General features: G+C 69.2%; 105 protein-coding genes and 2 riboswitches (2 of these 107 only partly in view). Of the genes, 46 read left to right on the top strand and 59 right to left on the bottom strand.

The genetic code is table 11. The features are described from left to right. From pssA to ACQP06_RS33520, 3 genes are all read left to right on the top strand, one after another. Positions 1-667, top strand: partial view of a CDP-diacylglycerol--serine O-phosphatidyltransferase gene (pssA, locus tag ACQP06_RS33510; RefSeq protein WP_357284631.1) — the 3' portion only. The gene continues 224 nt to the left of window position 1, outside the view; only the last 667 of its 891 coding nucleotides appear in the window; its start codon lies off the left edge, out of view; its stop codon occupies positions 665-667. A gap of 53 nt (positions 668-720) precedes the next feature. Then, positions 721-2,991, top strand: coding sequence for an AAA family ATPase (locus ACQP06_RS33515; RefSeq protein WP_433668977.1), 2,271 nt, complete (start codon positions 721-723; stop codon positions 2,989-2,991). A 120-nt stretch (positions 2,992-3,111) separates the two neighbouring features. Beyond that, a complete protein-coding gene (locus ACQP06_RS33520; RefSeq protein ID WP_433668979.1) occupies positions 3,112-4,449 on the top strand; it encodes a hypothetical protein in 1,338 nt (445 codons plus the stop codon). A gap of 12 nt (positions 4,450-4,461) precedes the next feature. On the opposite strand, the gene ACQP06_RS33525 is transcribed toward ACQP06_RS33520, so the two are convergent. The 5 genes from ACQP06_RS33525 to ACQP06_RS33545 form a co-directional block, all read right to left on the bottom strand. After that, positions 4,462-5,826 (bottom strand): DUF5933 domain-containing protein, encoded by a 1,365-nt coding sequence (locus tag ACQP06_RS33525; protein WP_433668981.1) that lies wholly within the window; start codon positions 5,824-5,826, stop codon positions 4,462-4,464. Between the two features lie 184 nt (positions 5,827-6,010). Continuing rightward, positions 6,011-7,159, bottom strand: coding sequence for a glutamate--cysteine ligase (locus tag ACQP06_RS33530; RefSeq protein WP_433668982.1), 1,149 nt, complete (start codon positions 7,157-7,159; stop codon positions 6,011-6,013). A 16-nt stretch (positions 7,160-7,175) separates the two neighbouring features. Beyond that, positions 7,176-7,853: a superoxide dismutase[Cu-Zn] gene (sodC, locus tag ACQP06_RS33535; RefSeq protein WP_433668984.1), complete on the bottom strand. Its 678-nt coding sequence runs from the start codon at positions 7,851-7,853 to the stop codon at positions 7,176-7,178. Positions 7,854-8,004: 151 nt separating this feature from the next. After that, positions 8,005-8,577, bottom strand: coding sequence for a LytR C-terminal domain-containing protein (locus ACQP06_RS33540; protein ID WP_433668986.1), 573 nt, complete (start codon positions 8,575-8,577; stop codon positions 8,005-8,007). A 91-nt stretch (positions 8,578-8,668) separates the two neighbouring features. Next, on the bottom strand, positions 8,669-8,986 hold the full coding sequence (locus ACQP06_RS33545; RefSeq protein ID WP_379102288.1) for a DUF3263 domain-containing protein: 318 nt from the start codon (positions 8,984-8,986) through the stop codon (positions 8,669-8,671). Between the two features lie 205 nt (positions 8,987-9,191). On the opposite strand from ACQP06_RS33545, the gene ACQP06_RS33550 reads away from it, so the two are divergent. Genes ACQP06_RS33550 through ACQP06_RS33560 form a run of 3 tightly spaced genes read left to right on the top strand, consistent with a single transcriptional unit; the run spans position 9,192 to position 11,663 of the window. Beyond that, on the top strand, positions 9,192-9,815 hold the full coding sequence (locus ACQP06_RS33550; RefSeq protein WP_433668988.1) for a peptide deformylase: 624 nt from the start codon (positions 9,192-9,194) through the stop codon (positions 9,813-9,815). A gap of 6 nt (positions 9,816-9,821) precedes the next feature. Further along, on the top strand, positions 9,822-10,796 hold the full coding sequence (locus tag ACQP06_RS33555; protein ID WP_433668990.1) for an N-acetylglutamate synthase, CG3035 family: 975 nt from the start codon (positions 9,822-9,824) through the stop codon (positions 10,794-10,796). A gap of 51 nt (positions 10,797-10,847) precedes the next feature. Beyond that, positions 10,848-11,663 (top strand): exodeoxyribonuclease III, encoded by an 816-nt coding sequence (locus ACQP06_RS33560; protein WP_357094563.1) that lies wholly within the window; start codon positions 10,848-10,850, stop codon positions 11,661-11,663. Between the two features lie 15 nt (positions 11,664-11,678). Here ACQP06_RS33560 and ACQP06_RS33565 read toward each other — a convergent pair whose 3' ends face one another. From ACQP06_RS33565 to ACQP06_RS33575, 3 genes are all read right to left on the bottom strand, one after another. After that, complete coding sequence (locus tag ACQP06_RS33565; protein ID WP_357094560.1) at positions 11,679-12,317, bottom strand: hypothetical protein; 639 nt, start codon at positions 12,315-12,317, stop codon at positions 11,679-11,681. Between the two features lie 138 nt (positions 12,318-12,455). Further along, positions 12,456-14,282, bottom strand: coding sequence for an acyl-CoA dehydrogenase (locus ACQP06_RS33570; protein WP_433668993.1), 1,827 nt, complete (start codon positions 14,280-14,282; stop codon positions 12,456-12,458). Positions 14,283-14,595: 313 nt separating this feature from the next. Continuing rightward, a complete protein-coding gene (locus ACQP06_RS33575) occupies positions 14,596-16,515 on the bottom strand; it encodes an acyl-CoA dehydrogenase family protein (RefSeq protein WP_433668995.1) in 1,920 nt (639 codons plus the stop codon). A gap of 124 nt (positions 16,516-16,639) precedes the next feature. On the opposite strand from ACQP06_RS33575, the gene ACQP06_RS33580 reads away from it, so the two are divergent. From ACQP06_RS33580 to ACQP06_RS33595, 4 genes are all read left to right on the top strand, one after another. Further along, positions 16,640-17,266, top strand: a complete 627-nt coding sequence (locus ACQP06_RS33580; protein WP_433668996.1) for a TetR/AcrR family transcriptional regulator — start codon at positions 16,640-16,642, stop codon at positions 17,264-17,266. Positions 17,267-17,305: 39 nt separating this feature from the next. After that, positions 17,306-18,511 carry a homogentisate 1,2-dioxygenase gene (locus tag ACQP06_RS33585; RefSeq protein ID WP_433668998.1) on the top strand — a complete coding sequence of 402 codons (1,206 nt, stop codon included), beginning with the start codon at positions 17,306-17,308 and terminating at the stop codon, positions 18,509-18,511. 1 nt (position 18,512) lies between these two features. Next, positions 18,513-19,691: a fumarylacetoacetase gene (gene fahA, locus ACQP06_RS33590; protein WP_433669000.1), complete on the top strand. Its 1,179-nt coding sequence runs from the start codon at positions 18,513-18,515 to the stop codon at positions 19,689-19,691. Positions 19,692-19,793: 102 nt separating this feature from the next. Further along, positions 19,794-22,052 carry an MMPL family transporter gene (locus ACQP06_RS33595; protein ID WP_433669002.1) on the top strand — a complete coding sequence of 753 codons (2,259 nt, stop codon included), beginning with the start codon at positions 19,794-19,796 and terminating at the stop codon, positions 22,050-22,052. Here ACQP06_RS33595 and ACQP06_RS33600 read toward each other — a convergent pair. Continuing rightward, positions 22,049-22,723 carry a TetR/AcrR family transcriptional regulator gene (locus ACQP06_RS33600; protein WP_433669004.1) on the bottom strand — a complete coding sequence of 225 codons (675 nt, stop codon included), beginning with the start codon at positions 22,721-22,723 and terminating at the stop codon, positions 22,049-22,051. The genes ACQP06_RS33595 and ACQP06_RS33600 overlap by 4 nt on opposite strands. Before the next feature lie 395 nt (positions 22,724-23,118). Then, positions 23,119-23,229: riboswitch (TPP riboswitch) on the top strand. On the opposite strand from ACQP06_RS33600, the gene thiC reads away from it, so the two are divergent. Next, positions 23,222-24,880, top strand: a complete 1,659-nt coding sequence (gene thiC / locus ACQP06_RS33605; RefSeq protein WP_433669006.1) for a phosphomethylpyrimidine synthase ThiC — start codon at positions 23,222-23,224, stop codon at positions 24,878-24,880. It overlaps the preceding riboswitch by 8 nt. Positions 24,881-24,937: 57 nt before the next feature. On the opposite strand, the gene ACQP06_RS33610 is transcribed toward thiC, so the two are convergent. The 4 genes from ACQP06_RS33610 to ACQP06_RS33625 form a co-directional block, all read right to left on the bottom strand. Continuing rightward, on the bottom strand, positions 24,938-25,342 hold the full coding sequence (locus tag ACQP06_RS33610) for a VOC family protein (protein WP_433669008.1): 405 nt from the start codon (positions 25,340-25,342) through the stop codon (positions 24,938-24,940). An 86-nt stretch (positions 25,343-25,428) separates the two neighbouring features. Beyond that, complete coding sequence (locus ACQP06_RS33615; protein ID WP_433669010.1) at positions 25,429-25,794, bottom strand: DUF4189 domain-containing protein; 366 nt, start codon at positions 25,792-25,794, stop codon at positions 25,429-25,431. Positions 25,795-25,986: 192 nt separating this feature from the next. Beyond that, positions 25,987-26,442 (bottom strand): hypothetical protein, encoded by a 456-nt coding sequence (locus ACQP06_RS33620; protein WP_433669011.1) that lies wholly within the window; start codon positions 26,440-26,442, stop codon positions 25,987-25,989. A 90-nt stretch (positions 26,443-26,532) separates the two neighbouring features. Next, entirely contained in the window at positions 26,533-27,180 is a 648-nt protein-coding gene (locus ACQP06_RS33625) for a TetR/AcrR family transcriptional regulator (protein WP_433669013.1), read from the bottom strand. An 86-nt stretch (positions 27,181-27,266) separates the two neighbouring features. Here ACQP06_RS33625 and ACQP06_RS33630 point away from each other — a divergent pair, with 86 nt between their 5' ends. Together ACQP06_RS33630 and ACQP06_RS33635 are read left to right on the top strand one after the other, a co-directional pair. Next, positions 27,267-28,427: an epoxide hydrolase family protein gene (locus ACQP06_RS33630; protein ID WP_433669014.1), complete on the top strand. Its 1,161-nt coding sequence runs from the start codon at positions 27,267-27,269 to the stop codon at positions 28,425-28,427. 155 nt (positions 28,428-28,582) lie between these two features. After that, entirely contained in the window at positions 28,583-29,206 is a 624-nt protein-coding gene (locus ACQP06_RS33635) for an NAD(P)-dependent oxidoreductase (RefSeq protein ID WP_433669016.1), read from the top strand. 5 nt (positions 29,207-29,211) lie between these two features. Here the strand turns inward: ACQP06_RS33635 and ACQP06_RS33640 are convergent, their stop codons facing one another. Beyond that, positions 29,212-30,360, bottom strand: a complete 1,149-nt coding sequence (locus ACQP06_RS33640) for a GTP-binding protein (RefSeq protein WP_433669018.1) — start codon at positions 30,358-30,360, stop codon at positions 29,212-29,214. 121 nt (positions 30,361-30,481) lie between these two features. Continuing rightward, positions 30,482-31,957 (bottom strand): Ig-like domain repeat protein, encoded by a 1,476-nt coding sequence (locus ACQP06_RS33645; RefSeq protein ID WP_433669019.1) that lies wholly within the window; start codon positions 31,955-31,957, stop codon positions 30,482-30,484. Between the two features lie 190 nt (positions 31,958-32,147). Between ACQP06_RS33645 and thiD the strand changes: the two genes are divergently transcribed. From thiD to ACQP06_RS33670, 5 genes are all read left to right on the top strand, one after another. Continuing rightward, positions 32,148-32,990, top strand: a complete 843-nt coding sequence (gene thiD, locus ACQP06_RS33650) for a bifunctional hydroxymethylpyrimidine kinase/phosphomethylpyrimidine kinase (protein WP_433669021.1) — start codon at positions 32,148-32,150, stop codon at positions 32,988-32,990. Positions 32,991-33,076: 86 nt separating this feature from the next. Continuing rightward, the gene (locus tag ACQP06_RS33655) at positions 33,077-34,321 is read left to right on the top strand and encodes a glycosyltransferase (RefSeq protein ID WP_357094506.1); all 1,245 of its coding nucleotides are present in this window, start codon (positions 33,077-33,079) and stop codon (positions 34,319-34,321) included. A gap of 154 nt (positions 34,322-34,475) precedes the next feature. Beyond that, a complete protein-coding gene (locus ACQP06_RS33660) occupies positions 34,476-36,566 on the top strand; it encodes a glycosyltransferase family 39 protein (RefSeq protein WP_433669024.1) in 2,091 nt (696 codons plus the stop codon). Between the two features lie 115 nt (positions 36,567-36,681). Next, positions 36,682-36,834: a hypothetical protein gene (locus ACQP06_RS33665; protein ID WP_433669025.1), complete on the top strand. Its 153-nt coding sequence runs from the start codon at positions 36,682-36,684 to the stop codon at positions 36,832-36,834. Positions 36,835-36,908: 74 nt separating this feature from the next. Further along, positions 36,909-37,601, top strand: a complete 693-nt coding sequence (locus tag ACQP06_RS33670; RefSeq protein WP_433669027.1) for a hypothetical protein — start codon at positions 36,909-36,911, stop codon at positions 37,599-37,601. A 24-nt stretch (positions 37,602-37,625) separates the two neighbouring features. On the opposite strand, the gene ACQP06_RS33675 is transcribed toward ACQP06_RS33670, so the two are convergent. Next, positions 37,626-38,489: an alpha/beta fold hydrolase gene (locus ACQP06_RS33675; RefSeq protein ID WP_433669029.1), complete on the bottom strand. Its 864-nt coding sequence runs from the start codon at positions 38,487-38,489 to the stop codon at positions 37,626-37,628. Between the two features lie 130 nt (positions 38,490-38,619). On the opposite strand from ACQP06_RS33675, the gene ACQP06_RS33680 reads away from it, so the two are divergent. Next, on the top strand, positions 38,620-38,907 hold the full coding sequence (locus ACQP06_RS33680) for a hypothetical protein (protein WP_433669031.1): 288 nt from the start codon (positions 38,620-38,622) through the stop codon (positions 38,905-38,907). A 37-nt stretch (positions 38,908-38,944) separates the two neighbouring features. On the opposite strand, the gene ACQP06_RS33685 is transcribed toward ACQP06_RS33680, so the two are convergent. The 7 genes from ACQP06_RS33685 to ACQP06_RS33715 form a co-directional block, all read right to left on the bottom strand. Next, positions 38,945-39,556, bottom strand: coding sequence for a TetR/AcrR family transcriptional regulator (locus tag ACQP06_RS33685; protein ID WP_404205072.1), 612 nt, complete (start codon positions 39,554-39,556; stop codon positions 38,945-38,947). Positions 39,557-39,562: 6 nt separating this feature from the next. Continuing rightward, complete coding sequence (locus ACQP06_RS33690; RefSeq protein WP_433669032.1) at positions 39,563-40,351, bottom strand: enoyl-CoA hydratase family protein; 789 nt, start codon at positions 40,349-40,351, stop codon at positions 39,563-39,565. 84 nt (positions 40,352-40,435) lie between these two features. Next, on the bottom strand, positions 40,436-41,599 hold the full coding sequence (locus tag ACQP06_RS33695; RefSeq protein ID WP_433669034.1) for an acyl-CoA dehydrogenase family protein: 1,164 nt from the start codon (positions 41,597-41,599) through the stop codon (positions 40,436-40,438). 3 nt (positions 41,600-41,602) lie between these two features. Beyond that, the gene (locus ACQP06_RS33700) at positions 41,603-43,591 is read right to left on the bottom strand and encodes an acetyl/propionyl/methylcrotonyl-CoA carboxylase subunit alpha (protein ID WP_433669036.1); all 1,989 of its coding nucleotides are present in this window, start codon (positions 43,589-43,591) and stop codon (positions 41,603-41,605) included. Positions 43,592-43,599: 8 nt separating this feature from the next. Next, positions 43,600-45,204 carry an acyl-CoA carboxylase subunit beta gene (locus ACQP06_RS33705; protein ID WP_433669037.1) on the bottom strand — a complete coding sequence of 535 codons (1,605 nt, stop codon included), beginning with the start codon at positions 45,202-45,204 and terminating at the stop codon, positions 43,600-43,602. Further along, on the bottom strand, positions 45,201-46,349 hold the full coding sequence (locus tag ACQP06_RS33710; RefSeq protein WP_433673507.1) for an acyl-CoA dehydrogenase family protein: 1,149 nt from the start codon (positions 46,347-46,349) through the stop codon (positions 45,201-45,203). Before ACQP06_RS33710 ends, ACQP06_RS33705 begins: the two co-directional genes overlap by 4 nt. Before the next feature lie 5 nt (positions 46,350-46,354). Beyond that, entirely contained in the window at positions 46,355-48,070 is a 1,716-nt protein-coding gene (locus ACQP06_RS33715) for an acyclic terpene utilization AtuA family protein (RefSeq protein ID WP_433669039.1), read from the bottom strand. 168 nt (positions 48,071-48,238) lie between these two features. On the opposite strand from ACQP06_RS33715, the gene ACQP06_RS33720 reads away from it, so the two are divergent. Continuing rightward, positions 48,239-48,397, top strand: a complete 159-nt coding sequence (locus tag ACQP06_RS33720) for a hypothetical protein (protein WP_357094463.1) — start codon at positions 48,239-48,241, stop codon at positions 48,395-48,397. Here ACQP06_RS33720 and ACQP06_RS33725 read toward each other — a convergent pair whose 3' ends face one another. The 6 genes from ACQP06_RS33725 to thiO form a co-directional block, all read right to left on the bottom strand. After that, on the bottom strand, positions 48,398-49,135 hold the full coding sequence (locus tag ACQP06_RS33725) for an adenylate/guanylate cyclase domain-containing protein (RefSeq protein ID WP_433673508.1): 738 nt from the start codon (positions 49,133-49,135) through the stop codon (positions 48,398-48,400). Positions 49,136-49,738: 603 nt separating this feature from the next. After that, a complete protein-coding gene (locus tag ACQP06_RS33730; protein ID WP_357094460.1) occupies positions 49,739-50,557 on the bottom strand; it encodes an ABC transporter permease in 819 nt (272 codons plus the stop codon). Beyond that, complete coding sequence (locus tag ACQP06_RS33735) at positions 50,557-51,501, bottom strand: ABC transporter ATP-binding protein (protein ID WP_379274670.1); 945 nt, start codon at positions 51,499-51,501, stop codon at positions 50,557-50,559. The genes ACQP06_RS33730 and ACQP06_RS33735 overlap by 1 nt, the downstream gene beginning before the upstream one ends. 119 nt (positions 51,502-51,620) lie before the next feature. Continuing rightward, positions 51,621-52,385: a thiazole synthase gene (locus ACQP06_RS33740; RefSeq protein WP_433669042.1), complete on the bottom strand. Its 765-nt coding sequence runs from the start codon at positions 52,383-52,385 to the stop codon at positions 51,621-51,623. After that, a complete protein-coding gene (gene thiS, locus ACQP06_RS33745; RefSeq protein WP_357284752.1) occupies positions 52,378-52,590 on the bottom strand; it encodes a sulfur carrier protein ThiS in 213 nt (70 codons plus the stop codon). The genes ACQP06_RS33740 and thiS overlap by 8 nt, the downstream gene beginning before the upstream one ends. Then, on the bottom strand, positions 52,587-53,654 hold the full coding sequence (gene thiO / locus ACQP06_RS33750; protein ID WP_433669044.1) for a glycine oxidase ThiO: 1,068 nt from the start codon (positions 53,652-53,654) through the stop codon (positions 52,587-52,589). The genes thiS and thiO overlap by 4 nt, the downstream gene beginning before the upstream one ends. Before the next feature lie 153 nt (positions 53,655-53,807). Between thiO and thiE the strand changes: the two genes are divergently transcribed. Together thiE and ACQP06_RS33760 are read left to right on the top strand one after the other, a co-directional pair. Next, a complete protein-coding gene (gene thiE, locus ACQP06_RS33755) occupies positions 53,808-54,509 on the top strand; it encodes a thiamine phosphate synthase (protein ID WP_433669046.1) in 702 nt (233 codons plus the stop codon). Positions 54,510-54,648: 139 nt separating this feature from the next. Next, positions 54,649-55,032, top strand: coding sequence for a hypothetical protein (locus ACQP06_RS33760; RefSeq protein ID WP_433669048.1), 384 nt, complete (start codon positions 54,649-54,651; stop codon positions 55,030-55,032). Here ACQP06_RS33760 and ACQP06_RS33765 read toward each other — a convergent pair. Next, a complete protein-coding gene (locus tag ACQP06_RS33765) occupies positions 54,944-55,636 on the bottom strand; it encodes a hypothetical protein (protein WP_433669050.1) in 693 nt (230 codons plus the stop codon). The genes ACQP06_RS33760 and ACQP06_RS33765 overlap by 89 nt on opposite strands. Here ACQP06_RS33765 and ACQP06_RS33770 point away from each other — a divergent pair. Beyond that, complete coding sequence (locus ACQP06_RS33770; protein WP_433669051.1) at positions 55,635-55,862, top strand: hypothetical protein; 228 nt, start codon at positions 55,635-55,637, stop codon at positions 55,860-55,862. The two genes, ACQP06_RS33765 and ACQP06_RS33770, sit on opposite strands and share 2 nt — an antisense overlap. Before the next feature lie 2 nt (positions 55,863-55,864). On the opposite strand, the gene ACQP06_RS33775 is transcribed toward ACQP06_RS33770, so the two are convergent. Together ACQP06_RS33775 and ACQP06_RS33780 are read right to left on the bottom strand one after the other, a co-directional pair. Further along, complete coding sequence (locus ACQP06_RS33775; RefSeq protein ID WP_433669053.1) at positions 55,865-58,048, bottom strand: molybdopterin-containing oxidoreductase family protein; 2,184 nt, start codon at positions 58,046-58,048, stop codon at positions 55,865-55,867. Between the two features lie 3 nt (positions 58,049-58,051). Further along, the gene (locus ACQP06_RS33780; RefSeq protein WP_433669054.1) at positions 58,052-58,726 is read right to left on the bottom strand and encodes an NUDIX domain-containing protein; all 675 of its coding nucleotides are present in this window, start codon (positions 58,724-58,726) and stop codon (positions 58,052-58,054) included. A gap of 133 nt (positions 58,727-58,859) precedes the next feature. Between ACQP06_RS33780 and ACQP06_RS33785 the strand changes: the two genes are divergently transcribed. The 3 genes from ACQP06_RS33785 to ACQP06_RS33795 are packed head-to-tail and all read left to right on the top strand — an operon-like array spanning position 58,860 to position 63,579. Then, on the top strand, positions 58,860-60,191 hold the full coding sequence (locus tag ACQP06_RS33785; RefSeq protein WP_433669056.1) for a hypothetical protein: 1,332 nt from the start codon (positions 58,860-58,862) through the stop codon (positions 60,189-60,191). After that, positions 60,188-61,174, top strand: a complete 987-nt coding sequence (locus tag ACQP06_RS33790; protein ID WP_433669058.1) for a transporter substrate-binding domain-containing protein — start codon at positions 60,188-60,190, stop codon at positions 61,172-61,174. The genes ACQP06_RS33785 and ACQP06_RS33790 overlap by 4 nt, the downstream gene beginning before the upstream one ends. 2 nt (positions 61,175-61,176) lie before the next feature. Further along, positions 61,177-63,579, top strand: coding sequence for a tetratricopeptide repeat protein (locus ACQP06_RS33795; protein ID WP_433669060.1), 2,403 nt, complete (start codon positions 61,177-61,179; stop codon positions 63,577-63,579). 198 nt (positions 63,580-63,777) lie between these two features. Here ACQP06_RS33795 and ACQP06_RS33800 read toward each other — a convergent pair whose 3' ends face one another. The 3 genes from ACQP06_RS33800 to fgd form a co-directional block, all read right to left on the bottom strand. After that, on the bottom strand, positions 63,778-64,974 hold the full coding sequence (locus ACQP06_RS33800; RefSeq protein ID WP_433669062.1) for an acetate kinase: 1,197 nt from the start codon (positions 64,972-64,974) through the stop codon (positions 63,778-63,780). Continuing rightward, the gene (gene pta, locus ACQP06_RS33805; protein ID WP_433669064.1) at positions 64,975-67,053 is read right to left on the bottom strand and encodes a phosphate acetyltransferase; all 2,079 of its coding nucleotides are present in this window, start codon (positions 67,051-67,053) and stop codon (positions 64,975-64,977) included. A gap of 233 nt (positions 67,054-67,286) precedes the next feature. Further along, positions 67,287-68,300 carry a glucose-6-phosphate dehydrogenase (coenzyme-F420) gene (gene fgd / locus ACQP06_RS33810; protein WP_433669066.1) on the bottom strand — a complete coding sequence of 338 codons (1,014 nt, stop codon included), beginning with the start codon at positions 68,298-68,300 and terminating at the stop codon, positions 67,287-67,289. Between the two features lie 193 nt (positions 68,301-68,493). Here fgd and ACQP06_RS33815 point away from each other — a divergent pair, with 193 nt between their 5' ends. Further along, complete coding sequence (locus tag ACQP06_RS33815; RefSeq protein ID WP_433673509.1) at positions 68,494-69,252, top strand: HAD-IIA family hydrolase; 759 nt, start codon at positions 68,494-68,496, stop codon at positions 69,250-69,252. On the opposite strand, the gene ACQP06_RS33820 is transcribed toward ACQP06_RS33815, so the two are convergent. The 5 genes from ACQP06_RS33820 to ACQP06_RS33840 form a co-directional block, all read right to left on the bottom strand. Then, complete coding sequence (locus ACQP06_RS33820; protein ID WP_433669067.1) at positions 69,253-69,714, bottom strand: MarR family winged helix-turn-helix transcriptional regulator; 462 nt, start codon at positions 69,712-69,714, stop codon at positions 69,253-69,255. Beyond that, on the bottom strand, positions 69,711-70,349 hold the full coding sequence (locus ACQP06_RS33825) for a type 1 glutamine amidotransferase family protein (protein WP_433669069.1): 639 nt from the start codon (positions 70,347-70,349) through the stop codon (positions 69,711-69,713). The genes ACQP06_RS33820 and ACQP06_RS33825 overlap by 4 nt, the downstream gene beginning before the upstream one ends. A gap of 107 nt (positions 70,350-70,456) precedes the next feature. Further along, positions 70,457-71,671, bottom strand: a complete 1,215-nt coding sequence (locus tag ACQP06_RS33830; RefSeq protein WP_433669071.1) for an O-succinylhomoserine sulfhydrylase — start codon at positions 71,669-71,671, stop codon at positions 70,457-70,459. Beyond that, on the bottom strand, positions 71,668-72,090 hold the full coding sequence (locus ACQP06_RS33835) for a rhodanese-like domain-containing protein (protein WP_433669073.1): 423 nt from the start codon (positions 72,088-72,090) through the stop codon (positions 71,668-71,670). Before ACQP06_RS33835 ends, ACQP06_RS33830 begins: the two co-directional genes overlap by 4 nt. Positions 72,091-72,104: 14 nt before the next feature. Then, a riboswitch (SAM riboswitch) is annotated at positions 72,105-72,220 on the bottom strand. A 63-nt stretch (positions 72,221-72,283) separates the two neighbouring features. After that, entirely contained in the window at positions 72,284-72,718 is a 435-nt protein-coding gene (locus ACQP06_RS33840) for an Rv0361 family membrane protein (protein ID WP_433669074.1), read from the bottom strand. 222 nt (positions 72,719-72,940) lie between these two features. On the opposite strand from ACQP06_RS33840, the gene ACQP06_RS33845 reads away from it, so the two are divergent. The 3 genes from ACQP06_RS33845 (at position 72,941) to ACQP06_RS33855 (ending at position 76,488) form a co-directional block, all read left to right on the top strand. After that, on the top strand, positions 72,941-74,332 hold the full coding sequence (locus ACQP06_RS33845) for an FAD-dependent oxidoreductase (RefSeq protein WP_433669076.1): 1,392 nt from the start codon (positions 72,941-72,943) through the stop codon (positions 74,330-74,332). Between the two features lie 91 nt (positions 74,333-74,423). Beyond that, a complete protein-coding gene (locus tag ACQP06_RS33850; RefSeq protein WP_433669077.1) occupies positions 74,424-75,290 on the top strand; it encodes an amidohydrolase family protein in 867 nt (288 codons plus the stop codon). 100 nt (positions 75,291-75,390) lie between these two features. Next, positions 75,391-76,488 carry a CaiB/BaiF CoA transferase family protein gene (locus ACQP06_RS33855; protein ID WP_433669079.1) on the top strand — a complete coding sequence of 366 codons (1,098 nt, stop codon included), beginning with the start codon at positions 75,391-75,393 and terminating at the stop codon, positions 76,486-76,488. 84 nt (positions 76,489-76,572) lie between these two features. Here ACQP06_RS33855 and ACQP06_RS33860 read toward each other — a convergent pair whose 3' ends face one another. Further along, positions 76,573-77,109, bottom strand: a complete 537-nt coding sequence (locus ACQP06_RS33860) for a YceI family protein (protein ID WP_433669081.1) — start codon at positions 77,107-77,109, stop codon at positions 76,573-76,575. 102 nt (positions 77,110-77,211) lie between these two features. Between ACQP06_RS33860 and ACQP06_RS33865 the strand changes: the two genes are divergently transcribed. From ACQP06_RS33865 to ACQP06_RS33875, 3 genes are all read left to right on the top strand, one after another. Further along, the gene (locus tag ACQP06_RS33865; RefSeq protein ID WP_433669083.1) at positions 77,212-78,033 is read left to right on the top strand and encodes a helix-turn-helix domain-containing protein; all 822 of its coding nucleotides are present in this window, start codon (positions 77,212-77,214) and stop codon (positions 78,031-78,033) included. Between the two features lie 64 nt (positions 78,034-78,097). Then, on the top strand, positions 78,098-80,710 hold the full coding sequence (locus tag ACQP06_RS33870) for a LuxR C-terminal-related transcriptional regulator (RefSeq protein WP_433669085.1): 2,613 nt from the start codon (positions 78,098-78,100) through the stop codon (positions 80,708-80,710). Between the two features lie 241 nt (positions 80,711-80,951). Then, positions 80,952-81,953 carry a hypothetical protein gene (locus ACQP06_RS33875; protein ID WP_433669087.1) on the top strand — a complete coding sequence of 334 codons (1,002 nt, stop codon included), beginning with the start codon at positions 80,952-80,954 and terminating at the stop codon, positions 81,951-81,953. 69 nt (positions 81,954-82,022) lie between these two features. Here ACQP06_RS33875 and ACQP06_RS33880 read toward each other — a convergent pair whose 3' ends face one another. Next, complete coding sequence (locus ACQP06_RS33880; protein ID WP_433669089.1) at positions 82,023-82,583, bottom strand: methylated-DNA--[protein]-cysteine S-methyltransferase; 561 nt, start codon at positions 82,581-82,583, stop codon at positions 82,023-82,025. Positions 82,584-82,635: 52 nt separating this feature from the next. After that, positions 82,636-82,938 (bottom strand): hypothetical protein, encoded by a 303-nt coding sequence (locus tag ACQP06_RS33885; RefSeq protein WP_433669091.1) that lies wholly within the window; start codon positions 82,936-82,938, stop codon positions 82,636-82,638. A gap of 62 nt (positions 82,939-83,000) precedes the next feature. Here ACQP06_RS33885 and ACQP06_RS33890 point away from each other — a divergent pair, with 62 nt between their 5' ends. Further along, on the top strand, positions 83,001-84,494 hold the full coding sequence (locus tag ACQP06_RS33890; protein WP_433669092.1) for a PLP-dependent aminotransferase family protein: 1,494 nt from the start codon (positions 83,001-83,003) through the stop codon (positions 84,492-84,494). 92 nt (positions 84,495-84,586) lie between these two features. Here the strand turns inward: ACQP06_RS33890 and ACQP06_RS33895 are convergent, their stop codons facing one another. Further along, a complete protein-coding gene (locus tag ACQP06_RS33895) occupies positions 84,587-85,876 on the bottom strand; it encodes an adenylosuccinate synthase (RefSeq protein ID WP_433669094.1) in 1,290 nt (429 codons plus the stop codon). Positions 85,877-86,152: 276 nt separating this feature from the next. Here ACQP06_RS33895 and ACQP06_RS33900 point away from each other — a divergent pair, with 276 nt between their 5' ends. Both ACQP06_RS33900 and ACQP06_RS33905 read left to right on the top strand, forming a co-directional pair. Beyond that, positions 86,153-86,812 carry a hypothetical protein gene (locus ACQP06_RS33900; RefSeq protein WP_433669096.1) on the top strand — a complete coding sequence of 220 codons (660 nt, stop codon included), beginning with the start codon at positions 86,153-86,155 and terminating at the stop codon, positions 86,810-86,812. 61 nt (positions 86,813-86,873) lie between these two features. Further along, on the top strand, positions 86,874-87,656 hold the full coding sequence (locus ACQP06_RS33905; protein ID WP_433669097.1) for a site-2 protease family protein: 783 nt from the start codon (positions 86,874-86,876) through the stop codon (positions 87,654-87,656). Position 87,657: 1 nt separating this feature from the next. Here ACQP06_RS33905 and ACQP06_RS33910 read toward each other — a convergent pair whose 3' ends face one another. Further along, positions 87,658-88,809 carry an FUSC family protein gene (locus ACQP06_RS33910; protein ID WP_433669099.1) on the bottom strand — a complete coding sequence of 384 codons (1,152 nt, stop codon included), beginning with the start codon at positions 88,807-88,809 and terminating at the stop codon, positions 87,658-87,660. A 1-nt stretch (position 88,810) separates the two neighbouring features. After that, positions 88,811-89,254, bottom strand: a complete 444-nt coding sequence (locus tag ACQP06_RS33915) for a DUF3151 domain-containing protein (RefSeq protein ID WP_379102430.1) — start codon at positions 89,252-89,254, stop codon at positions 88,811-88,813. Between the two features lie 83 nt (positions 89,255-89,337). Here ACQP06_RS33915 and ACQP06_RS33920 point away from each other — a divergent pair, with 83 nt between their 5' ends. Both ACQP06_RS33920 and ACQP06_RS33925 read left to right on the top strand, forming a co-directional pair. Then, positions 89,338-91,872 (top strand): Rv0361 family membrane protein, encoded by a 2,535-nt coding sequence (locus tag ACQP06_RS33920; RefSeq protein ID WP_433669100.1) that lies wholly within the window; start codon positions 89,338-89,340, stop codon positions 91,870-91,872. A gap of 207 nt (positions 91,873-92,079) precedes the next feature. Beyond that, positions 92,080-93,216 carry a fused (3R)-hydroxyacyl-ACP dehydratase subunits HadA/HadB gene (locus tag ACQP06_RS33925; RefSeq protein ID WP_433669102.1) on the top strand — a complete coding sequence of 379 codons (1,137 nt, stop codon included), beginning with the start codon at positions 92,080-92,082 and terminating at the stop codon, positions 93,214-93,216. Positions 93,217-93,344: 128 nt separating this feature from the next. Here the strand turns inward: ACQP06_RS33925 and ACQP06_RS33930 are convergent, their stop codons facing one another. The 3 genes from ACQP06_RS33930 to fbaA all read right to left on the bottom strand — a co-directional run bounded on the left by ACQP06_RS33930 (position 93,345) and on the right by fbaA (position 97,123). After that, a complete protein-coding gene (locus ACQP06_RS33930) occupies positions 93,345-94,811 on the bottom strand; it encodes a DUF4185 domain-containing protein (protein ID WP_433669104.1) in 1,467 nt (488 codons plus the stop codon). 65 nt (positions 94,812-94,876) lie between these two features. Continuing rightward, a complete protein-coding gene (locus ACQP06_RS33935) occupies positions 94,877-95,995 on the bottom strand; it encodes a BTAD domain-containing putative transcriptional regulator (RefSeq protein WP_433669106.1) in 1,119 nt (372 codons plus the stop codon). Between the two features lie 90 nt (positions 95,996-96,085). Further along, positions 96,086-97,123 carry a class II fructose-bisphosphate aldolase gene (gene fbaA / locus ACQP06_RS33940; protein WP_433669107.1) on the bottom strand — a complete coding sequence of 346 codons (1,038 nt, stop codon included), beginning with the start codon at positions 97,121-97,123 and terminating at the stop codon, positions 96,086-96,088. A 228-nt stretch (positions 97,124-97,351) separates the two neighbouring features. Between fbaA and ACQP06_RS33945 the strand changes: the two genes are divergently transcribed. Continuing rightward, positions 97,352-98,005 carry a DedA family protein gene (locus ACQP06_RS33945; RefSeq protein WP_433673510.1) on the top strand — a complete coding sequence of 218 codons (654 nt, stop codon included), beginning with the start codon at positions 97,352-97,354 and terminating at the stop codon, positions 98,003-98,005. 8 nt (positions 98,006-98,013) lie between these two features. Beyond that, positions 98,014-98,730 carry a DedA family protein gene (locus ACQP06_RS33950; RefSeq protein WP_433669109.1) on the top strand — a complete coding sequence of 239 codons (717 nt, stop codon included), beginning with the start codon at positions 98,014-98,016 and terminating at the stop codon, positions 98,728-98,730. Between the two features lie 40 nt (positions 98,731-98,770). On the opposite strand, the gene ACQP06_RS33955 is transcribed toward ACQP06_RS33950, so the two are convergent. The 3 genes from ACQP06_RS33955 to ACQP06_RS33965 all read right to left on the bottom strand — a co-directional run bounded on the left by ACQP06_RS33955 (position 98,771) and on the right by ACQP06_RS33965 (position 101,091). Continuing rightward, complete coding sequence (locus ACQP06_RS33955; protein ID WP_433669111.1) at positions 98,771-99,913, bottom strand: glycoside hydrolase family 76 protein; 1,143 nt, start codon at positions 99,911-99,913, stop codon at positions 98,771-98,773. 64 nt (positions 99,914-99,977) lie between these two features. Then, entirely contained in the window at positions 99,978-100,661 is a 684-nt protein-coding gene (locus tag ACQP06_RS33960) for a TrmH family RNA methyltransferase (RefSeq protein ID WP_433669113.1), read from the bottom strand. Positions 100,662-100,689: 28 nt separating this feature from the next. Beyond that, a complete protein-coding gene (locus ACQP06_RS33965; protein WP_433669115.1) occupies positions 100,690-101,091 on the bottom strand; it encodes a DUF4190 domain-containing protein in 402 nt (133 codons plus the stop codon). A gap of 105 nt (positions 101,092-101,196) precedes the next feature. On the opposite strand from ACQP06_RS33965, the gene ACQP06_RS33970 reads away from it, so the two are divergent. From ACQP06_RS33970 to ACQP06_RS33995, 6 genes are all read left to right on the top strand, one after another. Beyond that, on the top strand, positions 101,197-101,808 hold the full coding sequence (locus ACQP06_RS33970; protein WP_433669117.1) for a Uma2 family endonuclease: 612 nt from the start codon (positions 101,197-101,199) through the stop codon (positions 101,806-101,808). A gap of 112 nt (positions 101,809-101,920) precedes the next feature. Next, positions 101,921-102,367 carry a hypothetical protein gene (locus ACQP06_RS33975; protein WP_379276880.1) on the top strand — a complete coding sequence of 149 codons (447 nt, stop codon included), beginning with the start codon at positions 101,921-101,923 and terminating at the stop codon, positions 102,365-102,367. A 154-nt stretch (positions 102,368-102,521) separates the two neighbouring features. Next, positions 102,522-103,841 carry a purine-cytosine permease family protein gene (locus ACQP06_RS33980; protein ID WP_433669119.1) on the top strand — a complete coding sequence of 440 codons (1,320 nt, stop codon included), beginning with the start codon at positions 102,522-102,524 and terminating at the stop codon, positions 103,839-103,841. After that, positions 103,838-104,917, top strand: coding sequence for a phosphotransferase enzyme family protein (locus tag ACQP06_RS33985; RefSeq protein ID WP_433669120.1), 1,080 nt, complete (start codon positions 103,838-103,840; stop codon positions 104,915-104,917). The genes ACQP06_RS33980 and ACQP06_RS33985 overlap by 4 nt, the downstream gene beginning before the upstream one ends. Positions 104,918-105,088: 171 nt before the next feature. Next, on the top strand, positions 105,089-106,537 hold the full coding sequence (locus ACQP06_RS33990; RefSeq protein WP_433669122.1) for a DUF1254 domain-containing protein: 1,449 nt from the start codon (positions 105,089-105,091) through the stop codon (positions 106,535-106,537). 192 nt (positions 106,538-106,729) lie between these two features. Next, entirely contained in the window at positions 106,730-107,218 is a 489-nt protein-coding gene (locus tag ACQP06_RS33995; protein WP_433669124.1) for a hypothetical protein, read from the top strand. A 110-nt stretch (positions 107,219-107,328) separates the two neighbouring features. Here ACQP06_RS33995 and ACQP06_RS34000 read toward each other — a convergent pair whose 3' ends face one another. The 7 genes from ACQP06_RS34000 to clpB form a co-directional block, all read right to left on the bottom strand. Then, entirely contained in the window at positions 107,329-108,015 is a 687-nt protein-coding gene (locus ACQP06_RS34000; protein WP_433669126.1) for a lysoplasmalogenase, read from the bottom strand. After that, entirely contained in the window at positions 108,015-109,073 is a 1,059-nt protein-coding gene (locus ACQP06_RS34005; RefSeq protein WP_433669127.1) for a beta-ketoacyl-ACP synthase 3, read from the bottom strand. The genes ACQP06_RS34000 and ACQP06_RS34005 overlap by 1 nt, the downstream gene beginning before the upstream one ends. Before the next feature lie 154 nt (positions 109,074-109,227). Beyond that, positions 109,228-109,773, bottom strand: coding sequence for an orotate phosphoribosyltransferase (gene pyrE, locus ACQP06_RS34010; protein WP_433669129.1), 546 nt, complete (start codon positions 109,771-109,773; stop codon positions 109,228-109,230). Between the two features lie 8 nt (positions 109,774-109,781). After that, a complete protein-coding gene (locus ACQP06_RS34015; protein ID WP_433669131.1) occupies positions 109,782-110,597 on the bottom strand; it encodes an SDR family NAD(P)-dependent oxidoreductase in 816 nt (271 codons plus the stop codon). 146 nt (positions 110,598-110,743) lie between these two features. Further along, positions 110,744-111,853: a hypothetical protein gene (locus tag ACQP06_RS34020; protein WP_433669132.1), complete on the bottom strand. Its 1,110-nt coding sequence runs from the start codon at positions 111,851-111,853 to the stop codon at positions 110,744-110,746. 59 nt (positions 111,854-111,912) lie between these two features. After that, entirely contained in the window at positions 111,913-112,791 is an 879-nt protein-coding gene (locus ACQP06_RS34025) for a DUF5666 domain-containing protein (protein ID WP_433669134.1), read from the bottom strand. A 115-nt stretch (positions 112,792-112,906) separates the two neighbouring features. Then, positions 112,907-113,616: the 3' portion of an ATP-dependent chaperone ClpB gene (gene clpB / locus ACQP06_RS34030; protein ID WP_433669135.1), read on the bottom strand. Its footprint extends 1,846 nt past the window's final position; 710 of the gene's 2,556 nt are visible here — the last part of the coding sequence; its start codon lies beyond the right edge, outside the window; it ends in the stop codon at positions 112,907-112,909.

Genomic DNA, 113,616 nt, shown 5'->3' on the forward strand with positions numbered 1-113,616 from the left:
GGGCGCGGAACTGGATTCGCTGTCGGACGCCATCGCGTTCGGCGTCACGCCCGCCCTGGTGCTGTACGTGACCTTCCTGCACGCCGACAGCATCGGCTGGGTGCTGGCCTTGATGTTCGCGGTCTGCATGGTGTTGCGGCTGGCCCGGTTCAACACCCTGATGGACGACGACAACCGGCCGGACTGGCAGCGGGAGTACTTCGTCGGGGTGCCCGCGCCCGCGGGCGCGTTGATCGTGCTGACACCCATCGCGCTGTCGGAGCAGTTCGGCGACGGCTGGTGGGTGAGCTTCCCGATGGTGGCGGTGTGGACCGTGCTGACCGGCCTGCTGTGCGTGAGCACGCTGCCGACGCTGGCCGTCAAGTCGGTGTCGGTGGCCCCGCGGACCGCGCCGATCCTGCTGGTGCTGGTCGCCCTGGCGGCCGCGCTGCTGGTCACCTACCCGCTGATCCTGATGATGGCGCTGGTGGTGCTGTACCTGGGCCACATCCCGTTCGCGGTGCACTCCGCGCGCTGGGTGGCCGCCCGACCGGAGACCTGGAACCACAAGCCCGCCGAACGCCGCGCCCAGCGCAAGGCGCAGCGCCGCGAACGTCCGCTGGCCGGACGGGTGCCGCGGGTGTCGACGGCGCGGCTGCGGCTACGCCGTCCCGGCCAGCGCGGATGACCGGCCCGCGCGGATAGTCACCGGCGGCCGGTTCCCGCGGGCAGAATTGACGGGTGCCGGAATTCACGCTGACCGCGCAACGCAACTCCTCGGGCGGCGACGCCCGCTGGGGGCTGGTGCGCCTGCATCCCGAAGTCCTGATGGCGCTGGCCCTGCATCCGGGGCAGGGAGTCACCCTGACCGGTGGGCGGCGCACCACGGCCGTGGTGGGGACGTTCAAACCGTCGCAGGGCTTCGGCACCGGCGTCGCGCTACTCGACGAGGTGACGCTGTCGAACGCGAAGGTCCGCGACGGCGGTGACGTCACCATCGCCCCGGCCATCGAGACCGACGCCCGCCGCGTCTCGGTGACGGGCTCGTCGCTGGCCATGGCCGCGATTCCGGAGTCGACGCTGCGGCAGGCGCTGCTGGGGAAGATCGTCACCGTGGGCGACACCGTCACCCTGCTCCCGCGCGACCTGCTGCCCCGCGACAATCCGGCCGCGGCCCGGAAGGCGTTGAAGGGCTTGGGGATCGCCTGGACCTCCGAGGTGCTGACGGTGGTGGCCACCGAGCCGTACCCGGGCCCGGTCACCATCCTGCCGAGTACGGCGGTGACGCTGGGCACGACCTTCAGCTCGACCGACGCCCCGCTCGGCCTGCTCGACGACGTCCCTCTCGACAGTTCGCCGATCGTCGCCCCCGAGCGCCCGGTGACGACCGCCCCGACCTCGGCGGTGGCCGTCGCCGATCTGGCCGGGGTGCAGGCCCAGGCCGCGAAGCTGCGGGAGTGGCTGAATCTGGCGTTGGACGAGCCCGAGCTGCTGAAGGCGCTGGGCGCGAGTTCGCAACTGGGCGTGCTGATCACGGGCCCGGCGGGCGTCGGCAAGGCGACGCTGGCGCGGGCGGTGGTGGGCTCGCGGCGGCTGGTGGAACTGGACGGCCCGGCGATCGGCGCGACCGAGAGCGGCCAGCGGTTCCGCGATGTCGGCGACACGATGCAGGAGATCGGTTCCGGCGCGGGCGGAGTCCTGCTGATCACCGATATCGACGCGCTGCTGCCGGCCGAGGCCGAGCCGGTGGCCACCATGATCCTGGACCAGCTGCGCCGGGCGATCGCGCTGCCCGCGGTGGCGGTGCTGGCGACCACCTCGAATCCATTGGGCCTGGACGCGCGCCTGCGCGGGCCCGAACTGTTCGACCGGCAGGTGTCGCTGCCGCTGCCGACCGCCGCGGTACGGGCCGCGCTGCTCGAGCAGTTGTTGCGCAAGGCCCCGACCGAGGATCTGAAGGTCGACGAGATCGCGCTGCGGACACCGGGATTCGTGGTGTCGGATCTGGCGGCGCTGGTCCGCGAGGCGGCGCTGCGGGCGGCGGCCCGGGCCAGCCGCGAACACCACGACAGCGGTCAGGACGTGGATCCGGTACTGCGGCAGGAGGATCTGGCCGGGGCGTTGGAGGTGATCCGCCCGCTGTCGCGGTCCGGGTCGGAGGAATTGTCCATCGGCAACCTGAGTCTCGACGATGTCGGCGACATGGTGGAGACCAAGCAGGCGTTGACCGAGGCGGTGTTGTGGCCGCTGAAGCATCCGGATTCGTTCGCGCGCCTGGGGATCGAGCCGCCGCGCGGGGTGCTGCTGTACGGGCCGCCGGGCTGCGGCAAGACCTTCCTGGTGCGGGCGCTGGCCGGGTCCGGGCAGTTGAGCGTGCACGCCGTGAAGGGCGCGGAGCTGATGGACAAGTGGGTCGGCTCCTCGGAGCGGGCGGTGCGCGAGTTGTTCCAGCGCGCACGCGATTCCGCGCCGTCGCTGATCTTCCTCGACGAGGTGGACGCGCTGGCGCCGCAACGCGGGCAGTCCTCGGATTCGGGGGTGTCGGACCGGGTGGTGGCGGCCCTGCTCACCGAGCTGGACGGGGTGGAGCCGCTGCGGGACGTGGTGGTGGTCGGCGCGACCAACCGCCCGGATCTGATCGATTCGGCGCTGACCCGGCCGGGCCGGTTGGAGCGGCTGGTGTTCGTGCCACCGCCGGACGCCGACGCCCGGGCCGAGATCCTGCGCACCGCGGCGAAATCGGTGCCGCTGGCCAAGGATGTGAATCTGCGGCGGCTGGCCCGTGAACTGGACGGCTATTCGGCGGCGGACTGTTCGGCCCTGTTGCGGGAGGCGGCGCTGGCCGCCATGCGCCGCGATGTGGACGCCGGGGAGGTGACGGCGGCGGATGTGGCGTCCGCGCGTAAGGCGGTACGGCCGTCGCTGGATCCGGTGCAGGTGGAGTCATTGCGCTTGTTCGCCGCGAAGCGGGAGATGTCGGGTCCGCCCGGCGACCCGTCGGGCTATGTCTGATTTGATGCGCCCGGTCTGATTCATCCGCCTACGCCCGAATGTGGCCGGAAGTTCGCCAAAAATCTACAAAGTAAGCGAGTCGGACCGATCGACACCCCTGGGGCCGGTAATTTTGCGCAGGTGAGGTCGTACAAGGTCGCTACCGAAACGATCACTGCACTGGTCGCAGCACTGGTTGCTGGCCTCGCGCTGACCTTGCCCATCGACTTCGGCTGGACCTCACAAAGTTCCGCCCTGCAACTGGATCTGCTCGCCTACAGCCTGCCCCGCGCCATTGCGGCGGGCGTGCTCATCGCCATGATCACGGCGGTGCTGATCACCACCTTGGGCAGCCCGTCGGTGGCCTGGTCGACCACGGTGGGCGGGCTGCTGGTGCTGGTCGCCAATCACGTCCTGGGCCACGCGGGCGACCCGAATTCCTCGCTGTCGACCATGAACTTCATCGACTCCCTGTCGGGCGGCGTAATCCTGGGCGCGCTCGGGGCGGCGGTGCTGCATCACAAGCTGCCCGCCTTCGCCTGGACGCTGGGCATTCTGATCAGTCTGTTGCTGGGTTCGGTGAATCCGGTGCCGCGGGTGGGCGGCGGCAGCATCACCGACAATCTGCGGAACCACTGGCACGCCTCCGGCATGCCGCCCATGTGGATGGTGCTGCTGGCCTTCGCGCTGGCCGTGGCCTCCCTGTTGATCAACAGGAAGGGACCGGCCGCGCAACGGCTGTCGATCGAGCTGCCGCTGGCTCCGATCCTGGCGGGCACGCTGCTGGTGCTGATCACCCTGTTCAGCGCGGAGTGGCTGGCCCGGCACGGCGGCAGCGTGGCGGGCATCGTCCTCGCCGTGGTGACCTCGGTCGGCACCGCCATGATCGCGTCGATGTTGCTGCCGGGGCGGGACGGGGAGATCGTGCTGATCGCGGTGGGCGTCGGCGCGGTGGGCGCGGCGACCATCGCGGCGGAGATGCCGGCCTGGTCGATTCCGCTGCTGGTGGCGGCGAGCGCGTGCGGCATGTGGGCGGGCAGTCAGGTGTCCGGGCCGATGCCGGCCCTGTGGCTGTCCATGCTGGTCGGGGTGTCGACGGCGCTCACCAGTGACGCCTCCGAGGCGTGGCTGATCGTGGGCAGCGCGGCGCTGGTGTCCTGGCTGCTCGGTTTCGGCCTGCTGGCGGCCCGGCCGCGGTACGTGCCGAGCCGGGTGCTGGGGACCAGCCTGTTGTTCGTGCCGTCGGCGGTGCTGGGCATGCGGGATTACGTGGCGCGCGGTGATTACGCGATGCTGTCGGGCAATTCGGGGATGTGCTCGGTCAGCTCGGGGTCCACCGCGACGCCGGGCTGGACCTCGGTGCTGGTGGCGGGCGGCTGCCTGGCGGGCATGTTCCTGCTGCGACGGTTGCGGCCGCTGCCGGTGCCGTCCGCGGCCACCCCGCCCGAGGGGTCGTCGAACGGGAGCACCGCGGGCTAGACCGGGGAACGGTCAGGCGCGGGCGGCGATGTCCAGTTGCGCGGCCGGAGCGGTGCCGGGTTCGGCGAACCAGGTCCGGTAGAAGGCCGTCACGTAGGCGGCGAACAGGCCGATCACGAGGGCGCCCGCCGGGAGCGGGTGCTCGGCGAATTCGACCGACAGGTACCGGTAGGACAGCAGCAGTCCGGCGAACAGCGCGGCCCCCGTGCCGACCAGCTGGACGCGGGCGCGGTCCCAGCCACGTTCGGGTGCGCGCAGCGCGGATTCGATGGCCAGGCACAGCACCGCGCCCGCCACCAGGTCCGCGCCGTAGTGGTACCCGAAGCCCAGGGTGGCCCCGATGGTGGCGAGCAGCCAGAAGGTTCCGCCCCAGCGCAGCCAGGTCGGGGCGGGCGCGCCGGTCAGCGGGTCGCGGCGGGAGTGGACGAAGATCGACAGCGCCCACGCGGTGTGCAGCGACGGCATGCAGTTGCGCGGGGCGAATCGGTCGAAGGCGATCGAGCCGGGCGAGAGGTCCACCGGCGGCACCACATTCGGCCAGTAGGTGCCGAGCGAAAAGGCGTGCCCTTCCGTGCCGTAGGCGAAGATCGGTCCGACGACCGGGAAGATGACGTAGAAGAGCGGCCCGATCAGCCCGATCACCAGGAAGGTCCGCACCAGGTAGTGCCCCGGCCACTGGCCCGTCTTCACGACGTTGCGCAGCTGCCAGATGGTCACGATCATCGCGCCGACGGGCAGTTCGATGTAAACCCAGTGCAGGACAGCGGAAGCCACCGGCCCCAGCCATTCGAGCAGTTGCCCGACCATCCAGGACGGGTCGCCGAGGGCGTGGTCCACCAGCACGATGTGCTCGTCGAGGACGCGGGGTCCGGCGAGCACGGTGATGCCGAGCCAGACGTCGGCGACCTTGCTGGACAGCACGAGCAGGATGCCGAGCGCGGCGGCGTGCAGCGCGTTGGAGCGGTCCTTGCCCTGCCACCGCCAGAGGGCGAGCCCGAGGATGCCGAGCAGCACGAGCACCGGCCCGTTGCCCATGGCGAGCGGACCGCCGGAGAGGCCGCGGATCGTCTGGTAGGCGACGTCGATGCCGAGCGCCGTGCCGACGGCCACGAAGCGCCGCCGCCAGTTCAGTCCGATGAGCGCGAGGCCGAGTCCGGCCCACGGCACCGTGAAGGATTTGGCATTGCCCGCGAAGTCGGCCCAGATGCTCTCCAGCGGACCGGTGAAGTGATGCCGGGAGGCGACGATCTGCAGGACCAGGAGCGCCAGTGCGCCGAGGGTCAGCACGGCCGTCAACCGGACGCGCGGCGACGGCATCCGCATCCCTGATCGGCGTGCTGCACCGCCGGCCTGGGAGCGCGGATCGTCGAGCAACATCCAGCCATAGTAAACGCCGTGTGAACGCCGACCCCATGGACAGTTGAACGCCGCATCCCACCCCGGATGAACAGCCCCCGGTCAGCGTGGTATCGCCGCTGGCCACGGCGTACAGCGGCCGCAGAATCGCGTAACTGAAATCACAGCAACGTAACTCGCGACGGTGAGGCGTCCCGCCCCGCCGTCACTGCTCGAGTTCGTGGACCAGCGAGTCGACCACCGCGACCAGATCGCCCTGCGCGGCCGCGGCCACCCGGCGCTGGCGCTGATAGGACGCGCCGCGCTTGGGGATGTCGGCGACCATGGCGAGCTCGTTCTCGCAGCCGAGGCTCTTGGCGGTCGGTTCGAGCCGGTTGAGCAGGTCCATGAGGTCGTCGGTGACGAGCCGCTCGTTGCTGTCGGCGTCGGTGATGATGATGGCGTCGAGCCCGTATCGCGCTGCGCGCCACTTGTTCTCCTGCACGTGCCAGGGCGGCAGGATGGCGGGCAGGGCTTCGCCGTTCTCCACCCGCCGGTCGAGATCGACCACGAGGGAGTGGATCAGGGCCACGATGGCGGCCAGTTCGGCCTTGGTGGGGATGCCGTCGCAGATGCGCACCTCGATGGTGCCCCATTTGGGTGCGGGCCGGATGTCCCAGTGCATACCGCCGATCTGTTCGATCACACCGGTTTTCATCTGGTCGTGCACGAAACCCTCGAACTGGCCCCAATTGTCGAATTGGAAGGGCAGTCCGGCGGTGGGCAGCTGCTGGAACATGAGCGCCCGGTTGCTGGCGTAGCCGGTGTCGACGCCGGCCCACATGGGTGAGGAGGCGGACAGCGCCAGCAGGTGCGGGTACGCCGGCAGCATGGCGTTGAGGATCGGGAAGACCTTGTCCGGGTGCGAGATTCCCACGTGCACGTGCACGCCCCAGATCAGCATCTGGCGGCCCCACCACTGGGTGCGCTCGATGAGTTCGTCGTAATGCGCACTGCGCGTGAGCTGTTGGGTGGACCATTGCGCGAACGGGTGGGTGCCCGCGCAGAACAGGTCGACGCCGACCTGGTCGGCGGCGCGGCGCACGGCGTCCTGGGTGGCGCGCAGTTCGTCGACGACCTCGCTCACGGTGTCGTGCTTGCCGGAGACCAGTTCGACGGTGTTCTTCAGGAGTTCCTTGGTGATCTGCGGAGTGCCGTCCCAGGCGCGCAGATCACCACAGGCTTCGAAAACGGCGGCGGCGGTATTGGACAGGTCACGCGTCGTCTTGTCGACGAGCGCGACCTCCCATTCCACGCCGAGCGTGGGCCGGGGCGATGAATTGAAGGGGACCTTCGAAATGCCTGCCCCGGCCATGCTCACCTCAAAGGGTTCAGGCGACGACGCCGCAGGCGACCCGTGCACCCGCGTCGCCGGTCGCGAGGGTGTCCGCATCCGGTGCGGGCGCGTACCGGGTGGGAATGTTGCCGAAGTTGTCGGCGCCGGCGTGGATGATCAGGGCCTTGCCCTTGATCTCCTCGAGGGTGACGGCGTCGGTGGTGGTGACCAGCTTGGCGGTGCCGTCCTTGAGCACCTGGAGCGAGTCCAGGTCGCCGCTGGCGGGGTGCGCGTTCTGCTCACCGACCTGCAGGTGGCCGCCGGCGGACAGGAAGTCGCCGGGCGCGCCGCCGGAGGGGGCGGTGGAGTTGGTCTCGCACTTGCCGAACTGGTGGATGTGCAGGCCGTGGAAGCCGGGCTTGAGGCCGTGGGCTTCGACGGTGATCTCGAGGTGGTTGCCCACCTTCACGACGGACGCGGTGCCGACGGTGCCACCGGAGGGGTCCTTGAGGGTGACCGAGGTGGACTCCCGGGGGGCGTTGTTGTCGCCCTCGGTGCCATGGCCGGTCGCACCGCCCGCGGGAGCGGGCGAGCTGGTGAACACCGGCGGGGTCGTCCCCTTGACGTCACTCGATTCCTGGCTGTTGGAGCAGGCGGTGAGCCCCAGGGCCGCGACCGCGAGCACCGGAGCAACAGTCCACCAGGACGGGCGACGAGTTGAGGACGAGGCCATCGGGGAACTCCTTTACGAGTCCGAGTTTATCGGGAAAGCTGACTGGACAAGGTTCGTACCGGACAAGATGATGCCAGAGCCGTGCCTGTGTTCCTTGGAGGGGCCGCACGGTTTCTTTCGGGCGGCGTTCCGGCGGCCGACGGACAACGATTCAGCTGCCGGTGACGATGACGATGACGCCGGTGGGCGAATCCGAGATCCCGGGGAAGCGGGGTTCGGCGGCGCAGCCCAGTTCCGCGGCGATGGCCTTGGCCAATGCCTGCTCCTTGGGCGAACTGCCGTAGTACACGGTGGTTTTCGGGATGACGCCGCCGGGATAGTTGCCGACCTCGGTGATGTTGTAACCCTCACCGCTGAGCTGGTCGCCGGTCTTCTTGGCCAGTCCGGCGACGGTGCCGTTGTTGTAGACCCGGATCGGGAGGGACTTGTCGACGCCGGCGGCCGCGGTGGTGGTCGGCGCGGCGGCGGTCGTGGTGGGCGCGGCCGTGGTGGTCGCGGGCGCGGTGGAGGCGGGCGCCACCGGCGGGGTGCTCGCCTGGGTCGAATTCTGCTGCGCCGCAGTGGTGGTGGCGGCCTCGGAGGTCGATCCGGCGCTGCTGTCCGAGGAGTCCGAACTCGACAGGGACATCGCGCCGATCCCGGCGAACACGATGGCCAGCGCGATCAGGACCATCGCCAGGGCCCGCAGCGGCGGACCGCCGGCCGGCGAATTCGGGTTGCTCACGGCGTCGAGCCTAATGGGTGCAGGGCCGCCCGCGCGGGATCAAGCGCGGACGCGGGCCCGGCGGAGACCTGGCTCACGGTCGCGGCGCGGCTCACACCTGGAAACCGAGACGGCGTGCGGCCCTGGTCTTCTGGCGGCTGGCGCGCAGCCGCCGCAGGCGCTTGACCAGCATCGGGTCCGCCGCCAGCGCTTCGGGCTTGTCGACGACCGCGTTCAGGACCTGGTAGTAGCGGGTTGCCGAGAGGTCGAACAGTTCGCGGATGGCTTCTTCCTTCGCACCGGCGTACTTCCACCATTTGCGTTCGAAGTCGAGAATCTCGAGCTCACGGCGGGAAAGCCCGTGCGCGCCATCCTCGTCGGAAGGACCGTCCTCGCTTGCGGGCATGTCGCGTGCCGCTGCGCTGTCCATAGTGCTCCCTCGCCGAGTGGTCACCAGACGAATATGGTGCTTGTGCGTCGGTGTCATTCAACCACGCGCCGCAGACAACGGGATGCGTACCGATCGGCGTGTTATGTGACGTAGGCCCCGGCGTGTCGGGGGTTCCGAGCAGCGATCCGGACACGTCCCCAGGGTGTGATCACCCCGGTAAACGCCGCACTATAGGGTGCTGAGCATGGCTATTCTCCCGATTCGCATTGTCGGCGACCCGGTTCTGCACCGCGCGACCACCCCGGTCACGCAGACCCCGGAAGAGCTGGCGCAGCTGATCGCGGATATGTACGAGACGATGGACGCCGCGCACGGGGTGGGCCTGGCCGCCAATCAGGTGATCATCGCCGACGAGGACGAGCTGTCCCCGCGCGTCTTCGTCTACGACTGCCCGGACGAGACCGAGGACGGCAAGACCGTCCGCCGCCGCGGCTGCGTGGTGAATCCGGTGCTGGAGACCTCCGAGATCCCCGAATCCATGCCCGATCCCGACGATGACGACGAGGGCTGCCTGTCGGTCCCCGGCGAGCAGTTCCCGACCGGCCGCGCCGACTGGGCCAAGGTTACCGGCACCGACGAGCACGGTGAGCCGGTCGAGCTGGAGGGCCACGGCTTCTTCGCCCGCATGCTGCAGCACGAGACCGGTCACCTGGACGGCTTCGTCTACGTGGACGTGCTGATCGGGCGCAATGCCCGCGCCGCGAAGAAGGCGATCAAGCGGAACGGCTGGGGCAAGCCGGGTTTGAGCTGGGTCCCGGGCACCGTGCCGGACCCCTTCGGACACGACGACGACGATCTCGACGACTGATCGGTCATGACCGATTCCGAGCCCGGCCCCGAGGGCGCCGGGGCGCTCCCGCCGCTCGGCAAACGGGTGGTGGTGCGCTACCGCCTGCCCGCGGGTTATCCCCAGCCGTTGACGGATGTGATCGGCGAGCTGATCGCCGCCGACCCGCTGACCGTGCGGACCGCCGACGGTCAGGTGGTGTCGGTCGCCCGGGATCAGGTGGTGGCCTGGAAACCGCTCGGCCCCAGGCCCATTCGGACCAGTGAGATCCGGTCCCTGGAAGCGGCGGCCGCGGACGGCTGGCCGGGCCTGATGCGTTCCTGGATCGACGGCTGGCTGCTGCGCGCCGGGGACGGCTACACCTATCGCGCGAATTCCGCGGTACCGCTGGGCGGTACGGACGGCCCGGCACTGATGAACACCGAGACCCTGCACCGCATCGGCGAGTGGTACACCGCGCACGGCCTGCCGCTGCAACTGCAGCTGCCCGATCGGCTGGCGACCCGGCCCGCGGAGTGGCGGACCTGGCACGAGACCCGGGTGCTGGCGGTCGACATCGAGACCATGGCGCTGCCGTCGGGCCCGTCCATGGTGCGGTTCACCCCCGAACCGGACGGGGCGTGGCTGTCCATGCACCGGCATCGGGGCGGGGACACCGATATCGGCTCGAGCCCGGTGGTGGACGTGCTGACCGCGGTCCGCGACGGCGAGCTCACCTTCGCCACACTGGGTTTGCCGGCGCCGATCGCCATCGGCCGGGCCGCGGTGACCACGGCTCCCGACGGCCGCCGCTGGGTGGGCCTGACCTGCGTGGCGGTGGCGTCCGGGCATCGGCGGCACGGGCTGGGCGCGCTGGTGTGCGCGGAGATGATCCGCTGGGGCCGCACGCATGGAGCCACCCACGCCTATGTTCAGGTGTCGGACGAGAATGACGCGGCGCTGGCGTTGTACCAGGAGATGGGCTTCGTGGAGCATCACAGCTACCGGTACGCCGCGCCCTGATCGCGCGCCGCCCGCCTCACGTAAGACACTAGTTCCGAAAGGTTTACCGCCGTGCGTATCGCCACCTGGAATGTGAACTCGATCCGCACCCGGCAGGATCGGGTGCTGGCGTGGCTGGACCGCGCCGATATCGACGTGCTGGCCATGCAGGAAACCAAGTGCAAGGACGAGCAGTTCCCGTTCGAGGCGTTCGAGGCGGCCGGGTACGAGGTCGCGCATGTGGGCCTGAACCAGTGGAACGGGGTGGCCATCGCCTCCCGGGTGGGCCTGGACGATGTCGAGATCCACTTCCCGGATCAGCCCGGTTTCGACAAGGACGCGGGCGAATCCCTGTTGAGCACACCGGTGGTGGAGGCCCGCGCGATCGGCGCGACCTGCGGCGGGGTTCGGGTGTGGAGCCTGTACGTGCCGAACGGCCGCGCGCTCGACGACCCGCACTACGCCTACAAGCTGGAGTGGCTGGCGGCGCTGCGGTCCGCGGGCGCCAAGTGGCTGTCGGAGGATCCGGACGCGCAGATCGCGCTGGTGGGTGACTGGAATATCGCCCCGACCGATCTGGATGTGTGGTCGCCGGAGTTCTTCGAGGGCAAAACCCATGTGTCCGAACGGGAACGGGACGCCTTCGACGCGTTCGGCGAGACCGGTTTCACCGATGTGATGCGGCCCTTCCACCCGGGCCCCGGCGTCTACACCTACTGGGACTACACGCAGCTGCGCTTCCCCCGTAAGGAGGGCATGCGCATCGACTTCATCCTGGCCTCCCCCGCCCTGGCCGCGCGCGTCACCGACGCGAACGTGGACCGCGAGGAGCGAAAGGGCAAGGGCGCCAGCGATCACGCGCCGGTGACGGCCGTCCTCGCGGACTAGTCCGGCCGGGCCCGGCTAGACCGGCCGGGCCTTGATGGCGTCGCGGGAGATGAAGACGTCGTAGGCGCCCGGGACGGCGATGACGGCATTGCCGTTGGTCGAGCGCACGAAAGGCCTGGTGTACCAGGTCTTGTCCTTCATGTCCTGGAAGAAGTCGGCGTCGCTGCCGTTGAGGAAGATCTGGTTCTGTTTGGTGGCGACGCCGTCGAGGCGCTGGCCGTAGAGCCGGGTCACCTTGTATCCGGCGTTGAAGCCGAGGGCGTTCACCCACGCCTCGAGTTCCACGATATTGGCCTGCAGCACCCACATGTCGCCCTCGACCTGATAGGTCTTGTGCTGGTCGTCGTGGCCTTCGTCGCCGTAGAGGGTGAGGTTCACGTCCAGCAGGTGTTCCTGCCCCGCAACGGGTTTGACCTCGATGTGCGCGGCCTTCACTTCGCCGGTGAGTCCGAGGAAGGCTTGGAGGAGCGTGGTGATCCACAGGATCACGACCGCGACGAACGCCAGACCCGCCGCGCCCATGCCGCGTCCGACCAGCACACGCCAGCCGACCGTGCGGGCTTTCAGCACGGCCGAGACCAGTAATCCGATGGCCGCGATGCCCAGCACCAACAGCACGATCTGGATCCAGCCGAAGGTAACCGGGAAGACCATGCCGTAGTTGTACCCGCTCGGCACGACACGTATCGCCGGGTCAGAAATGAAGTGTGCGTGTCATGACGGTGTGTCACCTGATCCCCCAACGACATCCGGCCCCGCACCACGGGTGCGGGGCCGGATGTCGAGCACGGATCAGAAGGCCGCTTCGTCCAGCTTCATGATGTCGTTGTCGAGGTTCTCGATCACCGAACGCGAGGCGCTGAGCAGCGGCAGCTTGTTCTTGGCGAACCAGGACGCCACGCCGACCTTGCCGGTGTAGAAGTTCTTGTCCTTCTCGGCCGCGCCCGCGTCCAGCGCCGCCTGGGCGATGGCGGCGTGCTCGAGCAGTCGCCACGAGATGACGAGATCGCCGACGGCGTACAGGAATCGGACCGAGCCGAGGCCGATCTTGTAAAGCTCGTCGACCTGCTGCTGCGAGGCCATCAGGAAGCCGGTGAGCGCGGCCGCCATGGCCTGCACGTCGGCCAGGGCCGCGCCGAGCAGTCCGCGCTCGATCTTGAACTGGTCGGGGCCGCCGTCGACGAACTGCTGGATCAGGCCCGCGACGTGTCCGAGCGCCACGCCCTTGTCGCGAATGATCTTGCGGAAGAAGAAGTCCTGCGCCTGGATGGCGGTGGTGCCCTCGTACAGCGAGTCGATCTTGCAGTCGCGGATGTACTGCTCGATCGGGTAGTCCTGCAGGTAGCCGGAGCCGCCGAGGGTCTGCAGCGATTCGGTCAGCGACTCGTAGGCGCGGTCGGAGCCGCAGCCCTTCACGATCGGCAGCAGCAGGTCGTTGACCCGCTCGGCCAGTTCGGCGTCGGCGCCGTAATTGGCCTGCGCCACATCGGCGTTCTGGTAGGAGGCGCAGTACATGTACAGCGCGCGCAGACCTTCCGCGTACGCCTTCTGGGTGGCCAGCGAGCGGCGCACGTCCGGGTGGTGGGTGATGGTGACGCGCGGGGCGGCCTTGTCGGTCATCTGGGTCAGGTCCGCGCCCTGGACGCGCTGCTTGGCGTACTCGAGGGCGTTGAGGTAACCGGTGGACAGCGCGCCGGTGGCCTTGGTGCCCACCATCATCCGCGCGTTCTCGATGACCTTGAACATCTGCGCGATGCCGTTGTGCACCCCGCCGACCAGGTAGCCGACGGCCGGGATGTCGCCGCCGAAGGTGATCTCACAGGTGGGCGAGGACTTGATGCCCATCTTGTGCTCGACGCCGGTGACCAGCGCGCCGTTCTTGGCGCCGAGTTCCATGGTCTCCGAGTCGAACAGGAAGCGCGGCACCATGAACAGCGACAGGCCCTTGGTGCCGGGGCCGGCGCCCTCGGGGCGGGCCAGCACCAGGTGGAAGATGTTGTCGGCGGTGTCGCCGACGTCGCCGCCGGAGATGAAGCGCTTCACGCCCTCGATGTGCCAGGTGCCGTCGGCCTGTTCGATGGCCTTGGTGCGGCCCATGCCGACGTCGGAGCCGGCGTCGGGCTCGGTGAGCACCATGGTGCCGCCCCAGCGGCTCTCCCAGGCGTGCGCGGCCCAGCGCTGCTGCTCGGCGGTGCCCTCGTCGAAGAGGACCTTGTGCATGAGCGGGCCCATGTTGAAGAAGGAGGCCGAGTTGTTGGCGGCGACCAGCATCTCCTGGATGGCCCAGATGAGGGCGTTGGGGGCGGCCACGCCGCCCATCTCCTCGGCCATGCCCAGGCCGGAGTAGCCGGCCTCGTTGACCGCGGCCACGGTCTTCTTCAGCGATTCGGGCACGGTGATGGTGTGCTGCTCGGGCAGGAACACGACCGGGTTGCGGTCGGCGTCGGCGAAGGACTCCGCGATCGGGCCTTCCGCGAGGCGCTTGGCCTCGGCGAGCATCTCCCGCGCGGTGTCGCCGTCGAGGTCGCCGTAGGCGCCTCCGTCCAGCAGTTCCCCGATCCCCAGTACTTCGAACAAGTTGAACTCGATGTCTCGTAGGTTCGCCTTGTAATGGGACACGGGAGGGCCTCCTCGGCTGAATTTTCGACGCGGGTCTTCAGATCAAGATCTGGGATCGACCCGAACGTTGCCGTACGCCTGTCCGGTTACGCAACCGTAGGCAGACGTCTTAACCATTCGGGCCCTCGCCGACCCGGCCCGATCCCGAAAAGTTAACCGTGCCGTTATGCGCTCGAGCTGGACCAGCGTCCGTGCAACTCCTTGGCCTGCTGCGGAGTGACCGTGACCGGATTCACGGGAACCCGGGCTCGCATATGTTCCGCCAAAAGCCGACCGGTCATCCGACCAATTCCATGCACGGTGCGGTATCGGATCAGGGGTTCATCTCGTAGGTTCCGGCCAGGGCGCGGACCTGGGTGAGGACGTGCTCGGCGCGGGCGGGGTCGGCGACCGGGCGGCGGATCAGGTCCAGGGCGCGGACCTGCTGGGCCTTGGTGGCGGTCGGCTTGGTGTGCAGCGTCAGGGCGTGCTTGGAGAATTCGCGCACGAACAGGTCGAAGAGCTGGTCGAGGACGGCCTCGTCGGCGCCCGCGATCTCGGCCTGCTCGAGGATGAGCTGCGCGTACGGGAGGGTGGTGAACAGCTCGCCGAGGCCGAAGAGGAAGTCGACGTCCTGCTGCTGTTCGGCGGTCGGGGTGGCCGCGGCCAGCAGGGTTTGGAGGGCGAGGGCCTGTTCGAGGAAGACCGCGACATTCGGGATGTGCGCGAACTTCTCGAACACCGGACGCCAGTCGGCGAAGCGGATCCTGCCCAGCCCGCTGCTCGGACCCTGCCGGAACAGGAATTCGTCGTCGGCGGCGTCGCGGCGGGTGGGCACGGGAGCGTGTGCGGCACGGGCGAATTCGGTCTTCAGCGCGGGCACGGCCTTGGCGGCCGGACCGGTGGCGCGGCGGCTGGTCCAGCTCAGCGCGCCGGATACCGCGCGCACCGCGCCCTTGGGGGCGAGGCCCGCGCCGGGCAGGTAGCGCAGCGCGGCCAGGCCCGCGTCGGCGGGATGGAACATGTAGTTGGGCATGAACTTCAGCGACAGCGCCATGTTCACGTGCACGGTGCCCTCGAGCCGCGGCAGCCCGAACATGCCGACCATGGCCATGGGGAAGTACATGTCGTTCTCGAACCCCCGGGCGGCGATCACGTCGGCGAGGTCCTCGTACAGCCGCTGGCCGTGGCGGGTGACCGACATCTTCTCGATCGCGTTGAACAGCAGGTACCGCCGGTCGTTCTCGTCGGCGGAGCGCAGGTAGTCGATGGCGCGCTCGCTGTAGAGCTTCATGCCGATCAGGCGCGCGTAGCTGTCCGCGAGCAGCGATTTCACCTGCGGGAACTCGGTCACGCGGTGCCCGAACAGGATTCGGTTCTCGGCGTGCGTGACGGCCTCGAACATGGCGTGCTCGCAGGCCCCGACCGCGCCGAAGCCGAGGTTGAACTTGCCGACGTTGACGGTGTTCATGGCGGCGTCGAAGGCGGCGCGGCCGGTGTGCAGGATGTCGGATTCGGCGACCGGATACTCGTCGAGATCGAAGGCGGCGACATACATCTGGGAGTCGACGACGTTCTTGCGCAGCTTGTAGTTCTTGTGCCGGGAGTCGGCGGCGAAGAACAGGTAGCCGGAGTACTCCTCGTCGGTCATCTTCCGCAGGAAGTCGGACGAGTCGATGATCGGCTTGTCGGCGCGGCGGCCGAAGACCGACACCATGCCCGCGAGATTGCCGTTGCCGATGTAGTACTTGCCGCCGGTGGCGGTGTACCCGCCGTGCGGTGCGGGCTCGAGCACCATGTCGGTGGAGTAGATGTCGGCGCCGTGGTCCTGTTCGGAGAGGCCGAAGGCGAAGATCTCGCCGGATTCCAGCAGTCCGGCGGCGCGGGCCTTGGCCTCGGCATTGGCGCTCTGCCAGATCGGACCCAGGCCGAGGATCGTCACCTGCCACACATACCAGTACTGCATCCCGTAGAAGCCGAGGATCTTGCTCATCATGGCGATGCGGGCGGTGTCCCAGCGCTTGTGCGGGTCGCCGCCGGCCTGCGCGGCCGGGGTCAGGAAGGTCGCGAAGATCCGTTCGCGCTTGATGAAGTCGAGGAAGTCGGCGTACCAGACGCGGTCGCGGTTCTCGGCCAGCAGCCGGACCTTGCCGAATGCCTCGAAGTAGTCGACGGTGGCCCGCAGCAGTCGCCGGGTCTCCGCGTCGAATTCGGTGAATTCGCAGGTCTTCGGGTTGAACAGGGTCTGACTCATCGGTCTTCGTCTCCTCCGGCCGTGGGCTCGCCCGGCTCCTCCGAGCGCTTTCATTCGTGAATGTAGCATTTTTGTTCTCAGCTGTAGGAAGCGATCTCCGGGGCCGCTGCTATCGTCGGTGCGCATGGGCACCGATTCGGCGACACGACCACGCCAGCGCGCGCGGCATCTGGGTCCCGAACGCCGTCGCCCGCAGGTCCTCGACACCGCTCTGGAGATCGCCGTCGCCGACGGCATCGCGGCGGTCACCATCGCCGCGGTGGCCGACCGCATGAAGGTCACCCGCCCGGTCGTCTACGCCTGCTTCGCCGACCGGGTCGAGCTGCTCGAGGCGCTCATCCGCCGCGAGGAGGACTACCTGGTGCAGGGTGTGCTGGAGACGCTGCCCCGCCGCCGGGTGGAAGCGGACGAGGCGGTGTTCGTGGAGGGCTTCCGCGCGCTACTGCACACCGTATCCCGGCGCCCCGACACCTGGCGGCTGCTGTACGGCAATCCCGATCCGGCCGTGGCGGATTCGTTCGGCAAGGGCCGGCTGCTGGCGGTGGAACGCTGCACCCGCCGACTACGCCCGACCCTGGCGGCCTGGGGCACCGCCGACGCCGAGCACAAGCTTCCGGCCCTGGTCGAGCTGTGGGTGTCGGCCGGTGAGGGCGCGGTTCGCACGCTGCTGACCGAGCCGGGCGACTGGAATCCCGACACTCTGGGAGAGTTCGTCGGCGCGGCGGTCTACCGCGCGCTGCGTCACGCCTGACTACGATGGAAATCGACCATCGGTCAGCGGGAGGACGCCATGACGTTCTATCGGCAGGTTGGTTCGGTGCCGCCCAAGCGGCACACGCAGCATCGAGATGAGAGCGGCCGGCTCTATTACGAAGAGCTGATGGGAGAAGAGGGCTTCTCCGGCGATTCCTCGCTGCTCTATCACCGCGGACTGCCCCCGGCCATCGTGGATTCGTCGGTGTGGGTGCTGCCGCAGCAGCGGCTGTTCCCGAATCATCCACTGCGGCACCGGCATCTGAAACTGCACGAACTGTTCCTGGGCGACAAGCCGGGCGACAGCGATGTGGTGACCGGGCGGCGGCTGCTGCTCGGCAATGCCGACGTGCGCATCTCCTATGTGGCGGCGTTGCGGGAGTCGATGCTGTACCGCAATGCCATCGGCGACGAGCTGGCCTATGTCGAATCCGGTTCGGGCCGAGTGGAAACCGTGTTCGGCACGCTGCCGGTACGGCAGGGTCATCAGGTGCTGCTGCCGCGCGCCACCACCCACCGCTGGATTCCGGACGGACCGGAACCGTTGCGCGCCTACATCATCGAGGGCTCGGGCCACATCACACCACCGAAACGGTATCTCTCGAAATACGGTCAGTTCCTGGAGAATTCGCCCTACTGCGAGCGCGATCTGCACGGGCCGACCGAGCCGGTCCAGGTCGACGGCGAGAAGGTGGAGGTGCTGGTCAAGCACCGCCCCGCCGGTGAGATCGTCGGCACCAGCATGGTTTACGCCACCCATCCCTTCGATGTGGTGGGCTGGGACGGCTGCCTGTACCCGTTCGCCTTCGACATCGCCGACTTCGAACCGATCACCGGCCGGGTGCACCAGCCGCCGCCGGTGCATCAGGCGTTCGAGGGTCAGAACTTCGTGATCTGCAATTTCGTGCCGCGCAAGGTCGACTACCACCCGCTGTCGATCCCGGTGCCCTACTACCACTCGAATGTGGACTCCGACGAGATCATGTTCTACTGCGGCGGAAACTACGAGGCGCGCAGGGGATCCGGGATCGGGCAGGGTTCGGTGTCGGTGCATCCGGGCGGGTACGCGCACGGTCCGCAGCCTGGCGCCTACGAGCGCAGCATCGGGATCGACTTCTTCGACGAACTGGCGGTCATGGTGGACACCTTCCATCCGTTGCAGCTGGGTGAGGGCGCGCTGGCGTGTGAGGACCCGCGCTACGCGTGGACCTGGTCGGGTCAGGGGCCGTCGGAATGGATCTGAATTGAGCAGCCGGGTGCGTATCGAGGTCCCCGCGGATTCCGGTTTCGGCCTGGACCATTTGCCGTACTGCGTATTCCGGCCCGCCGGTCGGGAACCCCGGGTGGGCGCGCGGCTGGGCGACACCGTGATCGATCTGGCGGTGGCGCTGGACGATCCGATGTTCCATCAGCCCAGCCTGAACGCCTTCATGACCCAGGGGCCGCGGTGCTGGCGCGAGATCCGGGAGCGGGTGCGGACCGCCGCCGAGGCGGAACTCCCCGCGGCCGCCGTGCACGAGGTGCGCGCGGTCCGCCTGGACCTGCCGATCGAGATCGGCGACTACGTCGACTTCTACGCCAGCCTCGACCACGCCACCGCCCTGGGCCGCATGCTGCGCCCGGACGGTGAACCGCTGCTGCCGAATTGGCGGCATCTGCCGGTGGGTTATCACGGCCGCGCGGGCACCGTGGTGGTGTCGGGCACCGATGTCATCCGGCCGCACGGGCAGTGCCGGACCGACTCCGGCACACCGGATTTCGGCCCGAGCCGCCGCCTCGACATCGAGGCCGAACTGGGTTTCGTGGTGGGCGCGGGCTCGGCGCTCGGCACGCCGATCGGTACCGGTGAATTCGCCGACCACGTCTTCGGGGTGGCCCTGGTCAACGATTGGTCGGCGCGCGATATCCAGGCGTGGGAGGGTCAGCCGCTGGGCCCGTTCCTGGGCAAGTCCTTCGCAACCAGCCTGTCGGCGTGGGTGACTCCGCTCGACGCCCTGGCCGCGGCCCGTATTCCGCTGCCGCCGCAGCATCCCGAGCCGCTGCCGTATCTGCGCGACGCGGCGGCCTGGGGTCTGGACATCACGGTCCGGGTGGCCTGGAACGGGCAGCTGGTCTCCACTCCCCCGTACCGCCGCATGTACTGGTCACCGGCGCAGATGCTGGCGCACCTGACGGCGAACGGGGCCTCCACCCGCACCGGCGACCTGTTCGCCTCCGGCACGATCTCGGGCGCGGATCGCGGCGAGCGCGGGTCGCTGATGGAGATCAGCTGGGGCGGCACCGAGCCCCTCGAATTGAACGGCGTGCAGCGGACGTTCCTGCAGGACGGCGATGAGGTGCTGCTCACGGCAACCGCCCCGGCGGTCGGCGGCGGGCGTCTGGAGCTGGGCGAAGTCCGCGGGCGCATCGCGAAAGCCGAGTAATAGCCAGTTCACATGACCATGAGCATGGTCACTGAACCTACCGGTCGGTCGATCAGGGAAAGTACCGTTCCGAAAGTTTGGGACTTTCGGAGGGCGGCGTCGATGTTGACCACTTCTGCCCGGTTCGCCATGGCGCGCCCACGCGCCGTGCTGGTGGCCGCGCTGCTGCTGATGCTGGTGTGTGGCGGCTTCGGGGCCACCGTGAAATCGCACATGGTCGGCGGCGGATATCTGACCGGCTCGCTGGAGTCGGTGCAGGCCAACGACTTCATCACGAAGAGCTTCCCCGGCGGCAATCCGAACCTCATCGTCATGGTGAGCGGTGACGGCGGCGTCAACAGTCCGGAGGTGCGCGCGGAGGCGCAGCGCATCACCGACACCTTGAGCCACGACTCGACGGTCACCGGCGTGCAGTCCTACTGGGCCAACAGCGCGACCCGGCCCGATCTGGCCACCGCGCTGAAAAGCAAGGACGGGCAGCGCGGCCTGATCATGGCCACGGTGACCGGCACCGACACCGAGGTGCAGAACCGGGCCGCGGTCCTGTCCACCGAGCTCAATGGCGACCGCGACGGCGTGCAGGTGCGGGTGGGCGGCATGGCCGGATCGTTCGCCGATATCAATCACCAGGTCGAGAAGGATCTGCTGCTGGCCGAGTCCATCGCGGTGCCGGTGTCGGCGCTGCTGCTGGTGCTGGTGTTCGGCAGCGTGATCGCGGCCCTGCTGCCGGTCGGCGTGGGACTGTTCGCGATCGCCGCCACCCTCGGCATCCTGCGCGCCATGACCACGTTCATGGACGTGTCGATCTTCGCGCTGAACATGACCAGCGCGCTGGGTCTGGCGCTGGCCATCGACTACAGCCTGTTCATCGTCAGCCGGTACCGGGAGGAGCTGGCCAATGGCCGCGATCCCCGGGCGGCGATCCTGCGCTCGGTGCAGACGGCCGGGCGGACCGTGGTGTTCTCCGGCCTGACCGTCGCGCTGGCGCTGGCGGCGCTGGCGGTGTTCCCGCAGCCGTTCTTCAAATCCTTCGCCTACGCCGGTGTCGCCGTGGTGGTCGCGGCCGTGGGCGCGTCGGTGCTGCTGCTGCCCGCCGCGCTGATGCTGCTCGGCGATCGCGTCAATGCCTGGGATCTGCGGAAGCCGGTGCGCCGCTTGCTGGGTCGCGGTGAGCCCGCGCCGAAGCAGCCGGAGGAGACCTTCTGGTACAAGCTGGTCACCGGTGTCATGCGGCGGGCGCTGCCGGTCGCCGTGGTCACCGCGGCGGTGCTGCTGGCGCTCGGATCCCCGTTCCTGAAGGCGCATTTCGGCACGCCGGACGACCGGGTGATCGGCACCTTCGCCTCCAGCCGTCAGGTCGGTGACGCGCTGCGCCACGACTTCACCGCCGATATGGCCTCCAGCGCGGTGGTGGCGCTGCCCGGATTCCACGGGGACACCAAGGAGATCGGCGCGTACGCCGCCCGCCTGTCGCAGGTGCCGGGCGTTCCGGCGGTGCTGTCCAGCGACGGCGTCTACGTGAACGGCGCGAAGATGGCTCCCGGCGTGCCGCAGATGGCCGGACCCGACGGCGCGTACCTGTCGGTCGGCAACCGGACCGCCCCGTACTCCGCGGAGGGCAAGCAGCAGCTCGCCGAACTCCGCGCGGTGCCCGCCCCCGGTGACGTCCTCTTCGGCGGCGCGGCCGCCCTGAACGAGGACACCATGGATTCGGTGATCACCCGGCTTCCCTTGGCGGGCGCCATCATCGCGATCATCACCCTGATCCTGCTGTTCCTGTTCACCGGCAGCGTGGTGCTGCCGGTGAAGGCGCTCCTGCTGAACCTGCTGTCGCTGACCGCCACCTTCGGCGCCATGATCTGGGTCTTCGAGCAGGGTCACGGCGCGAGCCTGCTGGGCTTCACCTCCACCGGCAGCATCGACCTGTTCATGCCGATCCTGATGATCTGCCTGGCCTTCGGCATGTCCATGGACTACGAGGTCTTCCTGCTCTCCCGCATCCGCGAGGAGTGGCTGGCCTCCGATCGCTCGCCCGAGGCCAATACCCGTTCGGTGGCGCTGGGCGTGGCGCGCACCGGCCGCATCTTCACCGCCGCGGCGGGCCTGATGGCCGTGGTCCTGCTGGCGGTGGCCACCTCCGGGGTATCCCCCATGAAGCTGTTCGGCATCGGCCTGGCGCTGGCCGTCGTCTCCGACGCCACCGTCATCCGCGGGCTGCTGGCCCCGGCCCTCATGCGCCTGATGTCCACCGGCAACTGGTGGGCTCCCAAACCCCTTGCCGCCCTGCACAAGCGGATCGGGCTGGAGGAGGAGCCGGCCGCGGCGGCCGACGAGGACCGCGAGGTCGCACTGGCCCGCTAGCGGCGGGCGGCGCGGCCCGCGTCGACGACGGCGACGAAGTTCTCCAGGTCCGAGATCAGGGTGTCGACGGATTCGGGGGCGCCGCCGTCGTCGTGGTGGTGCAGCCAGTCGGCGACGAGTTCGAACATGCCGCCGATGGTGGCCAGGGCCAGCGCCAGCAGGCGGGGTTCCTCGCGCGGGTCGGCTTGCAGCCATTGATATTTCAGGAACTCGGCGGACCAGCGGCGGTTGGCGCGGCGCATGGCCTCGACGGCGGGCGAGATGCCGCCCGCTTCGCCGAAGGTGACCTTCGCGAGGCGGGGGTCGTCGGCGATGGCGTGGACGAAGGCCGCGAGGACGGCGGCGCGGCGGGCGGGCCAGTCGGCGCCGGCGGTCTCGACGGCCACCTCGGCGACGCGTTGCTGGATGCCGGTGGTGATCTGTTCCAGCAGAGCGGTATAGCACGCCTCCTTGCTGTCGAAGTGGTCGTAGAAGCCCTTGGTTCCGACGAAGGCGTGCTGGCAGATCTGTTCGATGGAGGTGCCCGAATAGCTTTGCCGGGCAAAGAGTTCGGTGGCGGCGGTGAGGAGCTGACGGCGGCGCTGGGCGCTGCGCTCGCCGGCGTCGAGGCCGCGGATGCGACGCCGGACGGGGGGCGCGCCGGTCGACGCGGCAGATTTGCTGCGGGACATACCTAAACGATAGCCAAGCACATTTCAGAGAGACATCTTGTTGGTAACCCGGGGCCGTGCTGTAATCGCCGTCACATCGAGGAAGGGAACCGAGACGTGGCAATCGCTGGGAATCGCTGCCGCGCAACCACTTCCGGTCAATCAGGATCCGTTCCACGGAGCGCCGGACGGATTCGAATCGACCGCGCCGAGGACGTGGTCACCATGCTCGGTGGTCCGGACGCACTCGCGACCCGAACCGAGATCCAGTTGAACGCCGTCTTCGGCGCGCTGGGCCGGCCGATCGGGCCGCGCGAGAACTGAGCGGCGGGGCACCCGCGCGGAGCAGACCGGATCGTATATTCCACGGTCCCGGGGTTGCCGTACCCCGGGGCCGGGTATGGTCGGCTCGGAAAAAGTTTGCCAACGGGGGCTCGCACCAGCGGGCTGAGAGGACGGCTAGTGGGCCGTCGACCGTATGAACCTGACCGGGTAATGCCGGCGTAGGGAGGATCTGCCATGTCATCGAGTCGTGTCTCCAGCTCGGCCGCCCCGGTCGACACCGTGACCACCGGCCCCATCGAGGGCAGCGTCAAGCACTACGAACAGGTCGAGGTCGACGGCGCCACATTGCGGGTTCCGGTGCGGCGCATCAACCTGACCACCGGCGAGCACTTCGACGTGTACGACACCTCCGGTCCGTACACCGACGACACCGCCACCATCGATCTCGAGGCGGGTCTGCCCAAGCTGCGCGACGAGTGGGCCAAGCCGCAGGTCGACGGCCCGCCGACCCAGCTGAACTGGGCGCGCCAGGGCATCGTCACCAGCGAGATGCACTACATCGCGGCCCGCGAAGGCGTTTCGCCCGAGCTGGTGCGCGACGAGGTGGCCGCCGGTCGCGCGGTGATCCCCGCCAACCACAAGCACCCCGAGTCCGAGCCGATGATCATCGGCAAGAAGTTCGCGGTGAAGATCAACGCGAACATCGGCAACTCGGCTGTGAGCTCCTCCATCGCCGAGGAGGTCGAGAAGATGGTGTGGGCCAGCCGCTGGGGCGCCGACACCATCATGGACCTGTCCACCGGCAAGAACATTCACGAGACCCGCGAGTGGATCCTGCGCAACTCCCCGGTCCCGATCGGCACCGTGCCGATCTACCAGGCGCTGGAGAAGGTGAACGGCGATCCCACCAAGCTGACCTGGGAGATCTACCGCGACACCGTGATCGAGCAGGCCGAGCAGGGCGTCGACTACATGACGGTGCACGCGGGCGTGCTGCTGCGCTACGTGCCGCTGGCCGCCAAGCGCGTCACCGGCATCGTGTCCCGCGGTGGGTCGATCATGGCCGCGTGGTGTCTGGCGCATCACCAGGAATCGTTCCTGTACACCCACTTCCGCGAGCTCTGCGAGATCCTGGCGAAGTACGACATCACCTTCTCCCTGGGTGACGGTCTGCGGCCGGGCTCCATCGCGGACGCCAATGACGAGGCCCAGTTCGCGGAGCTGCGCACCCTGGGTGAGCTCACCAAGATCGCGAAATCCTATGGCGTGCAGGTGATGATCGAGGGCCCCGGCCACGTGCCGATGCACAAGATCGTGGAGAACGTGCGGCTCGAGGAGGAGCTCTGCGAGGAGGCTCCGTTCTACACCCTCGGCCCGCTGGCCACCGATATCGCGCCCGCCTACGACCACATCACCTCGGCCATCGGCGCGGCCATCATCGCCCAGGCCGGCACCGCGATGCTGTGCTACGTGACGCCCAAGGAGCACCTGGGTCTGCCGAACCGGGACGATGTGAAGGTCGGCGTGATCACCTACAAGATCGCCGCCCACTCCGCCGACCTGGCCAAGCAGCACCCGCGGGCCCAGGACCGCGACAACGCGCTGTCCAAGGCGCGCTTCGAGTTCCGCTGGACCGACCAGTTCAACCTCTCGCTGGACCCCGACACCGCGCGGGAGTACCACGACGAGACCATGCCGGCCGAGCCCGCCAAGACCGCCCACTTCTGCTCCATGTGCGGTCCGAAGTTCTGCTCGATGCGCATCTCGCAGGACGTGCGCGACTACGCCGAGAAGCACGGCCTCACCGACGTGAACGCCATCGAGGCCGGAATGGCCGAGAAGTCGGCCGAATTCGCCGACGCGGGCAACAAGGTGTACCTGCCGGTCGTGTAGTGACGATCGAATTCGAATCGGGGCGGGTGGCTTGCGGGCCATCCGCCCCGATCCGGCTCAGGCGCGATTCGAGATCTGCTGGACGGCCCAGCTATTGCCGTCGGGGTCGTCGAAGAAGACGAACCCGTTGTTGTTCAACGGATCTCCCTCGGTGGTCGGCCCCGGCAGCACCTGGATGTCACTGACCTCGACACCCCGCTCGACCAGTTCGGCGTGCGCCCGCTTCAGGTCCGGCACCACCAGCTGCAACCCTTTGAGGTACCCGGGCTCCATCTTCGGGATGGCGCCCTCGCCGATCACGATCGAGCACCCCGACCCCGGCGGCGTCAGCTGGCAGATCCGGATCCCCGGTGCGGGCTGGGTGTCGTGGTCGACGTGGAACCCCAGCTTGCCGGCGTAGAAGTCCTTGGCGCGGTCCACGTCCGACACCGGGACGATCACCACTTCGAGTGTCCAATTCACGGCGGATCCTTCCGAATCGAGTGTTTCTCCCAGTAGTCGGAGCGACAGCACGGAAATCATCGCGAACGCTACTCCCGTGATCCGGTTCAGGCGCCGGACGTGCAACCGTGCACGACCACGGAGGCTCCGGCCCCCGCCCAGTCCCGCGCGACCCGGTCGGCGTAGCCGAGCGAGGATTCCCGCGCCCAGCCCCAGTGGCCGGACGACGAGACGGCCGCGGCCGCGCACTGGTTCATGAAGGTGATGACCCAGCCGCAGTCGGTGTAGCCGCAGCGGTTGTTGGCGGCGGTCGCGGCCTCCTCCCAGGTCGGGTAGTCCACCGCGATGGCGGCGTAGGTTCCGTTGTTGCCGATGGAGATCGCGCCGTGGTTGTAGGTGTAGGCGTTGGCGGGAGCGACCGAGGCGAGCAGGGCGACGCCGGTCATGGCCAGGGTGGTGACGAGCTTGTACATGGCTCGACGATGGAACCGGACGGGCGCGCGGCCCAGTGCACGACACCCTCAGGAGGGATGTCCCCGCAGTTCAGCGCGCTGGAACCGGAATTCCTGACCGGAACTCCCCGGACAGCCGGAGCGGCCGCCGGACTCGGCGGCGCCGGGGTGGCGCCGAGTCCGGCCCGCACCGCCGCCGACCGTCGCTCCGGGTCACTCCGGCGAGTAGAAGGTGCCCTTGCCCGCGATGTGGGGGAGATCGGTGTCGATGGTGACCTCCACCCGTCCGGGACCGGTCGGCAGCGTCTCCGGCACCCACAGCGCGTTGCTCGGCCCGAACGGCGTGCCGTCGCCCAGCGGAACCGGCGGGAAGCTGCCGCTCGCACCGGTATCCAGATTGCGCCAGCTCAGGGTCGCCGTCGCGCCGCAGCCCGGGCTGGGGATGGGCAGGAACGTGAATTCGGCTCGCACCCAGACGGTTTGCTTGCCGTAGTAGGTGTTCTGCGGATCGTGGAACGCCTGGATCTGACCGAAGCAGGGGAAGGCTCCCGATCCGGCGGTGTAGGCGGGGGTGAAGGTGGTGACCGGGTCGGCGGCGGCGGTGCCGGTGGCCGCGAACAGCGCGGCCGCGGCGAGCGGCAGGGCGAACAGGGGACGGATCCAGCGCATCGCGACTCCTCGAATTGATTACGGGGACAAACGAATGTCGGCGAGAACCCGGCCAACGCTACCGTTCACTGGTCACAGCGCTACCGGTCACTACTCACGACGCTGCCAGCGGTGCGCGAATTCGCCCGGGGCGGGCGGCGGTCCGGGCAGATCGCCGGTGGCGGCGAGACCGTCGACGAGCAGGGCCAGCACGCGGCGGCGCAGCTGGGCGGTGCGCTCGGGATCCGGCAGCGTGACGGCGGCGCAGGCCTCGAGGATCAGACCCAGATCGGCGACCGTGACCTCCGGGCGCAAGGTGCCGGATTCCTGTGCGCGGCGCAGGAGTTCGTCGTTGAGCTCGGCGCTGCGCATCACATCGGGCAGGATCGAGTCGTCGGCGGTGAAGGTGCCGGCCAGGTGCACCGCCAGCGAGTGGACGTCGGCGTCGACGACATTGCGCAGGAACTCCACCAGCGCCGCCCAGCCGTCGGGATTCTCCAGGGCCGCTTCGGCTTCCGCGTTGTAGCGGCGCAACCCGCTGTAGCAGAGGGTGCGCAGCAGGTCCTCCTTGCTGGGATAGCGGCGGTACAGCGCGCTGATGCCGACGCCCGCGCGCTCGGCGACCGCCGAGATCGGGGCCTTGGGTTCGGCGAGGAACACGTCGCGGGCGGCGGCCAGGATGAGTTCGTCATTGCGCGCGGCCTGCGCCTTACGCCCGGGCAGGTCCCGCTGAGCTGTGGTTTCGGCTGTTTTCGACATGAATCGAGAATACCACTTGAACGGAACGATCCGTTCCGTTATGGTTTAAACAGAACGAAGCATTCCGTTCCACAAAGGAGAGAATGATGAACGCCCAGCCCACCACCGCCACCACCGCGATCCGCCCGTTCCGCATCGACGTCCCCCAGGCCCAGCTGGACGATCTGGCCGACCGCCTGCGCAAGACCCTGTGGCCGAACGAACTCCCCGGCGTCGCGGACGCCTACGGCGTCACCAACGACCGGGTGCGCGGGCTGGCGAAGTACTGGCTGGAGGAGTTCGACTGGCGGGCGCTGGAGGCGAAGCTCAACGCCTACCCGCAGTTCACCACCGAGATCGAGGGCGAGGACATCCACTTCCTGCACGTGCGGTCCTCGCGGGCGGACGCCACCCCGGTCATCCTCACCCACGGCTGGCCCGGCTCGGTCCTGGAGTACCTGGACGTGATCGCGCCGCTCACCGAGCCCGAGGACGCCGAGACGCCCGCCTTCCACGTGGTCATCCCCTCGCTGCCGGGCTTCGGCTTCTCCGGCCCGACCCGGTCCACCGGCTGGAGCCGCTACCGCACCGCCGGCGCCTGGGTGGAACTGATGAACCGGCTCGGGTACGAGCGTTTCGGCGCGATCGGCAATGACGGCGGCTCGATGGTCTCCCCCGAGATCGGCCGCATCGCCCCGGATCAGGTGGTCGGAGTCCATGTGACGCAGCTGTTCTCGTTCCCGTCCGGCGATCCGGCCGAGATGGCCGGCCTGTCCGAGGAGGACATGGCGGCGCTGGCGCACCTGCAGTGGTTCTACGAGAACAAGATGGCCTTCAACACCCTGCACAGCCAGCAGCCGCAGACCATCGCGTTCGCGCTGGCGGATTCGCCGGTGGGCCTGCTGGGTTGGAACGCGCAGCTGTTCAGCGAGGGCCTGGACGATGACTTCGTCATCGGCAACACGGCCATCTACTGGCTGACCGGCACCGCCGGGTCGTCGCTGCGCTTCTACTACGAGGACGCGCACGCCGAGCAGCCGCAGGGCCCGACCACGGTGCCGACCGGGCTGGCCATGTTCAAGGGTGACTTCCAGTCGATCCGCCGCTTCGCCGAGCGGGATCACAAGAACATCGTGAGCTGGCATGCGTACGACGTGAATTCGTCCACGTCGACGAGCGCCAATGATGCCGCCGGGCACTACGCCGCGCACGAGGCGACCGACGTGCTGGTCGCCGATATCCGCGAATTCTTCGCCGGTTTGCGCTGATTCGCCTCCGACGGGCCCGCACCCCCAGGGTTGCGGGCCCGTCGCATGTCTGGACCCCCGCGCATGTTCGCGAGACGCGCGGCGATGTTCCCCGGCGGCTTCCGTTGATGTACTTATTTCACCTTCGCAACAACGAATAACCCGAGGTGAGAGACATGAACATCGCCCTTTTCGGAGCCACCGGAACCGTCGGCCGCCACGCGGTCACCCAGGCCCTCGCGGCCGGGCACCAGGTCACCGTCCTGGTCCGCGACCCGGCCAAACTGACCGTCACCCACGAGCGGCTGCGGGTCGTCACCGGCGACGTCCTGGATCCGGCCGCGGTCGAGCGCACCGTCATCGGACAGGACGCGGTGATCGTGGCGCTCGGCGCGGGCCGCAAGGGTGTGGTGCGCGCCGAGGGCACCCGCCACGTCATCGAGGCCATGAACCGGACCGGGGTGAAGCGGCTGATCTGCCAGTCCTCGCTCGGCGTCGGCGACAGCGCGGGCAACCTGAACTTCGTCTGGAAGTACATCATGTTCGGCATGCTGCTGCGCCCGGCCTTCGCCGACCACGTGCGCCAGGAGGAGTACGTGCTGGCCAGCGATCTGGACTGGACCATCGTGCGGCCCAGCGCCTTCACCGACGGCCCGGCCACCGGCGACTACCGCCGCGGCTTCCCGGGCACGGAATCCGGTCTGAAGCTGAAGATCTCGCGCGCCGACGTGGCCGGGTTCCTGGTCGAGCAGCTCACCGACACCGTGTATGTGCGTCGCACGCCGGGCATTTCGCACTGATCAGGTCAGGCGTGCTCGTGCATGTCACCCCAGGACGGGAAGGGATCCGGGTACCGCAGCCACGCCTGCGGCCCGGCCTCCCACTCGGCGTCGGTGAGCAGCGCGGCCGTCAGCAGGTCCCGCACATGCGGGCGGTCGAGCTTCACCCCGATGAAGACGATCTCCTGCCCCGGAGCCAGATCCAGCGCGTCCCAGTGCGCACCCGGCTCGAAGGTCAGGTTCGGACCGGCCTGCGACCAGATGGCCGCCAGGTCCGGACGGCTGGCCAGCCAGAAGAAGCCCTTACTGCGCAGCAACCGTTCCAGCTGGGAGAGGGCCTCGTCCAGACGCTGCGGATGGAAGGGGCGATCGGCGGTGAAGGTGAGGCTGCCGATGCCGTACTCCTCGGTCTCGGGGGTGTGCCCGCCCGCCAATTCCTCGGTCCAGCCGTCGAATTGGGCCGCCAGATCCGGGTTGTAGCGCCCGGTGTCGAGCACCTCGGCGAGATCGACCACGCCGCGCGCGGACCGCACGATGCGCGCGCCCGGGTTCAGGCGCCGCACGGTCGCCTCCACCGTGCCCACCGCGTTCGCGCTCACCAGATCGGTCTTGTTGAGCACCAGCACATTCGCGAACTCCACCTGTTCGATGAGCAGATCGGCGATGGTGCGCGCATCTCCCTCCCCCGCCTCCAGATTCCGGTCCGCCAGCGCCTGCCCCTTGACGACTTCGGCGAGGAAGGTGGAGCAGTCCACGACGGTCACCATGGTGTCCAGCCGGGCGAGCTCGCCGAGCCGGAAGCCGTCCTCGAACTCCCACTCGAAGGTGGCGGCCACCGGCATGGGCTCGGAGATGCCGGTGGATTCGATGACCAGCTGATCGAAACGCCCTTTGCGGGCGAGCTTTCCCACCGATTCGATGAGGTCCTCGCGCAGCGTGCAGCAGATGCAGCCGTTGGTGAGTTCGACCAGTTTCTCCTCGGTCCGGTCCAGATGCCCCTGGCCCGCGACCAGGGCCGCGTCGATGTTCACCTCGCTCATGTCGTTGACGATGACCGCCACCCGGCGACCCTCCCGATTGGCCAGGATGTGGTTGAGCAGGGTCGTCTTGCCCGCGCCGAGGAAGCCGGACAGCACGGTCACGGGCAGGGCCCGGGTCTGCGGATTCGAAGTCATAGCGTTAATGGTAACGGTTTTCATTTGCAGGTTGCGCGCAGTGTCCGGAAAAGGCGAAACGCCCGGCCGGAACAAGTCCGGCCGGGCGTTCGGCGTTCGATCAGATCAGATCAGCGTTCGATCACTTGCCCAGGGAGCCCGTCGGCAGACCGGGCAGCCCGAAGGAACCGCCGCCCCCGCCGGGCGTGGTCGCGTCCTTGACGTTCAGGGTCGAGGGCGACGAGGTCGAGCCCTTGTACCCGGTGCCGCCGGTGTAGACCGCGGTGATCACCCGGTTGCCGGTCTGGCCGACGGTGTACTGCAGGGTCGCCTTGCCGTTGACCACGGTCACCGCGTCACCGATCGGCGTGCCGCCGTCCATGAATCGGACGGTGCCCGAGGTGACGGCCGCGCCGGCCTCGGTCTTGACCTCGGCGGTGAAGGCCACCGCGTCGCCCTTGGTGGCCGAGGCCGGAACCGTCAGGGTGGTCGTGGTGTTCAGCTCGACGGGAGCCGGATCGCTGACCGTGACGGTGGTCGCAGCGCCGGTCGACGGGTTGAAGCCCTCGGCGCCGGAGTACACCGCCGAAATCGAGTGCGCGCCAGCGGCATTGAAGGTGTAGGCCAGCTTCGCACCGCCGGAGGCGAGAGCGATCGGGCCGCCGATATTCGCGCCGCCGTCCTTGAACTGCACGGTGCCGCCGGTCGCGGGGGTATTGCCCGGACCGTTCACGGTGGCCCACAGGTCGACCGGCTGGCCGGTGGTCGCGGTGCTCGGGATGTTCATGGTCGTGGTGGTGTCGACGACCGTGCTGACCGGCGGCGTGACGGTGATGGTGGCCAGCGGGCCCGCCCCGGCGTTGAGGGTGCTCTTGTCGTCACTGGGAATGCAGCGGGTCGGGGCCCACTGGGTACCCAGCAGCGAGGCCTTGGCCAGCGAGGTGCTGAAGTTCTGGTCGTTGCCGTAGCTGGCGGCGCTGCCCGCGGTCCGCACCTTCGGGGTGATCACACCGGCCGCGACGGCGGTGACGGTGACGTCGACGGCGGGCAGCCGGTACCAGGATTCGCCCGCCCCGTTGGCGGTGCCGTCGAGGTTCTTCTTCAGCTTCGGCGCACGGATGCCGCCTTCGGAATTGGTGCTGCTGGTCGGGCTGTTGCCGACGACCTCGTTATTGCCCGACAGCCGCAGGATGCCACCGGCATTGTCGACGGCGCCGGAATCGTTGACGCGCAGCACGTTCGGGGCCACATTGTCGATATTGACGGCGGTGCCCGGCACGATCGCCGCGCTGACGAAGGTCGTGTTGTCGGGAATCGCGTAGTCGTACTTGATGCGCGACAGGTTGGTGGTGGTCGCGCCGGAGTCCTTGTCCGGGTACGAGGACGCGTTGGGCTGGATGCGATAGGTGAAGGTTTCCCCCGCCGCGACCGAGGCGGGCGCGGTGACGCTCATGGTGGCGGCCACGGACTTGTCGACCGTGATGATCGACTTCGCCTGACACGAGCTGGTGAAGCTGGTGTCACCGGCGCTCGCGGTACCCGGGGTGAGCAGCACCCCGGCCAGCATGGCCGCGCCGGTGACGGGCACGACGGCGAGCCGCTTGGACGAATGGTTCACAGGGACTCCTTACGCCCGGTCACATCGACGGAACCGGACAATCCGAACTAAACGCCGCCAGTATGCATGGTCTGACTAGAACGTGTTTTAGTTTTGATCATTTCATTCGGAAGGAATTTTCGGACCGCCCGGAACCGGCCGCGGAGGACGGGAAGACGAGGTCCGCACGGGTATCGGTAGGGTCTGTGACGTGCAGTTCCTACCGCTTGCCCCGAATGGCACCACCCCGGTTCGCGCCCTCACCATCGCGGGCACCGACTCCGGTGGCGGCGCGGGCATCCAGGCCGACTCCCGCACCATGGCCCTGTGCGGCGTGCACGCGTGCGTGGCCGTCGCCGCGGTGACCGTGCAGAACACCCTGGGCGTCAGCGGGTTCCACGAGATCCCGCCGCAGATCGTCGCCGACCAGGTGCGAACCGTGGTCGGCGACATCGGGATCGGCGCGGCCAAGACCGGCATGCTGGCCTCCACCGCCATCATCGAGGCGGTCGCCGAGGTCTGCCACGAGGTCGGGATCGGGCGGCAGGGCAGCATCCCGCTGGTGGTGGATCCGGTCGCGGCCTCCATGCACGGCGACGCGCTGCTGCACGCCGAGGCGCTGGACGCGGTGCGGCACACGCTGATTCCGCTGGCGACCGTGGTCACCCCGAACCTGGACGAGGTCCGGCTCATCACCGGCATCGAGGTGGTCGACGACCGGTCGGCGCGCAAGGCCGCCGAGGCGCTGATCGCGCTCGGCCCGCGGTGGGCGATCGTCAAGGGCGGGCACCTGCGCACCTCCGAGCAGTCCACCGACCTGCTCTTCGACGGCGACACCTTCCACGAACTCCCGGCCCGGCGCCTCGCCACCGGCAACGACCACGGCGGCGGCGACACCCTGGCCGCGGCCATCTGCTGCGCGCTCGCCCACGGCTACTCGGTGCCCGACGCGGTCGCCTTCGCCAAGGAGTGGACCTTCCGCTGCCTGGAAGCCTCCTACGACCTGGGCGCGGGGCACGGACCGGTGTCGCCGCTGTGGCGGCTGCACGTCTGAGCTCGACGGTTGGCGGAATCCCGCTCCCAGGAACCTCCCAGGCAGGCCGCAGGCTGATGTGAGTCTGGTGATCGAGGTTGGTCACCATGAACGACACCGTGACCGCCGTCCGGGCGGCGGAACCCACTGCAGCAGTGACCGCGCCCGTCGTGGACGTGGTCGTTCCCGTCTACAACGAAGAGGTCGACCTCGGCCCGTGCGTGCGCCGGCTGCACGCCTTCCTGACCCTGAACTTCCCGTTCACGGCGCGAATCACCATCGCCGACAACGCCTCCACCGACTCCACCCTCACCGTGGCACGGCAGCTGGCCGCCCAGCTGGACGGGGTGCGCGTGGTGCACCTGGACCGCAAGGGCCGCGGCCGGGCGCTGCGCGAGGTGTGGCAGGCGTCCGACGCGCAGGTCGTCGCCTACATGGACGTGGACCTCTCCACCGACCTGAACGCGCTGCTGCCGCTGGTCGCGCCGCTGGTGTCCGGGCACTCCGACGTGGCCATCGGCACCCGGCTGGCCTCCCAGTCCCGGGTGGTGCGCGGACCCAAGCGCGAGATCATCTCCCGCTGCTACAACCTCATCCTGCGGACCTCGCTGCAGGCCAAGTTCTCCGACGCGCAGTGCGGGTTCAAGGCCATGCGCTCCCAGGTGGCCAAGCTGGTGCTGCCGCTGGTGGAGGACGGCGAATGGTTCTTCGACACCGAACTGCTGGTGCTGGCCGAGAAGATCGGGCTGCGCATCCACGAGGTGCCGGTGGACTGGATCGACGACCCGGACTCGCGGGTGGACATCGTCGACACCGCGCGTAAGGACCTGCTCGGCATCTGGCGGGTCGGGCGCGCGCTCACCACCGGACGGCTGCCGATCAACGAACTGCGGGCGGCCATCGGGCGTGAACCGCTGGTCGAGGGCGTGCCGCTGGGCATGGTCGGGCAGTTGGTGCGGTTCGGCATCGTGGGCGTCACCTCGACGCTGGCGTATCTGCTGCTCTATGTACTGCTGCAAGGGATTACGGGGGCGCAGGCCGCCAACTTCCTGGCGCTGCTGATCACCGCGGTCGGCAATACCGCCGCCAACCGGGCCTTCACGTTCGGGGTGCGCGGGTCCAATCAGGCTGTGTCGCATCACTTCCAGGGACTGGCCATCTTCGGCGTCGGACTGGCGTTGACCTCCGGCTCGCTGTTCGCCCTGCACCATTGGGCTCCCGACGCGGCGGTCCACCTGGAACTGGTGGTGCTGGTCGTGGCCAACCTGGTCGCCACGCTGCTGCGGTTCGTCGGACTGCGCTGGGTGTTCCGCAATGCCGGGAAGCACACCACGCCCGAGGTGACGCGTTGACCTCGTTCTCTCGTGCGTGGCAAGGACTTCCGGACGGCTTCCGGCTCGCCGCTGTCGACTTCCCGCACCGTCACCGCCCCGAACACGGCGAACTGCCCTTCTGGACCATCCCCGACGATCCTCAGACCGATCGAATCAGCCGAGGAGGCGACCGATGACCGCGACACTGACCGAGACCCGGGTCGCCCCGCCCCCGGCCGAGCCGCCCGCCGCGCGCGGCAGCCGCCGGGAGTATCTGGCCCTGGCCGCCCTGCTGGTCGGCACGGCCGTCGCCTACCTGTGGAACCTGTCCGCCAACGGCTGGGCCAACTCCTTCTATTCGGCCGCCGTGCAGGCGGGTTCGGTGTCGTGGAAGGCGTTCTTCTTCGGCTCCTCCGACGCGGCCAACTCGATCACCGTGGACAAGACGCCGCTGTCGCTGTGGCCCATGGAGATCTCGGTGCGGATCTTCGGGCTGCACAGCTGGAGCATGCTGCTGCCGCAGGCGCTGCTCGGCGTGGCGTCGGTGGCGCTGTTGTGGGCGATCGTGCGCCGGAACTTCGGGGCGGCCGCCGGACTGCTGGCGGGACTGGTGCTCGCGCTCACTCCCATCGCGGCCGTCATGTTCCGGTTCAACAACCCCGACGCCATGCTGGTATTCCTCATGCTCGCCGCGGCCTGGGCCATGACCCGCGCGGTCGCCGACGGGCGCTGGCGCTGGCTGGTGCTCACCGGCGCGTTCATCGGATTGGGCTTCCTGGCCAAGCAATTGCAGGTGCTGCTGGTGGTGCCCGCACTGGCGCTGACCTACCTGATCGCCGGGCCGCCCGCGCTGGGCAAGCGGATCGCGCAGCTGTTCGCGGCGGGCGCGGCCATGGTGGCGGGTGCGGGCTGGTGGGTGCTGCTCGCCGAGCTGTGGCCCGCTGCGGACCGGCCGTACTTCGGTGGCTCGCAGCACAATTCGATCATCGAACTGACCCTCGGCTACAACGGCCTGGGCCGGTTGAACGGTGAGGAGCGCGGCAGCGTCGGCGGTTTCGGCGGCGACATGCCGAGCGGCGGGGGCGGCATGTGGGGCACGCCCGGCATCGGACGGCTGTTCGAGCCGCAGCAGGCCGGTCAGATCGCCTGGCTCATCCCGGCGGCGCTCGTCCTGCTGGTCGCGGGAATGGTCCTGCGCGGCAAGCTGACCCGCACCGACCCGCAGCGCGCCACACTCATCCTGTTCGGCGGCTGGCTGGTCGGCACCGGACTGGTGTTCAGCTTCATGAAGGGCATCTTCCACCCGTATTACACGGTGGCGCTGGCCCCCGGTGTGGCCGCGCTGATCGGCGCGGGCTCGGTGCTCGCCTGGCGGCGCCGCGACCTGCTCTGGGTGCGGCTGACCCTGGTCGCGGCCATGGCCCTGACCACCGCCACCGCGTGGATCATCCTGTCCCGCAGCGTCTCCTTCCTGCCGTGGCTGCGCTGGACGGTCCTGGTCGGCGGCATCGCCGTCACCCTGCTGCTGCTCCTCCGCCTGCCCCGCAAGGCCGGTCTGTCCGTCGCGGCGGCCGCGGTGATCCTCGGTCTGGCGGCTCCTACCGCGTACGCCGTGGACGGGATCACCACCGCACACCAGGGACCGATGCCGTCGGCCGGTCCGGCGGTCCGCGGCGGCTGGGGTCCGGGTGGACCGCGCGGCGGCGGCCGTCCCAACGGGCTCCCCGGCAACGTCTTCGGCGAAGGGAACGGCTTCGCGCCCGGCACCGGCGGAAATGGCGGCCAGCGCAACGGCGCTCCGGGCGGCCAGCCCGGTGGCAGCCAGCACGGCGCGGGCATGAACCACGGCGGTTCCACGAACAGCGGACCGGGCGGAAGCCCCGGCGGGCCTGAGGGATTCGGCGGCGCGGCGGGCAACATGATGATGGCGAGCCGCCCGAGCGCCAAGGTCACCGCCCTCCTGAAGGCCGACGGCTCCGACTACACCTGGGTGGCGGCGACCGTCAGCTCCAACTCGGCAGCCGGCTTCCAGCTGGCGACCGAACTCCCGGTCATGCCCATCGGCGGCTTCAACGGCAGCGACCCCTCTCCCACCCTCGCCCAGTTCCAGGAGTACGTCCAGGTGGGCCGCATCCACTACTTCATCGCGGGCAGCCAGATGGGCGGCGAACGCGGCGGCAATGGCACCAGCTCCCAGATCACCGCCTGGGTCAAGGACCACTTCACCGCCGAGGACGTGGACGGCATCACCCTCTACGACCTCACCGCCCCGAAAACCAACTGACCGGCGGGCTTGCCCCCGCCCCCGAAAAGGACTGAGCGCCTGGACCGATCCGGTCCAGGCGCTCAGCTCTGCTGGATAGAATTATGTGACGCCAGTCACGATTCAGGGACCCCGCATGAGCACCCCGCATCCCCTCCCCGATGAGCACCGAGAAGCCTTCTGGCGCAGAGCCGGCTGGGACCCCCTCCTCCCCGACCCGGACCGGTCCATCATCGAATCCCGCTGGGACGACGAATCCATCACCCTGGCAGAGATCTTCGGCTTCTGACCCCCGTCCCGCTGAGTGGGCGGGCACAGGTGAAGTAACCGCGAGTCGGATGGGTGCTGCTAGGTTCCGCGGGCATGAGGTCCTCACTGGTCGCCCTTGCCGCAGCTCTCACTGTGAGCGTCCTGGCCCAATCACCGATCGCCCTGGCCGACACCGGCTCATCCGCATCCGGCTCGGCCAGCGGGTCGGCGTCCGGCTCCAGTGATCTGTGGCCGGTCCCCACCGCGTCCGCCGACCAGTTCACCTATTTGATCGCGTACAGCTTCGGGAACCGCATCCCGGCCGGGGCCGACCCCGCCCGCACCGAAGGCGAACCGGGCCCGGTGAACGAAGCCCTCGCCGATGCCGTCATCGCCACCCGAGGCACCCGGGCCATCCCCGTCTACGCCCAAACCGTCATCGCCGACGTCCTCCGCACCAAATACGGCATGACCGACGTCATTCCGATCGAGGCGGACCGCCAGCCCGACGGCACACTGACCTACCTGTCCACCGACGGCGTGGCCAAGAAGGTCTCCGCGCTCCGTGCCACCACCCAATCCACCGACGTGGCAGGCGTTATCGCCTTCAAAGACCACCTGTGGCGCGCCACCTACACCACCCGCAACAACAGCCTCCGCGCCTACGCCCCCGCCGGAATCGCCATGCCCACTCGATACGACCCCCAATCCGGCCAGGCCTGGACCACCAGCGCCACCACCTACCTCCCGGTCGACATGGCAGCCCGAATCCCTTTGCTGCTCAGCGGCACCGGCAGCAGTCGGTAGGCCCGGATAGATCCGATCGGGCGGTTACAGGGGGAGCATCGCGGCGGCGATCCGGTCGGATGCGTTGTCGGGCAGGGCGGTACCCACGCCATCGAGGACGAGTAGTCGCGCCCCAGGGATTTCAGCGGCGAGGGCCTCGCCGTTGCCGACCGGGAAGAACGGGTTGGCGCGGCCGTGCACGACCAGCGTGGGTATGGCGAGTTCGGCGAGTCGGGAGCGCCAGCGCGGGCTGCAATCGATGCGGGCGAAGGCCATTCCGAGTTGGTTGGCCTGGTGGACCGCGGGATCGTTGGACGGTGTGCGGTCCCAGATCCGGGTTGCCGTGGTGCGCGCGGCTTCCGGGTCGTTGCTCATCAGCTCGGCTCCCGCGGTGGCGAACGCCGCGACCGCGTCGCGGTCGGTCCAGTCCGGCTGGGGGCGGGAGAACAGCGCGCCCATGACGGCGGGGTCGTGGTCGGGTAGGTCGTCGTCGACCGGGCCCGGGGCGACCGGTCGGGTGTTGACGAGGGTCAGTGCGGTGAATACGGCCAGGTGGTCCAGTGCGGCGACCTGGGCGACCATGCCGCCTACGCCGATTCCGGCGAGATGGGCGGTCGCGGCGCCGAGCGCCTCGACCAGCGCGGCCGCGTCCGCGACGAGGTCTCGGAGGTCATAGTTCGGGTTCTCCGGGTCGGCGGTCGCCGACGCACCGGAATCGCGCAGGTCGTAGCGGACCACGTGCCGACCGCCGGAGGCGAGCCGCGCGCACAGCTCGTCGGGCCAGGACAGCATCGTCGGGCTGCCGACCAGCAGGACGAGCGGATCATCGGCCCGGCCGAAGCTCTCGACGCCGAGGTCCACACCGTTCGCCCGCACCGAGGTCACGCCCCTTCGAATCGGTTCCGCCATGCCGAACTCCTGTCTGTCGGTTCACCCCGATGTACCGACGACGAATCGACCGGAAAGTCATCGGTGTGGCCCTACGCTCGACCCAGGGCCTGACACCCGCGTCGGGCCGCTATCGCGAAAGGAGATCATCATGGCCGTCGCCGTGATCGTCGAACTCGACGACACAACGGTCGAGGAGTACGACTCGATTCTCGAGATCTTGGGATTCGCGCCAGGCGGCCCGATGGCTACGGGCGGCCTATTCCATTGGGCGACCACCACGGACCATGGAGTCCGGGTCACCGATGTCTGGAGCTCTCCGGAGGAGTTCCAGCGCTTCGCCAACGAAAGACTGGCCCCGGCCCTGCAGAAGGCGGGCGTGACCAGCGAGCCCCGGATCTCCTTCGAACCGGTCCACAACTACCTGATCGCGGGCTGAAACGGCGGCCTTCGGCGCACGCTGACCGGCGAGCGGGTCAGCGTGCGCTGAGGGCGGTGTGGAGGGTGGCGGCCCACTGCTGAACGATTTCCTTGCGGCGCAGGGAGTCGTCGGTCAGGACGTCGGCGAGGCCGAGGCCGCGGGCCAGGTCGAGGGTGGCCTGGACCAGGTGGTGGGTGACCGGGTCGGCGTCGTCCACGCCCAGGGCTTCGATGGCCATGCGGTGGGAGATGCGGCCGAAGCGGGCTTCCATGGGGACGATGCGTTCGCGGAGGACCGGGTCGGCGGCGGCGTGGGTCCAGACTTGCAACGCCGCTTTGAAGATGGGGGCCGTGTAGGACTCGACCAAGCCGGCGACGACGGCTTCGGTGCGGGCTACGCCCTCGGCTACCTCCGCTACCGCGAGGGCATCGGCCTTGGCTTGGGCCATGCGGGTCTCGAACATGTACTCGAGGGCGGCGGTGATCAGGTCTTCACGGGTGGGGAAGTGGTGTTGGGCGGCGCCTCGGGACACCCCGGCGCGTTCGGCGACGACGGCGACCGTGGCGGCCGCCCAGCCCATCTGGGACAGGCAGTCGATGGTCGCCTCCAGCAGCCGCTGCCGGGTGGCCCGGCTGCGGTCCTGCTTGGGTTCGTGGGGTGTCGCCATGGTGACCTATTGTGCCCAGCTCGGTGGGCGGCGCTGCAGGAAGGCCGTCATGCCCTCGATCACCTCGGGGGTGCCGAAGTAGCTCGCGGAGCGTTTGGCCAGTTCCTCGGCCCGCAGGTCGAAGACCTCGAGCAGGTCGGTGTTGACCAGACGCTTGGCCTCGGCCAGGCCCTGCGGGGAGCCCTTGCGGAGTTCGGCGCGCAGGCGGGCCACCTCGGCGGCGGGGTCGTCGGCGGCCACGGTGATGAGGCCGTTGCGTTCGGCCTCGGCGGCGTCGAAGGTCTCGCCGGTGGAGAAGTAGCGGGCGGCGGCGCGCGGGGACATGCGGGGCAGCAGGGTGAGGGAGATCATGAACGGAGCCAGGCCGATCCGGACCTCGGTGAGGCCGAAGCTGCTGTCGCGGCCCGCGACCACCAGGTCGCAGGCGGCGATGATGCCCATGCCGCCCGCGCGGACATTGCCGTTCACCTGCGCCAGCACCGGTTTCGGCATGGCCAGGATGTCGCGCAGCACCGAGATCATCCAGCGGGTGCGGATCTCGGCGGCGGCCGCCGGGTCGGCGTCCACGGCTTCCTTGAGGTCCGCGCCGGCGCAGAAGGTGTTGCCGGTGTGGGTGAGCACGACACCGCGCACCGCGTCATCGGCGGCCGCGCGCTCCAGGCCCGCGAGCAGTTCGGTGACCAGCCGCGAGGACAGGGCATTGCGATTGTGCGGGGAGTCCAGGGTCAGCACCGCGAATCCGTCGCTCACCGCGTAGCGGACGAACGGCGCCTCCGCGCCGGCTGGGTCGGTCATCGAATACTCCTGCTGCTGTGTGGCTTTCGAACACTGGAAGCCGGGTGGCGGTGGCCGCGCGCACACCGCCACCCGGCACCGCGGTCAGTACGACCGCGGCAGACCGAGCGAGTGCTGGGACACGAAGTTGAGGATCATCTCGCGGCTGACCGGAGCCACCCGCGCGATGCGGGAGGCGGCCAGCATGCCCGCCAGGCCCACATCGGAGGTCAGGCCGGAGCCGCCGTGGGTCTGGATGGCCTGGTCGAGCGCCTTGATACTGGCTTCGGCCGCAGCGTATTTCGCCATATTGGCGGCCTCGGCGGCACCGAAGTCGTCACCGGCGTCGTAGAGGAACGCCGCCTTCTGCATCATCACCTTGGCCAGCTCGAGCTCGATCTTGACCTGGGCCAGCGGATGCGAGATGCCCTGGTGCGCACCGATCGGCACGCCCTTCCACACCGCGCGCTCCTTGGCGTAGGAGACCGCCCGGTCGATGGCGTAGCGGCCCATGCCGACCGCCATGGCCGCGCCCATGATGCGCTCCGGGTTCAGGCCCGCGAACAGCTGCGCGATGGCCGCGTCCTCCTGGCCGACCAGCGCGGTCGCCGGGAGCCGGACGTCGTCGAGGAACAGGGTGAACTGGTTGTCCGGCTCGATGATGTCCATCTCCTGCTTCGTCTTCACGAAGCCGGGGGTGTCGGTGGGGACGATGAACAGGGCGGGCTGCAGGTTGCCGGTCTTGGCGTTCTCGGTGCGAGCCACGATGAGCACGGCCTCGGCCTGGTCCACGCCGGAGATGAAGATCTTGCGGCCGTTGAGGATCCAGTCCTCGCCGTCGCGGCGGGCGGTGGTGGTGATCTTGTGCGAGTTGGAGCCCGCGTCCGGCTCGGTGATGCCGAAGACCATCTTGCCGCTACCGTCGGCCAGCTTGGTCAGCCACTCCCGCTTCTGCGCCTCGGTGCCGTACTTGGTGATGATGGTGCCGCAGATGGCGGGCGAGACCACCATGAGCAGCAGGCCGCAGCCCTGCGCCGCCAATTCCTCCTGGACCAGCGCGAGTTCGTAGATGCCCGCGCCACCGCCGCCGTACTCCTCGGGCAGGTTCACGCCCAGGAAGCCGAGCTTGCCGGCCTCGTCCCACAGCTCGTCGAACGGCTCGCCCTTGCGGGCCTTGGGCCCGGCGTAGTCGCGGAAGTTGTACTTGGCGGCCAGCTTGGCCACCGCCTCCCGCAGCGCCTTCTGTTCGTCGGTCTCGATGAAACCCATTGCCTACTCCTGATCTTCGCTGTGGACGACGGCGAGCACCGTGCCGACTTCGACCTGCTGGCCGGCGGAAACGTTCAATTCGATGAGCACGCCCGCGGCGGGGGCGGCGATGGTGTGCTCCATCTTCATGGCCTCCAGCCAGAGGATCGGCTGCCCCTTCTCGACCCGGTCACCCGCGGCCGCGCCCAGGCGGATGACCGCGCCGGGCATCGGGGCCAGTAGCGAGCCCTCGGCCACCTGGTCGGCCGGATCCTCGAAGCGCGGCAGGCGGCGCACCGCCACCGGGCCGAGCGGGGAATCCACCGTCACCAGATCGCCGTAGCGGGCGACCTCGAAGCGGCGCCGCACCGGGCCGCGCTCACCGGGCACCTGGAGGATCACCAGATCCGGTGTGGCCTCCAGCAATTCGAGACCCTCGTGGCCCTCGACCTCCAGACCGGACCGGGTGATCCGGTAGCGCACGTCGTGGCGACCGGTCAGGCGGGACTCGTAGGGCTTGGACTGCGCCTGCGACGGCAGGTTGCGCCAGCCGCTGGGCAGACCGCCGCCGATCCGGGCCGTGCGCCGGTTGGCGGCGGCGTCGGCGAGCGCGGCGGCCACGATGGAGAGCTGCTCGTCCGCCTCGGAAACCAGTGGCGCGGACAGCTTCTCCAGATCGTGGGTGGCGAAGAAGGCGGTGTCGGTGTCGCCCGCCAGGAACGCCGGATGCCGCAGCACCCGCACCAGCAGATCGCGGTTGGTGACCAGGCCGTGGATCTTGGCCCGCTGCAAGGCCGAAGCCAGCAGATGCGCGGCCTCGTCGCGGGTCTCGGCGAAGGAGATGACCTTCGACAGCATGGGGTCGTAGTGCACGCCCACCACCGAGCCGTCCACGACGCCGGTGTCCAGGCGCACGCCCGGCTCGGTCAGCACGGTGAATTCGCCCAGGGTGCCGGGGATGTCGAGGCGGTGCACCGGGCCGGACTGCGGCTGCCAGTCGTGGGCCGGGTCCTCGGCGTAGAGCCGCACCTCGATGGAGTGGCCGCGCATCTCCGGCTGCCGCGTGGGCAGCGGGCGACCGGCGGCCACCTGCAACTGGAGGCGCACCAGGTCCAGGCCGGTGACCTGCTCGGTGACCGGATGCTCCACCTGAAGACGGGTGTTCATCTCCAGGAAGAAGCAGTCGCCCTTCTCATCGGCGAGGAATTCCACGGTGCCCGCGCCCTCGTACCCGATGGCCTCCGACGCCAGCCGGGCCGCCTCGAACAGCCGCGCCCGCATCCCGTCGATCTTCTCGACCAGCGGGGACGGGGCCTCTTCGACGACCTTCTGGTGGCGGCGCTGGATCGAGCACTCGCGCTCGCCGACCGCCCACACGGTGCCGTGGGTGTCGGCCATGACCTGCACCTCGATATGGCGGCCGGTCTCGAGGTAGCGCTCACAGAAGACGGTCGGATCGCCGAAGGCGGACTGGGCTTCCCGCTGCGCGGCCTCGATCTGATCGTTCAGCTCGGCCACATCGCGCACCACGCGCATGCCGCGACCGCCACCACCGGCGGATGCCTTGATCAGCACGGGCAGCATGTCCGCGGTGACCTCGGCCGGGTCCAGCTGCTTCAGCACCGGGACCCCGGCGGCGTCCATCATCTTCTTGGACTCGACCTTGGAGCCCATCTGCTCGATGGCCGCGACCGGCGGGCCGATCCAGGTCAGCCCGGCGGCCTGCACGGCCTTCGCGAATTCGGCGTTCTCGGACAGGAATCCGTAGCCGGGGTGGATGGCGTCGGCGCCGGCGGCCAGCGCGGCCTCGATGATCAGCTCACTGCGCAGGTAGGTCTCGCCAGGAGTGTTGCCGGGCAGGCGGATTGCCGCGTCCGCCTCGGCGACGTGCGGCGCGTTGGCGTCCGCATCCGAGTAGACCGCCGTGGTAGCGATACCCATCCTGCGGCACGTCGCGAACACGCGCCGCGCGATCTCGCCACGATTGGCGACCAGAACGTTCGTGATCTCCATGTGTGGCCTCACATCCGGAAGACGCCGAAGCCCTCGGCGCCCTTGATCGGGGCATTGTGAATGGCGGACAAGGCCATTCCCAACACCGTGCGGGTGTCGCGGGGGTCGATGACGCCGTCGTCGTAGAGGCGGCCCGACATGAACATGGGCAGCGATTCGGCCTCGATCTGCGCCTCGATCATGGCGCGCAGCCCGGCGTCCTGCTCCTCGTTGAACGGGATGCCGCGCGCCTCGTTCGCCGCCCGGCCCACGATGGAGATGACGCCCGCCAGCTGGGCACCGCCCATGACGGCGGATTTCGCACTGGGCCAGGCGAAGACGAAGCGCGGGTCGTAGGCGCGGCCACACATGCCGTAGTGGCCCGCGCCGTAGGACGCGCCCATGAGCAGCGAGATGTGCGGGACCTTGGAGTTCGAGACCGCGTTGATCATCATCGCGCCGTGCTTGATGATGCCCTTCTGCTCGTACTCCTTGCCGACCATGTAGCCGGTGGTGTTGTGCAGGAACAGCAGTGGCGTGTTCGACTGGTTGGCCAGCTGGATGAACTGGGTCGCCTTCTGCGCTTCCTCCGAGAACAGCACGCCGCGCGCGTTGGCGAGAATGCCGACCGGATAGCCGTGCAGTTCGGCCCAGCCGGTCACCAGGCTGGAACCGTAGAGCGGCTTGAACTCGTCGAAGTCCGAGCCGTCCACCACGCGGGCGATGACCTCGCGCGGGTCGAACGGGATCTTGAGGTCGCCCGGCACGATGCCGAGCAACTCCTCCTGGTCGTACAGCGGCTCGATCACCTCGGTGAGCGGGCGGGCCGCCGGCCCCTTCTTCTCCCAGTTCAGGCGTTTGACGATGGAGCGGCCCAGCCGGATCGCGTCCTGCTCGTCGACGGCGAGGTAGTCCGCCAGACCGGAGACGCGGGCGTGCATTTCGGCGCCGCCCAGCGATTCGTCGTCGGACTCCTCACCGGTGGCCATCTTCACCAGCGGCGGACCGCCCAGGAACACCTTGGAGCGCTCCTTGATCATGACCGTGTAATCCGACATGCCGGGGATGTACGCGCCACCGGCCGTCGAATTGCCGAAAACCAGTGCGACGGTCGGGATTCCGGCCGCGGACAGCCGGGTCAGGTCGCGGAACATGCGCCCGCCCGGAACGAAGACCTCTTTCTGCGTCGGCAGATCCGCGCCGCCTGATTCCACCAGGCTGATGCAGGGCAGGCGGTTCTCCAGCGCGATGTCGTTCATCCGCAGCGTCTTGCGCAGCGTCCACGGATTCGAGGTGCCGCCGCGCACCGTCGGGTCGGGCGCGACGATCATGCATTCGACGCCCTCGACGATGCCGATGCCCGCGATCACGCTCGCGCCGACATGGAAGTCACTGCCCCAGGCGGCCAGCGGGGCCAGCTCCAGGAACGGCGAATCCTCGTCGATGAGCAGTTCGATGCGCTCGCGCGCGGTCAGCTTGCCGCGCTTGCGATGCCGCGCCATCTTGTCCGGGCCGCCGCCCGCGATGTTCTTGGCGTACTCGACCTCGACCTCGGCGAGCTTGGTGCTCATCGCCTCGGCCGCGGCCTGATAGTCCGCCGAATTCGGGTCGACGGTGCTGCGCAGAATACTCAAGACTGGAACCCCAATCGCTTGGCCGCGAGGCTGGTCAGAATCTCATTGGTGCCGCCGCCGATACCGAGGATGCGGACATCGCGGTAGTGCCGCTCGACCTCGGACTCGCGCATGTAGCCGAGCCCGCCGAACAGCTGGACCGCCTGGTGGGCAACCCATTCGGCGGTCTCCACCGCGGTGTTTTTGGCGAAGCAGACCTCCGCGATCAGATCGGTCTCGCCCTGTGCGGCGCGTTCGGCCAGCACGTGGGTGTAGACCCGGGCCACGTCGATGCGGCGGGCCATCTCCGACAGCGTGTTCTGCACCGCCTGGCGGCTGATCAGCGGGCGGCCGAAGGTCTCCCGATCGCGGGTCCACTGCAGGGTCAGGTCCAGGCAGCGCTGCGCGTGACCGTACGCCTGCACGGCCAGGCCCACCCGCTCGCTCACGAAAGCCGAGGCGATCTGGGCGAATCCGCTGTTCTCCGGGCCCACCAGGTTCGAGGCCGGCACCCGCACGTCGACATACGAGAGCTCGGCGGTGTCGGACGCCAGCCAGCCCATCTTCTCCAGCTTGCGGCTGACCGTGAAACCGGGCGTGCCCTTCTCCACCGCCAGCAGCGACACACCCGCCGCGCCCGGACCGCCGGTGCGGACCGCGGTCACCACGTAGTCGGCGCGCACACCGGAGGTGATGAAGGTCTTGGAGCCGTTCACGATGTAGTCGTCGCCGTCGCGCACCGCGGCGGTGCGCAGATGCCCGACATCGGAGCCGCCGCCCGGCTCGGTGATGGCCAGCGAGCCGATCTTCTCCCCCACCAGCGTCGGCCTCACCCAGCGCTCGATGTGCTCGGCATTGCCGGAGGCGATGATGTGCGGCACCGCGATACCGCAGGTGAACAGGGATGCGAACAGGCCGCCCGAGCAGCCCACGTAGTGCATTTCCTCGGCCACGATGGCGGCGTCGATGGCGTCACCGCCGGAACCGCCCGCGGACTCGGGGAACTGGATGCCCAGCAGGCCCAGCGCGCCCGCCTTCTTGTGCAGCTCCCGCGGGATCTCGCCGTCGCGCTCCCAGCCGTCCAGGTAGGGCAGCACCTCGCGCTCGGCGAAACCACGGACGGTGGCGCGCAATTCGCGGCGCTCCGGGGTGTTCCAGGGACTCACGTAACTCATGGCAGCAGCTCCACGGGAATCTCGATGTGCCGGGCTCGCAGCCATTCCCCGAGCCCCTTGGCCTGAGGGTCGAAGCGGGCCTGATAGGCCACGCCCTCGCCGAGCAGGCCCTCGACGATGAAGTTCAGCGCCCGCAGGTTCGGCAGCACGTGCCGGGTGACCGGCAGGTCGGCGGTCTCGGGCAGCAGGCGGCGCAGCTCCTCGACGGTCAGGGTGTGGACCAGCCAGCGCCACTGCTCGTCGGTGCGCACCCAGACGCCGATATTCGCGTTGCCGCCCTTGTCGCCGCTGCGGGCGAGAGCGATGGCGCCCAGCGGGGCGCGGGTGGTGGCGCCGGATGGAAGCGGCTGCGGCAGTTCGGGTTCCGTGACCACGTCCAGTTCCAGGGTCTCCCCGGCGGGCGCGATCGCCACCTCGGAGCCATCGGCCAGCACGGCGGTGTGCGGGATCTCCTTGGAATCCACGTATCCCGGCGTGAACACGCCGTACGGACCGCCATTGCCGGGCGGGGCCGTCAGCGAGAAGCCGGGGAAGCTGGCCAGCGCCAATTCCACCGCGACACTGGAGAACGCGCGCCCCACCTTGTTGGGGTCGGGGTCGCGGACCACGCAGCGCAGCAGCGCGCTGGCCTGCTCCTCGGTGTCGGCGTCGGGGCGGTCCAGCCGCGCCAGCGTCCAGTCCAGTTCGGCGGGACGCACCGTCAGCCACGACTCCAGCTGACGCTGCGCCAGCGCGGCCTTGGCCTCGATGTCCAAACCGGTGAGGATGAACTGCATTTCGTTGCGGAAGCCGCCGATGGTATTGGTGGACACCTTGGTTTGCGGCGGCGGGGCCTCACCGGTCACGCCGCTGATCAGCACCCGATCCGGGGCCTCCTGGCTCACCTGGATGCTGTCCAGGCGGGTGGTGACGTCCGGGCCCGCGTAGCGCGCGCTCTGGATCTCGTACATGAGCTGCGCCTTCACCGTGTCCACGGTGACCGCGCCGCCGGTGCCCTCGTGCTTGGTGATGACGCTGCTGCCGTCGCGGCGCACCTCGGCGATCGGGAAGCCGGGGCGGCCCAGATCCGCGATCTCGGTGAAGAAGGCGAAATTGCCGCCGGTGGCCTGGGTGCTGCACTCGATGACGTGACCCGCCACCACCGCACCGGCCAGGGCATCGTAATCGGTTCGGGCCCAGCCGAAGTGCGCAGCCGCCGGGCCGACCACCACGGAGGCGTCGGTGACCCGGCCGGTCACCACGATGTCCGCGCCCGCGGTCAGGCATTCGGCGATGCCCCACGCGCCCAGGTAGGCGTTGGCGGTCAACGGTGCGCCCAGGCCCAGTTCACCGGCGCGGGCGAGCAGGTCGTCACCGGTCACGTACGCGACCTTCGGTGCGAGACCGAGCTTTTCGGCGACCTCGCGCACCCGCTGGGCCAGGCCCGCCGGGTTGAGGCCGCCCGCGTTGGCGACGATCTTGACGCCCGACTCCAGGGCCAGCCCGAGGCTGTCCTCCAGTTGCCGCACAAAGGTTTTGGCGTAGCCCAGGTTCGCGTCCTTCATGCGGTCGCGACCCAGGATGAGCATGGTGAGCTCGGCCAGATAGTCGCCGGTGAGCACGTCGAGCTGACCGCCCTCGAGCATCTCCCGCATGGCGCTCATGCGATCGCCGTAGAACCCGGAACAGTTGCCGATCCGGATGAGATCCGGAGTGTCGGCGAGCTGACTCATGGAGGGCCTCCCTGTGTGCGCCCGAAGCCGGCGCAGCCTCGGTGCTGCGGTCGGTTACAGGGTCACATCAGGAACAGAAAAAATCAAGCCCGCGTGCTTGTTATTTGCGGAAAGGCCAGGTCAGGGCCGGGTACCGGGGCGCCGGCAACCGTCAGGCAGACTGAACGGGTGTCCACAGACGTCAGCGCGCTCATCCTGCTCGCCCTCGCCGGATTCCTCTTCGGCGGCGCGTACTCGCTGTTCAAGACCTCGCGCCCACTGGCCGTGGCACTCGCCGTCTGTGGCGTGCTCGCAGCAGTGGGCGCGATCCTGTGGATGGCGAACTAGTTATTCCGCTTCGAGGCGGAAAATGCGCAGGTCTTCGGGGACGCCGCTGAGCGGGGCTGCGAAGAAGCTGCGGCGGTAGGGCTTCACGCCCAGGCCGAGTTCTTCCAGGGTCTCCGGCTTCAGGGCGTCCAGGGTGACACCCGAGAGCATGGTGTTGCCGTTGCCACCCGCCTCCATGACGCGAGCCGCGATGTTCACGTCGATGCCGAGCCAGTCGCCGCCGATCTCGCGGGGGCTGCCGGTGTGCAGGCCCAGGCGCATCTGCGGGCGGTAGCCGTCCACCGACACGGCCGACAGGTTCTCCTTGGCCGCGACAGCGGCTCGGACGGCCCGGTCCGCGGACGGGAAGACGGCCATCACACCGTCACCCATGCGCTTGACCACCTGACCGCCCCGATCCACGATCGGCGGCTCGATGGCCTTGGCCACCCGGCGCAACAGGTCCAGGGTCACCTCGTCGCCCGCCGCCAGCGACCAACTGGAGAAGGCCACCAGGTCGGTGAACATGATGGTGATCTCGTCGCTGCCGCGGCCCTTGCCGACCCGCTCCAGCATGGCCTGCCACACCTGCAGCGCACCCAGCCCCAATTCGCGTGCGGCACTGGGCGAATCGCCGACCAGCTTGTCCGCCGCGCGGGCCACCGCGCGCACCCCGCCCGGCCCGGAGACCGAGAGCGGATCGCCGAAACCCGGGTCACCGGGCAGGTTCTCGCGCGCCTTACGGATGGCGCCGATGATGTCGCCGCGCTGATTGGCGGCATTGACGAGGGCCGAGAGCTGGCCCGGGAAGCGGCCGCGGCGGCGCGGCTGCCCATCGAGCTCGTCCGGGTCCTCCGGGTCCTCGGAGAGTTCTGCGGGGATCAGCGGGATGACCACATCCGGGTCGATACGCGGTTGGTCGCGCCCCCGGTTTCCGCCCGCGTCTCGCGAGCGGTTGCGATCGGTCCCCAGTCCGTCCGTGCGGTTCGCGTCTTTGGCGCGGTCTCCGCCGTCGGAGGGTCGTTCGCTCACGCCCAGAGCGTATCCCAGCGCTCCGTCATGGGATGGATTAACGATTGCCACCGGACACCTCCCGATCGGTGCTAGCGGCCACATCGTTGGACCCGCCGAAGGTTTGAGTGTTTTGGTTGCTAGACCGATGCTACCGACCGTCCAGCACAACGCGCCACACCACCACGGCTCGAATCAAACGTTAGCTGGACCACACTTTCGACCCGGTATGAACCACCCCGCCGAATGACATCGGCCCGATACGGAATCCGTATCGGGCCGATGCGCGCCGCCGTGCCGGGCAGTGGCCGGCGGCTCCCCGGGCAGGGTCTATATCACTCGTAATACGAGTCAGGCATCGCGTTTGTTCACCACGAAGAGCGCGGCTCCGAACACGACTGCGACGAAGGCCGCAAAGTAGATGAGACCACCCCAAGGACCCCAATGCCAATACTCGGATTTCTCGTCCACGGTTCCGAGGAACAGGCCCGCGTTCTGGAAGGGCAGCAGCACCTGGATTTCGCGGCCCACCTTGCCGAACGCGCCGACCATCGGCTCCAGGATCACCGGCCACACGATCAGTAGCGAGAGCGCGCCCGCCGACTGCCGGATCAGGGTGCCGACACCCACCGCCAGGAAGACGATGAGCAGGATGAAGATCGGGACGGCGTAGAAGACCCGCAGGTCACCACTGGTGAGGCTGAGGTGAGCGCCCGCGTCGTGGGTGACCATGGCCTTGAAGATGAAGAAGCCGAGGAAGGTCAGCACCAAACTCAGCAAACCCATAGCAACACCAATCAGGCCCGCTTTGGTGAGCAGCACGGTGGTCCGGCTCGGGGTCGCCAGGAAGGTCGTCTTGATGGTGCCGAAGCGGTACTCACTGGTGACCGCCAGCGCCGCCAGGATCATCACCATCAGGTAGCCGAAGCCCGGCATACCCTGCGCCAGACCCGTGATACCCAGGCCCGCGATCGAGTTCTCCGCGTACGGGGCGTCCGAGGGGTGCATCTTGCCCTCGGCCAGTTGATCCTGGAACACCCGCCACGACGCGTTCAACGCCAGGCTGAACAGGGCGGCGATCCCCAGCGCGAACACCGCCAGCAGCACCGTGCACCACACCGGCGACTTGGTCGAGGTCAGCTTGATTCGTTCCGCGGTGAGCACTCCCATCAGAGGCCACCTCCCATCACCTGATCGAAGCCTTCGCCGTGGTACTGCACCGCACCACCGGTCATGCGCATGAACGCCTCCTCCAGCGACGCGCGCTGCGGGGACAGCTCGTAGAGCGTGATGTCATTGGCCCCGGCCAGCTTTCCGACCGCGTCACTGGTCACACCCGCCACCATCAGCGCCGGGCCGTCGGCCTCCGCGCCGTCCTCGCGCACCGTCATGCCGTTCGAGGTGAGCAGGCTGCGCAGCTGATCCAGCTGCGGACTGCGCACGCGCACAGACTGTTCCGACGCCTTCTCGATGAAATCCTTGGTGGAGGTGTCGGAGATCAACCGCCCGCGGCCGATCACGACGAGATGCTCAGCGGTCTGCGCCATCTCGGAGAGCAGGTGACTCGACACCAGCACGGTGCGGCCCTCCGACGCCAGCCGCTGCATGAAACGGCGGATCCAGAGGATGCCCTCCGGATCCAGGCCGTTCACCGGCTCGTCGAACAGCAGCACCTGCGGGTCGCCGAGCAGCGCGCCCGCCAGGCCCAGCCGCTGCGACATGCCCAGCGAGAAGCCGCCCGCGCTCTTCCCGGCCACCTCGTTGAGGCCGACCAGGCGCAGCACCTCCTCCACCCGGGACTGCGGAATGTCATTGGACGCGGCCAGCCAGCGCAGATGCGAGCGCGCGGAACGATTGGGGTGCACCCACTTCGCGTCCAGCAGCGCGCCGACGGTGTCGAGGGGACGTTTCAGGTCGTGGTACGGCTTGCCGTCGATGAGCGCGGTCCCGGAGGTCGGGGTGTCCAACCCCAGGATCATGCGCATGGTGGTCGACTTGCCCGCCCCGTTCGGGCCGAGAAAGCCGGTCACCTGCCCCGGACGGACCGTGAACGACAGATCCGACACCGCGACGGTCTGGCCGTAATGTTTGGTCAGGCCTCTCAGTTCGATCATGCTGCCCAGTCTTCCCCATGTAGTGAGCGCGCACTATCGCTAAAAGGTCGCGCGTCGCTCATCCTCGGGGATGATTACGGCCCGGACCCGGCTCCGGGTTCAGGCCGCGGACCGGGCAATCAGAAACCGGGCGAGGATGCCTGCGCCCAGAAGCGTTTCGGGATGCGGCCCGCCTGGCGGGCCAGCCAGCCGCCCTCCACCGCGCGAGCCATGGCCGCCGCCATCACCGCGGGCTGACGGGCGCGGGTGACCGCGGTCGCCAAAAGGACCGCCGAACAGCCCAGTTCCATCGCCAGGGCGGCATCGCTGGCGGTGCCGATGCCCGCGTCCAGAATCACCGGGACGCCCGCGGCGGCCACGATCATCTCGATATTGTGCGGATTGCCGATGCCCAGTCCGGTGCCGATCGGCGAACCCAGCGGCATGACCGCGGCGCACCCGACATCCTCGAGGCGCTTGGCCAGCACCGGGTCGTCGGTGGTGTAGGGCAGCACCGTGAAGCCGTCGTCCACCAATTGCTCTGCGGCGGACACCAATTCGATGGCATCCGGGAGCAGGGTGCGCTCGTCGGCGATGACTTCCAGCTTCACCCAATCGGTTTCGAGAGCCTCGCGGCCCAGCTGCGCGGTGAGCACGGCCTCGGCGGCGGTGCGACAGCCCGCGGTGTTCGGCAGCGGGGCGATCTCCAGGCGCTCGAGCAGGTCCAGCACGCCGGTGCCGCCCGCGGCGTCCACCCGGCGCATGGCGACCGTGGTCAGCTCGGTGCCCGAGGCCAGCAGCGCCTCCTCCAGCACGGCCAGGTTCTCCGCGCCGCCGGTGCCCATGATCAGGCGCGAACCGAACTCGCGGCCCGCGATGACCAGCGGCTCGACCGCGCTAGCCACCCTGCACCGCCGTCAGCACCTCGATCTCCCAGCCGCGGCCCACCGGCTCGTCCCAGCGGGACTTCGGGAAGACCGCGCCGTCGATCGCCAGCGCCACGCCCTGACACGGCAGGTTCAGGCGCTCCAGCAGCTCGCGGACGGTGAGCTCCTCCGGGAACACGTGGTCCTCACCATTGACGGTGACGCCGACCGGAATTGCGGTCATCGAACTCCTCCTGAGATGAAACGGTGCGGGTCCGCGGCTCGCGCCTCGGGCAGCTCGGTGTCGGCGAGCAGGGCCAGTACGGCGTCCGCCGTGACCGGGGTGTCCAGGATGCCGTTGCGGCCGTGGCCCGCGGCCACGATCACCTTGTCGTCGAGGTATCCGATCAACGGCAGATTGTCCGGCGAGCCGGGACGCGAACCCGCGACGGCCTCGGCGAACTCGTATTCGCCCAGGCCCGGCAGGACGGCCTCGGCATCGGTGATCAGGTCCCGGACACCGGCGACGGTGACGGCGTTGTCGAACCCGACTTCGTATTGTGTTGCACCCAGGACGATCCCGTCAGCCCTCGGCACAAGATATATAGGGCGGCCGTGCACGCGGGCCCGGATCACCCGGCTGGGCGGGACGGGGGCGCTCGGGCGGCGGCGCAGGCGCAGGATCTCACCCTTCACCGGACGCACCGGCAGGCCCGGCCACAGCTGCGCGGAGGCGGCGCCCGCGGACAGCACGACGCGATCGTGCGGCAGCGCCGCCAGGTCCTCGATCCGCTCCCGGCGGAACTCGACCCCGGCCTCGAGGCAGGCGAATTTCAGCGCGTTCACCAGGGCCCGGTTGTCGACGGCGGGTTCGGCGGCGGCCAGCAGTCCGGCGCGCACGCCGCGCCCCAGGCTCGGCTCGGCCGCCCGGACGCCCGCGCGATCCAGCAGGCTCAGCTCATGGCCGCGGGCGTTCACCCAGTCGGCGATGGTGCGCAGGTCGGCGGCGTCGGCGGCGTCCAGGGCGACGGTGAGGGTGGCGTCGGCGACGAAGACATCGGTCCCGGTGACGGCCTTCAGATCACCCGCGAACCCGGGCCAGCGGACCAGCGAGGCGGCGCCGAACGCGAGGGCCGCGTCCTCCCCCGGCCAGCCCTCCGACAGCGGCGCGAGCATCCCGCCCGCGACCCAGGAGGATCCGGTACCCGAGGCCGGGTCGAAGAGGGTGACGGTCCAGCCCGCTCCGGCGGCCCGCCAGGCCACCGACAGTCCGATCACACCGCCGCCGACGACGGCCAGAGTCCGCATGTGAATCCACCTAACTCGTCCCCGCGTTCCCGGGGACCCGCATATATCCGATGCGAAACATCGGCCGCGAGGAAAAGTCGCGAGCCGCCACACCGGGCGTTTTCCCTCGGGTCGTTTCGACCCGACAACCGTAGCGCGACTACCGTCACCCCTGTGCAACCCTCCCACCCGAACCGGCCCGCCTCTCCACGGGAACGCCTCGCCACCGCGCGGCTCTACCTGTGCACCGACGCCCGCCGCGACCGGGGCGACCTGGCGGACTTCGCCGACGCGGCCCTCGCCGGCGGCGTCGACATCATCCAGCTCCGCGACAAGGGTTCCGCCGGTGAGAAGCAGTTCGGCCCGCTCGAGGCGAAGGCCGAACTCGCCGCCCTCGCCGAACTGAAGGCGGTGGCCCGCCGCCACGGCGCCCTGGTCGCCTGCAACGACCGCGCCGACATCGCCCTCGCCGCCGGCGTCGACGTCCTGCACCTCGGCCAGGGCGACCTCCCGCCCTGGTACGCCCGCCAGATCCTGGGCCCCGACGTGGTCCTGGGCCGCTCGACCCACAACCGCGCCCAAGCCGGTCTGGCCGCCATCGACGAACACATCGACTACTTCTGCACCGGCCCGGTCTACGCCACCCCCACCAAACCCGGCCGCACCCCCGCCGGCCTCGACTTCGTCCGCTCCACCACGGACTCGCACCCCACCCGCCCCTGGTTCGCCATCGGCGGCATCGACGAGCACACCCTCCCCGAAGTCCTCGCCGCCGGTGCCACCCGCATCGTCGTCGTCCGGGCCATCACCGCCGCCGACGACCCCCGAGCCGCCGCCCGCGCGATCAAGCAGCGCATCCTGGAGAACGACCGGTAGCAAGGATCTCGAGTGCCGTCGGGCGGCGCGAACTTCTGTCGTGCCATTGGAACTGACGGCATTTCAAGGATCCGGATATCACCTAGGTTCGGCTGCGATGGTGATCAGTCCCGATCGCCGCATCCTTCGGAGGTCGCCAATGCTCGCAAGTTCTGTGGTACGCAATGGATTCGGCGCGCTACTGCTGACCGCCACCGCGGTCGGCAGCGTCATCACGGCCGCGCCCGCACAGGCGTCGGTCACCCGCATCTGGATCCAGCAGGTCAGCGACGTCCAATCCAACCTCGCTGCGGACGTCGACAGCACCGCCCCCGTGTCCTTCTACGACAACGGCAAACTCATGCCGGGCAGCCCCGCCACCCCGGTCACCATCGACGGCAAGCACTACTGGGCCAGCGTCCCCATCTTCGCGAGCGGCGTCCACAGCGTCACCGTCAAACAGGGCGACACCCAGCTCTCCACCACCTTCCTCTCCACCGGCAGCGGCGAACCGAAACAGATCGGCAGCGGCAGCGCCGGCTGACCCGCCAGGGTCGGTTCACCCATCCGGCCGCTGGGACCGCCGCGTGAATCCTCCTGCCCCGCACGGGAATGGCGGAGCAGGAGGGTGCGGGTAACAGGCCCGCGCAGCTGGCGCCGGAGACGCCGTGGTTGACGTAGACGTTGTTCTCGGGGTTGCTGTATTCCTGGGTCATGATCAGGGCGCCGCCGAGGCTGTTCTTGATACCCGGGGCGACATCGTAATTGGTGCTTCGCAGGGTGAATCCGTTGTCGGATTGGGTGCTGTAGAAGTTGGTGGTCTTGGGGAGGCTGCCGGGGACCTCGAGGCAGGTTTCGCCGTAGATGACGGTGAAACCGGTGGAGAGGACGTACATGGCCTGGTTGGACCAGGCCCCCATGGGGAGGGCGGTGGCTCGGGTGTTGTGGTGGGAGTCCTGGGGGTTGATGATGCCGATGGCGGCGCCGGTGTTGTTGTGGATCCAGACGTAGACCAGGGATGCCTGGGCAGGCTGCAGGTCCGGGATCGCTTGTGCCGGACCGGTTGCCATGGTCGCGGCGGCCGCGGCCAGGGACAGGGCAGCGAGGAACTGCTCGAGGTTCACCAGGCTCTTCGCCGCAGTCGCCATGCTGATCGCGGTCGCGTTCGGAGCCGCGAACGCGCTACCGGCACAGGCAGACGCCACGCCCGTCGTCATGATCACGGTGTGGAACGGGACCGGCGGCCGGTACCACGTCCAGCTCGGGCTGGTCTGGCTCACCTCAACGCTCGAATTCACCCGCGACGGATCCAACCCGCAGGTCGGGGTCCAGGTCGCTCAGAACTCGACCGGTTCCAGCTGCTCCGGGCTGTGAGGTCAGCTCACCGGATCCAGGCGGACCGGGACGCCGTTGAGGTTGGCCATGCCGGCCAGGCGTTCCACGTCGGCGAGATCGGTTGACATCAGGTCGTTCACGTTGGCGCCGCCGGCGGCGTTGGCTCGGCGCCAGCCGCCGGTGTGGCCCCAGCCGTGGGGGATGGCGATGGTGCCGGTGGTCAGGTCCTCGGTCAGGCGGGCCGTCACCTCGATGGAGCCGTGGGGGGAGGTGACGCGGCAGCGGTCGCCGTCGGAGATGCCCGCTACGGCAGCGTCTTTGGGGTTGATGCGGGCGGCGTGTTCGCGGGCGCCTCGCATGAGGGGCTCGACGTTGTGCATCCAGGAGTTGTGGGACTTGAGTTCGCGGAGGCCGATCACCCGCAGGGGGTAGGTGGGGTCGGCGGGGCGGTCGGTGAGGGTGCGGAGTTCGATGATGATCTCGTCGGGGTCCAGGCGGACGCGGCCGCCCTTGTGCCGCACGATGTTTCGCAGGACGCCCGTGGCGATACTGTCGGCGAGAACCACACCATGGGGGTGGCGGCGCAGCATGCGCAGGCTGAGACCGTCGCGGCGGAGACCGAAACGGTCGCCGTAGGGACCGGTCCGCAGGGCGAGATCGGCGAGGAGCGGCGGGGTCGGGCGGGCCGACGCCAACCCGGGGACGCGGCGGCGCAGGGAACTCAGCGCGCGGCCGAGCGGGCGGGCGGGGCCTACCGCGAAGGGCTGCACGCCGATTCGGGTGGCGATGGCGTCGATGATCCGCCATTCCTCGCGGGCCTCACCGTAGGGTTCTACGACGCGCTCGGTGTACTGGGTGTACGGGGTCGGGGAGAGCGCGGTGAACGGGAGCGGGATGTCGTCGCGTTCGAGGAAGGTGGTCGCCGGGAGGATGTAGTCGGCGATGCGGTTGGTGTCGTTGATGTAGAGGTCGATGGAGACGAACAGGTCCAGTTCCGGGAGGGCCGAGGCGAGTTCGCGGCCGTTCGGGACCGAGGAGACCGGATTGCCCGCGGAGGTGAACAGGGCGCGCAGGCGGCCCGGACCCGGGGTGGTGATCTCCTTGGCCATGATGGCGGCGGGGAACGTGCCCAGGACGTCGGGGAATCCGCCGACCCGGGAGTGGTTGCGGCCGTAGCCCGCGAAACCCAGGCGGGCGCTCAGTTCGGAGACCGCCACCAGCTCCTTGCCGAAGACGCTGCCGCCCGGCTCGTCGAGATTGCCGGTGACCAGGGCGAGCGCGTCGACGAGGAAGGCCACCAGGGTGGCGTGGCGGCCCAGGCAGGTGCCGGTGCGGCCGTAGACGGCGGCGGAGTCGGCGCGGGCCAGCTCACGAGCCAGGGCGCGGACGAGGTCGGGGTCCAGGCCGGTGATCCCGGCGGTCGACTCGGGAGTGAAACGGCCGACGGCGGACCGCAATTCGCGGACGCCGCGGGCCTGACGGCGGAGCGCCTGCTCGTCCTGGAGGCCCTCCTCGAAGATCACCTGGAGCAGCGCGGCCAGCAGCCAGGCATCCCCGTCGGGCCGGATGCCGACGTGCTCGAAGAGTTTCGCCGTCTCGGTCTTGCGCGGATCGACCACCACCACCCGGCCGCCGCGCTTGGTGATCGCGGTCAGCTTGTCGCGGACCCGCGGGACGCTCATCGCGCTGCCGTGCGAGACAAGGGGATTCGCGCCCAGCATGAGCAGGAAGTCGGTGCGGTCCAGATCGGGGACCGGCACCGAGGTCGCCGAGCCGTAGAGCAGTTCGCTGGCCACGAAGCGGTTGTTGATGTCCTGCGAGCCCGCCGAATACACGTGCTTCAGCCCGGCGGCCAGCTGGAAACCCACCATCCACAACGTGTGCGAGTAGGAGAAGGTGGACGGATTGCCGAAATACCAGCCGAGACTGTCGATTCCGTGCTCGCCGATCAGCGCGCGCAGCCGCTCGCCGATCTCGTCGAGCGCCGTGTCCCAGGACACCCGCTCGAACTCGCCGGAGGCCGTGCGCCGCAGTGGATACAGCACCCGGTCCGGGTCGTTCTGGATCTCGGTGAACGCGATGCCCTTCGGGCACGCGTTGCCGCGGGAGAGCGGATGGTCCTTGTCGGCGCGCAAGCGCACCAGCCTGCCGTCCTCGACGGTGGCGATCAGGCCGCAGAGCGGCTCACAGATCCGGCAGTACGTGGGAAGCTCGCGCGTGCTCACGCCTCAAGACAACACCTGATCCAGAGTGAGGAACAACACATTTCCGGCCAAATCGGTCTGTTCCAGGCCGGGTTCGACGGTCCCGATCCGGGCGGTGCGGCCGGTCTCGTCGCCGGTGGAACGCAGCCACAGGAAACCCAATTCGGCCAGATCCAGGGTGCGCGGCAACGCGGCCGCCACCGCGCCACTGTCGCTGATCCCGGCCAGGCTGACCCGGGTGGGGGTGGCGCGCAGGGTGGGCCAGGCGGCGGCGAACCCGGGGTGCAGGGGCCGGTCCACGACCTCGTCCTCGGGCACCCACACCAGATCCTGGCTCTCCAGATTGCCGCGGGTGCGCAGCCGGTCGGCGGCGTCGGCGATGACCGTGGTGTAGGTCCACCCGCTGGGCGCGGTCGCGGTCACCCGGGAACCGCGCACCCGGATCGAGCCGGACGCGATGCCCGCCTCCTCCTCGGCCTCGCGGACCGCGGCGTGGACGCTGGTCTCGTGCGAGTCGCGGGCGCCGCCGGGCAGCGCCCAGGTGCCGCCCTGATGGGTCCAGGCGGCCCGGTGATGCAGCAGCACTGCAGAACCACCATCGGCCAGCGGGGCACGCAGCAACAATCCAGCAGCCCCGAAACGACCCCATTGGCGGGTGCCGTCCGCGCTCTCCGCCCACCCGTCGCCGTCACCACGCATCTTCGCAATCCCATCGTCCGACCGCGCCGAGAACTACCGCGGGGATTCCCGCGTCACGGCGGCGGTACGTCCACAATAAGCTCATCCGGCAGGAACAAGTCGGTCGTTCGATTTCGGTCAGTGGGAGGTGAGGATGGCTCGAGCCGAGGAATTGAGGCTGGACGAGCTTTCCCCGCGCGCCGCCGCGGCAGCGTGGCGCGAACGGTTCGCTACCACTGAACTGCGCGCCTTCGCCGAATCGTCGCCCGCGAAGCTGATCGCGATCGGGCTGGTGCTGCTCGCGCTGTGCTTGTCCGCGGGCATCGTCACCGCCACCGCGGTGACCGATCGGCAACACGCGCTCGACGTCCTGCTCGACCAGTCCGAACCCGACGCCTACTCGGCGCAGCGGCTCTACACCTCGCTGTCGGTGGCCGACGCCTCCGCGGGCACCGCCTTCATTTCCGGTGGGCTGGAACCGAAGCCGGTCCGCGACCGCTACAACCAGGCGGTCGGCCAGGCCGCCGCCGAACTGGTGGTGCAGTCCACCGGCGGCGACGCCGACACCGACGCGCAACTGCGCACCGGCATCGCGACCGGGCTGCCGGTCTACACCGGCGTCGTCGAGACCGCGCGGGCCAACAATCGCAGTGGGCAGCCGGTCGGCGCGGCCTATCTGAGCGAGGCCTCCAACCTCATGCAGAAGTCCGTGCTGCCGATGGCGCAGGAACTGCAGGAGCACCGGGCCGCCGCCATCACCGAGACCCAGCGCAATCACGTGCGACCGCCGTGGCCCGCCATCCTGCTGCCGCTGGCGGCGGTGGCGGCGCTGATCGCGGCCCAGCTGTTCCTGTTCCGGCGCTGGCACCGGGTGCTGAACTTCGGACTGCTGCTGGCCACCGCGACCATGGTGGTGCTGCTGTCCTGGACGGTGATCGCGGGCTTCATCTCCGCGGTCGACACCACCCACGCCCGCGACAAGGGCAGCGTGCCGACGGCCGCGCTCACCGAGAGCCGCATCCTCGCCCAGCAGGCCCGCACCGCGGAAACCCTGAAACTGGTGCGCCGCGACACCAGCGCGGACTACGACCGCACCTACGACCAGGCCATCGAGAAACTGCGGAACATCCTGTCCGGCTACCGATCCGACGCGCCGGGCAGTGGTGACGTGAAGACCGCGGCGGCCGCCCTGGACCGCTGGCGGGCCGCTCACCAGCGGATGAACGACGCGCTCTCGAAGGGCGACTTCATCGGCGCGGCCGCGGTGGCCACCGGGCCGGGCGCGGTCGAGGCCACCGCCCAGACCGACGCCCTGGACCGCGCGCTCGGCGACGGCATCGCCGACACCCGGAACCAGTTGCGCGCCGACACATCCCACGCCGCCCGCACCCTGGATCTGCTCGGCCCCGGCGCGCTGGTGCTGAGCACCGCCGCCGCCGTGCTGATCGCCGTCGGGCTCTGGCCGCGACTGCGGGAGTACCGATGACCAGCCGACCGGTCCGTTCCCTGGTCGTGGCGGCCCTGACCGCGGCCGTGGCCTGCACCGCCGCCTGCGGGGACAACAGTCCGCCCCCGCCCGCGCCCTCGACCCGGGTCCCCAGCTACGTCGAACCGCCGCTGCCCTCCGGTGCGGTGGCGGCCCAGCCGCAGGCCACCCCGCCGCCCGAGGTGACCGACTGCGGCGACCCCACCGCCAGCCTGCGCCCCACCGGCGTGCGCAGCGGGCCGACGCTCGACGCCATCCGGGCCCGGGGCCGACTGCTGGTCGGCTTGGATCCGGGCAGCAACCTGTTCAGCTTCCGCGACCCCACCACCGGGGCGCTGGCGGGGTTCGACGTGGAGATCGCCCGGGAACTGGCCCGCGACCTGCTCGGCGATCCGGGCGCCATCGAATACCGGATCCTCGGCTCCGCCGACCGCGAGAAGGCGTTGCAGGAACACTCCGTCGACGTCGTGGTCAAGACGATGACCATCAATTGCGCACGGCGGCAACGGGTCACGTTCTCCACCTCCTATCTGCAGGCGCATCAGCGCGTGCTGGCGGTGCGCAATTCCGGGATCAACGGACTCGCCGATCTGGCCGGGAAGCGGCTGTGCGTGGTCAACGGCACCACCTCCCTGGACCTGGTGCGGCGCACCCAGCCCGCCGTCTCCATCCTCACCGTCCCCAGCTGGGCCGACTGCCTGGTGGTGCTGCAGCAGCGGCAGGTCGACGCGGTCAGCACCGACGACACCGTGCTGGCCGGCCTGGCCCAGCAGGATCCGGCCATCGAGGTCGTCGGGCCCAACCTGAGCACCGAGCAGTACGGCATCGGAATCTCGCAGGGCTCCGATGATCTGGTGCGCTTCGTCAACGGCACGCTGGAACGCATTCGCGCCGACGGCACCTGGAACCGGCTCTACCGCCGCTGGCTCAGCGCCGAACTCGGCGACGCCGCCATCCCGCCGCCCCCGAGGTATCAGGACTGACGATGAGCACTCCGTCTGATCCGCAGCACCCCGACCGCGGCGACGCCGAGGGCGTCCCGACCCATGCCACCAGCGTCGGACCGCACTGGCCCGCCCGCACCGAGGTCACCACCCGGCAGCCCGACGCGACCCAGGCCACCCCGCGCACCGAGATGACCCAGCGCGCACCTCGCATCGAGGACGAACCGGAAGTTCCCCCGGCGGAAGAGGTTCCGGTCTCCGAGGGCGAACCGCGCACCCCCACCCGGCCGTCCCAGCGCACCGCGCGCATGGCTCGCCCGCGCCCGGTGGTGCGGCGGCTCGGCGCGGGCCTGGTGCCGATCCCGACCGTGGAGCCGGTGGATCCGGAGCAGGCGGTGCTCGACGATCCCGTGGTCGCCGAGGGCCGCCGCTTCTGCTGGCGCTGCGGCAAACCGGTCGGCCGCGCCACCCCGACACTGCCGTCCACCACGGCGGGCGACTGCCAAACCTGCGGCGCCCCCTACGATTTCCGGCCCTCCCTCTACCCCGGCGACCGGGTGACGGGCCAGTACGAGATCCAGGGCTGTATCGCGCACGGCGGCCTGGGCTGGATCTACCTCGCCATCGACCGCAATGTCAGCGACCGCTGGGTGGTGCTCAAGGGCCTGTTGCACGCCGGTGACGCCGAAGCCCAGGCGGTCGCGCTGGCCGAACGGCAGTTCCTCGCCGAAGTGGTGCACCCGAGCATCGTGAAGATCCACAACTTCGTGGAGCATCCGGGCCCGGACGGGACGCCGATCGGCTACATCGTGATGGAGTACGTGGGCGGGCATTCGCTGCGGTACCTGCTCGACCACTACGCGCCCGCCCGCATGCCGGTCTCGGTGGCCATCGCCTACCTGCTGGAAATCCTTCCGGCCCTGGACTATCTGCATTCGGTGGGGCTGGCCTACAACGACCTCAAGCCCGACAACATCATGATCACCACCGACCGGGTGGAGCTCATCGACCTGGGCGCGGTCAGCCAGTTCGAGGCGTACGGAAACCTGTACGGCACCAGGGGATTCCAGGCTCCCGAGATCGCGCACACCGGGCCCACCGTGGCCTCCGACATCTACACCGTGGGCCGCGCGCTCGCCGTGCTCACCCTGCACCTGCCGATGGAGCGCGGAGCGTACGTCGACGGCATCCCGGATCCCAAGGACGAACCGATACTGGCCCAGCATCCGTTCCTCTACCGGCTGCTGCTGCGCGCCACCGATCCCGATCCGGACCGCCGCTTCCCGTCCGCGCGAGTGCTGGCCGCCCAGCTCACCGGCGTGCTGCGCGAGATCCTGGCCGCCGAGACCGGCAACGAGCACCCGCAGCTGTCGACGCTGTTCAGCCCGCCGCGCACCAGCTTCGGCACCGGTGAACTCATCGCCCAGACCGACGGCATCATCGACGGCGTCGGCCGCGGCACCCTGCTGCGACCCGGTGACGTGGTGGCCGCGCTGCCGGTGCCCATCATCGATCCGGCCGACCCGTCCGCGCCGCTGCTGGCCGGCGCGGCCCACCCCGAACCCCGGCACTCGCTCGAGGAGCTGCGGCATGCCCGCCAGCGCGGGGCCGCCGAACCCGGCGGCGCGCCCGAGACCCTCGAACTGGAGGTCACCCTCGCCGAGGCCCGCGCGCACCTGGACCTGAACGAGCCCGCGGCGGCGCGCATGCTGCTGGCCCGGCTCACCGACGAACCCGAGCCGCCCGCCTGGGACTGGCGCATCGACTGGTACCTCGGGCTCACCGAACTGCTGGAGCTGGAGTACGAGCGCGCCTTCGCCCGTTTCGACGCGGTGCTCGAGGCGCTGCCGGGCGAGATCGCGCCCAAGCTGGCGCTCGCCGCCACCGCGGAACTCATTCTCCAGCACTGGGATTCGCCGGACCCCGAGGAATGGCGCTCCTACGCCGAGAACTACTACGCCACCGTGTGGCGCACCGACCGGGGCGTGGTGAGCGCCGCGTTCGGCCTGGCCCGGCAGCTGGCGGCGGCCGGGAACATCACCGCCGCGGTGCACGCCCTCGACCAGGTGCCGCCCGCCTCCCGGCACTACGCGGAAGCCCGGATGACGGCCATCCTCATGCTGCTGAGCTGCGCTCCGGCCGCGGAACTGGACGAGTCGACCCTCCAGGTGGCGGCGGCGCGCGTGCAGGACCTGCCGCCGGGTGAGGGGCGCGCGGCGCAGCTGCGGATCCTGTCGATGGGCATCGCGCTGGGCTGGGTGCAGGCGGGGAACAAGCCGAAGTCGGCCGGCTCCACGCTGTTCGGGTCGCCGTTCACCGAGCGGGATCTGCGGCGCGGCATCGAGGCGGGGCTACGTGGGCTGGCCCGGTCCGCGCCCGAACGCAATCACCGGTACGCGCTGGTGGACCTGGCCAACGCGGTGCGCGCCAAATCCTGGTTCTGACAGCCGGTCTCGGGGAATCCGGAGGAGCCCCGTGCCGCCCGCGGCGGTCTCGAGGGCAGCCTGAGACCATGTGACCGGCGAGGGATTGACGGCCACCACCGCGGTCGTGCGTGGTGCGACACGGGTTCCGGTGGACCGGCGGGAACCGGTCCGGGCACCACTGTGCCGACCGCATCATGATGTTTTCGTGAGGAAGCCTCAGCCGACCAGCTGCGCGGCCGCGCGGGCGATGGCGAGCTCCTCGTTGGTCGGCACCACCAGCACCGAGATCTCCGAGTCGCCGGCCGAAATACGGCGTGCGGTCCGGTCTTTCGCGGTGTTCCGGTCGGCGTCGATCCGGATGCCATAGCGCTCCAGACCCGCCAGCGCCTCCGCGCGCACCCGCGCGTCGTTCTCGCCGACCCCGGCGGTGAACGTGATCGCGTCCACCCGGCCCAGCTCGATCAGGTACGCGCCGATGTAGCGCCGCAACCGGTGGATGTAGACATCGAACCCGAGTTTCGCGGCGGGATGGCCGGTTTCGATCAGACGGCCCAGCTCGCGGAAGTCATTGACCCCGGACAGGCCCTTGATCCCGGAATACCGGTTGAGCAGGGCGTCCACATCGTCGACATCCATGCCCGCGGTACGGATCAGGTGGAAGATGATGCCCGGATCCAGATCCCCGGACCGGGTGCCCATGACCAGGCCCTCCAATGGCGTCAAGCCCATGCTGGTGTCCACCGCCTGCCCCGCGCGAATGGCGGAGGCGGACGCGCCGTTGCCCAGGTGCAGCACGATCTGGTTCAGCTCGGCGCGATCCCTGCCGAGGAACTCCGCCGCCTGCCCGGACACGTAGTCGTGCGAGGTGCCGTGGAACCCGTACTTGCGGACCCCGTGCGCCGCGGCGGTTTCCGCGTCGATGGCGTAGGTCTTGGCGGCGGCGGGCAGATTGTGGAAGAAGGCGGTGTCGAACACCGCGACCTGCGGCACCCGCGGCAGCAGCGCCCGCGCGGACTCGATGCCGATCACATTCGGCGGATTGTGCAGCGGCGCCAGGGCGGACAGGTCGGTGATGGCCTGCACGACGTCGTCGGTGATGAGCGTCGGCTCATAGAACACCTCGCCGCCGTGCACCACCCGGTGCCCGACCGCGCCCAGATCGGCGTGCGCCAGATCCTGGCCGCTCGCGATGAACAGGTCGAACACCACCCGCAGGCCCTGCGCGTGATCGGCGATCGAGCCCTGGTACTCGAAAGTCTTCTCGCCCGTGTGGTGTTCGACGGTCACCGCGTCCGACTCGACCGCCTCGCCGATGCGCTGCACCATGCCGTGCGCGCACACGTCGGCCGTGGCGGGCTCCAGCAGCTGGTACTTGATCGACGAGGAACCCGAATTGATCACCAGGACCTTCATTTACGCCTCCTGCTGCGCCTGAATCGCGGTGATCGCGACCGTGTTCACGATGTCGGCGACCAGCGCGCCCCGCGACAGATCATTGACCGGCTTGTTCAAACCCTGCAACACCGGGCCGATCGCCACCGCGCCCGCGCTGCGCTGCACGGCCTTGTAGGTGTTGTTGCCGGTATTGAGGTCCGGGAAGATGAAGACCGTCGCCTGCCCGGCCACCGCGGAATTCGGCAGCTTGGTCTTTGCCACCGCGGGCTCGATCGCCGCGTCGTACTGGATCGGGCCCTCCACCAGCAGCTCCGGGGCTCGATCGTGCACGAACTTGGTGGCGTCGCGCACCTTGTCGACATCCGCGCCGGTGCCCGACTCGCCCGTCGAATAGGAGAGCATGGCCACGCGCGGGTCGATGCCGAACTGGGCGGCGGTCCGCGCCGACGAGATGGCGATATCGGCCAGCTGATCCGAGGTCGGGTCCGGCACCACCGCGCAGTCGCCGTACACCAGCACCCGGTCCGCCAGGCACATCAGGAACACGCTCGACACCGTGGACACGCCCGGCTCGGTCTTGATGATCTCGAAGGACGGGCGGATGGTGTGCGCGGTGGTGTGCGCCGCGCCCGACACCATGCCGTCGGCGACCCCCATGTGCACCATCATGGTGCCGAAATACGAGATGTCGCCGATGTATTCGCGAGCCCGTTCCACCGTCATGCCCTTGTGGGCGCGCAGGCGGGCGTACTCCTCGGCGAATTCGTCACGCAGCGGACAGGTCTGGGGATCGAGCACCTCGGCGGCGTCGATGTCCACGCCCAGTTCGGCGGCGCGGCCGCGCACCGCGGCCTCGTCGCCGAGAATGGTGAGGTCGGCGATCTTGCGCTGCAGCACCCGGCCCGCGGCGCGCAGGATGCGGTCGTCGTCGCCCTCGGGCAGCACGATGCGCTTGCGGTCGGCGCGGGCCCGTTCGATGAGCTGGTACTCGAACATCTGCGGGGTCACGATGTTCGGAATGGGAATCTCGATCTGCCGCAACAGCTCCCGCGGATCGACCCGCTCCTCCATCAACGCCAGCGCGGTGTCCACCTTGCGCATACTGGACAGCGAGACCCGGCCGCGGGTCAACGCGGTGGCCTTGGCGGCATCGAAGGTGCGCAGGTCGGTGGACAGGATCGGCAACCGCGGCTTGAGGCCCGCCATCAACCGGGCCACCGCCGGATCGGGCAGCATGCCGCCGTTCATGATGATGCCCGCCAGCGACGGAAAACCCTCCGCCTCATGGGCGTTCACCAGGGCGAGCAGCACGTCGGAGCGGTCGCCGGGCGAGATGACCACGACGCCGTCGGTGAGACGTTCCAGAATGTGCTCGGCGGTCATGCCGCCGACCATCACATCGAGGGCCTCACGGTGCATGAGTTCCGGGTCGCCGCTGTAGATCTCGCCGTCGATCGCCTCGCGCAGCTCCTCCATGGTGGGGGCCTGCAGCAGCGGCACCTCCGGCAGCGTCCAGGACGGCACCGCGCACGCCTTGGCCAGAGCCTGGGCGTCGGCCTCCAGCTGGTCGGGCTCGCAGCGGTTGGCGACCACCGCCACCAGCTTGGCGTGCTCGGCCACCAGTTCGCTGCGGCACAGCTCCACCAGCTGGCCCAATTCGTCGGGGGTGCGGCCGATTCCGCGCACCACCAGCAGCACCGGCGCACCCAGATTGACCGCGATGCGGGCGTTGAACCGCAGTTCGCTGGGGCTGGCCACATCGGTGTAGTCCGAACCCAGGATGAGCACGGCGTCGCAGTGTTTGGCGACATCGTGATAGCGCATGACGATCTCGCTGATCGCCGCGTCCGGGTCCGCGTGCACCTGCTCGTAGGTGACGCCGATCGCCTGGTCGTAGTCGACGTCGGCGGTCGAATACTCGAGCAGCAGCTCGAGGATGTAGTCCCGGGCGGTGGCGGACCGGGTGATCGGCCGGAACACGCCCACCCGCGGGGTAGTGGCCGCCAAGGCCTGGAGTACGCCGAGCGCGACCGTCGACTTTCCGGTGTCGCCCTCGGGGGACGCGATGTACACACTGGAGACCGGTGTGGCAGCCATGGCCGAAAGCCTACCGACCGTTATGCGCCCTTTTCCGCAGGGACGGGCATGCGGGTTCGATGCCCGTCCCCGATGGAGATCACCCTCACATCCAGTTACGTCTCGCCCACCCAGTGTTCGGGGCGCGTCTCGTTCTGGACTGAGTGGAGCGGAGGAGCGAAGCGGAGGAGCGGAGGGAGGGAAGATCGAGACCTCCAGCGCCCCGAACCCGCCTGTAGCGAAGCGGAAGGCAATTAGACACCGAGCGCGCGGAGTCGGGGAGCGAGGTCGCGCTCGAACAGGTCGAGGAAGCGGCGCTGGTCGTGGCCCGGGGCGTGGAAGACCAGGTGGTTCAGGCCCGCGTCGAGGTAGGGCTTGATCTGCTCGACGGCCTGATCCGGGTCGCTGGCCACGATCCAGCGCTTGGCGATCTGCTCGATCGGCAGCGCGTCGGCGGCGGCCTCCATCTCCATCGGGTCGGTGATGGAGTGCTTCTGCTCCGCGGTCAGGGACAGCGGGGCCCAGAAGCGCGTGTTCTCCAGCGCCAGAGCGGGATCGGTGTCGTAGGAGATCTTGATCTCGATCATGCGGTCGATGTCGTCGACCGAACGGCCCGCCTTGGCCGCGCCCTCCGCGACGGCCGGCATCAGCTTCTCGGTGTAGAGGTCCATGCCCTTGCCCGAGGTGCAGATGAAACCGTCACCCGCGCGCCCCGCGTACCGGGCCACCAGCGGGCCGCCCGCCGCGATGTACACCGGGATGCCGCCCTTGGGCACGTCGTAGATGGAGGCGCCGACGGTCTTGTAGTACTGGCCGTCGAAGTCCACACGCTCGCCGGTCCACAGCGCGCGCATCAGCTCCACCGACTCGCGCAGCCGGGCGAACCGCTCCTTGAACTCCGGCCACTCGCCCTGGAAACCGGTCGCGATCTCGTTGAGCGCCTCACCCGAGCCGACACCCAGCATGATGCGATCCGGGTACAGGCAGCCCAGCGTGGCGAACGCCTGCGCGATCACCGCCGGGTTGTAGCGGAAGGTCGGGGTCAGCACCGAGGTGCCGAGCTGAATCCGATTGGTGCGCTCCCCCACCGCGGCCAGGAAGGCCAGCGAGAACGGGGCGTGCCCGCCATTGTGCCGCCACGGCTGGAAATGGTCGGAGACCGTGGCGCTGTCGAGGCCGTGCTCCTCCGCCGCCACCGCGAGCTCCACCAGCTCACGCGGGCCGAACTGTTCGGCGGACGCCTTGTAACCGAGCTTGAGGTCCTTCACCTGGGCACTCCTGTCGCCATGCTGCGCTCGCGCCGGTCGGCGCGAACGGCCTCCTTCGCACACTAGTCAGCACCGGAAGACGGTGCGGCAGCGGTCACACCGCAGGAATATATGAGCTTTCGATCCGCGGATAGCGGAGAATATGCGCGTGACCAACGCGAGCCGAGAACCGATCCTTTCCTACCTGACCGATATGGACGGCGTCGTGGTCCACGAGAACCACCTGGTGCCCGGAGCCGACGAGTTCCTCGCCGAACTGCGCGACAACCAGATCCCGTTCCTGGTGCTCACCAACAACAGCATCTACACCGCGCGCGACCTGCAGGCCCGGCTCCAGCACACCGGCCTCGACATCCCCGTCGAATCCATCTGGACCTCCGCCCTGGCCACCGCCACCTTCCTGAAGGACCAGCGGCCCGACGGCACCGCCTACGTGGTCGGCGAATCGGGGCTCACCACCGCGCTGCACGAAATCGGTTACGTCCTCACCGATTCCAACCCCGACTACGTGGTGCTCGGCGAAACCCGCACCTATTCGTTCGAGGCCATCACCACCGCCATCCGCCTGATCGCGGCGGGAGCCCGCTTCATCGCCACCAACCCCGACGCCACCGGGCCCTCGCGCGAGGGCATCCTCCCGGCCACCGGCTCGGTCGCGGCCCTGATCACCCAGGCCACCGGTAAGAAGCCGTACTACGTAGGCAAGCCCAACCCGCTGATGATGCGCTCAGCGCTGCGCCGGCTGGGCGCGCACTCGCAGTCCACCGTCATGATCGGGGATCGCATGGACACCGACGTCATCTCCGGTCTGGAGGCGGGCATGCGGACCATCCTGGTCACCACCGGCATCTCCACGCCCGCCATGGTCGAGCAGTTCCCGTACCGCCCGACCGCCATCCTGCCATCGGTCGCCTCGCTGGTCGGCAAGACCAAGGACCCGTTCGCGCTGTAGTCAGGCGGCGCCCGTCGCGTCGTCCTCGAGTGCGTCGAGGGCGGCCGACAGGGTCGTCAGCGCGTCCACGACCCGCTCCAGCTCATCCCTGCCCAGTTGCGCGACAAGGCGTTTCGCCATCGCCGCGTGCTGCGGGTCGATCGCGCGGACCGCGTCGTGACCGGACTCGGTGATGGCCACCAGCTTGGCGCGCCGATGCGCCGGATTCGGCTGGTACTCGACGAATCCCTTGCCCTCCAGCACATCCGCGATGCGCTGCACGCTCTGCCGGGTGATGCCCATCTCGCGGGCGATGCCCGCCACCGGCAACGGCCGGTGCAGGATCGCGCCCAGTACCTGCCACCACGCCACCGTGATCCCGGACGGCCTCGCCAATTCCTCGGCGATGCCGAGGAATTGGCCGTTCAGCTTGAACGACGTGACCGCCGCCGTCGCGAACAGTTCCTGCCCGGTGCGCGTCACCGCGCGGCCGCCCGCTGCTGCTCGTACTCGTAGAGCGTGTAGAAGCCCGCGGGATCGTTGTTTCCGTACAGCTTGTACCAGGCCTCCAGCACGTGCGGCTCGAAAATGTCCAGGCGAGCGAGGATCTCGCGCGCGAACTCGACCGGGCTGGTGCCGGACGCCGTGATCACGTCGCCACCGGTGACGGCGGGCGTCTGGACGAAGTGCTCACCGCCCGCGTAGCCGCTGTAGGCCAGGTATTCGGCGGCATTGCTGGTGTGCGGCCGATCGTCGAGCAGCCCCTCCTGCGCCAGCGCGAAGGTGCCACCGCAGATCGCCGCCACCGGGATCCCGGCCGTCACGAACTCGCGGGCCTTGCGGGCGAAAGCGGCGGGGGCCTCGGGATGAAGCTCGGTCTCCAGGCCCGGCAGGATCAGCATGGCACTGTCGCCCGGCTTCAGATCGTCGAGGACGACGTCCGGCAGGACGCGCATGCCACCCATCGAGGTGATCGGTTCGGCGCTGACGGCGACCGTCTTGACCTGCCATGTTCCCGGGTCACGGTGCCAGAGTGCGCGATTGATGTGTGCGGTCGCGTGGCCGACCTCCCAGTCCGAGAAGGTGTCGTAGACGGCCATGTGCACTGTTTTCATCATGACAGCATGCTGTCATTTTTGACAGCATGCTGTCAAGATCATTCGGGTTCATGAACGACGAAGGGCCGGAACCCCATGGGTTCCGGCCCTGTCGACTACTCGTCGGCTCAGCTCAACGCGTGATCCAGATCGTTGAGCAGATCCTCCACGTCCTCCAGACCGATGGAGACGCGCAGCACGCCATCGGTAATGCCCACGGCCGCACGGCCTTCCGGCCCCATCGCCCGGTGGGTGGTGGTGGCCGGGTGGGTGATCAGCGTCTTCGCGTCACCGAGGTTGTTGGAGATGTCGATGATCCGCAGCCGGTTCAGCACCTCGAACGCGCGCTTCTTGGCCTCGTTGTCGCCGGCCTTCAGCTCGAAGGTGATCACCGTGCCGCCGCCCGACATCTGGCGCTTGGCCAGCTCGAACTGCGGATGCGAGGACAGGAACGGGTACTTCACCCACGCCACCGCCGGATGCGACTCCAGGAACTGGGCGATCTTCAACGCCGAGTCCACCGACTGGCGCAGGCGCAGCGGCATCGTCTCCAGACCCTTGAGCAGGGTCCAGGCATTGAACGGGCTCAGCGCCGGACCGGTGTGGCGCATCAGGTTCTTCACCGGGCCGTCGATGTACTCCCGCGGACCCAGGATCGCGCCGCCGAGCACCCGGCCCTGGCCGTCGATGTGCTTGGTGCCCGAGTAGACGGTGATGTCCGCGCCGAGATCGAAGCCGCGCTGCAGCAGCGGGGTGGCGAAGACGTTGTCCAGCACCACCTTCGCGCCCGCCGCGTGCGCCAGATCCGAGACCGCGCGCACATCGGTGAGGGTCTGCATCGGGTTCGAGGGGGTCTCGAAGAAGACGGCCTGGGTGGGGACGGACAGCGCCTGCTCCCACTGGTTCAGGTCCTCGCCGTCGACGAACACCGTCTCCACGCCCCAGCGCGGCAGGATCTCGTTGGCCACCACGAAGCAGGAGCCGAACAGGCTGCGCGCCGCGACCAGCCGGTCACCGGCGGACAGCAGCGCGCCCAGCGCGGTGAACACCGCCGACATGCCCGACGCGGTCGCGAAACAGGCTTCCGCGCCGTCGATCAGGCGCAGCCGCTCCTCGAACATCGCGACCGTCGGGTTGCCGTAGCGCGAGTACACGAAGTGCTCGATATCGCCGGTGAAGGAGGCCTCGGCCGCCTCGGCGCTCTCGTAGACGAAACCCGAATTGAGGAACAGCGCCTCGGAGGTCTCGTCGAAGCCGGAACGCCGGGTGCCGCCGCGGACCGCCTGGGTGGCGGGGCCGACGCCCTCGGGGAGCGGTTTCTCGAAAGAGCCGCCGGTGATCATGACTGCCTCCACGGAAGTCCGTCGGCGCGCCAGCCGGTGCTGCCGCGGTGGCCTTGGCCGTCGAGCGCACCCTCGAAGCCGTCGACCACATTGAACGAGGGGGTGATGCCGAGTGTGGTGGCGGCGGTGGCCGCGCCGATCGAACGCTGGCCGGAGCGACAGATGAAGATGACGGGCGCGTCCGAGTCCGGGGTCCGGTGGGCCAGCGACTGCTTCAGCAGGTCGGTGAACCGGGCATTGGGGGTACCGGTGACGTCGACCCACTCGATCAGCGCGGTCGGACGGCCGATGCCGCCGGTGTCGGGCACGCCGACGAACCGCCACTCGGCCTCGGTACGCACGTCCACCAGGACCGCATCGGGGTTGTCGCGCAACAACTCCCACGCCTGCTTGGGCGTGATGTCACCTGCGTAGCTCACTTGTACCTCCTGAGAATCCGCACTTGCCGCACCGCTGTCCGATGCGAGGCCAGGTCGTCACCCGGAGCACCCCACCGCGGAGGAGGGTTGCCGACCAGCCAGCCGGGGCTTGGCGCTGGTACTCATGACCTGGGATTGAGATTGCCGAAGAACCGTCCCCACTGTCAAACCCCAGTGAGGTATTCGGCCGTTGTCACGAATTACAGACCAACCAGCGGGAATTCTCCTTGGCGAAGTGCCACGTCGACGTCGTCGGCGCCCCGGCGACGGTGAACGTGACCTGCGCGGTGGCCTGGTCGCCCGTGACGGACGCGTCGGTCAGCTTGTCGAAGGCGATCGAGCCGCCGGTCGCGGTGGCCGCCTTCAGCGGCGAGGCGTTCTCGTCGAATCCCTTGCAGGACAGCACCGGGTCGTACTTCCCGGAGTCGTTGCGGGCCATCACGAACTTGGTCGCCGCCAGCGAGAGCCGATCGGAATCTGTGACATTCTTCTCAACCGGCGACACGACCGACGCGATCACGATTCCCAGGATCACCACCGCGATGATTCCCGCCGCCACCAGGAACGGCCACATGCTGCGGGTCTCGTTCTGGTCGATCCGGATCGGGGTCTCCTCGGCGTCGCTCATGGGTAGATCATGCCTGGTCCCCTTGTGCGGGCCGCCGCGTGCCATCGATAGAATCAGCAGAATTTCCCGCCCCAGCGCGGGAATAGCAAGACTACGCAGCAACGCTGCAGCGTCGGGGGCCAACGGAGGCCGCCGAGGCCAGAGCGTCAACTTAGCCTAAGCTAAGAGCGACGGCTGAGTTTTGACGGCAAGTTAGTTTCGACCCAAAGGGTGCGCGGAAGAATGACCGAACAGAGTGCAGCGACCCGCCCGCTACGCATTGCGATCGTGGGCGCAGGACCGGCCGGCATCTACGCCGCCGACGCGTTGATGAAGTCCGACGCGGACGTGAGCATCGATCTCTACGAGCGCATGCCCGCGCCCTTCGGCCTGATCCGCTACGGCGTGGCGCCGGACCACCCGCGCATCAAGGGCATCATCACCGCGCTGCACAAGGTGCTCGACAAGCCGCAGGTCCGCCTGCTGGGCAATATCGACTACGGCGTCGACATCACCCTCGAGGACCTGCAGCAGTTCTACGACGCGGTCATCTTCTCCACCGGCGCCAACGCCGACCGCGCGCTGGGCGTCCCGGGCATCGACCTGGACGGCTCCTACGGCGCCGCGGACTTCGTGTCCTGGTACGACGGCCACCCCGACGTCGCCCGCACCTGGCCGCTGGAGGCGGAGAAGGTCGCCGTCCTCGGCGTCGGCAACGTCGCCCTCGACGTGGCGCGCGTGCTCGCCAAGACCGGCGACGAGCTGCTGCCGACCGAGATCCCGCCGAACGTCTACGAGGGCCTCCAGGCCAACAAGGCGCTCGAGGTGCACGTGTTCGGCCGCCGCGGTCCCGCGCAGGCCAAGTTCACCCCGCTCGAGCTGCGCGAGCTCGACCACTCGCCGACCATCGAGGTCATCGTCGACCCCGAGGACATCGACTACGACGAGGGCTCCGAGGCCGCGCGCCGGCACTCCAAGCAGGTCGACATGATCTGCAACACCCTCGAGCAGTGGGCCATCCGCGACGTCGGCGACCGCCCGCACAAGCTGTTCCTGCACTTCTTCGAGAACCCCTCGGAGATCCTGGGCGAGGACGGCAAGGTCGTGGGCCTGCGCACCGAGCGCACCCAGCTCGACGGCACCGGAAACTGCAAGGGCACCGGCGAATTCAAGGACTGGGACATCCAGGCCGTGTACCGCGCGGTGGGCTACCTGTCGCAGAACATCCCGGCCCTGCCCTTCGACGACCAGGCCGGCACCGTGCCCAACGAGGCCGGTCGCGTGATCGTCGACGAGAACGCCGACGGCGCGGCTCGCTACATGCCCGCTACCTACGTCACCGGCTGGATCAAGCGCGGCCCGGTCGGCCTCATCGGCCACACCAAGGGCGACGCCAACGAGACCATCGCCTGCCTGCTCGACGACGCCGCCGACTTCGCCCCGGCCGCCAAGCCGGAGCTCGAGGCCGTCACCGAGTTCCTCGAGGGCAAGGGCATCCCGTTCACCACCTGGGCCGGCTGGTACCGCCTGGACGCGCACGAGCGCGCCCTCGGCGAGCCGCAGGGCCGCGAGCGGGTCAAGGTCGTCGAGCGCGACGAGATGCTGGCCGCCTCCGAGCCCGACAAGGCCTCCTGAGCGGTTATCGACCCGACGTCCTGACCAGCGTGAATCCGCCTGCCGGACAAGGTTGTCCACACTTGTCACCGTTCTGAGGCATGCTGATCACGTGTTCGATGCCCATCTCCACATCTTCGATCCGCGGTTCCCGCTGGTCGAGAACGAGGGCTACCTGCCCGACCCGTACACCATCGCCGACTATCGCAAGCGCATGTCCCGCTTCGATATCGACGGTGGCGCGGTGGTCAGCGGGTCCTTCCAGGGCACCGATCAGAGCTATCTGCTGGCCGCCCTCGCCGAACTCGGCGAGGGCTGGGTCGGCGTCACCAATCTGCACGTCGACGCGAGCGACGCCGAGATCCTCGCGCTGAGCAAGGCCGGGGTGCGGGCCATCCGGTTCAACCTCAAGCGGGCGGGCGGCGACATCGTCGGGCTCACCATGCTGGCCCTGCGCGCCTACGAACTGGCCGGGTGGCACGTCGAGCTCTACATCGACGGGTCCATGCTGGGCTCGCTGGAACCGGTCATCACCAAGCTGCCCAAGCTGTCCATCGACCACCTGGGCATGTCCGACGACTGCCTGCCGTACCTGCTCAACCTGGTCGATCGGGGAGCCAAGGTGAAGGCCTCCGGCTTCGGGCGGGTGGCCATGAACGTCGGCTCGGCCCTGCGCAAGATCCACACGGTCAACCCCGAAGCCCTGATGTTCGGCACCGATCTGCCGGGAACCCGGGCCGGGCGGCCCTTCCGCGACGCCGACATCTCCCTGCTCGCCGACTCGGTGGGCTCGGATCTGCACGAGGTCCTGGAAGACAATGCCCGCGCCTTCTACGGCCTGCCCGCCAAGGTCCGCGACTTCGAGGACCCGGCCGCGAACCGCTCGACCGGGGAACCGCCGACGCTGCGGCTGCCGCGCTCGGAACTGCCCGGTCCCCAGCACCCGGCCACGCTCCCGCTGCCCCGCATCGATCGATAGGCCGCGCCCTCCGCGCTTCCGAACCTTCGCGTTATTGTCATAGCGTCAACACCGGCGAGTGAGCCGGTGCGCAGCATTCGACGACGAACCGAGGTAGGGCGTGAGCACTCCATCCACCGCCAAGCAGGGCCCGCTCGCGGGCATCCGGGTTGTTGAACTGGCCGGCATCGGCCCCGGTCCGCACGCGGCACTGCTGCTCGCCGACCTCGGCGCCGACGTGGTCCGGGTCCAGCGGCCCGGCATGCTGCCCGGCTTCATGGAACGCCCGCAGTGGCGCGGCCGCACCATCGTCGAGGCCAACCTCAAGGATCCGGCCGACATCGAGAAGGTGCTCGGCCTCATCGAGAAGGCCGACGTGCTGCTCGAGGGCTTCCGCCCCGGCGTGACCGAGCGCATGGGCCTGGGCCCCGACGCCGCGCTGGAGCGCAACCCGCGCCTGGTCTACGGCCGCATGACCGGCTGGGGCCAGTACGGCCCGATGGCCGACCGCGCGGGCCACGACATCAACTACATCTCCCTCACCGGTGTGCTGAACGCCATCGGCCGCAAGGGCGAGCGGCCGGTCCCGCCGCTGAACATGGTCGGCGACTTCGGCGGCGGTTCCATGTTCCTGGTCTTCGGCATCCTGGCCGCGCTGGTGGAACGCCAGAACTCCGGCAAGGGCCAGGTCATCGACGCCGCCATGATCGACGGCGCGCTCGCGCTGTCGCACATGATCTGGGGCATGAAGGGCGTCGGCCTGTGGTCGGACGAGCGCGGCACCAACCTGCTCGACACCGGCATGGCGTTCTACGACACCTACGAGACCTCCGACGGCAAGTACATGGCCGTCGGCTGTATCGAGCCGCAGTTCTACGCCGAACTGCTGCAGGGCCTGGAGATCTCCCCCGAGGGCCTGCCCAACCAGCTCGACCCCAACGGCCAGGACCAGCTGCGCAAGCTGTTCACCGAGAAGTTCAAGACCAAGACCCGCGACGAGTGGTGGGCGATCTTCGAACACACCGACGCCTGCACCACCCCGGTGCTGACCTTCACCGAGGCCGAGCAGAACCCGCACATCCAGGCCCGCACCGGCCTGGTCGAGATCGACGGCGTCGTGCAGCACGCCCCGGCCCCGCGCTTCTCGCGCACTCCGGCCGCGGTTCCGACGCCGCCGCCGAACGAGGGCACCCCGATCGAGACCGTCTGGGCCGACTGACCTTCCCGTGCACGGCCGAACGCCCCCTGTGGAATTCCACAGGGGGCGTTGACTTTTCCGATGCGGCGGAGCGTGGCTCGGGGATTACGGGGCGACCAGCTGGATGTCCAGCTCGATGGCGATCTTGTCGCTCAGCATGGCGTTCGGCATGCCCGGCGCGACGTCGAAGTCGCTGCGCTTGATGGAGCCGGTGGCGTTGAAGCCCGCGTGCTCCTTGTTGTCCTGCGGGAAGACCTGCACGCCGCCCCACTCGACCGCGAGGGTGACCGGCTTGGTGATGCCGCCGATGGTGGCCTCACCGGTGACCTCGAACTCGTCCGAGAGGGCGATCGGCTCGGGGATGCGGAAGGTCAGGTGCGGGCGGTTGGCGACATCCAGGATGTCGGCGCTGCGGACGTGGCCGTCGCGCATCTCGTTGCCGGTGTCGAAGGAGTCGAAGTAGATGGTGGCCTCGATGGCGGCCTCGCCGGCCTCGTTGACCACGAAGCCGGTCTCGAAGCGGTTGAAGCGGCCGCGGACCTTGGAGATGCCCAGGTGCTTCACGGTGAAGTTGACCGAGGAGTGGGCGGCGTCCAGGGTCCAGGAGCCGGGGGCGAGGGTGGTCTGCTCGGAAGTCGTCATGTCACCTACCGTAAGTGGACTCCGGTCCGTTTATCCACACCGTGGTTATCCGGGGATTGGCAGGGCTGGGATAACGGAACACGGACCAGGCAGTATGGAAGGGTGTCCCGTTCCGAATTCGCCGAGTTCCTGATCGCCCGACGCGCCCAGCTGCAGCCCGAGGACGTCGGCCTGCCCAGCGGCCGCCGCCGGCGCACACCCGGCCTGCGCCGCGAGGAGGTGGCCGCGCTCGCCGGCGTCAGCGCAGACTACCTGGCCCGGCTGGAACAGGGACGCGACACCAACCCCTCCACCGCCGTGCTCGCCGCGCTCGCGGATGCCTTGCGGCTCAACGAAGTCGAGAAGCACCACTTCGGCAAGCTGGCCCTGAGCCTGGAACAGAAGACCACCTGCCCGGCCGCCGGACAGGCCCGCGAACAGGTCTCCGACACCATCCAGGCCGTCATCGACGCGCTGCAGCCCACACCCGCCTTCGTGCTCGGCCGCTGGCTGAACCTGCTGTCCTGGAACCCGTCCTTCCGCGACTTCACCGAACCGCTCGGCATGTTCGACACCGAGGCGCACAACAACTTCGCGATCTACGTCTTCGACCATCCGGCCGCCCGGAAAACCTTCCTCAACTGGACCGACGTCGCCGACATGGCCACCTCGGCGCTGCGTGCCGCCGCCACCCGATTCCCCGACGACCCCTCGGTCGCCGGGACCATCGAGACGCTGAGCCGCAATCCCGAGTTCGAGCGGCGCTGGCGTGAGCACCGGCTCACCGACTTCCGTTCCGTCGTGGTGCGCCTGCAGCACCCGCTGCGCGGCGAGGTGGAGGTCGAAGTGGAGACCCTGGATCCGGCCGCGGACCAGACGGTCATGATCTGGCTGGTCGACCGCCGACACGCCCGAACCCCTGGATTGCGGCTGGTCAACGAATAAAAACCGCAGCTCGCAGGCCCGCGTTCCGACCGCCGGGGCGGGCCCGGCGAACTACAGTTGATCCATGGCTCGGAATTGGCCGATGGTCGAACGGGAGAACGAGCTCGAATCGATCAGGTCGGCGCTCACCGGCGGCGACTTCGTCGGTGTGGTGCTCACGGGTGACGCGGGGGTCGGGAAGACCACGCTGGCGCGGATGGCCACCGCCGCCGCCGGAAATGTCCGCTGGGTGGCCGGCACCGAATCCGCCCGCAGCATTCCGCTCGGAGTCTTCGCGCACATGGTGGGGGTGTACACCGCCCACGACCCGGTGACCTTCATGGCCGCCGCCCGCGAAGCGCTGCTCGCCGACGGGCACACCATCATCGGCGTCGACGACGCCCACCTGCTCGACCAGCTCTCCGCCACCCTGCTGCTGCAGCTGGCCATCGACAGGGCCGCCCACATCGTGGCCACCGTGCGCAGCGGGGTGCAGGTGCCCGACGCCATCACCTCGCTGTGGAAGGACGGGCACCTGCTGCGCATCGACCTCGCCCCCTTCACCCAGCGGCAGAGCGTCGAACTCGTGGAATCCATGCTGGGCGGGCAGCTGGAGGGCTTCACCGCCAACCTGATGTGGGAATCCTCCGGCGGCAACGCGCTTTTCCTGCGCCACCTCGTCGACGGCGCGCTCGAGGCGGGCACGCTGCGGCAGGTCAACGGGGTGTGGCAGCTGCGCGGCCGGGCCGCCGTCACCTCGGAACTGGCTGCGCTGCTGGAGGATCGGGTGGAACAGCTGCCCGAAACGGTGCTGCGGGTGCTGGAACTGCTCACCTTCTGCGAGCCCATCGACCTGGACGTGTTGTCCGAGATCGCGGGTGAGGAAGCCGTCGAATCGGCCGAAACCCGCGGGCTCATCAGGATTGTCGAGAACGGGCACCAGCTGCTGGTGCGCTACAACCATCCGCTGTTCGGCGAGGTGATCCGGCGGCGGCTGGGCATCGCGTCGGCGCGGCGACTGCGCGGACGGCTGTACTCCTCGCTCAAGGACCGGCCCGTCAACTCCGCCTCCGAACGCATCCGGCTCGCCGAATTGGCCTTGGACAGCGACAAATCCGCCGACCTGGAACTGTTCCTGGCCGCGGCCGCCGACGCCATCAGCCTGGCGAACCTGCCACTGGGAGAACGGTTCGCGCGCGCCGCCGTGGAACGACAGGGCGGCGTCGAAGCCGCCGATCTGCTCGCCCGCGCCCTGCTCTGGCAGGGACATCGCATCGAGGCCGAACGCACCCTCGCCGGATTCGACCCCGACCAGCTCACCGAGGTCCAGCTGGCGCGCTGGGGCAGCACCCGGGTCTCGAACCTGCTGTGGGCCATGGGTGACGCCGACCGCGCCGACGCCGTGCTGGATTCGGTGCGCAGCCGGGTCAGCCACCCGAAAATCATTGCGGCGCTGGACGGTCTGGCCTCCGCCTGCGCGGTCAACGAGAACCGGATCGAGGAGGCGATCACCCTCGCCGAATCGGTCATGTCCACCCCCGAGGCGCCGCCGTGGGCGGTGTACTGGGCGGCGTTCGGCGGCGGACTCGCGCTGGCGCTCATGGGGCGCGGCGAGGCGGCCCGGCAGTACGCCGCGCGCGGACACAGCGTCGAACCCCACATCGACGGGCTGAACCGATTCATGTTCACCCACGCCGAGGTGCTGGCGCTCACCTTCACCGGGGAGCTCGACACCGCGCGGACGTGCGCCAGCCGGCCCTACCCCTTCTCCTCCCCCGGCCAGTACCTGGCCTGGGGGCTGGTCAAGATCCTGCAGGGCACCGTGGACGTGGCGCAGGGCAAGTTCCCGCAGGGCATCGACAATCTCGAGCAGGCGCTCGCGGCGCTCACCACCGAGGGCGCGGCGGCCTGGATGTTCCCCGCGCAACTGCGGCTCGCCGAAGCCTATTCGGCGCTCGGGCGGCCCGCCGAGGCCTCGGAAGCCATTGCGGCAGCGGCCTTCCGGGGCGGACGGCACAGCGCCGTGTACGGAGCGCTGCTGGAGCTGGCGCGCGCCATGCAGGCCGGAGCCGAGGGCACCGCGACACCGGCCGTCCGGCTCGCCATCGGGGCCGCGGACCTGGCCGCGCGCTCCCGCCAGCACGCGGTCGAGGCGATGGCGCTGCACACCGCGGCCCGATTCGGCGACCCCTCGGTCGCGGGGCGGCTGGCCGACCTGGCGGCCCGCATCGACGGGCGGCTGGTACAGGTGCAGGCCCGGCACGCGGTCGCGGTCGCCGCGCACGACGGGCCCGGATTGGACACCGCCGCAGCCGAATTCGAATCCATCGGGGCGATGCTGTCGGCCGCCGACGCCGCCGCGCAGGCCGCGTCCGCGCACGAGCGGGCCGGGGATCGCCGCCGCCTGCTGGAATCCGCGGCCACCGCCAACCGGCTGGCCGCCGCCTGCGGCGGAGCCTCCACCCCGGCGCTGCGGCAGTCCGCGCAGCCGTTGCCGCTCACCGCGCGGGAACGGGAGATCGCGAATCTGGTCGCGGCCGGGCTGTCGAACCGGCAGATCGCGGATCGGCTGACCGTCTCGGTGCGGACGGTGGAGGGGCATCTGTACCGGGCGTGCATCAAGCTCGATGTCACCGATCGCGAGGCGCTGGCGGATCTCATGCGGGGCGGGACGTCTTCCAGCAGTACCGCGAACTGACCCGCCATCGGCACCCTTCCGCGCAGTGTGCACCCGATGAGGGTCACAACCTGACGGTCAGAAACTTCGCACCCCCGATCCGGCGCTGTGACGTGCGTAAACGCGGTCACACCGGATTGTCGGCAACGCTCTTGCCGGGGGCGGCCGCGAATCACCGGCATCGATGGGCGGTCCGCCGGACCGGTGAAACGAAATATGTTCGGAAGGTTGGTGTTTCGGCGTGCGTGGTCGAATTCGTGAAATGAACGGCAGTGTGGCCCGGCGCGCGCTCGCGGTCGGGGCCATCCCACTGGCACTGGCCGTGGCCTGCTCGAACGGCGAACCGGTCAAGGTCGCCGACGGCACCGCCACCCAGGCCGCTGTTCCCCTGACGGGCAGCATCGCTCCGGGCGGCAACAGCTCCCCGAACGATGCCGCGCAGCCCGGACCCGCCGACCCGAACCCATGGGACATCGAGGCCACCGGCCCCGGCATCCTCCCCTCGCCCCGCACCGCCGCCGCCCAGCCGGGCGTCGCGGTCCCCACCGGCGGCCAGGACCATCCCATCCGCGTCACCACGGTGCAGCCCGGTGTCACCGTCCCCGCCCGACCCCCGTCGCCGCAGCCGCAGTCGCAGCTCGCCGACTACCCGGTCCCCGCCAACTTCCGCCCCATCCCCAACACCCGCGACGCGGCCCCGGCCCTGGATGTGCAGACCCTGCACGCTCCCACCGTGGTCACCCCGGTCCTCCCCATCGCCCCGCCCCCGCGCACCGTCCGCATCGGCGACTTCACCACCCCGGCCCCCGACGAACTCCCCGACAACATCCTCAATGGCGTGAACGGCGTCGCCGCCGACGCCGAAGCGGGCCTCGCCACCGGCCTCAACTCCATCGGCGTCAATCCGACCCGCTCCGACAAGATCGCCGCGGGCGCCCTCGGCGGTGCGGCCATCGGCGCGGGCCTCGGCGCGGTGGGCGCGGGCGTCCCCGCGGCTGTGGCCGGCGCCGCCGCGGGCGGACTGGCGGGTGCCGCCATCGGCACTGCCGTCGGAGCCGGGCTCGGAGCGGCTGCGGTCGTGGTCATGCCGGGCCTCGCGGCGGTCGACGTCCCCGGCGGAATGATCGGCGGAGCTCTCATCGGTGGCGGCGTCGGCGCGGCCGCCGGAGCGGCGGCCGCAGGCATCCCGGCCGCCTTGGCCGGCGGGGCGGTGGCCGGAGCGGCGGGCGCTGCCGTCGGCGGCTTCCTGGGTGGCGCGCTGTAGCCGACAGCCGATTTCGTGGCGACGCCCGCACCGACCTGCTCGGTGCGGGCGTCGTTGTTCGGGGGGCGGTCAGAAGAGGGTGGGTTCGCCGAAGCCGGGGGTGCGCTCGATTTCGAGGAGGCGCTGTTTGGTGGTGAGGCCGCCGGGGGCGGAGAAGCCGTGGAGGGCGTGATCGGCGGCGAGCACTCGATGGCACGGGATGATCAGCGGGATGGGGTTGCGGCCCAACGATTGGCCTACGGCCTGGGCGCCACCGGGAGCGCCGATGCGGTTGGCGACCGCGCCGTAGTTGAGGGTGTGGCCGGGGTCGATGGCCCGGGTGACCTCGTAGACGGCTCGGTCGAAATCGTTGAAGAGGGTGGGGTCCACGGGGATCCAGCGAAGGTCGTCGAGGTCGCCGGTCAGGTGGGCCTGGATGCGGGCGATGGCCTCGGCCATCTCGGGGGTGGGGGCGGCCTCGTGGAGGTCGGCGCGGCGGTGACGGCGCAGGATATGGGTGCGGGTGGCCGCCGAGTCGCGGTCGGGGAGGGCGAAACGCAGGACGCCGGTGGCGCTCCAGGCGATGGCGCAGACGCCGATCGCGGTATCGAAGAGCGCCGCCGACGCCTGAGGGCGGACCGGGGCGGACATAAGGCCAGTGTGCACGGTGGCACCGACAGAACTCGGATTCAAGGCCAGTTTGCTAGAACTGGACTGACTCGCTGCGGCAGGGGATGGTGGAGAGGGCCGCCGCAGCCGAAGCGCCACGGCCCGACCTCCGGTGCGCGGGCTCCGCGGGCAGATCGGGGCGCAGCGAGGCGATGGCGGCGAGGTCCGAATACTGGCGGGCCGCTTCATATTCGCCGACCGACCAGTCTGACATGGGGGCATGCGGGCGATACCGCTCCAGCAGCACACCCCAGCGCTCGCCGGGTGCGGGCGCGAACCGGTACACGAGACCGGCGAACGCGGCGACAATCACGAAGGAACCGAGTAGTGCGACCATGACCCCATGGTGGACCTACCCTGGACTTGAAGAAAATATCCAGTACCTGGATACTGGCCTGTATGGCGACACGAGTGATCGGCGCGGCCAGCCTCACCCGCGACCTGGGCCGGTGGCGAAACGACGAACCGGGCGCGGCCGCGGACAACGGCAAACGGTCCGCGCGGCCCGCGTACGTGGCCCTGGCGGAGAGCATCCGCCTGCTCATCCACGACGGCCGCGCCCCGCTGGGCGTGGCCCTGCCCAGCGAACGCGACCTGTCCACCAGCCTCGCGGTCAGCCGCACCACCGTCACCTCCGCGTATTCGCTACTGCGCGAACACGGTTACCTGATCAGCCGTCAGGGTTCGCGCAGCACGGTGGCGCTGCCGCCGACCGTGGTGCACGACGGCGCGAAGCCGGCCCGCAGCATCCTGGCCATGATGGCGCAGCCGGAACTGCCGACCATCGACATGACCTACGCGTCCATGGCCGCTCCGCCGCAGATGACCGAGGCGTACTCCTTTGCCCTGCAAGGTCTTCCGACCTATCTGGGCACGCACGGCATGGACCCGGTGGGTGTGCTCATGCTGCGCGAGGCGCTGGCGCGCCGCTACACCGAACGCGGCCTGCCCACCGAACCGGACCAGATCCTCATCACCCTGGGCGCGCAGCACGGCCTGCGCCTGCTGCTCAATGTGCTCACCACCCCGGCCGAGCGGGTGCTGATCGAGCACCCCACCTACCCGAACGCCATCGAGGCGATCCGCGATGTGGGCGCGCGCCCGGTGCCGGTCCCGATGCGCCCGGACGGCTGGGATCTGGACGGAATCCGCAGTGCCGCACGGCAAACCGCCGCCAGCATGGCGTACCTGATCCCCGACTTCAACAACCCCACCGGGCATCTGCTGGACGCGGAGGGCCGCGCCGAGCTGGCCGCCATCGCCCGCGAGACCCGGATGACGGTGATCGTGGACGAGTCGATGGGCGACCTGAACCTGTCCGGTGTCGAATCCCCGCCGCCCGCGGCGGCTTTCGCCCGCGGTTCGGAGATCGTCACCATCGGTTCGGCGTCGAAGTCGTTCTGGGGCGGTCTGCGGGTCGGCTGGGTCCGCGCCAATCAGCCGTTGATCACCAAACTGCTGGGCACCCGCTCCACCGTCGACCTCGGCACCCCGGTGATGGATCAGCTGGCCACCGTCCACCTGCTCCGCAACGAGGACGAGATCCTCACCACCCGCCGGGCGCAACTCCGCTCCCGCCGCGCGGTCCTGCTGGAAACCCTCGCCGAGGAACTCCCCGACTGGCGGGTCACCCCCGGCGCGGGCGGCATGTCCCTGTGGGCCCAGCTCCCCGCTCCGGTCTCGACGGCGCTCGCCGCCACCGCGCCCAATCACGGCGTATTGCTCGCCGCCGGGCCACGTTTCGGCGTCCAGGGGGCGTTCGAGCGGTTCATCCGCCTCCCGTTCACTCATGAGGAGGCCGATATCCGCATCGCGGTGAAGTCGATCGCCGCGGCCTATCAGGGCCTGACGCCGCACGCGGCCGACCCACTGGCGCCGCTCATCACGTACTGAGGCCGCCGGAAACGACTTCGCCCCCGCCGCATTCGATGCGGCGGGGGCGAAATTGCTTTTCAGCTCGGGCGTGTCAGCCCAGGATGTCGGTGTCAGCCCAGGATGTCGTGGCGGACGATGGTCTGATCCCGGCCCGGGCCGACGCCGATGCACGAGACCCGCGCGCCGGACAGCTCTTCCAGGCGCTTCACGTACGCCTGGGCGTTGGCCGGGAGCTCCTCGAAGGTGCGGCAGCCGGAGATGTCCTCCCACCAGCCGGGCATCTCCTCGTAGATGGGCCTGGCGTGGTGGAAGTCGGTCTGGGTGGTGGGCATTTGCTCGACGCGCTCGCCGTCGATCTCGTACGCGACGCAGATCGGGACGGTGTCCAGGCTGGAGAGCACGTCCAGCTTGGTCAGGAAGTAGTCGGTGATGCCGTTGACGCGGGTGGCGTAGCGGGCGATCACGGCGTCGAACCAGCCGGTGCGGCGGGCGCGGCCGGTGGTGACGCCGACCTCGCCGCCGGTCTTGGCCAGGTAGGTGCCGGACTCGTCGAAGAGTTCGGTCGGGAACGGGCCGGAGCCGACGCGGGTGGTGTAGGCCTTCAGGATGCCGAGCACCGTGGTGATCTTGTTGGGGCCGACGCCCGCGCCCACGGCCGCGCCGCCCGCGGTCGGGTTGGACGAGGTGACGTACGGGTAGGTGCCGTGGTCGACGTCGAGCAGGGTGCCCTGCGAGCCCTCCAGCAGCACGATCTCGTCGCGCTCCAGCGCCTCGTTGAGCAGCAGGCGCGAGTCGGCGATGCGGTGCTTGAAGCCCTCGGCCTTCTCCAGCACCTCGTCAACCACCTGCTGCGGGTCCAGCGCGCGGCGGTTGTAGATCTTGACCAGCACCTGGTTCTTGAATTCCAGTGCGGCCTCGACCTTCTGGGTGAGGATCTTCTCGTCCAGCACGTCGGCCACGCGGACGCCGACGCGGGCGACCTTGTCCTGGTAGCAGGGGCCGATACCGCGGCCGGTGGTGCCGATCTTCTTGTTGCCGAGGAAGCGTTCGGTGACCTTATCGATGGCCACGTGGTACGGCATGATCAGGTGCGCGTCGGCCGAGAGCAGCAGGCGGGAGGTGTCCACGCCGCGCTCTTCCAGACCGGCGAGTTCGGCCAGCAGCACGCCCGGATCCACGACCACGCCATTGCCGATGACGTTGGTCACATCGGGGGTGAGAATGCCGGACGGGATCAGGTGCAGCGCGAAGCTCTCACCGTTCGGCAGCACCACGGTGTGCCCCGCGTTGTTGCCGCCCTGGTATCGAACTACCCACTGGACCCGGTCACCGAGCAGATCGGTGGCTTTGCCCTTGCCTTCGTCGCCCCACTGGGCGCCGATCAGCACGATTGCCGGCATGCGAGTGTCTCCTACGGGTTCGACGCGCAGCACCCATGTTGCTGCAGCCACCCGCCATCAGAAGGCGGTGGCCGTGGGCACACTTTACTGGATGACCACATACGTCCAGGTGCACGCCCCGGCTCCGAGTGAACCAGACATAACGGATGCGTACTGAGGACAGCAGGGCAAATGAGACAGGGCTATGGTGGCACGGGGAGAGGGACCGGTAGGGGGTTCCATCGGGACGCAGCGAGGCGGATAGGTGTTGGCAGGCCAGAGGAGGGTGTTCGGCAGTTGAGTACCCATGTTCTCCGCTGCGACGGCGCACCCGTTCCCATCGCGCTCGCTTCTCTGTCCCTCACGCAGACCGCCGCCATTCCCGACACCGGGACCCTGGACGAGCTGCTGCCGGTGATGGCCGCGGACAGTCTGCCGCGCCTCATCGTGCTCGGTGAGGACGCCGGACTGGCCGCCGTGCTCACCCACCTCATGCGCACCGAACGCCTCGGCGTGGAGATCGGCTACGTGCCCATCGACCGCACCTACGGCTCCCGCGCCTACGAGACCGGCACCGGGTCCGCCGCCGCCAAGCGCGCGCTCGAGGGCCGGGCCGTGGAGACCCCGCTGATCCGCGACGACACCGGCAAGGTGCTCATCGGCCGCGCCACCATCGTCGGCGAGGCCGGGGCGAAACTCGAGGGCGAGGCCTACGTCGACGACACCCGGTTGTTCACCGGAAAGGTCGCGGCCCTGCATGTTTCGCCCATGCTGGAGATGCCGGGCCTGCACGCCACCGTGCACCGCGGACTGCGCAAGAAGCGCTGGGTCGCCGGACGGGCCATGCAGCTCGGCACGCCGGGCGCGCTGGTCACCCGCGACGGGATCACCGCCGACCGGGTGGTGAAGCGCTCCACGTTCTATCGACACCACGAGCCTTGGCTGCTGGTTCGCTGATTCACCTCCAGAATGGGTGTCGGCACAGCGACAACAAGGCCGGGCCAGTTGGGAGTGACAGGTGGATGACACGCGCGCGGTGAGACGAGCCTCCGGGGCGGTCCGGCCCAGCCCCGTATTCCTGGCGGTGGTGGCGGTCGCGGTACTGGGCGGGGTGCTCGCCTGGAACGCCGACCTCGATTCGCGCCGAGCTCAATTCGGAGTGTTCATCCTGGTGGTGGCCGGGTGGATCGTGACGGTCTGCCTGCACGAGTTCGCGCACGCGTTCGTGGCTTGGCGGGCCGGGGACCGGGAAGTGGAGATGCGCGGATATCTCACGCTGAACCCGCTCAAATACAGCCATCCGCTGCTGTCGATCGGATTGCCGGTGGTGTTCATCGCACTCGGCGGGTTCGCGCTGCCGGGTGGCGCGGTGTACGTGCACTCGCACAATTTCAGTCCGCGCACGCAGCGAATGATCAGTGGCGCGGGGCCCGCGGTGAACGCACTGTGCGCGGTGGTGCTGCTGGTGATCGTGTCGCTGTGGGGCAGTGTGTATTCGAACGCCGCGTTCTGGTTCGGGCTGAGCTTCCTTGCCTTCCTCCAGATTTCGGCGACCGTCCTGAATCTGCTGCCGATTCCCGGCACCGACGGGTACGGGATCCTGGAGCCGTCGCTGAGCTATCAGACCCGGCGGTCACTGGATCAGATCAAGCCCTACGGCCTGCTGATCCTGTTCGCGCTGCTGTTCACTCCGCAGGTGAACCGATTGTTCTTCGACGGGGTGAACGCGCTGTTCGAGCTGTCCGGGCTGCCGGGCGGGTGGTGGTCGATGGGCAGCCGGTTGACGCGCTTCTGGCTCTGAGTCAGTCGATCGGCGTGACGTAGGGGTGCGCGACGGTCGGGGGCAGCAGCGCCATGGCCGACAACCGCCGCACCCCGCACACCTGCATGAGATCCACCACGATGGACCGCAATTGGGCGAACACCACGTGCGCGGACAGCCCCGCCCCGTTGACCAGATCCTTGGTCGCGCCCTTGCCGACCGACCGCAGCACGCGGGTCGCCTCGGCGGGATCGGGCTTCTCGTCCGGGTCGGCGAGCATCATGCGCCGCACCACGTCCACCGCCTGACCGAGCTTCTCGACCTCCACGATGAGGCCCGGGTCGAGCACCTCGTCGTCGCGGACCGAGGTGAGGGCGCGGCGCAGCAGCACACGGGTATTGCGGACCGCGTTGTCGAGCGGGTCGGCGGCGTCGCGCAACCGGCTCAGGCGAGCGCGAGAGTTCCAGTACAGCGGGGAGATTCGAATGATCTCCTGACTGCCTTCGAGGGTGTTGCGCAGCGAGTCGATCGCGCCCTGTGTGCCGCGCACCGCCTCCAGGGCCGCCTTGATCTTGGCGGCATCGTGTTCGAGCAGGCCGTCCGCGCATTCGGTGAGGGCGGCGCCCATCACCTCCAGGATTCCGGCCGCCTGCTCGCGGGCGCGGCGGACCGGGTGCAGCGGAATGGCCGCCACCACCACGATGCCGACCAGTCCGCCCACCAGGGCGTCGATCATGCGCAGGGACGCGCCGCCCTGGCCGGGCGGGTAGAGGGTCGCCACCAGTACCGCGGAGCTGGCCGCCTGCATGGTGATGACCGGACCGCCGTCGAGGAAGACGGCGGTGCACATGGCCAGCACCACCAGCAGCATGATCTGCCAGCCGCCGGTGCCGACCCGGGAGACGAACAGGTCCCCGATGCCGATGCCGACGGCCACGCCCACGATGAGCTCGATCGAGCGGCGTAACCGGGCCCCGAACGAGACGCCGATGGAGATCATGGCCGCCATCGGCGCGAAGAACGGGTGTTCGTGCCCGATCACGTTGTGGGCGATGAACCAGGCCACGCCCGCGCCGATGGCGCACTGCACGATCGGCAGCAGCGACGAGTGGACCCGTCCGGCGGCCTTGCGCACGCGAGTGACGCCGCTCTCGCGGGCGGCGTCGATGGTTTCGCCTAGGCCACCGCTCAATTCAGTCGAGGCCGAGCTCGGCGGCGGCCCGCGGGTCGCAGTCCTCGAGCAGGTCCAGGCAGCGCGCGTACTCGTCGGTCTCACCGATGGCCCGGGCGGCCTTGGCGAGCGCGCCCACGCTGCGCAGGAAGCCCTGGTTGGGCTCGTGGCTCCACGGCACCGGGCCGAAGCCCTTCCAGCCGTTGCGGCGCAACAGGTCCAGGCCGCGGTGGTAGCCGGTGCGCGCGAACGCGTAGGCGGAGATGATGTCGAGGTTGACGTCGCCGTCGGCGGCGGCGCCCCGCTCCAGGGCGGCCTCGGCCAGGTGGGCCCAGGCGATGGAGGCGGTCGGGTGGGCCGCGGCGACCAGCACCGGGTCCTGTTTCTGGAGCAGCGCGTCCTCCGCGTCGATGTTTTCCGGAAGGAGGACCGGCTGCGGTCCGAGCAGATCGCCGAAGGAGGTCATGCCGATCATTCTGCACCGGTACCCGGAATGCTCAGTAGGCTGACCTTCGAATCACAGTTCCGCCGATCCGAGGGGTGCAGCGCGTGTCCGACCCGAAAGACGACCAACAGCAGCAGGGCCCTGCCAACCAGGCATCGGGTCCCGCCGCAGGCGACACGGACACCAGCGCCACCCCCGCACGCCCGGCGAACCCGGCCGACCAGTCCGCTCCGGAGGCCGCGAACGGCACGAGCACGCCGGCGACCGCCGACGCCGCACCCCCGACCGCCGCCACCGAAGCCATCCCCTCCCCCAACGCACGGACCGAGGAAATCCGCACCGGCGCACCTCGACCCGACGCCCCCAAGACCCCGCAGGCCAAGTCCGGCCCCGCCGGTTTCGCCACCATCCACTACGAAACCTCCAAGCCCGCAGGCACTCCGGGCGCGAACCGCGTCCAGCCCCCGGCGGCGAACCGCGGTCAGTCCCCCGCCGACAAGGCGGGCGCGGGCCGAGTACAGCCGCCCGCCGGACCGCAGGGCACGTCGGCTGGACCGCAAGGCACGTCGGCTGGACAACAGGGCACGCCTGCCGGACCGCAAGGCACGCCTGCCGGACCGCAGGGCGGGCCTGGCGGGTCGCAAGGCACGCCCGGCGGACTACAGGGAACGCCTGCCGGAGCGCAGGGTGGGCCCGGCGGACAGCCGTCGGCCGCGCGTCAGGGCTCGGGTGAGTTCAAGCCGCAGAGCACGCCGAGCGGGCAGCCCTCGCCCGGCGGGTCGGGCGTACAGCCGGGTGCGTCCGCGCAATCCGGCGCTGCCGCACCCGGTTCCGGGAACGCCGCGGGTGGACGCCCCTCGGAGGGCGCGCAATCCAGACCGGGTGGACAGTCCCCGGCTGCCGAGTCCCCGGAACGGCAGGGTTCCGCGGCGTCCGCCGCGCAGCCCGCGAGCGGTGGAAAGCCCAGCGGCGCTGGACAATCCGACGCGGGCGAGCAGCCGGCCGGACGTGGACAGGGGCCGGGAGCGCCGTCGCCCGCCGATGACGCTCCGACCCAGTTCATTCCGATTCAGCGGCCCGCCGGCGATAAGGCGGGCGGAGGCGCGCAGACGGCCGACGCGCAGGCCGATGCCACCACGCAGATGATCAAGATTCAGCGGCCCGGACAGGTTGCGAGTGGTCCCGGAACCGGGAAGCCCGGTGAGCAGGGGCAATCCGGCTCCGGCGATTCCGGGAAGACCGTCGCGGGCGGCGCTGCCGTCGGGGCAACGGGCGCGGCTGCTGCGGCCTCGAGCGACGCTGCCGGTCAGGGCGGAACGTCGGAGAAGGCTGCGCCGAAAGATGTTCCGACGCAGGGGATGCCCGCCGCTTCGGCCGATGACGACGAGAAGTCGGGCGACAGCGCCGCGGCCGATGAGAAGTCCGGCGGTACCGGTGATTCCAAGACCCCGGCCGATGCGAAGGACGGCGAGTCCGGGGGCAAAGGCTCCGGGGACGAGGGCTCCGGGGACGCCGCGACCGTCGTGATCAAGCGGGTCCCGAATCCGGCGGATGACGCCACGACGGCACTGCCGGTGGTATCCGGTGAGGCCGGGACCGAGAAGATCCGGGTGTCGGGGCCGCAGGGTCGGGCGGTCAGCAAGCCGCCGCAGACGCCGCGGGTGAACGCGGGTCCCCGGAATATCGGGCCGAAGGGGAACGCTCCGGACGCGCCCGTCGAGGAGACGCGGCCGTCGCCGCCGCGGCCGCCGATGGCTCCTCCGATGGGCCCGCGTCGTCCCGCGACCGCGCCGTCTCCGGCGGACACCCAGGCGACCATGCCGGGCCAGCCGATCGGCGGGCCGCGGATCGCGTCGCCGCAGCGGGTCGGGGCGGGTGCGCCGCAGGGTCCGCGCGGACCGCAGGGCCCGAACGCGCCCCAGGGTCCGCAGGGACCGGGCGGGCCGCAGGGACCCAATGCGCTGAAGGGGCCGAACGCTCCGCAGGGCCCGGGTCCGCAGGGACCGACCGCTCCCCACGGGCCGAATGCTCCGCAGGGGCAGCCGGGTTCGGGTGCTCCGCAGGGCCCCGGCGGCCCGGGTCTCGGTGCGCCGCAGCCCGGTATCGGCGGATCGCAGGGCGTGCCCGGGATCGGCGGGCTGGCGCAGCCGCAGCGGGTTCCGGCGGCCGAGCCGGTCGACGGCGCCGCGAAGTCCGGTGGCGGGTCGAAGAAGTTGTGGATCGGCGTGGCCGCGGCGGTGGTCGCGGTGGTGGCGATCGTCGGCGTGGTGATCGGCGTGAAGAAGCACAATGACGACAATTCGCCGGAAGCGCTGGTGCAGCAGACGATCACGTCCTACACCGATGCCCTGGGCAGCGGGAACCTGGACACGCTGCGGGCGGTGACCTGCGGTGCGCAGCACGACTTCTATCAGAAGATCTCGGCCGACCAGTTCGCGAGCGTGTACAAGACCTCCAAGGAGCAGAAGAGCATCCCGCAGGTGAAGAGCGTGGACGCCATCCAGATCACCGGTGATGCCGCGCTGGCCCAGGCGACGGTGTTCACCGAGGCGGATCCGGCGAAGTTCTCCTCGCGGACCTTCGACCTGCGCAACGAGGGTGGTTCGTGGAAGGTGTGCGAGCCCAAGAACGCGAACTGACCGGGGCGAATACCGGTATCGACGGCTTCGGCGAAATGGCCTGACACGTTCTCGCCCGTGCTCGCGATGAACATCACATACACCTGGTCAATAGACCTGCACGTCGGTAGGGTGTCTGGGTTGTCTGGGCTGACCATTTCGGCATTCCGGCACTTCAGCGGTGTTGTACACCGTCCATAAAGTTACGAATGCAGGAGCTGAGTACGGATGCCGGATACGGCTGAGCACATCGTGCCGGATACGGCAGAGACCCTGGCGGCGCTGGCAGCGGAGACCATCGTGGAGTCGACCAAGGCCACCGCCGCCGAACTGGTCGGCCGTCACTTCCGGGTGCGCGATCACTACGACGTGGGCCGCGAGAAGATCCGCGAATTCGCCCGCGCCGTGCGCAACGACCACGCCGCCCACCACCGCGAGACCGTTGCCGCCGAACTCGGTTACGGCGGGCTGCTGGCCTCGCCGACCTTCGCCTCGGTGATCGGCGCGGCCACCACCCGCTCGCTGATCGGCTCGGTGCTCACCGAGTACGACGTCTCGCAGATCCTCCAGACCGACCAGGTCTTCGAGTACCACCGCCCGATCCTGGCCGGGGACCGGCTGGGCGTGGACGTGGTGGTGGAGAACATCCGCGGCTTCGGCGACAACGACTTCATCACCGTCAAGGTCACCCTGACCGATGCCGACGTGCGGCCGGTGCTGGTCGCCACCACCACCATCGTGGCCCGCAAGGGCGTCGAGATCGACCCGGTCGCGGTCGAGACCGTGTCGGGCGTGGTCATGCACGGCCATGTCGTCGAGCCCGGACAGTTCGACACCGACCCGAACGGCCTGATCCTGCTGGCCCCGGAGGAGGTGGCCGAGCCGGCCGCCCCCGCCGCGCCGCTGCCGGTCAATACCGTCCCGACCGCCGCGGGCGTGGCCGCGGGCACCGAACTGCCCGCCGCGAAGGTGCCGGTCACCCGGGGCGACCTGGTCAACTACGCGGGCGTCTCCGGCGACCCGAACCCGATCCACTTCAGCGACACCGCCGCCACCCTGGTCGGTCTGCCCACCGTCGTCGCGCACGGCATGCTCACCATGGGCCTGACCGCCGGCTACCTGGTGGACTGGCTGGGCGACCCGTCGGCGCTGGGCAAGTTCAGCGTCCGCTTCTCCGGTTTCGTGCCGGTGGAGCCGACCGCCCCGACCTTCGTCGAGTTCACCGGCAAGGTGAAGTCGGTGGACGCGGCCACCGGTGCGGCGACCATCGTGCTGGGCGCGACCTCGGAGGGCAAGAAGCTCTTCGGCCGCGCCATCGCCGAGGTCCGGCTGTCCCGCCTCCCCGAAACTTCAGCGCACGGCTGAGAGCCGTCGACCGTCTCGCATGCGGCCGGCGGTCAGGTGCCGAACCAATTTCGGTCGCACCCCTGGAGTTACCCCGGCCGCAACGAAACCAGTTGCCGCATGCGAGAACGATTTACAGGCTGCAGTGATCAGTTCAGCGTGGCGTGCATCAGGTAGACGTTGTAGTCGTTCCAGGTCGACATGGTGAAGTACAGGTCGTCACCGGTCGACCAGGGGTGGATGAATCCGCCGTACAGCTCCGGGAATTGCAGCGCGCTGACCGTGACCGCGCTGTCGGACCACGCGCCCTGCGGTGAATCCGATTCCCGCACAACCAGAGCCGCCTTCGCGGTGTCGAGGTAGCTCATCTGCCACACCCCGCGGTTCTCGTCGTAGCGGACCGACAGTTCCCCCGCGGGCGCGTCGACGATCGGTGTGGCGCTGACGTTTCCGTTCACCGCGGGACCCCAGGAGCCGTTCTGCCAGTACTGGTAAGCGGTCGGGTTGAGCACCTGCTCCTTGGGCACCCGCGCCAGCCCGACCCCACCCAACCGGGTGTTGGGGATGCCGAACATGTACACCCAGTCGCCCTGCGGCACCATGGACGCGACCTGGAAGCTGGAGACGCCGAAGATGTTCTCCCACTTGGCGTACGGGTCCTTGGTCCAGTGTTCGCCGTGGTCGTCGGAGTAGGCGAGCCCGCCGTAGTTGGTGAACCAGCTGCCGGGCAGGCTGTTCCAGGTGCGGATCGACATGTAGCTCATGTACTGCCGGTCACCGAGCGCGAACCCCGAGGTGGGGATGGTGGTGATCTCGATATTGTCCAGCTTGCGGCTGCTCAGCAGTTCCGAGGCGTGGCAGCGGTCGTCGGTGACCATGCGGTCGAAGACGACGCCGTTGGCGAGATCGCGATTCTTGCTGAACGCCAGCAGGTTCGAGCGCCAGTCCTCGCCCATGCCGCCGGGCGGATGGAAGTCCCGGCCGACGGTGTCGCCGAAGGCGATGGCGATCTCGTCGGGCGCGCTCTGCCACATGATGCCGAGGTCGGTGCCCTGCACCTGCCAGCGTTTGTCGGTGCGGTTGATCGAGTTCGCGCCGGTCAGTTTCGACACCTCGCGCACGTCGGAGACCTGCGGCGTGGGCCGGGCGGGGGTGCGCTCGGCGGGCTCGCTGGACGGGTGCGCGGGTTCGGGGCCGGGCGGCAGCGCGGGCGGATTCGGGTTGGGCAGTGCGAAATTGAACGGCTGCGGCCGCACGATGAGTTTCGGGATGCCGAGTTGTTCGGCGAGTCCCGGTGGCGCGGCGGGTGTGTCGGTGAGGTCCGGGCACGGGTTCACGCACGGGTCCGGCGGCAGTTCCATCCGCACGCGCTTGGTGTTCTCCGGCAGCGGCCCGGTGTCGACCGTGACGACCGGATAGGCCATCGGCACCTCGACGGTCTTGGGCACCACCGACTCGTGTACGGGTCTGGGGTCGGTCGCGCAGGCGCCGATACCCGGAACCGCCGGTGTCGCACCGGTTTCCGAATCCGCCGACGCCACCGGCCGGCCCATACCGACCAGTACTCCCGCCCCGAAGATCACCGCTCCCGCAGCCGCCACGAGCCGCTTGGCCATGCGTTCAACCCTCTCGACATTAGGGTCATCCGGACATCATCCGGGCAAGGACCCTACCCCAAAGGTCAGCGTAGGGCCTGGAAGGTGATCGCGGTCGTGCCGATCCGGATGACATCGCCGTCGGCGAGCACCGCGGCCGACTCGATGGTCTGCTCGTTGATGTAGATCCCGTTGGCGGAGTGCAGATCCTTGATCAGCAGCCCGGCCCGGCTGGGCGTGATCTGCGCGTGGTACCGGCTGGCCTTCGGATCATCGAGCACCAGATCGTTGTCGGTCATGCGACCGATCTTCACGCCGTTGGCGCCGATCGGCACCACGCGTCCGTCGGCCAGGCGCAGCTGCCCGGCGCGCACCGCGCGCGGCATCTCGGTGACGGTCTCGGTCATGGCCTTGGCCATCCGCTCGACCTCGTGAATCTGCCCGGTGCTCAACGGTTCCTGGCGCAGCACCTTCTGTTCCAGCGCGATCAGCGCGGGCCCCGGATCGATGCCGAGCTCGTCGGCGAGCACGGTCCGCACCCGGCGGCAGGCGTCGAGCGCGTCGGCCTGACGGCCGGACAGGTACAGCGCGGTGATGAGCTGCGCCCACAACGGTTCCCGCAGCGGATGGGCGTTGGTCATCGACACCAGTTCGCCGACCACGGAAGACGCACGGCCCAGGGCGATTTCGGAGTCGATGCGGGCGGAGGCGACCAGCAGCCGCTCCTCGTCCATGGCGGTCGCGAAGCTCTCCGCGAAACCGAGACCCGACAGATCGTCGAGCGCCCGCCCGCTCCATTCGGCGAGGGCCTCGCCGAAGAGCCGGGACGCGGAGGCAGGATCGCCGATCGCGGCGGCCTCGGAGCCTTCGCGGCGCAGCGTCTCGAAACGCCCGAGATCGCACTCGCCGTCCTCGATTTCGAGGCGGTAGCCGGAGGATTCGGTGCGCAGCAACGCCACCGGGTCGATCCCGGCGGTGCGCAGCGTCTTACGGATGTTCGAGACGAACACCTGGAGACTGGCCTGATAGGAGTCCGGCGGATCATCGTTCCAGACGATGTCGGCCAGGGCCTGGGAGGACACCGCACGCCGCCGATTCACGGCCAGTGCCGCCAGCAGTGCGCGGGGCTTGGGACCGCCGACCGGTATGGACCGGCCGGCGACCAACAGCTGCACGGGGCCCAGGACCCGTACATCGACAGTCATGCCACCTGCCTCGATAGAGACCGCGGCGCGCCCGCCGCTCGAAAATTGCCCGGGATTCCGCTGCGCTGCGCGGAATCCCGAGCGTTGAGCTTACTTGGCGCTGATCGAGCGTCCCGCCGAGTTCAGGTCGTTGCAGGCCTCGAGGACGCGCGCGGCCATCGAGGTCTCGGCCTTCTTGAGGTAGCTGCGCGGGTCGTAGACCTTCTTGTTGCCGACCTCGCCATCGATCTTCAGGACGCCGTCGTAGTTGCCGAACATGTGGCCGGCGACCGGACGGGTGAAGGCGTACTGGGTGTCGGTGTCGACGTTCATCTTCACCACACCGAAGCGCAGCGAGTCCTCGATCTCCGACTTCAGCGAGCCCGAACCGCCGTGGAAGACGAAGTCGAACGGCTGCGCGTCCGCGCCCAGGCCCAGCTTGGCGGCGGCCACGCGCTGGCCCTCGGCCAGCACCTCGGGCTTGAGCACCACATTGCCCGGCTTGTAGACGCCGTGCACATTGCCGAAGGTGGCGGCCAGCAGGTACTGGCCGTTCTCGCCGGCGCCGAGCGCGTCGATGGTCTTCTCGAAGTCCTCGGGCGAGGTGTACAGCTTCTCGTTGATCTCGGCCTCGACACCGTCCTCTTCACCACCGACGACGCCGATCTCGACCTCGAGGATGATGTTGGCGGCGTGCGCCTGCTTCAGCAGTTCCTTGGCGATCTCGAGGTTCTCGTCGATCGGGATCGCGGAACCGTCCCACATGTGCGACTGGAACAGCGGGTTCAGGCCGTTCTTCACGCGCTCGGCCGAGATGGCCAGCAGCGGGCGCACGAAGGTGTCCAGCTTGTCCTTCGGGCAGTGGTCGGTGTGCAGCGCGATGGTGACGTCGTACTTGGCCGCCACCACGTTCGCGAACTCCGCGAGCGCGACCGCGCCGGTGACCATGTCCTTCACGCCCAGGCCGGAACCGAATTCCGCACCACCGGTGGAGAACTGGATGATGCCGTCGGAACCGGCGTCCGCGAAGCCCTTGATGGCCGCGTTGATCGTCTCCGAGGACGTGCAGTTGATGGCGGGGAACGCGAAGGAGTTCTGCTTGGCCCGAGCAATCATCTCGGCGTAGATCTCCGGAGTCGCGATGGGCACGTGGACCTCCGTGGGGTGTGTGCTGCGATACAACAAAATTCTGTCAGCCCACACCATAGGGGAGCGTCGTTTTCCACGGCCCGGGGCCTCGGATACTCGACAACTTTGTGAGGTTGCTTCGACGTTCGGTGTGATGTCCGGGGTACCGGTACTGTGGTGGCCGTGACCTTGCTGGCCGTATCCGATGCCGTGACGACCAACGCCGCGCTGCCCGCGATCTTGGACCCCATGCACCTCCTCACGGAGACGTGGTTGTCCCACGCGGTGCTCCCGGCGATCTTGGCCATCGTCTTCATCGAGACCGGCCTGCTGTTCCCCATCCTCCCCGGCGACTCGCTGCTGTTCACTGGCGGTCTGCTGGCGGCCTCGGCGCACCCGCCGGCCGGCATGAACATCTGGTGGCTGGTTCCGGCCACCGCGTTCGTGGCCTGGCTGGGCGATCAGAGCGGCTATTGGATCGGGCGGACCATCGGCCCGGCGCTGTTCAAGAAGGAGGACACCCGCTTCTTCAAGCAGCGCTACATCACCGAGACGCACGCCTTCTTCGAGAAGCACGGCCCCAAGACCATCGTCCTGGCCCGCTTCGTGCCCATCGTGCGCACCTTCATGCCGGTGCTGGCCGGCGTCTCGAAGATGGACTACCGCAAGTTCGCGACCGTCGACATCATCGGCGCGGTCCTCTGGGGCGGCGGCGTGACCGTGCTCGGGTACTTCCTGGGCAATGTCGAATTCATTCGCAAGAACGTCGAGGCGATCTTCCTGCTGATCGTGTTCGTGTCCATTCTCCCGGGCATCATCGCGGTCGGTAAGAACCTGCTGCACCGCGGTCAGCACCCGGAGCAGGCCGAGTACGCCACCTCGTCGAACGAGTCGACCCGCTGAGCCATTCGGTGCCGACCACCCCGCTAACGACGACCCTCGCCTCCGGCGGGTTCGGACCGCTCGAGACGGCCGGACCGGTGCTCGTGTGGACCATCGTCCTCACGTTCGTGTTCCTGGAGTGCGCACTCATCATCGGGCTGTTCCTGCCCGGTGACTCCATGCTCATCACCGCGGGCGTGGTGCTGGCCTCCCAGGTCAATGGCGAGGGCCACGTGTGGGCGCTGTCGGTGGGCACCATGATCGCGGCCATCGCGGGCAATCAGGTCGGATACGTGTTCGGGCAGCGCACCGGGCATCACCTGGTCGCGCGCAAGAACGGCAAGTACATCAACACCCGCAATCTGGCGCGGGTCTCGGAACTGCTGCACAAGCACGGATTCCTGGCGGTGCTGGTGGCCCGCTGGATCCCGTGGGTGCGCACGCTGTGCCCGCTGGTCGCGGGCGCGGCGGGGATGGATCACCGCAAGTACACCATCGCCTCGTCGATCGGGGCGGTGATCTGGGCGCCGGTGATCCTGCTGGCCAGCTATTACGCCGGCAGTTTCATCGAGGACATCTCCTGGCTGATGCCCGCGGTGATCGGGACCCTGGTCGTTGGATTGGTGCTCGGGACCGTGATCGGCGTCCGGCAGTACCGGGCCGAAATGGCGCGGCCCGCCGAGGATTTCGACGTGGATCTCGACGAACCCGCGACGGTGCCGATCCCGCGGCAGCACAACGCCTGATTCCCCGGCGGTACAACGCCCGATCCGGTTCGATCGGCCGCTAGAGTCCCGCGGCCGTCACCGTGTGCGCGGCCTCCATCAGTTTCCAGCCCGAGAGTTGTACCGACAGGTCGCGTTCCGGGCTGCTGGACGCGCTCACCGAACCGCCCTCGAAGACGCCCGCGCCCGCGATGCCGGGCAACCGGGCGGGCTGCCGCCAGTCCGCGCCGAACAGCGGTTCGCCCTCGACATCGAGGCGGTGCTCCCAGGCCGCGGTCGCGCAGGCGCGGACGATGGCGGCGGCCTTGCGGCGGGCGTTCACCCGGTCGGGTTCGTCGCCGGGCAGCATGAGCGCGGCCAGCGCGAGGTAGCGGACGAGGATGCCGTTGAACAGGCCACCGTCGCCGCCGCCGTCACCGACCACGATGCCGTTCTCGGTCAGGTGCTCGTCGATGGCGTCGATCAGCCGGACCGCGCGGTCGGCGTGCCGGGGTTCTCCGGTGTGCACGGCGAGTTCGGTCTCGAGGCCGAGGGTGACGCCCTGGCAGTAGCTGTAGACCGGCTTCTCCACCTCGCCGGAGGGTAGATGGATGCCGTCGAAGATGAGACCGGTCTCCTGGTCGCGCAGCTTCGCGTCGAGGAAGTCGGCCAGTTCCTGAGCACGGGTGTAGCGGCCCAGCCGCGCCATGGCAATCCCGACCGGTCCGTTGGCGGGAGCGTTGTAGAAATCCGAGCCCTTCCGCCACGGCACCGCGCCGAACTCCGGCTCGAACCCGTTGACCAGCGTCTTCTCCAGAATCAACAGGGCGCCCCGGACCTCTTCCACGCCCTGGGTGCGCTCGGCCCGTTCCAGCGAGATGGTCAGCCAGGCCATGTCGTCGTAGTAGTTGTTGGTCCAGCCGGTGATATTGCGCAGCCGCATGCCGTGCGCGATGGACCACAGCCGGCGCTGCCGCGCCGGGGTCGGCGCGCGATTGGCGGCATCCACCGCGCAGTCGATCAGATGGGCCTGCCACCAGTAGTGCCAGAACGCGAAGGTGCGCTCGCGTTTGGTGGCGGGCCAGCCCACCACCCCGAGCTGCGTGCCCGGGCAGCCCCAGAGTTTGCGCAGGTGACGGGACAGAATCGCGGATTCGGCGAGATCGGCCCGCTGCGACCAGAGGGCAGCCGTCGGCTCGATATTGCGTCCGGTCCGCGATGTCATGGGACTAATAATGCCAATCGGACAAGAGTGTTCGTGGCTTATTTGTTACCGAGAGTCGTACGCCTCACCACGCCCGAGTGAGGTCCGCGTGCTGCCGGATCCAGGCGTGCATGGCGATGCCCGCGGCCACCCCGGCATTGATGCTGCGGGTGGAACCGAACTGCGCGATCGAAACGGTCAGCAACGCGCCCGCTTTCGCGGCCTCGGTCACCCCGGGCCCCTCCTGACCGAACAACAGCAGGCAATCACGCGGCAGCTGCACCGTTTCCAGCGGCACCGCACCGGGCACATTGTCGACCGCGACCACGCTCAGCCCGGCCTCCGCCGCGAAGCCCAACAGCTCGGCGGTGTCGTGATGATGGCGAATGTGCTGGTAGCGGTCGGTGACCATGGCGCCGCGCCGATTCCAACGCTTGCGCCCGACAATGTGCACGGCCGCCGCGGCGAAGGCGTTGGCGGTGCGCACCACGGTGCCGATATTGGCGTCGTGGCCGAAGTTCTCGATGGCCACGTGCAGCGGATGCCGCCGGCTGTCGATGTCGGCGACGATCGCCTCGCGCCGCCAATACCGGTACGCGTCCACCACATTGCGGCGGTCGCCGTGCGCCAGCAGCTCCGGATCCAGGCGCGGATCGGCGGGCGGCTCGGTGCCGAACTCGTCCCGCCACGGTCCGACGCCGTGCGGATGCTCGCCCCACTCGGTCGGACCGGGGGCTTCGGATTCGTCGGCGATCGGGGTGGAACTCACCCGGCGATGGTAGTTGCCGGGCGAATCGCTACTGGGACGCCCCGACCGCACCCACGATGATCGCGAACACGACGAACAGGATCACCAGCAGGATCAGCGCGGTGGCGATGATCCCGCAGATCCAGCCCGCCGTCACCATCCCGGCGCCGCCGATGGCACCGTTCGAGTCGCGGATCTCGCGGCGGGCCTTGCCGCCCATGATCCAGGCCACCGGACCCAGCAGCTGGCAGAACACCAGGCTCATCACGCCGAGGATCAGCACCACCACCGCCTGCGGATGATCCGGGGCGGGCGCGCCGTAATAGCCCGGCGGGTAGTAGCCGGGGACCGGCGGTTGGTAGCCGGGGTTATAACCGGGCTGCTGGTAGTAACCCGGTTGCTGGCCCTGGGACTGCGGATCCCAGCCCGGCGGGGGCGCGTCGTAGGTCATGCGCGCAAGCCTAGGTGGTGGTGCGCCACAACGGGTGCGGGCGCTTCAGTGACCGAAGGTTTGAAACATCGCTGCGCGGTTGCCGGGCGTGGAAGACTGGGAACCATGACTCGGTCGAGTTCCGCGGAATTGCTGAAATCGGTTGAATACTGGCCGAATCACCTGCTGTCCATCGCGGAGTGGTCGCTGCTCCCCGAGAACAACCGGCACTGCCGGGAGCTGGTGGACGGCGTGCTGGTCGTGGCGCCGCAACCGCCGCGGCATCAACTCGCGGTGTGGCGCTTGGCAGCTCAGCTCGAGCGGGCGCTGCCGCGGCGCATGGCCGCCATGGCGCGCATCGAATTGCTGATCGACGAGGGCACGCCGCCGACGGTGCGGGTGCCGGACGTGCTGATCGTCGGTGGGGCGGCCGGGGCCGAGCACGCCACCCGGGTGCGGCCGCCGGATGTGCTGGCGGCCATCGAGATCGTGGCGCCGGGGTCGCGGCGGGTGGACCGGGTGATGAAGTTCGCGGAGTACGCGGCGGCCGGAATCGGGCACTACTGGCTGTTGGAGACCGAGGATACGTTGCGGCTGTACGCCTTTCGATTGCGGGACGGCCGGTACATACCGACCGGTGAGCATGTCGGGCAGGTGACCCTGGAACTCGACGACATCTGCCTGCCCCTGGACCTGGACGCGCTCACCGCGCTACGCCCCTCCGGCGTCTCGGTGTGATCCCGGACAGCTCTCGATTTGCCGCGCATACCCTCTGACCTCGCTTGATCGGTCACACGGGACAAAATTCGGGACTATCCTGGAATCCCGGAGGCCGTGGCTGGAGGGTGTCATGGACCACGCGCGCATAGCCAGAACCGTGCTCGGAGTGACGGCGGCATATCTCGTCGCACTCGGCCTCTGGCTGGGCTGGCTGGTCCCGCTCACCCCGCCCGGAACCATCCCCGTCCAGGTCGTCACGCTGGTCGGTCTGTACGGAACCTTCCTCGGACTCGGCATGCTGCTCGCCCAGCGCCCCACCCGCTCGGACCGGAAACTGCTGCGACACGGGCTCGAAGGCTGGGCGAACATCGAGGGCGTGCACCCGCTGCAGCGCACCGACCACTGCACCGAGCTCACCGAACTCGACCTCGAGCTCGTGGTGCCGGGGTCGGAAACCTATTACGGCAGCATCGTGTTCGACGTGGAACCCGTGGTCAAGCCGAGAATCGCTGTGGGCGGCACGATTTCGATCCGCGTCGATCCGCGCAACCGCGACCGCATCATGCTGTGCCTGTGAACCGCGGCCCGCGGGGCCCTGTGAACCGCGACCCGCGGAGCCTGTGACCCGGTGCTCACCGGACCACCGGCACGGGTGGCACCGTGCCCGAGCCGTGTGCGCTCGGTAGGACGGTCTGCCGGATTCGCCCGATCCGGCCCGTAGCATCCTGACCATGACGATCGCCGACACACCGGACCGCCGGGAAGCGCCGCTGGTACTCGACACCGAGCCGCCGCGCACCCTCGGCTTCACCGATCAGGCGGCGTTCTGGCTGAATCTCGGCGTCAGCCTGATCGGGTTCAGCGGCGCCGCGGTCGTGCTCACCCCCGCCGGCGCGAACCTGCCGCTGACCGGAGCCCTGCTGGCCACCGTGCTCGGCACCGTGGTCGGCGCGGCCATGGTGGCCGGGCCCGCCGCCATCGGCGCCCGCACCGGCGCGCCCGCCATGGCGGTGCTGCGCGGACTGTTCGGCACGCGCCTGTCGTATCTGCCGACGGTCGCCAATATCGTGCAGTGCATCGGCTGGGGCGTGTACGAGCTCACCGTCATCACGCTCGGCGTCTCCGCGCTCACCCACGATCGGGTGCCGCACTGGATCGTCATCGTCGGCGCGGGCGTGCTGTCCACCGTGATGGCCGTGTGGCCGCTGTCCGCGGTGCGCGCGCTGCGCAAATACGTGTCGGTGGCGGTCGGCATCGCCCTGATCTACTTCACGATTCAGCTGCTGCGGCAACCGGTTCCGATGCCGACCGACACCAGCTGGAGCGGGTTCTGGCCCGCCGTCGACGCCACCCTCGCGGTCTCCATCTCCTTCGTGCCGCTGGCCGCCGACTACACCCGGCACTCGCGGTCCGCGCGCACCGCCGCCGGAGCCACCGTGATCGGCTACTCGGTCGCGCAGGTCTGGTGCTATCTGCTCGGCATCCTCGCGATCCTGCAGGCGGGCAGCGCCGACCACATCTTCGATACCTTCCTCGGCGTCACCGCCGGGTGGCTGTTCTTCGCGGTGCTGGTGCTGCGCGAATCGGATCAGTCCTTCGCCAATATCTATTCGACGGCCATGTCGATCCAGAACCTGCTGCCCCGGGTGGATCGGCGGCTGCTGGCGACCCTGGTCGGCGCCCTCGTGACGCTGCTGGCGCTGCCCGTGCGCGACTTCGGCAATTACGCCAACTTCCTGTACCTGATCGGGTCGGTCTTCGTGCCGCTGTGCGCGGTCCTGGTCGTCGACTACTTCTTCGGCCGTGGCCGCACCGGCTGGGACCTCACCGAGCACGCCCCCACCCGCCCGCTCATGCTGCTGCCGTGGGTGATCGGATTCGTCGTCTACCAGCTCTTCAATCCCGGTTCGATCACCTGGTGGAGCGACTTCTGGACCAAGGCGCAGAACGCGCTCGGCATCCATCCGGGCTGGTGGGCCTCGGCCTCGCTGTACTCGTTCCTGGCGGCCGCCGCCGTGACGGCGATCCTGGTGCGGCTGCGCCGGGGATGACCGACGGCCGGGTCTACGGCATGGGGCTCGACCCGCTGGTCGAACCCGATTGGCCCGCACTCACTCCCGCCGAGGTGGAAGCGGTGCTCGGCGCGGACGCGAGCATCGAATGGCGCAGTCCGCGACCGCTCTCGGCCACCGCGCGGATCCGGCTGCCGGACGGGCGCGAGGTCATCCTCAAACGCCTGCCCCGCACACTGCGGGACGCCGCCGCGCTCGGCGAGGAACACCGGTTCATGGATCACCTACGCGGGCACGGGATTCCGGTTCCCGCTGTACTGCGCACGCTCGACCTCGGCGAATTCGCCTACGAGGTACAGGAACTCGGCATCGGCTCCGACGACTACGCGGGCGTCTTCTCCTGGTCGCCCTACCGTTCCCTCGACGAGGCGGCCGCGGCCGGACGCGCCCTGGCGCGGCTGCACCTGGCGGCCGCCGATTACGACGCGCCGCGACGCCCGCCGCGCCCGCTCCTGGCCGGTTTCAGCATCTTCTCCTCCGCCGATCCCCTTGCGGCCGTGGCGCATCGGGCCGTCGAGCGGCCCGCGCTGGGCGCGTTCCTGGCGCGGCGTGATTGGCGCGGCGATATGGCACGCGTCCAGCTTCCGGCCTACGAGCGCCTGTATCCCCTACTGGCCGACCTGGAGCCACTGTGGACACACAATGACTGGCACGGCACCAACTTGCTCTGGCGCGACCGCGACGTGACCGCCGTCATCGACTTCGGCCTGTGCGACCGGAGCACGGCCGTTCACGATCTGGCCACCGCCATCGAACGCTGTGCGGTGGACTGGATTTCGATCCGGTCGGGTGGCCCGGCGAACGTGCGGGCCGATCAGGCCCGCGCCCTGCTCGGCGGATACGAGTCGGTGCGCGCGCTGTCCGCGGCGGAACGACGGGCCCTGCCCGCCCTGCTCCCCCTGGTCCACTGCGAATACGAGCTCTCCGAGATCGACTATTTCCTGGCCGTCGTCCCCGGCGGCAACGAGCAGAACGCCGAGATCGCCTACACGGACTACTTCCTGGGCCACACCGCCTGGTGGTACCACAACTACGGATTGCTAACAATTCGCTAAAACACTGGCGCGTGTACATGCCGACCGGTACCCATCCCGGCCAGGGGCGAAAATTCCCCTAACATTGTCCAACGAAATCGGGTTCACTTAGCTCTCGCCAACCTTGCTGAAAATTAGCTGACCTGGTTGGTGACTCGAGCTCCACATACCCACATCGATGGAGGGTCTGCGTTGGCCAGCAAGAAGAGGTTCCCGCACGTGCGCACCGCGATCGCCCTGCTCGCGACGATGGCCGTCGCCGCCACCGCGGCAGCCTGCTCATCCAATTCCTCGACCTCGTCCGACACCACCACCCCCGCGGCGAACAAGGACGAGGCCGCGGTGAACGCCTACGTCTACACCTACCCGCTGGTGTCGGTGGAGGTAACGCGGCGACAGCAAACCAATGTGCCCGCGCCGGACCCGTCCAAGGGCGTGGCGCCGATGAACCAGCTCGCACCCCTGGCCTTCCTGCCCGACGCGAACTTCAAGAATGTCGTCCGCCCGAACGTGGACACCCTCTATACCTCGATGCTCTTCGACGTGTCCACCGAACCGGTCGTGGTCAGCGTGCCGCCCATGGGCGACCGCTACCATCTGTTCCCCCTCCTCGACATGTGGACCAATGTCGACGCCTCCCCCGGCACCCGGACCATCGACGACGCGGGCAAGGGCTACGAGTTCGCCATCGTGGGCCCGAACTGGAAGGGCGAGCTGCCCGCGGGCGTCCGCGAGTACCGGCTGCCCACCGACGCCGGGTGGATGATCGGCCGGATCCAGGTCAACGGCGCCGACGACGTCCCGAACGTGATCGCCATCCAGAACAAGCTGACCGCGGTCCCGCTCAGCGCGCACGGCAAGCCCTACACCCCGCCCCAGAACACCGACATCCACCCGGACTGGCCCGCGAAACAGCCGGTCGCCGACTACATCCACAAGTTGAGCCCGCAGGAGTACTGGGATCTCTACTACTCTGCCCTGTCGCACACCCAGACCCGGCCGGATGACAAGGCCATCCTGAAGCAGCTGGCCGACATCGGATGGAGCCCGGACAAGAAGCTGGATCTCGCCACGCTGCCGAGCACCGAACGTGCCCAGTGGGAGCAGGCGTTCTCGACGGCACTGAGCAAGATCGAGGCCGATATCAGCAACCAGCCGGTCAATGGCTGGAAGACCGCACGCAAGGACATCGGCGACTACGGCACGCATTACGGTGTCCGCGCCGTCATCGCGTACGCCGGTCTGGGCGCGAATCTGCCGCAGGACGCGCTGTACCCGGGCACTCACGTCGACGGGAAGAACCAGCCGCTCGACTCCGCCCACAACTACGTGCTGCACTTCCCCGCCGACCAGATTCCGCCGGTGCACGGATTCTGGTCGGTCACCATGTACGACGGGAAGGGCTTCTTCGTCGAGAACCCGATCAACCGCTACGCCGTGCGCGGTGAACTGCTGTCCAAGAACCCCGACGGTTCGGTCGACATCTACATCCAGCGTGAAAAGCCGGAACCGGCAAAGGAATCGAACTGGCTGCCCGCGCCCGAGTCCGGGAACTTCAACCTGATGCTCCGCACCTATTGGCCCGACGAGAAGATCATCGACGGGACCTGGAATCCCCCGGCAGTCACCATCGCCAACTGACTCATCCATGAATGCGCCTCGGACCGAACGCGGTTCGAGGCGCTTTCGCTTTTCCATGGGCGCCGAATAACCGAAACTTGATTCCGGGACCGACATCCGATACAACTTGTTCCGTTGCTTTGGCAACACGAATCGTTCTGCACGCCATCTGAGTTCAGCGTGCATCGGGGGTCCGGGAGGATAGGAATAATCATGCGTCGCACCATTCGTAATTTCGGTCGTAAGGCAGTTGTCGCGGCTCTGCCGCTGGCGGTGGCCGCCACTTTCGCCAGCGCGGGAACGGCTTCCGCCACCGCGCCGATCGAGGCCCCGCAGGCGGCGCCGGTCGTGCAGCTCGCCGCGTTCACCCCGGCGGTCCCGGTCGCGGCCGAGGTCTCGCAGCCCGTCGCACCCGAGGCCGCACAGCCCGTGACCTCGGATGTCACCCCGGCCGCGGCCGAGATCTCGCAGCCGCAGGACATCGCCACCGACCCGAATGCCCAGAACCACGATCCGATGGCCAATGCCGCCGCCCTCGGCTTCGTGATCGGGGCCGCGACCGGCGCCGTCATCTGTGGCGTCACCATTATCGGAATTCCGCTGATCCCGCTCTGCGCGGTCGGCCCCGGCCTGCAGCTCGCTCTGGTCGGTCTGCTCGTCGGCGCGATCGCCCCGAATTCCGTTCCCCAGATCCTGCCCTGATCCTCGGGCGCCGGAGACACGAAGAACCCCATCCAGAGATTTCCGGATGGGGTTCTTTCGTATCGAATTACGGGTGACGGATACGGTGACCTATTCGGTTACCGATATGCCTACCGATGCGCGCGCGGATCCGCCAGCAGATATTGCGCGGCGGCATAAGTGCCGAGAATGACGCCCTCGGTGATCCGGCGCGACTTATCACCGCGCGCGAAAATGCGGCGCAGCACGATCAATCCGTCCGACACGGTGAACAGCAGCGCGCCCAGACCCAATCGGCTGCGCGGATCGGCGTTCGGAACGTTCACGCCCGCAATGTTCTTCGCGTCGCGGGCGAGTTCCGGATCCGAGGCCAGGGTGGCCGCGGTGCCCAGGGTCGCGCCGTACACGGTGAGCGGCACCGCCACCGTGGGGGCCTTGAACCGCATGAGCGTCGCCGCGCCCAGCCAGGCGGCCAGCCGCTGGCCCGCGATGGCGGGCCGGGGCCGCGCCCCGCGCCGCCACCACAGCCACGAGTAACCGGTCTGCATGACCGCGAAAGACGAAGCGCCCGCGATCAATCGGCGGTCGTCGTCGGGTTCGATGAGCAGCACGTCGCCGACCGTGGCCGCGGCCAGCGAGCCGAGCAGCACGGTGCGGTCGGCGGGATCCAGGCGCTTGCCGTTCACGGCCACGTCGGCGGCCAGCAGCGGCATCAGCAACGGCTTCGCGAACCACTGCAGCTTCTCGCGACCGGTGACCGCGCCGTAGACGGTCACCGCCGCCGCGCCGACGAAGGCGGCACGGAACGGGCGGGCCATCAGAAGCTGGGTTCGGCCGGGGCGGGCGGCAGCACCGCGACCTGGCCGGCGTAGGACAGACCCGCGCCGAAGCCGAGCAGCAGGGCCAGCTGACCGCCCTTGGCCTTGCCGGTCACCAGCATCTCCTCGATGGCCAGCGGGATCGAGGCGGCGGAGGTGTTGCCGGTGTTCTCGATGTCATTGGCCATCGGCAGATCGTCGGGGAGCCCGAGGTTCTTCTTCATGAGCTCGTTGATGCGGGCGTTGGCCTGGTGCGGGACGAACACCTCGATGTCGTCCTTGGCCACGCCCGACAGCTCGATCGCGCTCGACAGCGCGCGCGGCAGGGTGACGGCGGCCCAGCGGAAGACCTTGGGGCCCTCCATGTGCAGCGACATCCGGCCCACGGCCTCGACCGACGGGTCGGTGCCCTGCAGACGCTGCGCCTTGTTCATGAACTCCAGGAAGTCCACGTCCTGCGCGATGGCCTCGGCGTTCTCGCCGTCGGAGCCCCACACGGTCGGGGAGATGCCGTTCTCCTCGGCGGGACCGATCACGACCGCGCCCGCGCCGTCACCGAAGATCATGGCGGTGCCGCGGTCGGTCGGGTCGAGACCGACGGTCATCGTCTCGGCGCCGATGAGCAGGATGTACTCGGCCGAGCCGGAACGGATCATGTCCGCGGCCACGCCGAGGCCGTAGCCGAAGCCGCCGCAGCCGGAGACCAGGTCGAAGGCGGGGATGCCGTTCATGCCCAGGTCCGAGGCCACGGTCGGCGCGCCGTGCGGGGTCAGCTTGAGCCAGCTGGAGGAGGCCAGGATCAGGGCGCCGATCTTGGATCGGTCGATGCCGGTGTTCTTCAGCGCCCGCTCACCCGCGGCGACCGCCATGCTGCGCAGCGTCTCGTCGCCGGAGATCCAGCGCCGGTTGTGAATGCCGGTCCGCTCGAAGATCCACTCGGGGGTGGAGTCGAGGATCTCGCACACCTCGGCGTTGCTGACGACGCGCTGGGGCCGGTAGGCACCGATGCCGAGCATCGCAATATTCTGCGGACCCTTGTTGATTGCAATGCTCACCACAGGTGACTCACACGACCCTTCACACAATCATTTGTCGACACCGTTGTCGGACGTAAGACCAGGATTCAGGCTAACCCAGAGCAAGGTTTCAGCCCAGAGCCAAGTCTTGTTAACCGTCCGGTAAGGACACACCCTGACGCCAGGGACATAAGTCCTACCCCAAGGCGAGGTCCTTCAGGCCCAGAATCGAGCGATATTCCAGACCCTCGGCGGCGATGATGCCGTCCGCGCCGGTCTCACGGTCCACCACGGTGGCCACGCCGACCACGATCGCGCCCGCCTCCCGCAGTGCGCGCACCGCGGTGATCGGGGAGTTGCCGGTGGTGGTCGTGTCCTCGACCACCAGCACCCGCTTGCCGACGATGTCGGGGCCCTCGATCTGGCGCTGCATGCCGTGGGTCTTGGCGGCCTTGCGCACCACGAAGGCGTCGATCGGACGGCCCGGCGCGTGCAGGACCGCGGCCGCCACCGGGTCGGCGCCCATGGTGAGCCCGCCCACCGCGTCGAAGTCCCAATCCGCCGAGAGCTCCCGCAGCAGCTTGCCGATCAGCGGGGCGGCCTCGTGGTGCAGGGTGGCGCGGCGCAGGTCCACGTAGTAGTCGGCTTCCTTGCCGGATGACAGGGTCACCCGCCCGTGCACGACGGCGAGCTCGCGTACCAGAGCCGCGAGTCTGTCCCGGTCGGTCGTCGTTACCTGCATTGCTGTGTCTATGTCCTTCCGCGTGCGTTGAACAGGCCCCGGTTCAGGCGGGTCACCAGGGTTCGTGGGATGAGCCCGGCGATCGCGACGATCGCTTTGTACTGCATTCCGGGCACGCTGATCACCCGGTCTTTCTCCAGATCATGCAGCGAACCGGCCACCACCTCGTCCACGCTCAACCACAGGGGTCGTGGTAGCGAGGCCATCTCGATGCCGGCCCGCTCATGGAATTCGGTGCGGACGAATCCCGGGCACAAGGCCTGCACCCGGACTCCGGTTCCGGCCAGCCCGCCGGCCAGCCCTTGGGAAAAGGATACGACGTACGCCTTGGAGGCCGAATAGGTCGAGCCCCGTCCGGGGATCAGGCCCGCCATGCTGGCCACATTCACCACGGTGCCCCGGGCCGCGTGCAGCATGGGCGGCAGGGCCGCCCGGGTGAGCTGCACGACAGCGGTGACGTTCACATCGAGTTGGTGCTGCAGAGCGTCGGCGTCCTGCGTCCAGAACTCACCCGACATGCCGAATCCGGCATTGTTGACCAGGAATTCGACGCCCTCGGCCAGGCGTGCGGCCACCCGGTCGCGATCCGCGGCCCGGCTCAGATCGGCGGGCAGCGTCTCGGCGCGCGCGGCGAACCGCACCCGCAGGTCGTGGGCCAGCGCGGCCAGCCGCTCCTCATCCCGCGCCACCAGCACCAGGTCGTAGCCGAGGGCGGCGAGCCTGGTGGCGTACGCCTTGCCGATACCGGAGGTCGGCCCGGTGACCAAGGCCACCGGACGGCGGGCGCCCGGCAGGCGCACCTGATCAGGGGAACTCTCGGTCATCGACGGCCCATCACTCGCACGATCGGGGAGTGGTCGGCGATGACCTGAACTGCGCCCTCATTCTGGTCCCTGGCCGATCCACACGCGGCGAATTCGCGCAGACACCCTGTGGCTGCGGCGCGCCGCGCGTAGACACGGCCGAGGCGTCACCTCGGCGCGGGTCCCTGGTAGGGGCGGAAGCCCGGATGGAAGGGTCCGCCGGGCGGGGCGCTGCGGCCCTGATCCCGGCGCCAGCCCTCCTCGGGCTCGCGGTCCGGATCCGATTCGCCGCGCCGGTCGCCGGATTCCTGGTCGTCCCAACGGTCTTCGTGGTCGGGGCCGTCGGCGTCGTAGTGGTCCTGCTCGCCCTCGGGGGCGGGCGGCCAGTTGCGGCGCGGGCGGTTGCGCGGATCCGGCACGACTTTCAGTGCGGGACGCCAGCTTTCGGGCTCGCCGTCCGGTTCCCCGCCCCCGGCGATATCGCTGACCAGCGGGGAGTCGTAGTCGTCGCCGCGCGGGCGGTCGTCGCGGGCGGGCCGCTGGTCGCGCGGGTCGCGCTCCTGGTCACCGTAGTCGCCGAACTCGTCGTGGCCGTCGTAGCCGTCGTCCTCGGGAACCGCTTGCGAGCGACCGGGTTCGGGCAGTTCGTCGCGACCGCGCTCGGCATTGATGACCGGCGGCAGCACGTGCAGCAGGCCGGACAGCCGCAGCACCGCGTCGATGGCGGTCTCCCAGTCCTTGGCGACCGCGCCGACCGGCAGCATGCCGAGCGTCCAGTTGCCCTCGGACCACAGCTGCTGCACCTCGTCGGGCAGCGACTCGATGAACGCCACCATGCGCTGATCCACCGCGTGCCGCGCGACATCGGGATTGGTCGCGAAGACCACCCGGTCGCCGATGGCGCCGAGCAGCTCCAGATCGTGATCCTTCGGCGGCGCCGCGGTTTTCAACCGCAGGTCGATATCGATGTCCGAGCCGATCTGACGGCGCACCGCGACCAGGGTGGCGGCGTCCTCCAGATCGAAGAGCACGAACTTCTCGCCCTTGCGGTTACCCGACACCACGTCCACCGCGGACAGGTAACCCAGCTTGGCGAGCGCGCCGCGCCGCCAGGTGGAGGCGAGCGCGGGCTCCACCGAAACATAGGTGTAGCCCTGGGATTTCGCCCAGACCTGTCGCACATGCCCGGTGCGCTGCCGCTGCAGCCGATCGAAATAGAGGAGCACGATCGCACCCACGAGCGCGATCGCCGCCAGCCCGAACCATATAGCCGTCATCGCCGCCTACCCTATCCAGAGTGAGGGCGTCATGCCCGGCACGCCCACAGCATTCTTGCTCATCGAGTCCCGCTCGGCAGGGACGTGCTGAAGATCAACTTCGCCTGAATGGATCCGTCGGAGTTCTTGTCGCCCTGCACCATCACCACTTCGCCCACCGGCAGGTCCGCGACTTTGGTGCTACCCAGGGAGATTACCTGCGTCTTGTCGTCGGTCTTCACCGTCACCGTGCTGCCGGACAGCGCCGTGATGGTGAGCGTCGAGCCGTCGTTCGAGGCGATGGTGCCCATGTCCGCGCCGAGCTGGTCCAGATCGCCCAGGCCCGGAATCGTGGGCACGCCGCTGGGCAGCGGCAGGGAGGAGGTGTTGCCCGGAAAGGCGGGCAGGCCGAGACCGGAGGTGCGGGGGCCGGCGGCGCTGTCGGACGAGTCGTTGCTGCTCATCAGCGTTCCCACGACCAACCCGACGATGGCGACCGCGATGATCGCGGCCAGACCCAGCGCGATCCACATGGTGGTCTTGCGCGGCGGCGGGGGCGGCGCCGGATTCTGCGGGAAACCCGCGGGCTGATAGCCGCCCGGCGGCGGCATGCCCGCACCACCCGGATAGCCGGGTGCGCCGGGCGCGGGGGAATAGCCCGGAGCTCCGTAGGCCCCCGTGGGCGCGTATCCCTGTTGCCCCGGGTAGACAGCCGTCGGCTCGTAGCCGCCGCCGGTGTCGTACCCACCCCAGCCGGCGTCGGCGGGCGGGAACACCCGGGTGGCCTCAGGCCCCGGCTGCTGCCCGAAATAGTCGGTCGGACCAGCGGGTATGGACTCGGTCGGCCCGTACGCCGCGGCGCTGTCCGAGGTGTGGCCGCCGGGGACGGCCTGCTCGGCGGGCCCCTCCCCGGGGCCCGGTTCCGGCCGCCGCGACCACGGATCGCTCGGATCAGTCATGGCCTCCAGGGTAGGCGGAGTACGGCTACCGAGCCGCGAACTCGACCGAACGGTCCTCGAACGACGAGGCCCCCGCGCGAGCCGAAGTTCGCGCGGGGGCCGGTGTTCGTGCCGGTCAGCGGCCGACGATGAGGGTGTCACCGTCCGGGGTGACGTTCACCTTCACCGTGTCGCCGTCCTGCACCTCCCCGGCCAGCAGTTCCTTGGCGAGCGAGTCGCCGATGGACTGCTGGATCAGCCGGCGCAGCGGGCGCGCGCCGTAGGCCGGGTCGTAGCCGCGCACGGCCAGCCAGAAGCGGGCCGAGTCGGACACGTCCAGAGTGAGGCGGCGCTGGGCGAGCCGCTTCTGCAGCTGGTTCAGCTGGATGTCGACGATCCGCTCCAGCTGTTCCTCGTCGAGGGCGTGGAACATGACCACGTCGTCGAGCCGGTTCAGGAACTCCGGCTTGAAGGCGCGGCGCACCGCGTTCATGACCGTGTCCCGGTCGCCGCCCGCACCCAGATTCGAGGTCAGGATGAGGATGGTGTTTCGGAAGTCGACCGTGCGGCCCTGGCTGTCGGTGAGCCGACCTTCGTCGAGCACCTGCAGCAGGATGTCGAAGACGTCCGGGTGGGCCTTCTCGATCTCGTCGAAGAGCACCACCGTGTACGGGCGTCGCCGCACCGCCTCAGTGAGCTGGCCGCCCTGGTCGTAGCCGACGTACCCCGGAGGCGCGCCCACCAGGCGGGCCACCGAGTGCTTCTCGCCGTACTCGCTCATGTCGATGCGGACCATGGCGCGTTCGTCGTCGAACAGGAAGTCCGCCAACGCCTTCGCCAGCTCGG

This window comes from Nocardia sp. CA-136227, assembly GCF_050955695.1.
Taxonomy (GTDB): domain Bacteria; phylum Actinomycetota; class Actinomycetes; order Mycobacteriales; family Mycobacteriaceae; genus Nocardia.

What these genes read in the sequence shown, in the direction of transcription:
- ACQP06_RS33525 (WP_433668981.1), bottom strand. Translation starts at nt 5,826, where the DNA reads ATGTTGCTCGACGATCCGCGCTCCCAGGCCGGCGGTGCAGCACGCCGA.
- ACQP06_RS33530 (WP_433668982.1), bottom strand. Translation starts at nt 7,159, where the DNA reads ATGGCCGGGGCAGGCATTTCGAAGGTCCCCTTCAATTCATCGCCCCGG.
- sodC (WP_433668984.1), bottom strand. Translation starts at nt 7,853, where the DNA reads ATGGCCTCGTCCTCAACTCGTCGCCCGTCCTGGTGGACTGTTGCTCCG.
- ACQP06_RS33545 (WP_379102288.1), bottom strand. Translation starts at nt 8,986, where the DNA reads ATGGACAGCGCAGCGGCACGCGACATGCCCGCAAGCGAGGACGGTCCT.
- ACQP06_RS33550 (WP_433668988.1), top strand. Translation starts at nt 9,192, where the DNA reads ATGGCTATTCTCCCGATTCGCATTGTCGGCGACCCGGTTCTGCACCGC.
- ACQP06_RS33555 (WP_433668990.1), top strand. Translation starts at nt 9,822, where the DNA reads ATGACCGATTCCGAGCCCGGCCCCGAGGGCGCCGGGGCGCTCCCGCCG.
- ACQP06_RS33565 (WP_357094560.1), bottom strand. Translation starts at nt 12,317, where the DNA reads ATGGTCTTCCCGGTTACCTTCGGCTGGATCCAGATCGTGCTGTTGGTG.
- ACQP06_RS33575 (WP_433668995.1), bottom strand. Translation starts at nt 16,515, where the DNA reads ATGAGTCAGACCCTGTTCAACCCGAAGACCTGCGAATTCACCGAATTC.
- ACQP06_RS33580 (WP_433668996.1), top strand. Translation starts at nt 16,640, where the DNA reads ATGGGCACCGATTCGGCGACACGACCACGCCAGCGCGCGCGGCATCTG.
- ACQP06_RS33585 (WP_433668998.1), top strand. Translation starts at nt 17,306, where the DNA reads ATGACGTTCTATCGGCAGGTTGGTTCGGTGCCGCCCAAGCGGCACACG.
- ACQP06_RS33595 (WP_433669002.1), top strand. Translation starts at nt 19,794, where the DNA reads ATGTTGACCACTTCTGCCCGGTTCGCCATGGCGCGCCCACGCGCCGTG.
- ACQP06_RS33600 (WP_433669004.1), bottom strand. Translation starts at nt 22,723, where the DNA reads ATGTCCCGCAGCAAATCTGCCGCGTCGACCGGCGCGCCCCCCGTCCGG.
- thiC (WP_433669006.1), top strand. Translation starts at nt 23,222, where the DNA reads ATGTCATCGAGTCGTGTCTCCAGCTCGGCCGCCCCGGTCGACACCGTG.
- ACQP06_RS33615 (WP_433669010.1), bottom strand. Translation starts at nt 25,794, where the DNA reads ATGTACAAGCTCGTCACCACCCTGGCCATGACCGGCGTCGCCCTGCTC.
- ACQP06_RS33620 (WP_433669011.1), bottom strand. Translation starts at nt 26,442, where the DNA reads ATGCGCTGGATCCGTCCCCTGTTCGCCCTGCCGCTCGCCGCGGCCGCG.
- ACQP06_RS33625 (WP_433669013.1), bottom strand. Translation starts at nt 27,180, where the DNA reads ATGTCGAAAACAGCCGAAACCACAGCTCAGCGGGACCTGCCCGGGCGT.
- ACQP06_RS33630 (WP_433669014.1), top strand. Translation starts at nt 27,267, where the DNA reads ATGAACGCCCAGCCCACCACCGCCACCACCGCGATCCGCCCGTTCCGC.
- ACQP06_RS33635 (WP_433669016.1), top strand. Translation starts at nt 28,583, where the DNA reads ATGAACATCGCCCTTTTCGGAGCCACCGGAACCGTCGGCCGCCACGCG.
- ACQP06_RS33640 (WP_433669018.1), bottom strand. Translation starts at nt 30,360, where the DNA reads ATGACTTCGAATCCGCAGACCCGGGCCCTGCCCGTGACCGTGCTGTCC.
- ACQP06_RS33655 (WP_357094506.1), top strand. Translation starts at nt 33,077, where the DNA reads ATGAACGACACCGTGACCGCCGTCCGGGCGGCGGAACCCACTGCAGCA.
- ACQP06_RS33660 (WP_433669024.1), top strand. Translation starts at nt 34,476, where the DNA reads ATGACCGCGACACTGACCGAGACCCGGGTCGCCCCGCCCCCGGCCGAG.
- ACQP06_RS33665 (WP_433669025.1), top strand. Translation starts at nt 36,682, where the DNA reads ATGAGCACCCCGCATCCCCTCCCCGATGAGCACCGAGAAGCCTTCTGG.
- ACQP06_RS33670 (WP_433669027.1), top strand. Translation starts at nt 36,909, where the DNA reads ATGAGGTCCTCACTGGTCGCCCTTGCCGCAGCTCTCACTGTGAGCGTC.
- ACQP06_RS33675 (WP_433669029.1), bottom strand. Translation starts at nt 38,489, where the DNA reads ATGGCGGAACCGATTCGAAGGGGCGTGACCTCGGTGCGGGCGAACGGT.
- ACQP06_RS33680 (WP_433669031.1), top strand. Translation starts at nt 38,620, where the DNA reads ATGGCCGTCGCCGTGATCGTCGAACTCGACGACACAACGGTCGAGGAG.
- ACQP06_RS33685 (WP_404205072.1), bottom strand. Translation starts at nt 39,556, where the DNA reads ATGGCGACACCCCACGAACCCAAGCAGGACCGCAGCCGGGCCACCCGG.
- ACQP06_RS33690 (WP_433669032.1), bottom strand. Translation starts at nt 40,351, where the DNA reads ATGACCGACCCAGCCGGCGCGGAGGCGCCGTTCGTCCGCTACGCGGTG.
- ACQP06_RS33695 (WP_433669034.1), bottom strand. Translation starts at nt 41,599, where the DNA reads ATGGGTTTCATCGAGACCGACGAACAGAAGGCGCTGCGGGAGGCGGTG.
- ACQP06_RS33700 (WP_433669036.1), bottom strand. Translation starts at nt 43,591, where the DNA reads ATGGAGATCACGAACGTTCTGGTCGCCAATCGTGGCGAGATCGCGCGG.
- ACQP06_RS33715 (WP_433669039.1), bottom strand. Translation starts at nt 48,070, where the DNA reads ATGAGTCAGCTCGCCGACACTCCGGATCTCATCCGGATCGGCAACTGT.
- ACQP06_RS33730 (WP_357094460.1), bottom strand. Translation starts at nt 50,557, where the DNA reads ATGGGAGTGCTCACCGCGGAACGAATCAAGCTGACCTCGACCAAGTCG.
- ACQP06_RS33735 (WP_379274670.1), bottom strand. Translation starts at nt 51,501, where the DNA reads ATGATCGAACTGAGAGGCCTGACCAAACATTACGGCCAGACCGTCGCG.
- thiS (WP_357284752.1), bottom strand. Translation starts at nt 52,590, where the DNA reads ATGACCGCAATTCCGGTCGGCGTCACCGTCAATGGTGAGGACCACGTG.
- thiO (WP_433669044.1), bottom strand. Translation starts at nt 53,654, where the DNA reads ATGCGGACTCTGGCCGTCGTCGGCGGCGGTGTGATCGGACTGTCGGTG.
- ACQP06_RS33760 (WP_433669048.1), top strand. Translation starts at nt 54,649, where the DNA reads ATGCTCGCAAGTTCTGTGGTACGCAATGGATTCGGCGCGCTACTGCTG.
- ACQP06_RS33770 (WP_433669051.1), top strand. Translation starts at nt 55,635, where the DNA reads ATGCTGATCGCGGTCGCGTTCGGAGCCGCGAACGCGCTACCGGCACAG.
- ACQP06_RS33765 (WP_433669050.1), bottom strand. Translation starts at nt 55,636, where the DNA reads ATGGCGACTGCGGCGAAGAGCCTGGTGAACCTCGAGCAGTTCCTCGCT.
- ACQP06_RS33780 (WP_433669054.1), bottom strand. Translation starts at nt 58,726, where the DNA reads ATGCGTGGTGACGGCGACGGGTGGGCGGAGAGCGCGGACGGCACCCGC.
- ACQP06_RS33785 (WP_433669056.1), top strand. Translation starts at nt 58,860, where the DNA reads ATGGCTCGAGCCGAGGAATTGAGGCTGGACGAGCTTTCCCCGCGCGCC.
- ACQP06_RS33790 (WP_433669058.1), top strand. Translation starts at nt 60,188, where the DNA reads ATGACCAGCCGACCGGTCCGTTCCCTGGTCGTGGCGGCCCTGACCGCG.
- ACQP06_RS33795 (WP_433669060.1), top strand. Translation starts at nt 61,177, where the DNA reads ATGAGCACTCCGTCTGATCCGCAGCACCCCGACCGCGGCGACGCCGAG.
- ACQP06_RS33800 (WP_433669062.1), bottom strand. Translation starts at nt 64,974, where the DNA reads ATGAAGGTCCTGGTGATCAATTCGGGTTCCTCGTCGATCAAGTACCAG.
- pta (WP_433669064.1), bottom strand. Translation starts at nt 67,053, where the DNA reads ATGGCTGCCACACCGGTCTCCAGTGTGTACATCGCGTCCCCCGAGGGC.
- ACQP06_RS33815 (WP_433673509.1), top strand. Translation starts at nt 68,494, where the DNA reads ATGGACGGCGTCGTGGTCCACGAGAACCACCTGGTGCCCGGAGCCGAC.
- ACQP06_RS33825 (WP_433669069.1), bottom strand. Translation starts at nt 70,349, where the DNA reads ATGATGAAAACAGTGCACATGGCCGTCTACGACACCTTCTCGGACTGG.
- ACQP06_RS33830 (WP_433669071.1), bottom strand. Translation starts at nt 71,671, where the DNA reads ATGATCACCGGCGGCTCTTTCGAGAAACCGCTCCCCGAGGGCGTCGGC.
- ACQP06_RS33840 (WP_433669074.1), bottom strand. Translation starts at nt 72,718, where the DNA reads ATGAGCGACGCCGAGGAGACCCCGATCCGGATCGACCAGAACGAGACC.
- ACQP06_RS33845 (WP_433669076.1), top strand. Translation starts at nt 72,941, where the DNA reads ATGACCGAACAGAGTGCAGCGACCCGCCCGCTACGCATTGCGATCGTG.
- ACQP06_RS33860 (WP_433669081.1), bottom strand. Translation starts at nt 77,109, where the DNA reads ATGACGACTTCCGAGCAGACCACCCTCGCCCCCGGCTCCTGGACCCTG.
- ACQP06_RS33870 (WP_433669085.1), top strand. Translation starts at nt 78,098, where the DNA reads ATGGCTCGGAATTGGCCGATGGTCGAACGGGAGAACGAGCTCGAATCG.
- ACQP06_RS33875 (WP_433669087.1), top strand. Translation starts at nt 80,952, where the DNA reads ATGAACGGCAGTGTGGCCCGGCGCGCGCTCGCGGTCGGGGCCATCCCA.
- ACQP06_RS33880 (WP_433669089.1), bottom strand. Translation starts at nt 82,583, where the DNA reads ATGTCCGCCCCGGTCCGCCCTCAGGCGTCGGCGGCGCTCTTCGATACC.
- ACQP06_RS33885 (WP_433669091.1), bottom strand. Translation starts at nt 82,938, where the DNA reads ATGGTCGCACTACTCGGTTCCTTCGTGATTGTCGCCGCGTTCGCCGGT.
- ACQP06_RS33890 (WP_433669092.1), top strand. Translation starts at nt 83,001, where the DNA reads ATGGCGACACGAGTGATCGGCGCGGCCAGCCTCACCCGCGACCTGGGC.
- ACQP06_RS33895 (WP_433669094.1), bottom strand. Translation starts at nt 85,876, where the DNA reads ATGCCGGCAATCGTGCTGATCGGCGCCCAGTGGGGCGACGAAGGCAAG.
- ACQP06_RS33915 (WP_379102430.1), bottom strand. Translation starts at nt 89,254, where the DNA reads ATGACCTCCTTCGGCGATCTGCTCGGACCGCAGCCGGTCCTCCTTCCG.
- ACQP06_RS33925 (WP_433669102.1), top strand. Translation starts at nt 92,080, where the DNA reads ATGCCGGATACGGCTGAGCACATCGTGCCGGATACGGCAGAGACCCTG.
- ACQP06_RS33930 (WP_433669104.1), bottom strand. Translation starts at nt 94,811, where the DNA reads ATGGCCAAGCGGCTCGTGGCGGCTGCGGGAGCGGTGATCTTCGGGGCG.
- ACQP06_RS33935 (WP_433669106.1), bottom strand. Translation starts at nt 95,995, where the DNA reads ATGACTGTCGATGTACGGGTCCTGGGCCCCGTGCAGCTGTTGGTCGCC.
- ACQP06_RS33945 (WP_433673510.1), top strand. Translation starts at nt 97,352, where the DNA reads ATGCACCTCCTCACGGAGACGTGGTTGTCCCACGCGGTGCTCCCGGCG.
- ACQP06_RS33955 (WP_433669111.1), bottom strand. Translation starts at nt 99,913, where the DNA reads ATGACATCGCGGACCGGACGCAATATCGAGCCGACGGCTGCCCTCTGG.
- ACQP06_RS33965 (WP_433669115.1), bottom strand. Translation starts at nt 101,091, where the DNA reads ATGACCTACGACGCGCCCCCGCCGGGCTGGGATCCGCAGTCCCAGGGC.
- ACQP06_RS33970 (WP_433669117.1), top strand. Translation starts at nt 101,197, where the DNA reads ATGACTCGGTCGAGTTCCGCGGAATTGCTGAAATCGGTTGAATACTGG.
- ACQP06_RS33975 (WP_379276880.1), top strand. Translation starts at nt 101,921, where the DNA reads ATGGACCACGCGCGCATAGCCAGAACCGTGCTCGGAGTGACGGCGGCA.
- ACQP06_RS33980 (WP_433669119.1), top strand. Translation starts at nt 102,522, where the DNA reads ATGACGATCGCCGACACACCGGACCGCCGGGAAGCGCCGCTGGTACTC.
- ACQP06_RS33985 (WP_433669120.1), top strand. Translation starts at nt 103,838, where the DNA reads ATGACCGACGGCCGGGTCTACGGCATGGGGCTCGACCCGCTGGTCGAA.
- ACQP06_RS33995 (WP_433669124.1), top strand. Translation starts at nt 106,730, where the DNA reads ATGCGTCGCACCATTCGTAATTTCGGTCGTAAGGCAGTTGTCGCGGCT.
- ACQP06_RS34000 (WP_433669126.1), bottom strand. Translation starts at nt 108,015, where the DNA reads ATGGCCCGCCCGTTCCGTGCCGCCTTCGTCGGCGCGGCGGCGGTGACC.
- pyrE (WP_433669129.1), bottom strand. Translation starts at nt 109,773, where the DNA reads ATGCAGGTAACGACGACCGACCGGGACAGACTCGCGGCTCTGGTACGC.
- ACQP06_RS34015 (WP_433669131.1), bottom strand. Translation starts at nt 110,597, where the DNA reads ATGACCGAGAGTTCCCCTGATCAGGTGCGCCTGCCGGGCGCCCGCCGT.
- ACQP06_RS34020 (WP_433669132.1), bottom strand. Translation starts at nt 111,853, where the DNA reads ATGACGGCTATATGGTTCGGGCTGGCGGCGATCGCGCTCGTGGGTGCG.
- ACQP06_RS34025 (WP_433669134.1), bottom strand. Translation starts at nt 112,791, where the DNA reads ATGACTGATCCGAGCGATCCGTGGTCGCGGCGGCCGGAACCGGGCCCC.